The 115343-nt window shown below is 72.2% G+C and carries 97 protein-coding genes, 1 tRNA gene and 2 pseudogenes (2 of these 100 cut by a window edge); 56 read left to right on the forward strand and 44 right to left on the reverse strand.

Going from position 1 to position 115343, the window contains the following annotated elements:
• A protein-coding gene (locus tag D2L64_RS06225; protein ID WP_119573745.1) for a hypothetical protein crosses the window boundary here: on the reverse strand, window positions 1-644 show its 5' end (the start). Its footprint begins 715 nt before the window's first position; 644 of the gene's 1359 nt are visible here — the first part of the coding sequence; it begins with the start codon at window positions 642-644; the stop codon falls past the left edge of the window.
• 89 nt (window positions 645-733) lie between these two features.
• Between D2L64_RS06225 and murD the strand changes: the two genes are divergently transcribed.
• Entirely contained in the window at window positions 734-2077 is a 1344-nt protein-coding gene (murD, locus tag D2L64_RS06230; RefSeq protein WP_119573746.1) for a UDP-N-acetylmuramoyl-L-alanine--D-glutamate ligase, read from the forward strand.
• Window positions 2078-2298: 221 nt separating this feature from the next.
• Here murD and D2L64_RS06235 read toward each other — a convergent pair whose 3' ends face one another.
• Complete coding sequence (locus tag D2L64_RS06235) at window positions 2299-3381, reverse strand: hypothetical protein (RefSeq protein WP_199714456.1); 1083 nt, start codon at window positions 3379-3381, stop codon at window positions 2299-2301.
• Between the two features lie 245 nt (window positions 3382-3626).
• Here D2L64_RS06235 and D2L64_RS06240 point away from each other — a divergent pair, with 245 nt between their 5' ends.
• A complete protein-coding gene (locus D2L64_RS06240; RefSeq protein ID WP_119573747.1) occupies window positions 3627-4934 on the forward strand; it encodes an aspartate aminotransferase family protein in 1308 nt (435 codons plus the stop codon).
• Complete coding sequence (locus tag D2L64_RS06245) at window positions 4931-6421, forward strand: CoA-acylating methylmalonate-semialdehyde dehydrogenase (RefSeq protein ID WP_119573748.1); 1491 nt, start codon at window positions 4931-4933, stop codon at window positions 6419-6421. Before D2L64_RS06240 ends, D2L64_RS06245 begins: the two co-directional genes overlap by 4 nt.
• On the opposite strand, the gene D2L64_RS06250 is transcribed toward D2L64_RS06245, so the two are convergent.
• The 6 genes from D2L64_RS06250 to D2L64_RS06275 all read right to left on the reverse strand — a co-directional run bounded on the left by D2L64_RS06250 (window position 6393) and on the right by D2L64_RS06275 (window position 14359).
• Entirely contained in the window at window positions 6393-7907 is a 1515-nt protein-coding gene (locus D2L64_RS06250; protein WP_119573749.1) for an acyltransferase family protein, read from the reverse strand. The two genes, D2L64_RS06245 and D2L64_RS06250, sit on opposite strands and share 29 nt — an antisense overlap.
• Window positions 7908-7916: 9 nt before the next feature.
• A complete protein-coding gene (locus D2L64_RS06255) occupies window positions 7917-11612 on the reverse strand; it encodes a serine protease family protein (protein WP_119573750.1) in 3696 nt (1231 codons plus the stop codon).
• On the reverse strand, window positions 11609-12466 hold the full coding sequence (locus D2L64_RS27815) for a pentapeptide repeat-containing protein (protein ID WP_233558798.1): 858 nt from the start codon (window positions 12464-12466) through the stop codon (window positions 11609-11611). The genes D2L64_RS06255 and D2L64_RS27815 overlap by 4 nt, the downstream gene beginning before the upstream one ends.
• Window positions 12456-12842 (reverse strand): hypothetical protein, encoded by a 387-nt coding sequence (locus D2L64_RS06265; RefSeq protein WP_147376199.1) that lies wholly within the window; start codon window positions 12840-12842, stop codon window positions 12456-12458. Before D2L64_RS06265 ends, D2L64_RS27815 begins: the two co-directional genes overlap by 11 nt.
• Before the next feature lie 240 nt (window positions 12843-13082).
• Window positions 13083-14075 (reverse strand): N-acetylglucosamine kinase, encoded by a 993-nt coding sequence (locus D2L64_RS06270; protein ID WP_119573752.1) that lies wholly within the window; start codon window positions 14073-14075, stop codon window positions 13083-13085.
• 41 nt (window positions 14076-14116) lie between these two features.
• Window positions 14117-14359 carry a hypothetical protein gene (locus D2L64_RS06275; RefSeq protein WP_119573753.1) on the reverse strand — a complete coding sequence of 81 codons (243 nt, stop codon included), beginning with the start codon at window positions 14357-14359 and terminating at the stop codon, window positions 14117-14119.
• Between the two features lie 60 nt (window positions 14360-14419).
• On the opposite strand from D2L64_RS06275, the gene D2L64_RS06280 reads away from it, so the two are divergent.
• The 10 genes from D2L64_RS06280 (at window position 14420) to D2L64_RS06325 (ending at window position 26080) form a co-directional block, all read left to right on the forward strand.
• Window positions 14420-14740, forward strand: coding sequence for a hypothetical protein (locus tag D2L64_RS06280; protein ID WP_119573754.1), 321 nt, complete (start codon window positions 14420-14422; stop codon window positions 14738-14740).
• A gap of 357 nt (window positions 14741-15097) precedes the next feature.
• On the forward strand, window positions 15098-16060 hold the full coding sequence (locus D2L64_RS06285) for a MurR/RpiR family transcriptional regulator (protein ID WP_119573755.1): 963 nt from the start codon (window positions 15098-15100) through the stop codon (window positions 16058-16060).
• Window positions 16057-16806 carry a sugar isomerase domain-containing protein gene (locus D2L64_RS06290; protein ID WP_119573756.1) on the forward strand — a complete coding sequence of 250 codons (750 nt, stop codon included), beginning with the start codon at window positions 16057-16059 and terminating at the stop codon, window positions 16804-16806. Before D2L64_RS06285 ends, D2L64_RS06290 begins: the two co-directional genes overlap by 4 nt.
• Before the next feature lie 26 nt (window positions 16807-16832).
• Window positions 16833-18236, forward strand: a complete 1404-nt coding sequence (gene ngcE / locus D2L64_RS06295; protein WP_119573757.1) for an N-acetylglucosamine/diacetylchitobiose ABC transporter substrate-binding protein — start codon at window positions 16833-16835, stop codon at window positions 18234-18236.
• 35 nt (window positions 18237-18271) lie between these two features.
• The gene (locus D2L64_RS06300) at window positions 18272-19213 is read left to right on the forward strand and encodes a carbohydrate ABC transporter permease (protein ID WP_119573758.1); all 942 of its coding nucleotides are present in this window, start codon (window positions 18272-18274) and stop codon (window positions 19211-19213) included.
• A gap of 13 nt (window positions 19214-19226) precedes the next feature.
• Window positions 19227-20189, forward strand: coding sequence for a carbohydrate ABC transporter permease (locus D2L64_RS06305; RefSeq protein ID WP_119573759.1), 963 nt, complete (start codon window positions 19227-19229; stop codon window positions 20187-20189).
• Window positions 20190-20402: 213 nt separating this feature from the next.
• The gene (locus D2L64_RS06310) at window positions 20403-20801 is read left to right on the forward strand and encodes a VOC family protein (protein WP_407663058.1); all 399 of its coding nucleotides are present in this window, start codon (window positions 20403-20405) and stop codon (window positions 20799-20801) included.
• Window positions 20802-20980: 179 nt separating this feature from the next.
• Window positions 20981-22687 (forward strand): bifunctional 3'-5' exonuclease/DNA polymerase, encoded by a 1707-nt coding sequence (locus tag D2L64_RS06315; protein ID WP_119573898.1) that lies wholly within the window; start codon window positions 20981-20983, stop codon window positions 22685-22687.
• A 105-nt stretch (window positions 22688-22792) separates the two neighbouring features.
• Window positions 22793-24880 (forward strand): xanthine dehydrogenase family protein molybdopterin-binding subunit, encoded by a 2088-nt coding sequence (locus D2L64_RS06320; RefSeq protein WP_233558799.1) that lies wholly within the window; start codon window positions 22793-22795, stop codon window positions 24878-24880.
• A 96-nt stretch (window positions 24881-24976) separates the two neighbouring features.
• The gene (locus D2L64_RS06325; protein ID WP_119573762.1) at window positions 24977-26080 is read left to right on the forward strand and encodes a hypothetical protein; all 1104 of its coding nucleotides are present in this window, start codon (window positions 24977-24979) and stop codon (window positions 26078-26080) included.
• A gap of 27 nt (window positions 26081-26107) precedes the next feature.
• Here the strand turns inward: D2L64_RS06325 and D2L64_RS06330 are convergent, their stop codons facing one another.
• Window positions 26108-27100, reverse strand: a complete 993-nt coding sequence (locus D2L64_RS06330; RefSeq protein WP_119573763.1) for an FAD binding domain-containing protein — start codon at window positions 27098-27100, stop codon at window positions 26108-26110.
• The gene (locus D2L64_RS06335; protein ID WP_119573764.1) at window positions 27097-27636 is read right to left on the reverse strand and encodes a (2Fe-2S)-binding protein; all 540 of its coding nucleotides are present in this window, start codon (window positions 27634-27636) and stop codon (window positions 27097-27099) included. Before D2L64_RS06335 ends, D2L64_RS06330 begins: the two co-directional genes overlap by 4 nt.
• Before the next feature lie 129 nt (window positions 27637-27765).
• On the opposite strand from D2L64_RS06335, the gene D2L64_RS06340 reads away from it, so the two are divergent.
• The 3 genes from D2L64_RS06340 to D2L64_RS06350 all read left to right on the forward strand — a co-directional run bounded on the left by D2L64_RS06340 (window position 27766) and on the right by D2L64_RS06350 (window position 30369).
• Window positions 27766-28758 carry an XdhC family protein gene (locus tag D2L64_RS06340; RefSeq protein WP_158603464.1) on the forward strand — a complete coding sequence of 331 codons (993 nt, stop codon included), beginning with the start codon at window positions 27766-27768 and terminating at the stop codon, window positions 28756-28758.
• A gap of 76 nt (window positions 28759-28834) precedes the next feature.
• On the forward strand, window positions 28835-29332 hold the full coding sequence (locus D2L64_RS06345; RefSeq protein WP_119573766.1) for a SigE family RNA polymerase sigma factor: 498 nt from the start codon (window positions 28835-28837) through the stop codon (window positions 29330-29332).
• A complete protein-coding gene (locus D2L64_RS06350) occupies window positions 29329-30369 on the forward strand; it encodes a hypothetical protein (protein ID WP_119573767.1) in 1041 nt (346 codons plus the stop codon). The genes D2L64_RS06345 and D2L64_RS06350 overlap by 4 nt, the downstream gene beginning before the upstream one ends.
• A 21-nt stretch (window positions 30370-30390) precedes the next feature.
• Here D2L64_RS06350 and D2L64_RS06355 read toward each other — a convergent pair whose 3' ends face one another.
• Window positions 30391-30915, reverse strand: coding sequence for an alpha/beta hydrolase (locus tag D2L64_RS06355; RefSeq protein ID WP_233558800.1), 525 nt, complete (start codon window positions 30913-30915; stop codon window positions 30391-30393).
• 200 nt (window positions 30916-31115) lie between these two features.
• Here D2L64_RS06355 and D2L64_RS06360 point away from each other — a divergent pair, with 200 nt between their 5' ends.
• The 5 genes from D2L64_RS06360 to D2L64_RS06380 all read left to right on the forward strand — a co-directional run bounded on the left by D2L64_RS06360 (window position 31116) and on the right by D2L64_RS06380 (window position 36860).
• Window positions 31116-32696, forward strand: a complete 1581-nt coding sequence (locus D2L64_RS06360; protein ID WP_199714441.1) for an alpha/beta fold hydrolase — start codon at window positions 31116-31118, stop codon at window positions 32694-32696.
• A gap of 83 nt (window positions 32697-32779) precedes the next feature.
• Window positions 32780-33787: an SDR family NAD(P)-dependent oxidoreductase gene (locus D2L64_RS06365; protein WP_119573768.1), complete on the forward strand. Its 1008-nt coding sequence runs from the start codon at window positions 32780-32782 to the stop codon at window positions 33785-33787.
• Window positions 33784-34683 carry an alpha/beta fold hydrolase gene (locus D2L64_RS06370; RefSeq protein WP_119573769.1) on the forward strand — a complete coding sequence of 300 codons (900 nt, stop codon included), beginning with the start codon at window positions 33784-33786 and terminating at the stop codon, window positions 34681-34683. The genes D2L64_RS06365 and D2L64_RS06370 overlap by 4 nt, the downstream gene beginning before the upstream one ends.
• Window positions 34670-36064, forward strand: a complete 1395-nt coding sequence (locus D2L64_RS06375) for a hypothetical protein (RefSeq protein ID WP_199714442.1) — start codon at window positions 34670-34672, stop codon at window positions 36062-36064. The genes D2L64_RS06370 and D2L64_RS06375 overlap by 14 nt, the downstream gene beginning before the upstream one ends.
• Window positions 36065-36266: 202 nt before the next feature.
• The gene (locus D2L64_RS06380; RefSeq protein WP_119573770.1) at window positions 36267-36860 is read left to right on the forward strand and encodes a nucleotidyltransferase family protein; all 594 of its coding nucleotides are present in this window, start codon (window positions 36267-36269) and stop codon (window positions 36858-36860) included.
• Window positions 36861-37027: 167 nt separating this feature from the next.
• On the opposite strand, the gene D2L64_RS06385 is transcribed toward D2L64_RS06380, so the two are convergent.
• The 9 genes from D2L64_RS06385 to D2L64_RS06425 form a co-directional block, all read right to left on the reverse strand.
• On the reverse strand, window positions 37028-38425 hold the full coding sequence (locus tag D2L64_RS06385; protein ID WP_119573771.1) for a GH1 family beta-glucosidase: 1398 nt from the start codon (window positions 38423-38425) through the stop codon (window positions 37028-37030).
• 76 nt (window positions 38426-38501) lie between these two features.
• Complete coding sequence (gene yicI, locus D2L64_RS06390) at window positions 38502-40733, reverse strand: alpha-xylosidase (RefSeq protein WP_119573772.1); 2232 nt, start codon at window positions 40731-40733, stop codon at window positions 38502-38504.
• The gene (locus D2L64_RS06395) at window positions 40730-41608 is read right to left on the reverse strand and encodes a carbohydrate ABC transporter permease (RefSeq protein WP_119573773.1); all 879 of its coding nucleotides are present in this window, start codon (window positions 41606-41608) and stop codon (window positions 40730-40732) included. Before D2L64_RS06395 ends, yicI begins: the two co-directional genes overlap by 4 nt.
• Complete coding sequence (locus tag D2L64_RS06400; protein ID WP_119573774.1) at window positions 41609-42583, reverse strand: carbohydrate ABC transporter permease; 975 nt, start codon at window positions 42581-42583, stop codon at window positions 41609-41611.
• Window positions 42584-42657: 74 nt separating this feature from the next.
• Window positions 42658-43956, reverse strand: a complete 1299-nt coding sequence (locus tag D2L64_RS06405; RefSeq protein WP_119573775.1) for an ABC transporter substrate-binding protein — start codon at window positions 43954-43956, stop codon at window positions 42658-42660.
• A 37-nt stretch (window positions 43957-43993) separates the two neighbouring features.
• A complete protein-coding gene (locus tag D2L64_RS06410; RefSeq protein ID WP_119573776.1) occupies window positions 43994-45109 on the reverse strand; it encodes a LacI family DNA-binding transcriptional regulator in 1116 nt (371 codons plus the stop codon).
• A gap of 289 nt (window positions 45110-45398) precedes the next feature.
• A complete protein-coding gene (locus D2L64_RS06415) occupies window positions 45399-46208 on the reverse strand; it encodes a metal-dependent hydrolase (protein WP_119573777.1) in 810 nt (269 codons plus the stop codon).
• Window positions 46209-46505: 297 nt separating this feature from the next.
• On the reverse strand, window positions 46506-47093 hold the full coding sequence (locus D2L64_RS06420) for a DUF1707 SHOCT-like domain-containing protein (protein WP_158603465.1): 588 nt from the start codon (window positions 47091-47093) through the stop codon (window positions 46506-46508).
• Between the two features lie 106 nt (window positions 47094-47199).
• The gene (locus D2L64_RS06425) at window positions 47200-48528 is read right to left on the reverse strand and encodes a glycosyltransferase family 4 protein (protein WP_119573779.1); all 1329 of its coding nucleotides are present in this window, start codon (window positions 48526-48528) and stop codon (window positions 47200-47202) included.
• Window positions 48529-48888: 360 nt separating this feature from the next.
• Here D2L64_RS06425 and D2L64_RS06430 point away from each other — a divergent pair, with 360 nt between their 5' ends.
• Window positions 48889-50796, forward strand: a complete 1908-nt coding sequence (locus D2L64_RS06430) for a Xaa-Pro dipeptidyl-peptidase (protein WP_119573780.1) — start codon at window positions 48889-48891, stop codon at window positions 50794-50796.
• Window positions 50797-50866: 70 nt separating this feature from the next.
• Here the strand turns inward: D2L64_RS06430 and D2L64_RS06435 are convergent, their stop codons facing one another.
• A complete protein-coding gene (locus D2L64_RS06435; RefSeq protein WP_119573781.1) occupies window positions 50867-52798 on the reverse strand; it encodes an amylo-alpha-1,6-glucosidase in 1932 nt (643 codons plus the stop codon).
• 42 nt (window positions 52799-52840) lie between these two features.
• Between D2L64_RS06435 and D2L64_RS06440 the strand changes: the two genes are divergently transcribed.
• The 3 genes from D2L64_RS06440 to D2L64_RS06450 all read left to right on the forward strand — a co-directional run bounded on the left by D2L64_RS06440 (window position 52841) and on the right by D2L64_RS06450 (window position 57364).
• On the forward strand, window positions 52841-55543 hold the full coding sequence (locus D2L64_RS06440) for an MGH1-like glycoside hydrolase domain-containing protein (RefSeq protein ID WP_119573782.1): 2703 nt from the start codon (window positions 52841-52843) through the stop codon (window positions 55541-55543).
• Window positions 55544-55746: 203 nt separating this feature from the next.
• Window positions 55747-56319: a TetR/AcrR family transcriptional regulator gene (locus D2L64_RS06445; protein ID WP_233558801.1), complete on the forward strand. Its 573-nt coding sequence runs from the start codon at window positions 55747-55749 to the stop codon at window positions 56317-56319.
• Window positions 56320-56668: 349 nt separating this feature from the next.
• Window positions 56669-57364, forward strand: coding sequence for an HAD family hydrolase (locus D2L64_RS06450; RefSeq protein WP_119573783.1), 696 nt, complete (start codon window positions 56669-56671; stop codon window positions 57362-57364).
• A gap of 340 nt (window positions 57365-57704) precedes the next feature.
• On the opposite strand, the gene D2L64_RS06455 is transcribed toward D2L64_RS06450, so the two are convergent.
• The 3 genes from D2L64_RS06455 to D2L64_RS06465 form a co-directional block, all read right to left on the reverse strand.
• On the reverse strand, window positions 57705-57974 hold the full coding sequence (locus D2L64_RS06455; RefSeq protein WP_119573784.1) for a hypothetical protein: 270 nt from the start codon (window positions 57972-57974) through the stop codon (window positions 57705-57707).
• Window positions 57975-58021: 47 nt separating this feature from the next.
• A complete protein-coding gene (locus D2L64_RS06460; RefSeq protein ID WP_119573902.1) occupies window positions 58022-58453 on the reverse strand; it encodes a RusA family crossover junction endodeoxyribonuclease in 432 nt (143 codons plus the stop codon).
• A gap of 264 nt (window positions 58454-58717) precedes the next feature.
• Window positions 58718-59296, reverse strand: a complete 579-nt coding sequence (locus D2L64_RS06465; RefSeq protein ID WP_119573903.1) for a DsbA family protein — start codon at window positions 59294-59296, stop codon at window positions 58718-58720.
• A 301-nt stretch (window positions 59297-59597) separates the two neighbouring features.
• Between D2L64_RS06465 and D2L64_RS06470 the strand changes: the two genes are divergently transcribed.
• From D2L64_RS06470 to D2L64_RS06495, 6 genes and pseudogenes are all read left to right on the forward strand, one after another.
• Complete coding sequence (locus tag D2L64_RS06470; RefSeq protein ID WP_119573785.1) at window positions 59598-60863, forward strand: ABC transporter substrate-binding protein; 1266 nt, start codon at window positions 59598-59600, stop codon at window positions 60861-60863.
• Window positions 60860-61861, forward strand: coding sequence for a carbohydrate ABC transporter permease (locus tag D2L64_RS06475; protein WP_119573786.1), 1002 nt, complete (start codon window positions 60860-60862; stop codon window positions 61859-61861). The genes D2L64_RS06470 and D2L64_RS06475 overlap by 4 nt, the downstream gene beginning before the upstream one ends.
• A gap of 1 nt (window position 61862) precedes the next feature.
• Window positions 61863-62696 carry a carbohydrate ABC transporter permease gene (locus D2L64_RS06480; protein ID WP_119573787.1) on the forward strand — a complete coding sequence of 278 codons (834 nt, stop codon included), beginning with the start codon at window positions 61863-61865 and terminating at the stop codon, window positions 62694-62696.
• Between the two features lie 11 nt (window positions 62697-62707).
• Window positions 62708-63916 (forward strand): ABC transporter ATP-binding protein, encoded by a 1209-nt coding sequence (locus D2L64_RS06485; protein ID WP_119573788.1) that lies wholly within the window; start codon window positions 62708-62710, stop codon window positions 63914-63916.
• Between the two features lie 370 nt (window positions 63917-64286).
• A pseudogene (locus D2L64_RS06490) lies at window positions 64287-64924 on the forward strand (ABC transporter ATP-binding protein); the annotation flags it as partial.
• 5 nt (window positions 64925-64929) lie between these two features.
• Window positions 64930-65079 (forward strand): annotated as a pseudogene (locus D2L64_RS06495) (ABC transporter permease); the annotation flags it as partial.
• Window positions 65080-65197: 118 nt separating this feature from the next.
• Here the strand turns inward: D2L64_RS06495 and D2L64_RS06500 are convergent.
• Window positions 65198-66016, reverse strand: coding sequence for a class I SAM-dependent methyltransferase (locus D2L64_RS06500; protein WP_233558802.1), 819 nt, complete (start codon window positions 66014-66016; stop codon window positions 65198-65200).
• Between the two features lie 77 nt (window positions 66017-66093).
• A complete protein-coding gene (locus D2L64_RS06505) occupies window positions 66094-66738 on the reverse strand; it encodes a DNA alkylation repair protein (RefSeq protein WP_119573904.1) in 645 nt (214 codons plus the stop codon).
• A 204-nt stretch (window positions 66739-66942) separates the two neighbouring features.
• Here D2L64_RS06505 and D2L64_RS06510 point away from each other — a divergent pair, with 204 nt between their 5' ends.
• Window positions 66943-67608, forward strand: coding sequence for a class I SAM-dependent DNA methyltransferase (locus tag D2L64_RS06510; RefSeq protein WP_233558804.1), 666 nt, complete (start codon window positions 66943-66945; stop codon window positions 67606-67608).
• A gap of 44 nt (window positions 67609-67652) precedes the next feature.
• Here D2L64_RS06510 and D2L64_RS06515 read toward each other — a convergent pair whose 3' ends face one another.
• Window positions 67653-69416 carry an L-lactate permease gene (locus tag D2L64_RS06515; RefSeq protein ID WP_119573790.1) on the reverse strand — a complete coding sequence of 588 codons (1764 nt, stop codon included), beginning with the start codon at window positions 69414-69416 and terminating at the stop codon, window positions 67653-67655.
• Between the two features lie 154 nt (window positions 69417-69570).
• Between D2L64_RS06515 and D2L64_RS06520 the strand changes: the two genes are divergently transcribed.
• Entirely contained in the window at window positions 69571-70251 is a 681-nt protein-coding gene (locus tag D2L64_RS06520) for a class I SAM-dependent DNA methyltransferase (RefSeq protein WP_233558805.1), read from the forward strand.
• Window positions 70252-70605: 354 nt separating this feature from the next.
• Window positions 70606-70815, forward strand: a complete 210-nt coding sequence (locus D2L64_RS06530) for a DUF397 domain-containing protein (RefSeq protein WP_119573792.1) — start codon at window positions 70606-70608, stop codon at window positions 70813-70815.
• A gap of 124 nt (window positions 70816-70939) precedes the next feature.
• On the opposite strand, the gene D2L64_RS06535 is transcribed toward D2L64_RS06530, so the two are convergent.
• Window positions 70940-71956 carry an NAD-dependent epimerase/dehydratase family protein gene (locus D2L64_RS06535; RefSeq protein ID WP_119573793.1) on the reverse strand — a complete coding sequence of 339 codons (1017 nt, stop codon included), beginning with the start codon at window positions 71954-71956 and terminating at the stop codon, window positions 70940-70942.
• A 122-nt stretch (window positions 71957-72078) separates the two neighbouring features.
• Between D2L64_RS06535 and D2L64_RS06540 the strand changes: the two genes are divergently transcribed.
• Window positions 72079-72492: a pyridoxamine 5'-phosphate oxidase family protein gene (locus D2L64_RS06540; protein WP_119573794.1), complete on the forward strand. Its 414-nt coding sequence runs from the start codon at window positions 72079-72081 to the stop codon at window positions 72490-72492.
• A 79-nt stretch (window positions 72493-72571) separates the two neighbouring features.
• Window positions 72572-73168, forward strand: a complete 597-nt coding sequence (locus D2L64_RS06545; RefSeq protein WP_119573795.1) for a maleylpyruvate isomerase family mycothiol-dependent enzyme — start codon at window positions 72572-72574, stop codon at window positions 73166-73168.
• Between the two features lie 42 nt (window positions 73169-73210).
• Here D2L64_RS06545 and D2L64_RS06550 read toward each other — a convergent pair whose 3' ends face one another.
• From D2L64_RS06550 to D2L64_RS06560, 3 genes are read right to left on the reverse strand one after another with little or no spacing between them, the layout of a single operon-like run.
• Window positions 73211-73732, reverse strand: a complete 522-nt coding sequence (locus D2L64_RS06550) for a DNA glycosylase AlkZ-like family protein (protein ID WP_233558806.1) — start codon at window positions 73730-73732, stop codon at window positions 73211-73213.
• A 21-nt stretch (window positions 73733-73753) separates the two neighbouring features.
• Window positions 73754-74341 carry an HAD family hydrolase gene (locus D2L64_RS06555; RefSeq protein ID WP_407663059.1) on the reverse strand — a complete coding sequence of 196 codons (588 nt, stop codon included), beginning with the start codon at window positions 74339-74341 and terminating at the stop codon, window positions 73754-73756.
• Between the two features lie 40 nt (window positions 74342-74381).
• Window positions 74382-74870 (reverse strand): GNAT family N-acetyltransferase, encoded by a 489-nt coding sequence (locus D2L64_RS06560; RefSeq protein WP_119573797.1) that lies wholly within the window; start codon window positions 74868-74870, stop codon window positions 74382-74384.
• A gap of 244 nt (window positions 74871-75114) precedes the next feature.
• On the opposite strand from D2L64_RS06560, the gene wrbA reads away from it, so the two are divergent.
• Window positions 75115-75732, forward strand: a complete 618-nt coding sequence (wrbA, locus tag D2L64_RS06565) for an NAD(P)H:quinone oxidoreductase (RefSeq protein WP_119573798.1) — start codon at window positions 75115-75117, stop codon at window positions 75730-75732.
• Between the two features lie 86 nt (window positions 75733-75818).
• Here wrbA and D2L64_RS06570 read toward each other — a convergent pair whose 3' ends face one another.
• On the reverse strand, window positions 75819-77741 hold the full coding sequence (locus tag D2L64_RS06570) for a chorismate-binding protein (protein WP_119573799.1): 1923 nt from the start codon (window positions 77739-77741) through the stop codon (window positions 75819-75821).
• Window positions 77742-77995: 254 nt separating this feature from the next.
• Here D2L64_RS06570 and D2L64_RS06575 point away from each other — a divergent pair, with 254 nt between their 5' ends.
• The 3 genes from D2L64_RS06575 to D2L64_RS06585 all read left to right on the forward strand — a co-directional run bounded on the left by D2L64_RS06575 (window position 77996) and on the right by D2L64_RS06585 (window position 82436).
• Window positions 77996-79381 carry an FGGY family carbohydrate kinase gene (locus tag D2L64_RS06575; RefSeq protein ID WP_119573800.1) on the forward strand — a complete coding sequence of 462 codons (1386 nt, stop codon included), beginning with the start codon at window positions 77996-77998 and terminating at the stop codon, window positions 79379-79381.
• 125 nt (window positions 79382-79506) lie between these two features.
• Entirely contained in the window at window positions 79507-82017 is a 2511-nt protein-coding gene (locus tag D2L64_RS06580) for a sensor histidine kinase (RefSeq protein ID WP_233558807.1), read from the forward strand.
• A complete protein-coding gene (locus D2L64_RS06585) occupies window positions 82014-82436 on the forward strand; it encodes a roadblock/LC7 domain-containing protein (protein ID WP_119573802.1) in 423 nt (140 codons plus the stop codon). Before D2L64_RS06580 ends, D2L64_RS06585 begins: the two co-directional genes overlap by 4 nt.
• Window positions 82437-82499: 63 nt before the next feature.
• On the opposite strand, the gene D2L64_RS06590 is transcribed toward D2L64_RS06585, so the two are convergent.
• Both D2L64_RS06590 and D2L64_RS06595 read right to left on the reverse strand, forming a co-directional pair.
• Window positions 82500-83732 carry an MFS transporter gene (locus D2L64_RS06590; protein ID WP_119573803.1) on the reverse strand — a complete coding sequence of 411 codons (1233 nt, stop codon included), beginning with the start codon at window positions 83730-83732 and terminating at the stop codon, window positions 82500-82502.
• Between the two features lie 115 nt (window positions 83733-83847).
• Window positions 83848-84669 (reverse strand): DUF3152 domain-containing protein, encoded by an 822-nt coding sequence (locus D2L64_RS06595; RefSeq protein ID WP_119573804.1) that lies wholly within the window; start codon window positions 84667-84669, stop codon window positions 83848-83850.
• 142 nt (window positions 84670-84811) lie between these two features.
• Here D2L64_RS06595 and D2L64_RS06600 point away from each other — a divergent pair, with 142 nt between their 5' ends.
• Window positions 84812-85336, forward strand: a complete 525-nt coding sequence (locus tag D2L64_RS06600; protein ID WP_119573907.1) for a SigE family RNA polymerase sigma factor — start codon at window positions 84812-84814, stop codon at window positions 85334-85336.
• Window positions 85336-86085 carry a hypothetical protein gene (locus D2L64_RS06605; RefSeq protein WP_119573805.1) on the forward strand — a complete coding sequence of 250 codons (750 nt, stop codon included), beginning with the start codon at window positions 85336-85338 and terminating at the stop codon, window positions 86083-86085. The genes D2L64_RS06600 and D2L64_RS06605 overlap by 1 nt, the downstream gene beginning before the upstream one ends.
• 70 nt (window positions 86086-86155) lie before the next feature.
• Here the strand turns inward: D2L64_RS06605 and D2L64_RS06610 are convergent, their stop codons facing one another.
• The gene (locus D2L64_RS06610; RefSeq protein ID WP_119573806.1) at window positions 86156-87670 is read right to left on the reverse strand and encodes a GH1 family beta-glucosidase; all 1515 of its coding nucleotides are present in this window, start codon (window positions 87668-87670) and stop codon (window positions 86156-86158) included.
• A gap of 960 nt (window positions 87671-88630) precedes the next feature.
• Here D2L64_RS06610 and D2L64_RS06615 point away from each other — a divergent pair.
• Window positions 88631-91531, forward strand: a complete 2901-nt coding sequence (locus D2L64_RS06615) for a glycoside hydrolase family 48 protein (RefSeq protein WP_119573807.1) — start codon at window positions 88631-88633, stop codon at window positions 91529-91531.
• 365 nt (window positions 91532-91896) lie between these two features.
• On the opposite strand, the gene D2L64_RS06620 is transcribed toward D2L64_RS06615, so the two are convergent.
• Entirely contained in the window at window positions 91897-92580 is a 684-nt protein-coding gene (locus D2L64_RS06620) for a DUF3159 domain-containing protein (RefSeq protein WP_119573808.1), read from the reverse strand.
• 85 nt (window positions 92581-92665) lie between these two features.
• Here D2L64_RS06620 and D2L64_RS06625 point away from each other — a divergent pair, with 85 nt between their 5' ends.
• Together D2L64_RS06625 and D2L64_RS06630 are read left to right on the forward strand one after the other, a co-directional pair.
• On the forward strand, window positions 92666-93553 hold the full coding sequence (locus tag D2L64_RS06625; protein WP_119573809.1) for a phosphatase PAP2 family protein: 888 nt from the start codon (window positions 92666-92668) through the stop codon (window positions 93551-93553).
• A gap of 85 nt (window positions 93554-93638) precedes the next feature.
• Window positions 93639-94424, forward strand: coding sequence for a maleylpyruvate isomerase N-terminal domain-containing protein (locus tag D2L64_RS06630; protein WP_119573810.1), 786 nt, complete (start codon window positions 93639-93641; stop codon window positions 94422-94424).
• 140 nt (window positions 94425-94564) lie between these two features.
• On the opposite strand, the gene D2L64_RS06635 is transcribed toward D2L64_RS06630, so the two are convergent.
• Entirely contained in the window at window positions 94565-96223 is a 1659-nt protein-coding gene (locus D2L64_RS06635; protein WP_199714444.1) for a CocE/NonD family hydrolase, read from the reverse strand.
• A gap of 56 nt (window positions 96224-96279) precedes the next feature.
• Window positions 96280-97260: a quinone oxidoreductase family protein gene (locus tag D2L64_RS06640; protein ID WP_119573811.1), complete on the reverse strand. Its 981-nt coding sequence runs from the start codon at window positions 97258-97260 to the stop codon at window positions 96280-96282.
• 95 nt (window positions 97261-97355) lie between these two features.
• On the opposite strand from D2L64_RS06640, the gene D2L64_RS06645 reads away from it, so the two are divergent.
• On the forward strand, window positions 97356-98012 hold the full coding sequence (locus D2L64_RS06645) for a TetR family transcriptional regulator (protein ID WP_199714445.1): 657 nt from the start codon (window positions 97356-97358) through the stop codon (window positions 98010-98012).
• Between the two features lie 271 nt (window positions 98013-98283).
• Here D2L64_RS06645 and D2L64_RS06650 read toward each other — a convergent pair whose 3' ends face one another.
• On the reverse strand, window positions 98284-98919 hold the full coding sequence (locus tag D2L64_RS06650) for a hypothetical protein (protein WP_147376201.1): 636 nt from the start codon (window positions 98917-98919) through the stop codon (window positions 98284-98286).
• Window positions 98920-99253: 334 nt separating this feature from the next.
• Here D2L64_RS06650 and D2L64_RS06655 point away from each other — a divergent pair, with 334 nt between their 5' ends.
• Window positions 99254-99529, forward strand: a complete 276-nt coding sequence (locus D2L64_RS06655) for a hypothetical protein (RefSeq protein ID WP_119573813.1) — start codon at window positions 99254-99256, stop codon at window positions 99527-99529.
• A gap of 119 nt (window positions 99530-99648) precedes the next feature.
• On the opposite strand, the gene D2L64_RS06660 is transcribed toward D2L64_RS06655, so the two are convergent.
• The 5 genes from D2L64_RS06660 to D2L64_RS06680 all read right to left on the reverse strand — a co-directional run bounded on the left by D2L64_RS06660 (window position 99649) and on the right by D2L64_RS06680 (window position 102707).
• A complete protein-coding gene (locus tag D2L64_RS06660) occupies window positions 99649-100563 on the reverse strand; it encodes an IS3 family transposase (RefSeq protein ID WP_325049897.1) in 915 nt (304 codons plus the stop codon).
• Window positions 100536-100835 (reverse strand): IS3 family transposase, encoded by a 300-nt coding sequence (locus tag D2L64_RS06665; protein WP_018829231.1) that lies wholly within the window; start codon window positions 100833-100835, stop codon window positions 100536-100538. The genes D2L64_RS06660 and D2L64_RS06665 overlap by 28 nt, the downstream gene beginning before the upstream one ends.
• A 157-nt stretch (window positions 100836-100992) precedes the next feature.
• Window positions 100993-101817: a tyrosine-type recombinase/integrase gene (locus D2L64_RS06670; protein ID WP_199714447.1), complete on the reverse strand. Its 825-nt coding sequence runs from the start codon at window positions 101815-101817 to the stop codon at window positions 100993-100995.
• Between the two features lie 174 nt (window positions 101818-101991).
• The gene (locus D2L64_RS06675) at window positions 101992-102435 is read right to left on the reverse strand and encodes a hypothetical protein (protein ID WP_147376202.1); all 444 of its coding nucleotides are present in this window, start codon (window positions 102433-102435) and stop codon (window positions 101992-101994) included.
• A 185-nt stretch (window positions 102436-102620) separates the two neighbouring features.
• Window positions 102621-102707, reverse strand: a tRNA-Leu gene (locus D2L64_RS06680).
• Window positions 102708-102923: 216 nt separating this feature from the next.
• Here D2L64_RS06680 and D2L64_RS28220 point away from each other — a divergent pair.
• The 9 genes from D2L64_RS28220 to D2L64_RS06730 form a co-directional block, all read left to right on the forward strand.
• Window positions 102924-105149 (forward strand): tetratricopeptide repeat protein, encoded by a 2226-nt coding sequence (locus D2L64_RS28220; RefSeq protein ID WP_267898657.1) that lies wholly within the window; start codon window positions 102924-102926, stop codon window positions 105147-105149.
• Window positions 105150-105365: 216 nt separating this feature from the next.
• Window positions 105366-107978 carry a fibronectin type III domain-containing protein gene (locus D2L64_RS06695; protein ID WP_233558817.1) on the forward strand — a complete coding sequence of 871 codons (2613 nt, stop codon included), beginning with the start codon at window positions 105366-105368 and terminating at the stop codon, window positions 107976-107978.
• A gap of 23 nt (window positions 107979-108001) precedes the next feature.
• Complete coding sequence (locus D2L64_RS06700) at window positions 108002-108997, forward strand: AAA family ATPase (protein WP_119573816.1); 996 nt, start codon at window positions 108002-108004, stop codon at window positions 108995-108997.
• Window positions 108998-109010: 13 nt separating this feature from the next.
• Window positions 109011-110270 carry a DUF58 domain-containing protein gene (locus D2L64_RS06705; RefSeq protein ID WP_119573817.1) on the forward strand — a complete coding sequence of 420 codons (1260 nt, stop codon included), beginning with the start codon at window positions 109011-109013 and terminating at the stop codon, window positions 110268-110270.
• The gene (locus D2L64_RS06710; RefSeq protein WP_407663056.1) at window positions 110246-112549 is read left to right on the forward strand and encodes a DUF3488 and transglutaminase-like domain-containing protein; all 2304 of its coding nucleotides are present in this window, start codon (window positions 110246-110248) and stop codon (window positions 112547-112549) included. Before D2L64_RS06705 ends, D2L64_RS06710 begins: the two co-directional genes overlap by 25 nt.
• Before the next feature lie 29 nt (window positions 112550-112578).
• Window positions 112579-112839 (forward strand): hypothetical protein, encoded by a 261-nt coding sequence (locus tag D2L64_RS06715; RefSeq protein WP_119573818.1) that lies wholly within the window; start codon window positions 112579-112581, stop codon window positions 112837-112839.
• A gap of 87 nt (window positions 112840-112926) precedes the next feature.
• On the forward strand, window positions 112927-114147 hold the full coding sequence (locus D2L64_RS06720) for a low temperature requirement protein A (protein ID WP_233558808.1): 1221 nt from the start codon (window positions 112927-112929) through the stop codon (window positions 114145-114147).
• A gap of 37 nt (window positions 114148-114184) precedes the next feature.
• A complete protein-coding gene (locus D2L64_RS06725) occupies window positions 114185-115048 on the forward strand; it encodes a DUF1028 domain-containing protein (RefSeq protein ID WP_119573819.1) in 864 nt (287 codons plus the stop codon).
• A 65-nt stretch (window positions 115049-115113) separates the two neighbouring features.
• On the forward strand, window positions 115114-115343 hold the beginning of the coding sequence (locus D2L64_RS06730) for a DUF4139 domain-containing protein (RefSeq protein WP_119573820.1). It continues 1357 nt past the right edge of the window; only the first 230 of its 1587 coding nucleotides appear in the window; it begins with the start codon at window positions 115114-115116; its stop codon lies beyond the right edge, outside the window.

The following is a 115343-nucleotide window of genomic DNA, read 5'->3' on the forward strand; positions in this document are numbered from 1 at the left end:
ATGTGCCCGTTGCGGGCGCCGGCCGCGTTCAGCTCGAACAGCACCGGGTCGATCCGCCGCCGCGCCGCGAGCGCGGGCAGCCCCGACGCCGCGTTCACCGCCTTGATCACGTGGTTCGGGTTGACCGAGAAGGGCACCGGATCCAGGCCGGCGCGGCGCAACGCCTCCAGGCTGACGATCGAGTCCTTGCCGCCACCGACCGCCGACAGCGGGCGCCGGTCCGCGTTGTCGTACTCGGCGGCGGGCTGCACCCGGCCGTCCGGGACGCGCGGCACCAGCTCCAGCACGTACGGTAGCTGGTTGCGGTAGGCGTACTCGGCCAGGCCCTTGGTGTACACGGCGGTGACGAACTCGACGGCGGCCGGGCCGAGCGGCGCCGGCAGCACCAGCTGCCCCGGCGCGGCGGCCTTGTAGTAGCTGACGCCGGCCACCACGTGCAGTAGCTCCAACACCCGGCCGAGCGCCGCCACGGCCGCGTCCGACGGCGACTCCTCGGGCACCGGCAGCGTGATCACCTCGGTGAACCGCTGCTCGCCGTCGGGCCCGGTCAGGGCGTAGTCGAACAACGCCTCCCCGGTGGAGAGGTCGATCGAGTAGGACGGGAAGGTGAACGCGTCCATCCGCGCCAGCTGCGTATTGGGCACACGCCATACTAGGCCCTGGTTCGTCCGGCCGTGCCCGGCTCCGGACGGACCGTGCCGTGGCCTGCCCCCGTCGCACCCGAGGAGAAGCTGTGCGCCTGTCTGACCTGCGCGGACGTACCGTCGCCGTCTGGGGTGCCGGCCGGGAGGGCCGGGCCGCGGTGACCGCGATCGCCGCCCACGGCCCGGCCGACCTGGTCGCCGTGGACGACAGCGCCAACTTCCTCACGCTGCCCTGGGAAGGGCCACTGGCTGCCGCCGCGCCGCTGGTCACCGGCGAGGAGGGCTTCGCCCGGCTGGCCGCCGCCGACGTGGTGGTCCGCTCGCCGGGTGTGCCGCAGACCCACCCCTGGCTGGTGGAGCTGCGCCGCCGCGGGGCCACCGTCACCCAGGGCACCGCGCTGTGGATGGCCGACCACGGTGCGCGCACCGTCGGGGTCACCGGCAGCAAGGGCAAGAGCACCACGTCCAGCCTGATCAGCCACCTGCTGACCGCCGTGGGCCGGCCGAACGTCTTCGGCGGCAACATCGGCGTACCGACGCTGGACCTGCCGGAAGCCGAGCTGTACGTGCTGGAGCTGTCCAGCTACCAGTGCAGCGACCTGACCGACTCACCCCGGATCGCGGTGGTCACCTCCCTGTTCCCCGAGCACCTCGACGCGCACGGCGGGGAGCGGGAGTACTACCGGGACAAGCTCAACCTGCTGGCGTACGGGCCGAACACCGTGGTGGTCAACGGTGGCGACCCCCGGCTGCTCGTCGAGTTGGGTGACCGGGCGGCGGTCCGTGCCGGCACCGCGGACTCGGTGAACGTGGCCGGCGGACCGGACGGTACGCCCTGGTTCCACCGCGTCGACCGGCCGCTGTTCCCGCGGGCGGTGCTACCGCTGGTCGGTCGGCACAACGAGGGCAACCTCTGCGTGGCCCTGGCGGTGCTCGACGCGCTGGGAGTGGACCTGGTCGACAGCAAGGACACCCTGGCCGTGGCGGTGGCCGAGTTCCAGGGGCTGGCGCACCGGCTGACCGAGATCGTCGACCCGTCCGGCCTGACCTTCGTCGACGACACCCTCGCCACCAGCCCGTACGCGGCCATCCACGCCATCGACGCGTACGACGGGCGGCCGCTGACCGTGATCGTCGGCGGCAACGACCGGGGCGTGGACTACAGCCCGCTGCGGGAGCACCTGGCCGAGCGGGAGTTGACGGTCATCGGCATCCCGGACAGCGGCCCCCGGATCATCGAGGCGCTCGACGGCCTGCCGAAGGTGCGTACCGAACTGGTCGACGACCTGACCGACGCGGTCCGGCTGGCCCGTCAGCTCACCCCCGCCGGTGGCGTCGTCCTGCTCTCCCCGGCCGCCCCCAGCTACGGCCGCTTCCGCAACTTCGAACACCGCTCCGAAGTCTTCGCCCAAGCCATCCGCACCACCCCCTAACCCCACCCCCACCCCCACCCCCCGGCGCCCGCCCCGCCCGCCCCGCCCGCCCCCGTCAATGCCCCCGTCAATGCCCCCGTCAATGCCCCCGTCAATGCCCCGTCGATCATGAGGTTGGCGGCAGCGAATCCGGACAAAATCCGCCGCTAACCTCATGATCGACGGGGTATCGGCGGGGGTATCGACGGGGGCATCGGTGGGGGCGGGGGCGGGGGTGGGGGCTATCGGAGGGTGGTGTGGAGGGTGCGGAGGGAGCGGATGGCGGAGCGGATCTCCTGGAGGTAGCGGCCGGGGGTGAGGGTGGGTTCGGGCAGCCGGGTCAGGTCCGGCAGGGTGGGATCGACGCCGACCGTGTCGATCTCGCAGCCGTACGGCACGGCCAGGGTGCGCAGCGCGTCGCAGTGCTGGAACGGCACGTAGATCGGCGCGGTGACCAGCAGCACCTCGTCGTGGCGGGCGAGTTGGGCGTGCTCGGCCCAGAAGCGTTGGGTGTCGGCGGTGTGGGCGCGTCGGCGTTGCGGCTCGCTCGACGGGGCGGCCAGCACCCGCACCGGCGGCGTACCGGTGGGTCGGTAGGTCCGCGACGACCAGGAGTGGTGCGGGTGGCCGGCGTCGAGGCCGTCGTCGGCCTCCGGCGCGGGCGCCGCGAACGTGCGACGTACCGCCGCGTCCAGCACGTCGACCTCGGTGTCGCAGCCGGTCACCCCGGCGGCGGCGAGTGTGCGTCGCTCCGCGCCGGACAGCGGCCGGAAGCTGCCCAGCACCGCCACCTCGCCGGTCACCTCGACACCGGTACGCAGCAGGTGCGCGGCGTACGCCACCCGGCGCAGGCAGGCGTGTGCCAGGCCGCCCAGCACCACCAGGTGTGCGTACCGGGTCTGCGCCGGTGGCCGGGCGCGGACCAGGCCGAGCGCGTCCGCCGCGGCGTGCACCAGGTCGACGGTCGCCGGGTCGAGGTCGGGCTCGCGGGCCTCGGGGCGCTCCCGGCCGGCCCGGAAGTCCCAGCACCCGGCGGAGAAGTCGTCCAGCCCGGCGAGGACCGCGCCGAGGTCGCCGGCCGGCCACCGGCCGCCGAAGCGGGCCACCAACTCGCGCAGTGCGGCGCTGCCGACCCAGCCGGCCAGGCCGTCCACGCGCACGCCGTCGCCGTCCGGCGTGGCGCTCGGCAGCGGCACGCCGGGGGGAGGGTCCGGTTGCGGCGCGGCCGGGTGGGGGGTCGGCGGCACGCCGGGGTGGGAGGTCGGTGGGAGCGCGGTGGCCGGCGGCTCGGCGTCCCCGGCGGGTGGGTGGGGACGCTTCGGCACGGGTCGGATCGTACCGGCCACCGGCCCGGCTCGGGTGGTATCGGCGTTGCGTCGTCCGTGCGGCAACGGAAAACGCAGGTCAAGCGCGTACCGCCGGGCCGGAAGCGTGGTCGGAGGGCGGCCAGGCGACGGAAAGCGTTGACGTTCTGTCAGGCGGTCCGGGCCGTCGCGCGACACGTTGACTCTTGTCCGGGCAACGACGGTGATGAAAGCGTGCGGTTACCGCGAACCGAAAGGGTGCGACGATGACCTCCGACGACCTGCTGGCCCGGCATCGGGCCGTGCTCCCGTCCTGGCTGATGCTCTACTACGCCGAGCCGATCGAACTCGTCTCCGGCGAAGGCCGTCGGGTCACCGACGCCCAGGGGCGCACCTACCTCGACTTCTTCGGTGGGGTGTTGACCAACTCGCTGGGCTACGACATCCCCGAGGTACGGGAGGCGCTGCACCGGCAGCTGGCCACCGGCATCGTGCACACCTCGACGCTCTACCTGATCCGTCAGCAGGTGGAACTGGCCGAGAAGATCGCCCGGGTCTCCGGCATCCCGGACGCGCGGGTCTTCTTCACCAACTCCGGCACCGAGGCCAACGAGGCCGCCCTGCTGATGGCCACCAACCACCGCCGCTCCCACCAGATTCTCGCGGTACGCAACAGCTACCACGGTCGGACGTACGCCACGATGGGCGCCACCGGCATCCGGGGCTGGTCGGCCAGCCCGCTGAATCCGTTGCAGGTGGCCTGGCTGCACTCCGGTGAGCGGCTGCGCGGGCTGCTGGCCCGGCTGCCGGAGGCCGACCGGATCGACGCGGCGGTGGAGGACCTGCGGGAGGTCCTCGCCACCCAGACCAGCGGGGACGTGGCCTGCCTGATCGCCGAGCCGATCCAGGGCGTCGGCGGCTTCGTGCACGGCCCCGACGGCCTCTTCGCGGCCTGGAAGAAGGTCCTCGACGAACACGGCATCCTGTTCATCTCCGACGAGATCCAGACCGGCTGGGGGCGTACCGGCGAGCACTTCTGGGGCTACCAGGCGCACGACGCCACCCCGGACCTGCTCACCTTCGCCAAGGGCATCGGCAACGGGCTGGCGCTGGCCGGGGTGGTCGGCCGGGCCGAGGTGATGGAGTCGGTGCCGGGCATCAGCTTCTCCACCTTCGGCGGCAACCCGCTCTCCACCGCCGCCGGCAACGCGGTGCTGGACTATCTGCTCGACCACGACCTACAGGCCAACGCCGCGCGGGTCGGGGCGATCCTCGGCGACGGCCTGCGCGCGGCCGTGGCCGACCTGGACCGGGTCGGCGAGGTCCGCGGCAAGGGTCTGATGCTCGGCGTCGAGTTCGTCCACCCGGGCACCGGCGAGCCGGACCCGGGGCTGACCCTGCGGGTCTTCGAGGCGTGCAGGGAGCGCGGGCTGTTGACCGGCAAGGGTGGGCTCTACGGCAACGTGCTGCGGATGGGTCCGCCGTTGACGCTCACCGAGCAGGAGGCCCACGAGGGCCTGGCCATCCTGGTCGACGCGATCCGTTCGCAGGCCACCGAGGAGTCGGCCAGATGAGCGTGATCGGGCACTTCGTCGACGGCCGGCGTACCGGCGGTAGCTCTGGTCGGCGTGGCGAGGTCTTCGACCCGGCCACCGGCCGGCGTACCGGGGAGGTGGAGCTGGCCTCCGCCGCGGACGTGGCAGCCGCGGTCGCCGCGGCCGAGCGGGCGGCCCGGGCCTGGCGGGACGCGTCGCTGGCGAAGCGGACGGCGGTGCTGTTCGCCTTCCGTGAGCTGGTCCACGCCCGGCGTGACCAGCTCGCCGAGGTGATCACCGCCGAGCACGGCAAGGTGCTCGCGGACGCCGCCGGGGAGGTGCAACGCGGGCTCGAGGTGATCGAGTACGCCTGCGGCATCCCGGTGGCGCTGCGCGGTGGCTTCAGCGAGAACGTCTCCACCGAGGTCGACTCGTACAGCCTGCGGCAGCCGCTCGGGGTGGTCGCGGTGATCAGCCCGTTCAACTTCCCGGTCATGGTGCCGCTGTGGTTCGTGCCGGTGGCGGTCGCCGCCGGCAACGCGGTGGTGCTCAAGCCGAGCGAGAAGGACCCGAGCGCGGCGCTGCTGCTGGCCGAGTGGTTCGTCGAGGCCGGCCTGCCCGCCGGGGTGCTGAACGTGGTCAACGGCGACAAGGAGGCGGTCGACGCGCTGCTGGAGCATCCGGCGGTCAGGGCGGTGTCGTTCGTCGGCTCCACCCCGGTCGCCCGGTACGTCTACCAGCGCGGCACGGCCACCGGTAAGCGGGTCCAGGCGCTCGGCGGGGCGAAGAACCACATGGTGGTGCTGCCCGACGCCGACCTGGACCTGGCCGCCGACGCGGCGGTCAACGCCGGGTTCGGATCGGCGGGCGAGCGGTGCATGGCGATCTCCGCGCTGGTGGCGGTGGAGCCGGTCGCCGACGAACTGGTGGCGCGCATCGCGCGGCGGATGGCCGGCCTGCGTACCGGTGACGGTCGGCGCGGCTGTGACATGGGTCCGCTGGTCACCGCCGCGCACGCCGCCCGGGTGCGGTCGTACGTCGACGCGGGGGTGGCCGCCGGTGCGGTGCCGGTGGTCGACGGGCGCGACGTCGAACCCGACGGCGAGCCGGACGGGTTCTGGCTCGGCCCGACCCTGTTCGACCGGGTCACCACCGACATGTCGATCTACACGGACGAGATCTTCGGGCCGGTGCTGTCGGTGTTGCGGGTCGACTCGTACGACGAGGCCGTGGCCCTGGTCAACGCCAGCCCGTACGGCAACGGCACGGCGATCTTCACCAACGACGGCGGGGCGGCCCGGCGTTTCCAACACGAGGTGGAGGTCGGCATGGTCGGCATCAACGTGCCGATCCCGGTCCCGATGGCCTACTACTCGTTCGGCGGCTGGAAGTCGTCGCTCTTCGGTGACCTGCACGCGCACGGTGCCGACGGCGTCGCCTTCTTCACCCGCGGCAAGGTGGTCACCAGCCGGTGGCTGGACCCCCGGCACGGCGGCGTCAACCTCGGCTTCCCCACCCAGACCTGAGCAGCCGCAGGGTGCCCGCCCCGGCCAGGTATGCCACCAGCGCGTCGGCGGGCAACCCGAACGCCTCGGGCGCGGTCTTCGCGGTCGTGCTGTTGGCCGCCAAGGCGTACACGACGGCGGCGTAACCGCCGACGGCGAGCGCGCTCCGGGCCGCCGCCGCCCACCGACCGGCCGGTCGGCCGTCTCCCCGCGGCCGACCGGCGGCCCGGTGGCCGGGGGTGGACCGGTCGGCGGTGGACCGGCCGGTGCGGGCCTCGATCGGGCCGAAGATGGCGACCAACCCGGCCAGCACCACGCTCAGCATCAGCAACCAGGGCAGCCGCCAGGCGAACCAGGCCGCCGTGCCGGCCGCCGGGGTGGGTAGCACGCCGAGCGCGTCCAGCGCACCCACCAGCAGGATCACCGCACTGAGGTGCCACAGGAAGACGGTGAGTACCACCGCGTTGACCGCGATCACCGCCTGCCACGGGCGGCTGCGGTGCAGCCAGCGTTCGGCCCGTTCGCGCAGCAGCAGGATCACCCCGAGCTGGGCGCTCGCCACGGCGAGCAGCGCCACGCTCGGCGGGCCGGCGTTGGCCAGCCGCTCCCCGGGCAGGCTGATCATGTTCACCGGGTACGGGCCGGGTCCGGTGAGCAGCACTGCGACGGTCAGCCCGGCGGCGGTCATCAGCAGCGCCGCCCGGCGGGACATCGGCAGGCAGCGGCCGCGGATCCGGCGCAACCCCGTCGGTCGGTTCCCGGACCGGCCGGTCGGCGACGCACCGCCCGCCGGGGCGCCTGCGGCACCACCGGCCGGGGCGCCTGCGGCACCGCCCGCCGGGGCGCAGGCGCCCCGGCGGGCGTCGTACCAGGCGAAGCCGAGCTGGTGCACGGCCAGCCAGCCGAGCAGGTAGTTGGGCAGGGCCAGCTCGGCCGGGCCGAACCCGCGGCCCAGGTCGCCCAGCGCCACCAGCAGGGCGAGGGCGGCGGGTACGGCCCACCCGAAGCGGCGGTGCAGCGCGTACATCAGTGGGGTCATCGGCACCACGGCCAGGTAGGCGGCGAGGAACCACAGTGGGATGGTGGCGAACCAGACGACCGCACGTACCTCGCCGGGGTCGGCCCCGACCAGCCGGGCGATCACCGCGCCACCGGCGAGCACCAGGACCAGCGCGGTGGTCGGGCGCAGCAGTCGGGCACTGCGACCGAGCAGCCAGCCGGTGGTGTCCCCGTCCCGGCTCCGGTGCGCCGCCAGCGAGGCGGCGTTGGCGTACCCGCCGACCAGGAAGAACAGCGGCATGACCTGGACCGCCCAGGTCAGCGGGTACGCCCAGGGCATCGCCGGTAGGGCCGAGTGGCCGTCGGGGCGGCCGTGCTGGTCGTGGTAGATCGTGGCGATCAGCCAGTGACCGAGTACGACCAGCAGGATCGCCACGGCCCGGAGCAGATCGAGGTAGCGCTCCCGGTCGGCCGGGGTCCGGTCGGCGAGTCGGGCCAGGCGGCGCATGTCCCGACCCTATGCCAGCAGCGCGGCGCCACTGGTCTTGTTCGACTCAGCACCGCCCGCCACCGACAGCTCCGCGAGCAGCGCCGCCACGTCGTCGCGGGCCGCGTCACGCAGCGGGAGATGCGGGGCGGCCGGATGCCAATGGGAGATCCAGACGTGCAACCGGGTCAGCACGTCGACCGCATCCCGTCGGGCGTACCGTCCGAGGCGGACCAGCGACGATGCGCGACTCACCACGTTGCTGAACTCCATACCGGGCGGACAGTTCGGGCTCAGGGCGGCGGGGTGGGCCAGCCAGCGGAGCACGATGTCGTCGAGTCGAGCCCCGGCCAGCCCACACCGCACCTCCGTCGACCGGCAGAGCGCCTGGATCAGACCGTCCAACTCGCCGTTCTCGTTCACGCCGGCCCGGGTGCCCTCGACTCCGTCCAGGTAGACCTCGACGGACCGCAGCAGCCGGCCGGCCAGTCCCGGATACCGGAAGAAGCCTCTGACGACGCCGGTCAGCCGCCACGGAATGTCGACATCCAGCGGGTGTTCGGCGGCCCACTGGAGCACCACGTCGGCGGTGACCTCGGTCAGCGCGTTCTGTCGAGCGAGGTACTTGCTGACGAACACGACGTCCGGCGCGGCGCGGTGTCGGTCGGCCCAGCGGTCGACGAGCGGGGACAGCCACTCCGGCAGGTCGGCCAGCTTGCGGATGGCGAGCAGTCGCGGCAGGACGAATCCGGCATCGTTGGTGTCGCCGTGCTTCTGTAACCAGCCGAGCGCCGCGTCGACGGCGTGCGCCATGGCCTCTGCCGGCAGGCCGGCGTGACCCAACAGCGGCGGTAACACGAAACCGGCCTCGGGCAGTTGGCGGTGTCGGTCGAGCCAGCGCAGGGCGGCGGTGGTGAGGTACTGGACGTCGTCCGGCCGCAGGTCGCTGCGGCCCAGTAGCGGGCGCAGCACGAACATGGCTTCGGGGCGGTCGCCGTGCTGGTCGAGCCAGCGTACGGCGCTGTCGATCCCGTGGCGGGCGTCCTCGGCCGGCAGGCCGGCGCGGTCCAGCAACGGGGCCAGTACGAACTGGGCCGCGCGGCTGTCGATGTTCTGGTCGAGCCACCGGAGGGCGGCGGTGACGACGTGCTGGGTGTCGTCCGGCGTGAGCTGGGTTCGACCCAGCAACGGGCTTAGCACGAAGCCCGCCTTGGCCCCGTCGTTGTGTTGGTCGAGCCACTGGAGGGCGGCGGTGACGGCGTGCCGGGCGTCGTCCGGGCTCGAATCGGTGCGGCCCAGCAGTGGGTGCAGCACGAACTGGGCGTCGGGGAGGTCGTTGTGCCGGTCGAGCCAGCGTAGGGCGTGGCCGATCGCGGACGGTGTCTGTGCGGGCGGGAGATCGGTCCGGTCGAGCAACGCGTGGAGCACGAACTGGGCTTCGGGCAGGCCGCCGTGCTGGTCGAGCCAGTGGAGGGCGCTGTCGATCCCGTGGCGGGCGTCCGCCGGCGGCAGGTCGTCCCGGTTCAGCAGCGGCGTGACGACGAAGCTGGCCTCCAGCGCCGTGCGGTGCTGGGCCAGCCAGGCGGTCGCCACCTCGATCAGTTGGGCGGCCTGCGGGGTGGCGACCGTTCGCAGTCCCTTGTAGAGGAGGTGCCGGGCGGGCATCGAGACGCCGTGGCGGTCCAGCCACGGCTTCCCGAGCTGCGGCCAGTGCTGGAACAGCGACTGTGCCCAGGGTGGGTTGTCCAGCACCGCGCCGAGGGCGTAGGCGCCCTCGTCCTGTGGGGCCGCCAACAGCGCACCGGCGGCGGTCGCGTTGGCGACCAGCCAGGTCGCGCAGTGCGCGGCGAGGGGACCGTCCCGGCCCTGCAGCGCCATGTCGCGCAGCAGCCGGTCCAGGTTCATGGCGTACCGGCCGACGGTCCGGGCGCTGGTCAGGCTGGCGTCGAGGATCCGGTCGGCGACCCTGGTGCGGACCGTGTCGAGTCCGGCCCGCACGGTGGTGTGTTCGAGCAGTTGGTCGACCACGATGTCGTGTACCGGGGCCAGCCCGTCCGGCGTGGTGATCATCCAGCCCATTGCGAGCAGGACGTCGAGCAGGTGCTCGGCGCGTTCCGCGCCACTGTCCTCGACCCGGGCGCCGCAGGCGATCAGCGCGGGCCGGGGCTGCGGGGTGGCGGCGGCCATCGCGGCGTAGATCTGGAGCCGCGGGTCGGGGTCGCGCTCGTCGTCCAGCCGCTCGGCGTGGTGCAGCAGATCGTCCTCGTTGAGCCGGCGGACCAACCAGTCCAGGAGGTTCTCCGGCCGCAGGTCACCGGTTGCTGCCGACAGCCGGCCCCGATCCGCCTGCGCCTCGGCGGCGGCGGCGATCAGCGTCGCGATGACCGGGCGTCGGCCGCACAGCTGCAACAACCGCTCGTCGCCGAGGATCACCCGCGCCTTCGGCGCCAGGGTGGTGACGATCTGGTCGCGGATCCGGTCCAGGTGCTCGTCGTCGGGGCGAAGTTCGACGGGCTTGAACACCTCGGTGAGGGTGCTGTTGTCCTTCTGGTGGAACCAGCCGGGCCGGGCCGAACCGAGCAGGGCGAGGCGGATGCCGCGGGCTCGGGCGGCGGGCAGCAGCCGGTGCCGGATGGCGGGGTAGTCCAGCGCGCTGAGGTTCAGGTAGTCGATGATGATCAGCAGTCGGTCGTCGGTGGCCCCGGTCACCACCTCGATCAGGTGCTCGGTGGTGACCAGTGGCTCACCGGGCCGTACGTGCAGCACCCGCCAACCGGCGTCGACCGCCTGGCCGGCGACCTCCAGGCAGGTGCGGGTCTTGCCGATCCCGGCCTGACCGACCAGCAGCAGGCCGCACTGGCCGGTCAGTTCGTCGAGGCGGTCGAGTAGCCGGGCGGGATGGGTGGGCGCCTGGGGGTCGGCCGGTGGGACGTACGCCAGCCGGTCGTCGCGCAGGTTGTCGGCCAGTTCGGTCAGCGCCTCGGCGTGCTCGATGATCCCGGACGGCAACAGCTGCGGCGGTTCCCGTTCGACCTGGTCGAGTGCGGTGCCGACCAGACCCGCGAAGGTCGGGTCGGCGAGCAGCCGGGTGATCCGTACCGCGTCGAGCCGCCCGGGACCGTACCGGGACGGCACCGCCAGCACCACGCCCACCAGGAGCTGCCGCTCACCGGCGGTCAGCAGCGGCGCGCCCGAGAAGCCGCTGTGCGGATGCGGCGCCAGCACGGGCGTCCCGGCGTCGTCGCGTACCAGCGCGCCGCTCGAGTCCCGCTGCGGCTGGGGCGGGTTCGGCGCGATCCGGGTGGAGTCCAGCGCGTACCGGTGGTCCTCGAAGCCGAGGCTGGGCATCACCTGCCCGGGTAGCTCGTCGAGGCGGCGGCCGTCGGGCGCGAACTGGACCCACGGGTAGCCGACGGTGCGGCACGGCACCGGCTGGTGCCCGCGCAGCTCGCCGTAGCGGGTCCGGGTCTGCTCGGCGGTCCAGAGCGGCACGTCCAGCCGCAGCAGGGCCGCGTCGGCGTCGATGCCGTCCCCGCGCCAGATCACCGTGGCCCGGTGCTCCGGTTCGGTGGGACCGTCGCTGCGGGCGATCCGCGCCGCCTCGCCGCGTACGCCGACCACGTGCCCGGCGGTGAGGATCAGGTCGTCGCCGACGGCGTACCCGGTGCCGAGCAGCCGGCCGCGGACCTTCACCACCCGTTGGACGTGTGGTTCGAGTCCGGTCACGACAGGTGACCGGCGCAGGTGTGGCGGTTGTCGTCGCTGTTGCTGCCGTCGGGGCAGGTGGTGTTGCGCCAGACGACTCCGTTGATCGAGGCGCCGGTCAGGTTGGCGCCGGTCAGGTCGGCGTTGGTGAGGTCGGCGTGGTCCAGCCTGGCGTCGCGCAGGTCGACGTCGCGCAGGTACGCGTCGACGAGGCGGGCGTTGCGCAGGTCCGCGGTGGGCTGGTGGGCCGGCGGGTTGGCGGCCCAGGCGAAGGCGACGATGCCGAGCGCGGCGACCGCGGTGGCCAGCATCAGTTTCCGCAGCGCCCGCCGGAACTGCTCCTTCAACGCCTCGTGGGTCGCGGTGTCCTCGATCGCGGTGATCCGCTCGTCGAGATCGGCGATGCCGGCCGCCAGTTGCGCCCGTACGTCGTCACCTGTCGACGGCTCACGCTGCGCCGCGACCAGTTGCTCGCGGGCGGTGATCACCTCCGTCGGCGCCGCGAACCCCTGTAGGTACTTCGGGTTGCGCCGGAAGTGGTCGACCACCGGGGCCAGTTCGGAGCGTCGCTGTGCCCAGGCCCGATCGAGGTCGCTGACCAGTACCAGCTTCGGTAGCAGGATCTGTACGGCGGTCCAGATCGCGTACACCACGGCGGAGAGTCCGGCGACCGCGCCCAGCACCGCGATCCACAGCCGGGCGTTCTCCACGGAGTCGGGTGCGCCGAAGTGGAGTTCGCCGATGCTCGACAGCTGGCTGCCGGCCAGCATCGCCGCGCCGACCGCGGCGGCGCTGGCCACCAACCACTTCGCCGCGTCCCGGATCCGCTCGTTGCCGCGTTCCAGGGCGTCGGTGCCGGCGTCGTCAGTCGGCATCGCGCTCGATGTCCACGCCGGGCTTGGGTCGCACGATCGGCGGCAGCTGCGCGCTGCCCAGCCGGGTCGGGTCGAGGCCCACCAGGGTCTCGTCGAAGCCGCCGCCGTGGACGTACGGGGGCCGGCCGGGGGAGGGCTCTCGGTGATCGGGCCCGGACGTGTCCGGTGGTGGCTGCCGCCATGGATGCACCGTCAACCGGATCCGATGTACTCCGGGGTTCTCGGCCGAGGCCAACTGCCAGTCGGGGCGCCCGCCGTTCTCGCGGGCCACCAGACTCAGGTCCACCGCCACCGAGTCGCCGGGTGTGCCGGGCATCGAGTTGCGCAGCTCCCGGATCAACGCGGCCAGTGCATCGGTCAGGGGGATATCCGGCACCGCGCCTCCAACATGGACTTCGAATGGCCACGAACTCGGGTCTGAACGTTAACCGACCGGCCATCCTCGTGAATCCCCCGGTAGGTGTCTCAGCGCTGTCCGTACGAAGGGAAAACGAATGCCGGAGTCAGGAATGCGACTCGGTTTGGCGGACTCTGCTCGATTCTGCTAAAGCCCGCTCTGGTAGCCGTGAAACCCGTCGCCACGGGCTCGGTCCGACGATCGTCAGATTGACTGTGGTCAGTGCGTCGCGGGTGTGACGAGGCGGGTGTGCAGGGTCGCGGGGTCGGTCACCCCGGGCAGGTCGCGGGCGGCCAGCCAGGCCGCGGCGGCGGCGCCGTCGCCGGCTCGGCGGACCGGTACGCCGGGCCAGTGCCGGTGTGCCGCGGTGCGCACCGTGGCGGCCAGGGGGTTGTCGCCGGTGAGCAGCCCGCCACCGAGGATCAGCGGCCCGGTGTCGCCGGACGGGCGGATCCGGCGGACCGTGGCGGTCAGCAGCGCGGCGGCCTCGGCGATCAGCGCGGCGCCGCCCGGGTCACCCGCGGCGGCGGCGTCGACCACGGCGGGGGCGAGGTGGGCCAGTCGCACCGGCGGGTGCCGGGTGACGGCCTGGACGAGCGTGTCCACCGTGTCCCGGGGGCGGGCGGCCACCTCGGCGGAGCCGGTCAGTTCGGCGAGTACCCGCCGGCCCAGCCAGCCCGGGTCGTCGCCCCTGTCGAGGGCGGTGAGCAGTCGGCGTACCGCCTGCCGGCCGAGCCAGAAGCCGGATCCGGCGTCGCCGAGCAGCCAGCCGTGTCCGTCGGCGACCCGGTCCAGCCGCAGGTCACGGACCGTGGCGGCGATGGCGCCGGTGCCGGCGACGAGGATCGTGCCGTTCGGGTCGGCGGTGCCCGATGCGTATCCGACCAGCGCGTCGCCGTGCACCGCGTACGGGCAGCGCAGTCCGGCGGCGTGCCAGGCCCGGTCGAAGGCGGCCCGGCAGTTCGGGTCGGCGCGCAGCCGGCCGCCGCCGGCCAGCCCGATGACGCCGGCCCGGACCCGGGCCGGGTCGACGTCGGCCAGGGCCGCCCGCAGGGCGGTCAGGAGTTGGCTGGCGGCGTGCGCGGCGCCGTGGCTGGTCGGGTTGCCGCCGTCGGCGCGGCCGGTGCCGAGGCGTTCGCCGTCGAGGGTGGCGGCGAGCGCGCGGGTGGACGTACCGCCGACGTCGAGGCCGACCACGACGGTGCCGGACACCCACCCACCTCCTATGTCGCGGTGCGTCACCCGAGCGTAGGTCAGCCGAGGCGGTGTCGCCCCGGGCTGGCGCGCACCCGGTCGGCCACCGGGTCGGCGGGCCGGCCCAGCCCGATCACCAGGGCCGCACCATGGAACGTCTCGCCTTTGATCTCGCCGCGCTGCCCCGAGACTTCCAGACCGTCCGCGAGATGGCCGGTCCGGTCGACGTCGTCTTCGGCCCGGCTCCCGGCGGCGGTGTCGGCGCCTGGACCCAGGGCGATCCCGGGCAGCAGCACGATCACCCTCAACCCAGATCATCGCGATGTGCGAAGGAGGGCGCCAGCCGCCTGCTGGGTACCGCCATGTTCGAGATCATGAATGCCGCGCAGGCCGGGCGCCGTGCGGAACTCGACAACAGTGTCGGACGCGGCGACTTTGCGGAAGCTGCCGCGAGGCGGGGCAGAGAACCGGCGGAACACTACGGTTTGGAGGTGGAGCGGATCGAGTTCGACAACGCCATCGCGCACCGCCGGCTCGTCGCCGACCTGCCGGGCCGCCGCACGGGAACGCACGTCGATCTGTTCCGGAACACGGTCGTTCACGACCGCGGTGACCGGCAGCGTCACCACACGAGTGCCGGCCTCGGCGGTGCCGCGCGCCGCGGTGGGGGCGGCGTCGGCTGAGAGCGGCGATCGTGCTCGATCCGGGTACGGGTGACCTCGCGGCGGTTCCGATACCGCCCGTCCTGGATCGAGCACGATCCTGTCCGGTCGCTGCCGTGGCCTGGGGTGACGTCGAGATCCAGATCGGGTGCCGTCGAGGCGGGGTCTGGGTCGGGCCGGACGGCGCGGGGCGTCGACACCTCTTGTTGATCGACGTTCGTGCTGGTCGGGGCGGGCTTGGCCCGGCGGCGTCCGGATCGATCGAGGAACGTGCCCCAGGTAACAGTTTGAAAACTTCACCCACGCTCTTGACAGGGAGGTGGCTTCAGTAAGAACTTTTACCACTAACAGTTAACAGTCTTTTCGGAAAGGCGTCCCATGGTTGATCACGAGGCGGACACCCCCGCGGGCACCGCGGTGGCCGACGCCGAGGGGGTTGACCGGCGGGGCGCCCTCGGCGTCGTCTCCGACGGTGTGCTGGCCCGGGTCCGGGCCGGCGCCGACGAGCTGACCGGCGCGCTACGCCGGGTGGCCGAGCACGTGCTCAGCGACCCGGAGGCGGCGGCGCGGGCCACCATCGTCGAGTTGGCCGAGCGCAGCGGCACGTCACCGGCGACGGTCACCCGGTTCTGCCGGGCGATGGGCTTCGACGGCTACGCCGACCTGCGGCTGGGCATCGCGGCCGAGACCGGCCGCGCCCGGTCGGCCGGGTGGACCGTCGACATCGGACGCGAGATCCAGCCCGGCGACCCGCTGGACCGGGTCCTCGAACAGATCATGGCGGCCGACACCCGGGCCATGCACGACACCGCCGCGCTGCTCGACCTCGGCGAGGTGGAGCGGGCCGCGAACGCCATCGCCGGTGCCAGCCGGGTCAACATCTTCGGGGCCAGCGGCAGCGCCCTGGTGGGCGAGGAGATGCAGTTCAGCCTGCACCGCATCGGGGTGGCCGCGTGGGCGTGGAACGACGTGCACTCCGGCCTCGCCTCCGCCGCGCTGCTGCGCCCCGGTGACGTCGCGCTGGGCATCTCGCACAGCGGGCAGACCCGGGAGGCCATCGAGATGCTCGCCGAGGGCGGCAGCCGGGGGGCGACCACCATCGCGTTGACCGGGTTCCGCCGCTCGCCGCTGGCCGAGCTGGCCGACATCGTGCTGCTCACCGCCAGCCAGGCCACCAGCTTCCGCCCGGACGCGCTCTCGGCCCGGCACCCGCAACTGGTCGTGCTCGACCTGCTCTACATCGCGGTCGCCCAACGCACCCACGACCGCGCCCACGCGGCCTTCCGGCGTACCGCCCAGGCCGTCGACGGGCACAAGGCCGCGAGGGGAGCCAGCGCATGATCAGCGCCCAGGGGTACGCCGAGGCCGTCCGGCCGGTGCTCGACCGCATCGTCGAGCAGGGCTCCGGGCCGCTCGGCCGGGCTGCCGACCTGATCGCCACCAGCCTGCGGGCCGGCGGCGTGCTCCAGGCGTTCGGCGCCGGCCACTCCGAGGCGTTCGCCGCCGACCTGGTCGCCCGGGCCGGCGGGCTGGTCCCCACCAACCGGCTCACCCTGCACGACCTGGTGCTGCACGGCGACGCCCCGCGCGACGTGCTCGCCGACCCGAAGCTGGAACGCGATCCGGCCATCGCCCACCAGCTCTACGAGATCGCCGCGCCGCAGCCACGGGACGTGTTCGTGGTGGCGTCCCAGTCCGGCATCAACGGCTCGGTGGTCGAACTGGCCCTGCTGGCCACCGAGCGCGGTCACCCGCTGATCGCGGTCACCTCGGTCGAGCACACCGGACGGGTCGCCCCGCGCCACCCGTCCGGCCGGCGGCTCGTCGAACTCGCCGACGTCGTGCTGGACAACGGCGCGCCGTACGGCGACGCACTGCTGCCGCTCGAGGGCGGCGGCGCGGTCTGTGCGGTCTCCTCGGTCACCTCGGCGCTGCTGGCGCAGCTGCTCACCGCGGAGGTCGTACGACGGTTCCACCAGGTCGGAGAGGTGCCCCCTATCTACCTCTCCGCCAACGTCCCCGGTGGGGACGCGCACAACCTCGCCCTCGAGTCGCGGTACGCCGGGCGTCTCCGGCGTACCGCCTGACCCGACACCACAAGGAGAGACGAACGATGTCCGTTAACCCCGATCTCAACCGCCGGACCCTGCTGCGCCGCGCGGCGGCCGCGGGTCTCCTGGTGACCCCGGCCGCGGGTCTGCTCAGCGCCTGCGCCGGCAGCACGCCGAGCCCGAGCGACGACAACACCGGTGCGAAGAGCAACGACAACCCCTTCGGCGTGCAGGAGAACAGCGCCGTCAAGGTGGTCATCTTCAACGGCGGTCTGGGTGACGCCTGGGCGAAGGAGGACCAGGCGGTCTTCAGCGCCAAGCACGGAAGCGTCACGGTCAACATGAGCTCCACCCAGAAGATCAAGACCGAAGAACAGCCCAAGATGGCGACCACCCCCAGCGACCTGATCATGAACTCGGGCGCCGACCTGATGGACCTGAGCACGCTGGTCAACGAGGGCGCCATCGAGCCGCTGGACGACCTGCTCGCCGCGCCGGCCTGGGACAGCGAGGGCACCGTCGCCGACAGCCTGCTGCCCGGCACCGTCAGCGACGGCACCTTCCAGGGCAAGTTCTTCGTGGTGTACGTGGCCTTCACCGTCTGGGGCAACTGGTACAACGGCGCGCTGTTCAGCAAGGAGGGCTGGGAGCCGCCGAAGAGCTTCGAGGAGTTCTTCGCCCTGGCCCCGAAGATCAAGGCCAAGGGCATCGCGCCGTACGTCTACGACGCGGTGCACGGCTACTACCCGCGCTGGGCGCTGATGGCCTCGATCTGGAAGTCCGCCGGCAAGCAGGCGGTCGTCGACATCGACAACCTGAAGGAGAACGCCTGGCGGGCCGAGGGCGTGCTGCCCGCCCTGGAGCAGTGGGAGAAGGTCGTCAAGGACAAGCTGGTGCTGCCCGGCCGGCTCGACCACACCCAGTCGCAGCAGGCCTGGCTGGACGGCAAGGCCGCCTTCATCCAGGTCGGCACCTGGCTGAAGAACGAGATGGCGGCGACCATCCCGCCGGGCTTCGAGATGAAGCTCTCCGACTACTGGACCGTCAGCGCCGCCGACAAGGCGCCCAAGGACGTCTTCGCCGGCGCCGGTGAGGGCTTCGTGGTGCCGAGCAAGGCGCCGAACAAGGCGGCGGCCAAGGAGTTCCTGCGGGCGGTGCTCTCCAAGGCCGGTTCGGCGAAGTTCGCCGAGCTGACCAAGTCCCTGGCGTCGACCAAGGGCTCCGGCGACAACGTGGACGACCCGGCGCTGGCCACGGCCAACGAGCTGATGAAGAACGCCGGGCAGGACCTGGTCTCGGTCAAGCTCTGGGACTTCTACGCGGACCTGGACAAGGAGAGCCAGAACCTGTCCCAGGAGCTGATGGCCGGTCGACTCACCGCCGCGCAGTTCGTGGACAAGATGCAGGCCGCCGCCGACAAGGTCGCCAAGGACTCGTCGATCACCAAGCAGACCCGCAACGCGTGACACCCCGGAACTGACCGAACGAGGAAGTGGGAGAAATGCGGCACGGAGTTGCGCGTTTCGTCACGGGTTTCCTGGCGCTGCCGGTCGGGCTGTACCTCTTCTACGTGGTGTGGCCCTTCCTGCAGGCGGCCGGCTACTCGTTGACCGACTGGGGAGGCTACTCCGACCGGCAGCAGTTCGTCGGGCTGGAGAACTACGTCCGGCTGTTCACCGACGAGCTGATCAGGAAGGCGTTCTGGCACAACGTCTTCTTCCTGGTCACCGTGCCGCTGTTCACCATCGCGCTGGCCTTGTTCCTCGCGTTCCTGCTGAACGTGGGCGGACGCGAGGACAAGGCCGGCATCCGGGGCGTCTTCGGCTCCGGCCTGTACAAGGTGATCTTCTTCTTCCCGCAGGTGCTGTCCCTGGTCGTGATCGCGGTGATGTGGCAACAGATCTACCGCGCCGACGGCCAGGGCCTGATCAACGGCGTGCTGATGAAGATCGGTCTGGTCGACCAGGACGACCCGATCACCTTCATGTACGACCCGGAGCCCTTCCTCGGCGTACCGGCGGTGCTGTGGTGGCTGCTGGTGATCGCGGTGTGGAGCGGCGCCGGCTTCTACATGGTGCTCTTCTCCGCGGCCATGCAGTCCATCCCGAAGGACATCTACGAGGCGGCCATCCTGGACGGGGCCGGCCGATTCCACACCTTCTTCCGGATCACCCTGCCGCTGCTGCGCGACACCGTCTCGGTGGCCTGGGTGTACCTGGGCTTCATCGCGCTGGACATGTTCGCGCTGGTCTACATCATGACGCCGAGTCAGGGCGGCCCGAACCACGCCAGCGAGATCTTCGCCTCGGTGATCAACTTCAACGCGTTCCAGAAGGGCCAGTTCGGCTACGCCTGCGCGATCGCGGTCGCCCTGGCCATCTTCACGATCCTGCTCGCCGCGTTGCAGCTGAGGATCACCCGTCGTGAGCGGATCGAGTACTGAGGAGACACCGACGATGAGCACGGTGACCCACACCCCGGGTGACCAGGCCGGGCCCGACCAGGCCCCGCCGCCGGACCGTACGCCGGGCCGAGGCGCCGCCGTCGGCGGCAGCCGCGCCGGAGCGCGGATCTTCAACGGCTTCTCCCACCTGTTCCTCGCCGTCTGGGCGGTCATGGTGGTCTACCCGCTGCTGTGGGTGGTGATGTCGGCGCTCAAGACCGACTCGGAGGTCATTCGCAAGCCGCTGTCGCTCTTCCCCGAGCAACTGCAGTGGGGCAACTTCGCCCGGGCCTGGACCGAGGGCCACATCGGGGACTTCTTCCTCAACACCGTCCTGGTGTTGACCGGCAGCGTCTTCCTCACCATGCTGCTCGGCTCGATGGCCGCGTACGTGCTGGCCCGCTACGAGTTCCCCGGCAACCGGCTGATCTACTACATGTTCCTGTCCGGCCTCACGCTGCCGATCTACCTGGCCGCGGTGCCGCTGTTCAAGGGCGTCTACAACCTCGGCGTGACGCTGCCCTTCCTCGGCCCGAACAAGCACCTGATGCTGATCCTGGTCTACGTGGCCTGGTCGCTGGCTTTCACGGTCTTCTTCATGCACTCGTTCTTCCGTACGCTGCCCACCGCGATCGCCGAGGCGGCCATGGTCGACGGTGCCTCGCACAGCCGGCTGTTCTTCAGCGTCATGCTGCCGATGGCCAAGCCGGGTCTGATCAGCATCGGCATCTTCAACGTCCTGGGCCAGTGGAACCAGTGGTACCTGCCGACCCTGCTGATGCAGTCGGTGGCCGGCGAGCCGAAGAACCAGGTCATCTCCCAGGGCCTGATCGAACTCTCGGTCAACCAGGGCTACCGCTCCGACTGGTCGGGCCTGTTCGCCGGGGTGACCATGGCGATGCTGCCGGTGCTCATCGTCTACATCGTCTTCCAACGCCAGGTCCAGTCCGGCCTGACCGCGGGCGTCAGCAAGTAGCCGCCCGCCCGGCGCGCCCCGCCGGGGAACCGCCTGCTCGATCCGCCTGCTCGATTCGGGATCGAGTGCCTTCACCGCTGAGGGGAGGCCACTCGATCCCGGATCGAGCGTGATCATGAGTGGTCGGCGACGGATCCTCACCCGGCGCAGGCTTGACCTCGATCCGGGTTCAGGTTGCACGATGCCGGTCGACCCAGCAGAGGAGCTGTCGTGATCGACCCGTCCGCGAGCATCCGGATCGCCCGACCCTCGAACGACCTCGCCGCAGCCGAGCGCTTCTACCGCGACGGGCTTGGCCTGCGCGTGCTGTACCGGGCTCGGGGCGGTCCCGGTGAGCACGATCTGATCATGCTGGGCTGGTCGGCGGCCGGCTGGCATCTGGAACTGGTCGGCGGCCCACACCTCGCGGCTCGGCCCACACCGACCGCCGAGGACCTTCTCGTGATCTACCTCGGTGAGCCGCCGGACGGGGCGCTACTGTCCCGCCTGACCTCGGCCGGTGGCCGGCGGATCCCGCAGAACGCCTACTGGGACCGTTGGGGGGTCACTGTCGCGGACCCGGACGGCTACCGTCTGGTGCTCTCCCGACGGACCTGGTCGAACGCCGCCTAGCGGTCGGTCCGCGCCGGATCCCGCGGCCGGTCGGCGTCGGGAGGCCGGTCGGCGTCCGGAGCTCGGTCGGCGTCGGGAGCTCGGTCGGCGTCGGGAGCTCGGTCGGCGTCCGGAGCTCGGTCGGCGTCCGGAGGCCGACCGGGGCCGGGTCGACGGACGGTGTGCCCTGGTCGAGGAGGCTGTCGTACCGGGGCGGCAGAATCGTCTTCGTGCTGGTGGCGGTGGTCTCGGACGAGCAGGGCGGGGGAGTGCTGCAACCGCTCGACCCGACCGGCGTCCCGACCGGTCCGCCGGAGGCGGTGACCGACCTGGCCGAGGCGGTCGCCGCCCGGGAGCGGGCCGAACAGCCACGCTGGGTGTGGGCCAGCGGCGCCGTGCTCTATCCGGCGTTGCTGCGCGCCGGGGTCCGCGTCGAGCGCTGTCACGACGTGGAGTTGACCGAGGCGCTGCTGCTCGGCCACGCCGGCCGCTGGGGTGAGCCGCGGTCGCTGGCGGCGGCGTGGGCGCGGCTGACCGGCGCGCCGGTGCCGCCCGATCCGCCGCCGCGCGCCGCCGCTCCGCCCGGCGCCGGGCAGACCGCGCTCTTCGACGCGCTGCCGGGGCCGCCGGGCCCCGGCATCACCGCGTTGACCCGGGTGTACGCCGACCAACTCGCCCGCGCCGTGGCGACCGAGCAGCCCGGCCGGTTCCGGTTGCTGGTGGCCGCCGAGTCGGCCGGCGCGTTGATCGCCGCCGAGATGGGTGCGGCCGGGCTGCCCTGGCGGGCCGACGTGCACGACGCGGTGCTGGCCGAGCTGCTGGGTGAGCCGTCACCGGTCGGCGGGCCGCCCCGCCGGCTGGCCGAGTTGGCCGCCCGGATCGCCGCGGCGTTCGGGGTGCGGCAGGTGCACGCGGACAGCCCGGCGGAGCTGCTGAAGGCGTTCGCCCGGGTCGGCGTGGAGCTGCCGAACACCCGGGCCTGGGTGCTGCGCGGGGTGGACCATCCGGCGGTGCCGCTGGTACTGGAGTACAAGGAGCTGTACCGGATCTGGACGGCGCACGGGCGGGCCTGGCGGGACGCCTGGGTCCGCGACGGCCGGTTCCAGCCGGAGTACGTGCCCGGCGGGGTGGTGTCGGGGCGGTGGGCCACCCGCGGCGGTGGCGCGTTGCAGATTCCGAAGGTGATCCGCCGGGCGGCGGTGGCCGATCCGGGTTGGCGCTTCGTGGTGGCCGACGCCGGGCAGCTGGAGCCGCGGGTGCTGGCGGCGGTCTCCGCCGACGCCCGGCTCGCCGCGGCGGGCGGGACCGGTGACCTCTACCAGGCGTTGGCCCGCGACGCGTTCGGCGGTGACCGGGGTCGGGCCAAGCTGGCCCTGCTCGGTGCGATGTACGGGCAGACGGGCGGGGAGGCGGTGCCGGCCCTGGCGGTGCTGCGGCGCAACTATCCGACGGCGTTCGGCTACGTCGAGGCGGCGGCGCGTACCGGTGAGGCCGGTGGGCTGGTGCGTTCGTGGTTGGGGCGGACCTGCCCGCCGGGCACGTCCGGGTTCGTTGGCGACGAGGGGGTGGTGGACCAGGACGTGGTGGGTGACCCGCAGTCGCCCCGGGCCCGGGCGGCCCGCTCCCGGGGCCGGTTCACCCGGAACTTCGTCATCCAGGCCACCGCCGCCGAGTGGGCGTCGACCCTGCTGGCGGTGCTTCGCGGCGAGTTGGCCGGTACCCGCGCGGAACTGGTCTTCTTCCAGCACGACGAGGTGATCGTGCACTGTCCGGCGGAGCAGGCCGAGCGGGCGGCCGAGGCGGTCGAGCGGTCCGGCCGGCGGGCCACCGAGCTGCTGTTCGGCGAGACGGCGGTGCGCTTTCCGTTGGACCTGTCGATCGTCGAGTGTTACGCCGACGCGGCCTGATGGTCGGTCGCGGGCCCGGCGAACCTGAGCCGCCCACCGTGCCGAACGTCCTATTATGAGCGTTATGTCGATAATCTTGCCTGTGGGTTTCGTCGGGACGCCGTGGTGAGCCCGGTCGGTGCGGTCGGGCAGCCGTTCACCCGGCTGGAGGGCCACGACAAGGTCACCGGCACCGCCCGGTACGCGGTGGAGTACCCCGCCGACGGCATGGCGTACGCCATGATCGTGCCCGCGACGATCGTGCGCGGTGTGATCACCGGCGTGCGGACCGAGGCCGCGTCGGCCCTGGCCGGGGTGCTGGCGGTGCTGCACCACGGCAACGCGCCCCGGCTGGCCGCCGGGGTCGACGCGGAGCTGTACCGGCTCCAGGAGCCGACGGTGCACTTCCGGGGCCAGGCCGTCGCGGTGGTGGTGGCCGAGACCATCGAGGCGGCCCGCGAGGCGGCCCGGCTCGTCCACCTCGACTACGACGTGCAGCCGCACCGCACCGAGCTGTCCGACCAGGATCCCGGCCTGTACCAGCCGGGCCACGTCAACCCGAGCTATCCCACCGACGTGTCCGCCGGCGACTTCGACGCGGGGTTCGCCGCCGCGCCGGTCCGGCTGGACCTCGCGTACCGCACGCCGTCCTACCACAACAGCCCGCTGGAGCCGCACGCCTCGACCGCCCAGTGGCGGGACGGACAGCTGCTGGTGCACGACGCCAGCCAGGGGACGCTGCCCGCCCAGGAGCTGCTGTCCCGGCTGTTCGAGCTGCCCATGGAGTCCGTCCGGGTGGTCAACGCGCACATCGGTGGCGGGTTCGGCGGCAAGCTCTACGTCAAGATCCAGACGGTGTTGGCCGCGATGGCGGCCCGGGTTGTCGACCGGCCGGTCCGGCTGGCCCTGACCCGGCAACAGATGTTCGGTCCGGTGGGCTACCGCACCCCGACCATCCAGCGGGTCCGGCTCGGTGCCGACCGGGACGGACGGATCGCCGCCGTCGCCCACGACGCGGTCAGCCAGACCTCGACGGTGACCGAGTTCGCCGAACAGACCGCCGTCTACACCCGCAACATGTACGCCGCTCCCAACCGGCGCACCACCCACCGGGTGGTCCGGCTCGACGTGCCCACCCCGTTCTGGATGCGGGCACCGGGATACACCCCGGGCTCGTTCGCGTTGGAGTCCGCACTGGACGAACTGGCCCTGGCCTGCGGGCTCGATCCGGTGGAACTGCGGTTGCGCAACGACACCACCGTCGACCCGGAGAGCGGCCACCCGTTCACCAGTCGCAACCTGGCCGCCTGTCTCACCGACGGGGCGCGCCGCTTCGGCTGGTCGGACCGGGATCCGACGCCCGGCAGCCGCCGGGAGGGGCGCTGGCGGTACGGCACCGGCATGGCCGGCTCCAGCTATCCCGCCCGGATCCGGCCCGCCGCCGCCTCGGCCGCCGCGTACGCCGACGGCACCTTCGAGGTACGGATCAACGCGGCCGACATCGGCACCGGCGCGCGTACCGCCCTGTGGCAGGTGGCCGCCGACGCGCTGGGCGCGCCACCGCAGCGGGTGCGGATCGAGATCGGCGACACCGCACTGCCCTACGCGGAGGTGGCCGGCGGGTCGACCGGCCTGGCCTCGTGGAGCTGGGCGGTGGTCCGCGCCTGCGAACGGCTCTGCGAGCGGCTCGCCGAACTGCGCGGCGTGGTACCGGCCGGCGGGCTGCTCGTCGAGGCGAGCAGCGCCGAGGAGGTGGCCGCGCAGGCCACCCTGCCGCGCTTCGCGTACGGCGCGCAGTTCGCCGAGGTGCGGGTGGACGCCGACACCGGCGAGATCCGGGTACGGCGGCTGCTCGGTGTCTTCGCCGTCGGTCGGGCGGTCAACCCGACCACCCTGCGCAGCCAGCTCGTCGGCGGGATGACCATGGGGTTGTCTATGGCGCTGCACGAGGAGGGCGCCTTCGACGACCGGTACGGCACCTGGGCCAACCACGACCTGGCCAGCTACCACATCAGCAGCAACGCCGACGTGCCGGCGGTCGAGGCGTACTGGGTCACCGACGAGGACAGCCAGCTCAACCCGCTCGGGATCAAGGGTGCCGGTGAGATCGGCATCGTCGGGGCCGCCGCGGCCATCGCCAACGCGGTGCACCACGCCACCGGTGTACGCGTCCGCGAACTGCCCGTCACGCTGGACAAGCTCCTGCCCGGGTAGGAGCCGCGCTTTCCGTGTTGTTCATGTTCGCCTGCCATCCTGTGCCGCCGTACTCGACCGTTGCGGTCGAGGTGGTGAGGATTACCGGGAGGCGGCATGGCCAGGCGCGTGTACCTGCACATCGGGGCGCCGAAGACCGGCAGCACCTACGTGCAGAACGTGCTCTGGCGCAACCGGGACCGGCTGGCGGAGGCGGGCATCCTGCTGCCGGGTAGCGCGGTGGCGCACGACCAGGCGATGGCGGACCTGCGGGCGGCGCCGTGGCGCGACGCCGAGGTGTACTGGACCTGGGACCGGCTGGCCGCCAGGGCGCGGGAGTGGTCCGGTGACGTGGTCGTCAGCAACGAGGGCCTCGGCGCGGCCGACGGTACGCAGGCGGCCCGCGCGGTGGCCAGCCTGGCCCCCGCCGAGGTCCACGTCGTGGTGGTCGGTCGGGATCTCTGGCGTACCTTCCCGTCGTTCTGGCAGCAGAGCATCCGGGCCCGCAGCGGCTGGCGGTTCGAGGAGTTCCTCCACGCCGTCGAGGAGGGCCGCTGCGAGGTCTTCTGGGAGAACCACACCGCGTTGCGGATGCTGCGCCGTTGGGGTGACCTGGTGCCGGCGCGGCAGCGGCACCTGGTGACGGTGCCGGCGCCGGGTGCCCCGCCCGAGGTGCTGTGGCACCGCTTCGCCGGCATCGTCGGCATCCCGGACGGGCTGTGCGAACTGACCGCTCCGGCCGCCAACCCCTCGCTCGGCGCCGCCGAGATCGAGTTGCTCCGGCGGGTCAACCGGAAGTTGGGGGACCGCTATCCGCTGCGCACCCCGTACCGTCGGGTGGTGCACCGGCACCTGGTCGACGCGGTGCTCAAGCGGCGGGCCAACAAACTGCGGTTCGGCATCGGGTCGGAGCGGGTCGGCTGGGTGGCGGACCTCGCCGAGCAGCAGATCGAGGAGCTCCGCGGGTACCCCTGCCGGATCGCCGGTGACCTCGACGACCTGCGGCCGAGACGGCTGACGCCGGGCGACAGCCCCGACACCGTCGCGGACGGCCACCTGCTCGACATCGCCGTCGAGACGATCGTCGAGCTGCTCGGGCACGCCGAGGCCCTCAGCGAGCGGGCGGAGCGCCCCGCGGAGGACACCCTCACCCGGCTGCGCAACCGGGCGGCCGGCGGCGTCCGGCGCCGGCTCCGCGCCATCCGGCGGGACGGCGCCTGATCAGTTCTGGCGCCGCCGGGCGCCTGATCAGGCCGGCGCCGCCTGCACCAGGTCCAGCACGGTACGGACGATGGCGTTGCGGGCCAGCGGGATCTTGAAGGCGTTCGCCGACTGCGGTCGGGCGTCGGCCAGTTCCGCCTCGGCGGCGCGCCGGAGTCGTTGCTCGTCGACCGGCCCACCGCGCAACAGGTCCTCGGCCCGGGTGGCCCGCCACGGCTTGTGCGCCACCCCGCCCAGCGCGATCCGCACGTCGCGTACCCGCCCGTCGGCGAGGTCGATCGCGGCGGCGACGGAGACCAGGGCGAAGGCGTACGAGGCCCGGTCGCGGATCTTGCGATAGTACGAGCGGGCCGCGACAGCCAGCGGCGGCAGGTCGACCGCGGTGATCAGCTCGCCGTGGGTCAGCACGTTGTCGTGCTGTGGTTCGCTGCCGGGCAGCCGGTGTAGTTCGGTCAGCGGGATACGGCGGCCGCCGTCCGGGCCGACGGTCTGCACCACGGCGTCCATCGCGGCCAGCGCGACCGCCAGGTCCGACGGGTTGGTGGCGATGCACTCCGGTGACGTACCGAGGATGGCCAGGTCCCGGTTGTGTCCCGCGATGGCCGAACAGCCGGTGCCGGGCTCGCGTTTGTTGCAGGCGGTGGTGACGTCCTGGAAGTACAGGCAGCGGGTGCGTTGCAACAGGTTGCCGCCGACGGTGGCGAGGTTGCGCAGCTGGGTGGAGGCGCCGTTGAGCACCGCCTGGGCCACCACCGGGTAGCGGCGGCGGACCAGCGGGTCGGCGGCCAGGTCGCTGTTGGAGACCCCGGCGCCGATGCGTACCCCGCCGTCGGGCAGTTCCTCGATCGCCCGCGAGGTCACCCCACGGATGTCGACCAGCAGGTCGGGCCGGGCCACGTCGAGCTTCATCAGGTCGACCAGGTTCGTCCCACCGCCGAGGAAGGCCGCCTGCGGTGAGCGGGCGAGCAGGGCGACCGCGCTGGCCGGGTCGGTGGCGCGCTCGTACCGGAACGGCCTCATGACCGGGCCACCTCCTGGATGGCGGGGATCATGTTCGCGTACGCGGCGCAGCGGCACAGGTTGCCGCTCATCCGCTCGCGGATCTCGTCGGGCTGGGCGGCCAGGTCGACCGGGCCGAGATCGGGCGCGGCGTCCGGGCCGGCCGGTGGCGTGAAGGTCACCGCGCTGGGCCACCCGGTCGCGGCCTCCTCGACCATGGCGACCGCGGAGACGATCTGCCCCGGGGTGCAGTAGCCACACTGGAACGCGTCGTGCTCGATGAAGCTGCGCTGCATCGGGTGCAGCTCTCCGTCGGTGGCCAGCCCGGCGGCGGTGACCACGTCGGCCCCGTCGTGCGCCACCGCCAGCGCGAGGCAGCTGTTGGCCCGGCGCCCGTCGAGCAGCACCGTGCAGGCGCCGCACTGGCCGTGGTCGCAGCCCTTCTTGGGGCTGGTGTTGCCCAGCCGTTCGCGCAGCGCGTCGAGCAGGGTGGTCCGGGTGTCGACGGTGAGCCGGTGGTCGGCTCCGTCGACCCGGAGCGTGATCTCGGTGTCCATGGTGGGCGGCTCCCTGGCGCTGGTGACCTGCCGACCAAAATATCCTTACTAAGCGGATCTGAGCCGCTAACCGGGTCAAGAGCTATAAAAATGGACGCAACGCCGAGCTGGTCGGGAGGGTGGCGACGGATGTTGTCGGAGGTGTGGCCGTTCGTCGCGCAGCGGCACGGCGCCGGGCAGCGGGTGGTGCTGGCCCGGCTGGTCCGCCGGACCGGTCCGGGTTCGCGACCGCTGGGCGCCACCATGGCGGTGGCCGCCGACGGCGGCTGGACCGGGTCGGTCTCCGGTGGCTGCGTCGAAGGCGCCCTGCTCGACGAGGCGCGGTCGGTGCTCGACGGCGCCGCCCCCCGGCTCACCTCGGTCCGCCCCGGCGCGGACCTGATGCCCTGGGAGCCCGCGCCGGCCTGCGCCGGCGAGCTGGGCGTACTGATCTGCCCGGCGCCGGTCGGCCCGGTCTTCGCCGCCGTCAGCGCCGCCCTGGCCACCCGCCGCCCGCTGGCCGTGGCCGTCGAACTCGAACCACCGTTCCGTTGGTCCACCGCGGCCGACCGGTCCGGGCTGCCCGGCGGCTCGGAACACTTCGTCGAGGAACTGCGATCCGGGCCGGTGCTGCTGGTCGTCGGCGCGACGGACCTCGCCGCCATGCTGGCGGCGCTTGCCGCACCGCTGGGACAGCGGGTCGTGGTGGTCGACCCGCGACCGGCCTACGCCCGACCCGAGCGGGTGCCCACCGCCGACGACGTGGTCTGCGTCTGGCCGGACGAGTGGCTGGCCGCCGCCAAGCTGACCACCCGGGACGCGGTCCTGGTGGTGACCCACGACCCCCGCATCGACGACCGGGCGATCCGGGCCGCGTTGGCCGGGTCGGCCGGGTACGTCGGTGTGCTGGGCAGCCGGGACACCCACACCCGGCGGCTGGCCCGGCTGGCCGGGCTGCCCGGACTGGACCGGCTCACCGGCCCGGCCGGGCTGGACCTCGGCGCGACCTCCCTCGCCCAGACCGCGCTGTCGATGCTCGCCGAGGTGGTGGCGGTCGGCAACCGGCGTACCGGCGGCCGGCTGCGGGACCTGCGGGGCCGCATCCGGGCGGTGGAGACGCCCGCGCCGCAACCGGTCGGGTGAGCAAGACCGACGAGGCAACCTTTCCCAGGCCCAGCCGGTACTACCTCTTGACCGACTTGCTCAGGAGGGCGGGCACGTGAACACACCGGAGGGGTTCGACGACTTCGTCGCGACCCGTTCGTCGCGGCTGCTGCGCACCGCCTTCCTGCTCACCCGGGACTGGGCGCTGGCCGAGGACCTGTTGCAGACGGCGCTGGCCCGGGCCTGGGAGGCGTGGCAGCGCATCGACGGCGACCCCGAGCCGTACGTGCGTCGGACCATCGTGAACACCTACGCCTCCTGGTGGCGGCGGCGGTGGCGCGGCGAACTGCCCACCGCCGAGCTGCCCGAGTTGGCCGTGACGGCGGACCCGGAGACCGGGCTGGACGACCGTGACCAGCTCTGGCGGGCGCTGGGCCGGCTACCTCGCCGCCAGCGGGCCGTGCTCGTGCTGCGCTACTTCGAGGAGTTGTCCGAACTCGAGGTCGCCGAGACGCTGGGCTGTTCGGTCGGCACGGTCAAGAGCCAGGCCAGCCGGGCGCTGGCCAAGCTCCGGCTGGACGAGACGCTTGCGCCGGAAGGGATGCCGCGATGAATCTCACCGACCTCAAGCAGGTGCTCGACGAACGCTCCGGCGACTCGGCCGAACAGGTCCTGCACCGGGCGCGGCTCGGCGGCGTACGGGCCAAGGTGCTGGCCCGGCGTCGGCGGCGGATCGCGGTCTGGACCAGCGCCGGGGTGGCCGCGGTGGTGGTCACCGCCGTCGTCGTGCCCGGACTGCGGCCGCACCTGCCGCCGACCCCGGCGGTCACACCCGCACCGACGCAGCTCAACGAGGGCTTCCCGGAGTACACCGGGGGCGTCCGCGTGGTCGCCGCGCGCGGTGCGTCGGCACCGACCCGTCGGGTCGAGGTGACCATGGTGCCGACCACCCTCGATCTCGTCGTGCTGACCCGCTGCGCCGGCTTCGGCCAGGGCATCTCGGTGGAGCGGACGGTGCACGTCGACGGCCGCGCCGTCGCGGACGGCACCTGCCGCGACGGCAGCCTGCAACCGTCGGACTGGGCCGGGTTGGGCGTCGAGGTCGGTCGGCCCGTCACCTTCGTCCTGACCCTCGACAGCGCCTGGCAGTCCGGCGAGATGGGCACCGTCGTGGTGCCGATCCCGCGGCAGGGCGAGTTCGGGATCGCCGTCGGCGAACGCGTCCCGTTCGAGGACTACCCCCTGCCGTCCCCGCCCGCCGGCACGCTGACCCCGCTGGCCGAGGCGGAGCTACCGGCCGGTTGCACCGCGGCCCGCTGCCCGAATGTGGTCATCATCCGCTCGACGCCGGACGACCCGACGCGTCCGGTCCGGCTGGAGCTGACCTGGCGGGCGCTGGGCGCGGCGCACATGGTGTCGCAGACGCCGGGCCGGCTGCGCCTGCTGGTGGACGACCGTGAGGTCGGCACCGGCGAGTGGTGGGACTACCGGGCGACCGGCCTGGCGACGTACGGCGACGAGGACGGCGTCGGACGGCCGACCGGTGACGTCGACCCGGACGATCCGGTGGTCGTCGAGGTGCTGCCCGAGCACGTCACCGGGGCATGGCAGGTGGTCCTGACGCCGGACCCGGCGAACGTGGGCGGTTGACCCGGCGAGCCGACGATGTGGCTAGCGCGGGCCGGCGAAGCGTGGGCCCGGCGTTTCCCGGCTGGCCATCAGGATGAGGTCGGCGATCGCCTCCGGATGGGTCACCATGGCCAGGTGTGACGACTCGACCTCGATGGTGGTCGCACCCATCCGTTGCGCCAGGAACCGTTCGAGTTCCGGTGCGGTGGTGCGGTCCTGGCTGGAGACCGAGTAGTAGCAGGGCTTGTCCCGCCAGGCGGCGACGGTCGTCCGGGCCTTGAACAGGTCACCGGCGATCGGTACCTGCACCGCGTAGAGGGCCCGGGCCCGGGCCGGGTCGACGCCACCGGCGAAGTCGGTCAGGAAACTCTCCTCGCCCAGCTGCGCGTAGCCGTCGTGGTGGACCAGTCCGGCGTTGGCCGGCGGGGTGGGGAACTGCGCGGCGAGGGCGGTGTAGTCCTCGCCGACGTCGGGTGCCCGGGCGGCCACGTAGACCAGCGCGCAGACGTTCGGATGGTCACCGGCCTCGGTGATCACCGTACCGGCCCAGGAGTGCCCGGCCAGCACCGTCGGGCCCGTCCTGCCGGTCGAGGGCGCGGCGGGTGGCGGCCGCGTCGTCGGCCAACGAGGTCAGCGGGTTCTGTACCGCGGTGGTGCGCAGCCCCGCGCGTCGTTGCCTACCAGCACTGTCTCCGAAACCGGTGCGCCGGGTGGGGTGAATCGCGAGATTCCGGACAGGTCGCGTCCGGTCGTCCAGCATCGGTCGCATGGTGACGACGGGTTCCCGCGTACGGCATCGGCTCGTCGCCCTGCTGACCGGCGTGCCGGTGCGGCTGTGGCCGCTGGCGGGCCTGGCGGTGCTGGTCACCGTGGCCGCCGGGGTGGGGTTGCTGCCCCGCTGGCCGGGTCTGGTGCACCTGGTCGCGTTACCGCCGTTGGACCTCTACGGCGACCTGCGGTTGCTGCTCACCTGGGCGCCGTCCTGGCCGTTGTTCGTGCTCGGGCTGGCCGCCTCGCTCACCGTGCGGGTGAGCGTGCTGGTGTTGATGCTGGGTGGCTTCAGCTGGTCCCGGGTACGACTCGTGCTGAGCTTCTACCTGCTCGTGCTGCCGCTGTTGCTGTTCGCGGCGGAAGCTACGTACGCGGCGGCGGCGTTGCTCTACTCGCGGCTGTTCTGGCCGGCACTCGCCGTGGTGGCGGCGCTGGCCATGCTGCTCGCGCCGGTGCCGTGGCGGCGTACCGAGCGGTTCCGTTCCGCCCTGGCCGGGACCGTACGCGGTGGGTTCCGGGCCCCGGCGATGCTGGGGTACGCGCTGGTCGTCGCCGCGATCGGCGCGCTGGCCACCGTCGAGTCCGCCGTGGCGGTGTGGCTGGTGCCCGTCTCGGCACTGGCCACTGCGGCGACCGTGGTGGTGTTGCGCGGGCCCACGCCGAGCCGCCCGCAGTGGCGGTTGGCGGGGGTGCTGGCGGTGCTGCTGTTCGCCGCGACGGTCTTCGTGGCGACCCGCCCGGTCGAACCCGGCGAGCCGGCGCAACGCCGAGCAGGCTCGATCCTGCTGATGTCCGGGATCAACTCCGCCTCCGGTCGGGGGACGATGTTCAGCAGCCGGGCCGACGTGCTCGGCTACGACTGCGACCAGACCTACTACTTCTCGTACGCCGGTCCCGGTGACGGGCAGCCGCGGGGGCGGGCGTTGTGCCCGATCCGTACCGGGGCGCCGTACCAGCCGGCGGACACCCAGCAGCCCCTGCCGGAGCAGGTGGCGGCCTTCGCCGCCCAGGTACGCGAGCTGCCGCGACCGCTGGTGGTGATGGGCCATTCGCACGGTGCGTGGGTGGCCTGGGACGCCGTCGCCCGGGGTCTTGCCCCGCAGGTCGACGTACTGGTGCTGGTCGGTCCGTTTCCGGAGAGCCCGGTCGGCTACCCGCCGCCGGGGCGGGATGGGCGGGGCCGGGTGGCCGGGGACCTGCTGCGGCTGCTGGTGCCGATCGCCGATGCGGTGGACTTCCAGTTCGAGCCGGATGCCCCGGCGGCCCGGGAGTTGCTGGCCGAGGCGAACAGCGTGGCGCGGTTGTTCGACCGGCCGTTGCCGGCGGGCACCCGGGCGGTCAGCGTCACCTCGGCGACCGACCTGCCGCTGATGCCCGACGGCTGGCGGCTGCCGGTGTCGCGCAACGTCTGCCCGCTGCGGGTGGCCCACCCGTACCTGCCGGACCGGCCGGCCTTCTACCGCGAGGTAAATCGATTTCTCGATGGCCGGCCGGCGTTGGACTGTCCGCCCTGGCGGACCTGGGGCCGGTCGTTCGCGCTGCCGTTCGGAGTTCCGGCCGCCGGGCGGTTCGACTGAGGAAGTCGGCGCGGTCCGGCGGATGCGCTGATGCCAGATCACTACAAAACGTAGGGTAAGCCTCATATAGATCGGGGGGCGTGATGGGTAAGCGGGACCGGGTCGTGGTGGTGACCGGGGCGTCGAGCGGCATCGGACGGGCGTGCGCGCTGCGGTTCGCCGAGCGCGTCGGGGGGTTGGTGCTGGTCGCCCGACGGGCCGCCGCGTTGGAGGAACTGGCCACCGAATGCCGAGGGCGGGGGAGCGAGGTGCTGGTGGCGGCCGTCGACGTGACCGACGCGGAGGCGGTGGACCGGGTGGCCGCGCAGGCGGTGGCCCGGTTCGGTCGCGTCGACGTCTGGGTCAACAACGCCGCGGTGAATCTTTACGGGCGTACCGAGGAGGTGCCGGCGCGGCTGTGGCATCGGGTGGTGCAGACCAACCTCTTCGGCACGTACCACGGGGTGCGGGCGGTGCTGCCCTGGTTCCGCGAACAGGGCGGCGGCACACTGATCAACGTCTCGTCGGTGCTCGGGCACACCGGTTTCCCCCAGCAGAGCGCGTACGCGGCCAGCAAGCACGGCATCCGGGCGTTGGGCGACTGCGTACGCCAGGAGGTGCGCGACGTCGACGGCATCTCCGTCTGCACCGTGCTGCCCGGCCCGGTCGACACTCCACTGTTCCGGGTGGCCGGGAACTGGACCGGCCGGCGCGTCGTACCACCGGGGCAGCCCGTGCCCGCCGATCGGGTCGCGGCGGCGGTGCTCCGGTGCGCGGACCGGCCCCGGCGGGAGGTGCCGGTGGGCGGTGCGAGCCGAGCCGGGGTGCTGGCCGCCCGGATCGCCCCCGGACTGGTGGAGCGGGCCGGTGCCCGGGTGCTGGGCCGTCAGCACTTCGCCGACGAGGCGACCGCGCCCACCGAGGGCAACCTGTTCGAACCGGCGGACTTCGGGGCCCGGGTCGACGACGGCTGGCGGTCCGGAGTGGACGGTCGGCGGCGTCGGGGCGCCAAGGCACTGCTCGGCGCCGGCCTGCTGCTTGGCGCAGCGCTGGTCTCGGCCTCGCGCGCCGCCACGACCTCGCGGGGGCGCACCCGCTGGGCCCGGCGATGAGCACGTCGGCACTGGTCCGCCCCACCGGGCCGGAGCTGTCCCCGTTGCCACCCGGGGTGGTGCTGCCCAGCGTCGAGGAGCATCTGGTGACGGTGCCCGCACCGGCGACGTGGCGGGAGCGGGCGGGTCGTCGGGCTGCCGAGTCGTGGCAGCTGCGCGGCCTGCGCTGGGGTGTCCGGTCGGTCCGCCCGCCGATCGTGCTGGTCCACGGTCTCGGCGTGGCGGCGCGGATGGTGGCGCCGACGGCCCGCCGCCTCGCCGTCGGTGGGCTCGTCCTCGCTCCGGACCTGCCCGGCTACGGGCGCAGCGGCAAACCGCGTCCGGTGCCCAGGATAGGTGAACTGGGTGCGGCATTGACCAGTTGGTTGACCACCACCACCGCGGCACCGGCGATGTTGGTGGGGGTCTCGCTGGGCAGTCAGATCGTCATCGACGTGGCGCTACGCAACCCGGCAGCGGTACGGGCGCTGGTGCTGGTCAGCCCGATCGTCGAGCCCGAACGGCGGAGCTGGCGCAGGCAATTGTGGCGCTGGCAGCAGGAACAGGCCACCCAGTCGCTGCGGCTGCGCGCGATCCAGCTGGACGACTACCGGCGGGCCGGCCTCGGGCGGGTGGTGCGGACCTTCTCCTCCGCGCTGGCCCAGCGCCCCGAGGAGAAGGTCGGCCGGCTGCGGATGCCGGTGCTGATCTGCCGGGGAAGCCGGGATCCGCTGGTCTCCGCGAGTTGGGTACGCCAGCTGCGGGCCCGCTGTGGTGGGGAACTGGTCACCGTGCCCGGCGCGGTGCACGCGATGAGTTACGAGAATCCGGTGGAGCTGTCCCGGGTCGTCCAGGGCTTCCTCGACCGTATCGAAGGTCGGCCCGCGGCGGGGGAGGTGGCCGGTGTCCGCGCCTGACTTCCTGGCCAGCTTCGACTCGGCCTCGGCGATGCTCACGGCCACCGCCCGGTACCTGCGTGGCGAGCAGTTCCCGGCGCTGGGCCAGCCGACCGGCCTCAAGCCGTTGGTGAAGCTCACCGACCGGCTGCCTCGTCGGCTGCGCGAGATCGCCTTCATCGGCTCCGGGATGACCGAGGCGGTCAGTTCCCGCCGGATGCGCCACATCGACGTGGAACGGGTCAACGAGTGGGTGGTCGGCGAGTACCCGCAGCGGTCGTACCCGGCGGTGGTGGTGGGTTCGTCCTGCGGCGCGCTGGTGCACCTGTGTGCCGCGTTGGGCATCCCGTGGCTGCCGCAGACGTTCTTCATCCCGGTGCGACAGTGGGTGCACCCGGACGACCCGACGGGCGCCATGCGCCGGGGGCTGCGTCCCGGTCGTGCCCTGTTGGACGCCAACCCGGACATCCAACTGCACCATATGCACGACGCCAACCAGGACCGGCTGATGGTGCGGGCGTTGACCTACTTCCGCTACAAGCGGCGGGTACTCGGCCCGGCGTACGAACGGTTCCTGCATTCGACGTTGCGCCCGGGCGGGACGATCATCATCTCGGACTGCCGACGCCGGTGGCGTACCACCACTCTCGGCAGCCGGCATGTCTTCCAGCACGGCGCCGTGGGTGGGGCCACCGAGGAGGAGTTCCACGAGGGCGGCGACCGGGTGGCTGAGTACCTGCACCGGTACGACTCGCCGGTGCGCCGCTGGCACGGACCGGAACCGGACAGCGTCAGCCCGGAGGCGGAGTGGGGGTTCGCGCCCGCGTTGGGTGAGGACATCGAACGCTTCGCCCGCCAGCACGGCTACCAGGTGCGGCGGCTGGCCTTCGACACCCCGGCCAAACCGTCGCCGATGGTGGCCGACCTGTACCGCTGGTGGTACCAGCGCCGGCGGATCCCGGCGAACCGGCTGTTCGTGGAGTCGTTCATTGTGCTGGAGCCGTGGTGGACGTTGCGGACCGGCACTGTGCCCTTCTGGATGACGTTCAACATGGACCCGTCGCTGCGTGACGTACAGAACTACCTGGACGACCGGGAGCCGTTCGACGACATCGACCTGTCGCTGTTCCAGCACGGCGTGGAGGCGGTGGGTGCGCCGTCGTCGGACGACTGGCGGGCGGTGATCGCCCGGGCCCGCCGCCGTGGTCGGTACGTCGGGCAGGACCTGGACACCTATCCGTACGAGATGTCGATCTTCGCCCGGTACGACGAGGCGCTGCGGGAGATCCCGGCGCGCTATCCGATGCCGGGTGCGCTCACCCTCGACGAGTTCGACGGGTTCCTGGCCGAGCGGGGCGACTACCCGGGCGTGCGGTGGGAACGGTTGTCGGTGCCGGCCTGAGTTGTCGGTGCCGTCGCGCCACCACTCGATGCTTCACCGAGTTGGCGCGATTGGCGAAGGATGCCCAATTTATATCTTTTGACCCGCCACTCTCGTTCGCCGCGAGTCGTTGCAATCGGTGTGCGTAGGACGGAACGGCCGGGGGCCACGCCCCGGCCGCTCCCACGCTGGAGGGAGCGCAGCTCTGAACCGGATCGCAGGAATGATCATCGCCGCGGGGGGCGGACGCCGTATCGGCGGTCCGGAGGCCCTGCTGCACCAGGACGGCAAGCCCCTGGTCGACCAGATGATCGACACGCTGACGGAGGCGGGCTGCGGGCAGATCGTGGTCGTCCTGGGTGCCGCGGCCGACCAGGTCCGCGAGACCGCCGACCTGGGTCGCGCCACGGTGGTGGTCAACCGGGCCTGGGGGACCGGAGTCGGCTCGTCCATCCGCGCCGGCCTGGCCGGAATCGACGACGACAAGGTCGAGGCGGTGGTGGTGGTACCGGTCGACATGCCCGGCTTGACCGCCGCCGCCGTCCGCCGGGTGACCGCGCTGCCCTTCCCCGACGTGCTGGTCTGCGCCACCTACAACGGCCTGCGCGGCTACCCGATGTTGTTCGGTCGCCGGCACTGGGCCGGCATCGCGACCCTGGCCAGCGCCGACGTCGGCGCCCGCCCGTACCTGCTGGCGCACAAGGACCAGATCGTCGACATCGCCTGCGACACCGTCGCCGACGGCAGTCGCGTCGACACCCCCGAACTCATGGCCCTCTACGGCCTCTCCGTCCCCGAACAACGCGTAGGCGTCTAACCCGCCCCACCCCCACCCTGCCCCGTCGATCATGGAGTTTCGGTCGCCTGGATGGGGTGAATGCCCCTTTCGCGGGGACCGGAACTCCATGATCGACGCGGGCAGTGACGGCGCGCGTGGGCAGGCGCGTGTGGTGAGGGTGCGCGTGTGGTGCGGGTGTGGGGCTGTCAGGGGAGGCGGTTGGTGGTGGTGAGGGTGCGGTACCAGTGGGCGGAGTCTTTCCAGGTGCGCTGCTGGGTGGCGTAGTCGACGTGGATGATGCCGAAGCGGCGGTCGTAGCCGTACGCCCACTCGAAGTTGTCCAGCAGGGACCAGACGAAGTAGCCGCGTACGTCGGCCCCGGCCGCCATCGCCTCGTGCGTGGCGGCGATGTGCCGGCGTAGGTAGTCGACTCGGCGGTCGTCGTGGATCGCGCCGTCGGGGGTGACCACGTCGTCGAAGGCGGCGCCGTTTTCGGTGATCATCAGCGGCAGGTCGGGGTACTCCCGGTGCAGCCGCAGCAGCAGTTCGGTCAGACCGGCCGGCTCGATGTTCCAGCCCATCGCGGTGTACGGGCCGGGCTGCGGCAGGAACTCGACCTGCTCCGAGCCGACCCAGGCCGAGTGCTTCGAGCGGCCGTGCCCGTCCGCGTCCGACTTGGGGGACTGCCCGTCCCAGGCGCGGACCAGGGTGGTCGAGTAGTAGTTGACGCCCAGCACGTCCAGTGGCACGGCGGCGGTCTGCTCGTCGCCGTCGCGCACGAACGACCAGTCGGTGACGGCGGCGGTGTCGGCGAGCAGGTCCGCCGGGTAGGTGCCGTCCAGCATCGGGCCGAGGAACGCCCGGTTGGCCAGCGCGTCGATGCGGCGGGCCGCGTCCACGTCGGCGGCCGAGTCCGAGGCCGGGCGGATCACGTGCAGGTTCAGCGTGACCGACAGCTGCGCCGCCGGGGCCAGCTCGCGGATCACCCGGCCGGCCAGGCCGTGTGCCAGGTTCAGATGGTGTACGGCGGCCAGCGCCCCGGCCGGCTCGGTGCGCCCCGGCGCGTGCACCCCGGAGGCGTAACCGAGGTATGCCGAGCACCACGGTTCGTTGAAGGTGGTCCAGGTGTGCACCCGGTCGCCGAGCGCCCCGACGATCTTCTCCGCGTAGTCGGCGAACCGCGCCGCGGTGTCCCGCGCCGGCCAGCCCCCGGCGTCCTCCAACTCCTGCGGCAGGTCCCAGTGGTAGAGCGTGGCCACCGGCCGGATGCCCAGTTCGAGCAGCCGGTCCACCAGCCGGGAGTAGAAGTCCACCCCGGCCTGGTTGACCGGGCCGGATCCGCCGGGCTGCACCCGCGGCCAGGCGATCGAGAACCGGTACGCGTCGAGCCCGAGCGCGGTCAACTGGTCGAGGTCGTCGGCCCAGCGGTGGTAGTGGTCGGCCGCCACGTCGCCGGTGTCCCCGTTCAGGGTGCGTCCCGGGGTGTGGCTGTAGGTGTCCCAGATCGACGGACCTCGACCATCCTCCCTCGCGGCACCCTCGATCTGGTACGCCGCGGTGGCCGAACCCCAGACGAATCCCTCGGGAAACACGACATCGCTCATGCCGGCACTCCGCTTCGCTGCGTGCCGTCATGAGGCACGGTTGCACTGGATTGATGATTCGCTCGCTGACGCTCGCTCACTTCGCCACCTCCGTGACCTCGCAGCTGTATCCCGACGAGACGCCCGCCACCAGTTCGGCGGTGGCCGTCCCGTCCTGGTGGTGCACCTCGAACTCGGTGCCCGGACCACCGTCGGGCGACGGTATCCGTACCCGGGTCCGTTGCCCGGGGGCCGGGGCGTACCAGCGCAGCCGCACGCCGTCGGCCCACGGGTAGTCGGGCCGGTCGGTGACCGAGCCGAACGGGATGACCGCGCCGGGACGGGCCAGCACCGGCACGGTGTCGAAGCCGTGCTTCTCGCTGACCCAACCCGGGCCGGTGACCTGCGCGCCGGTCATCAGGTTCGTCCAGGTGCCGGCCGGCACGTAGTAGGTGACCTGGCCGTCGGCGCTCATCACCGGTGCGACCAGCAGGTCCGGGCCGAGCATGTACTGCCGGTCCAGGTACGCGGCGGCCGGGTCGTCCGGGAACTCCACGATCATCGGCCGCATCACCGGAATGCCCTCGCGGTGCGCCTCGTCGGCCGCCGCCGCCAGGTACGGCATCAGCGACATCTTGAGCCGGGTGAACCGGCGCAGCACCTCGACCGCCTCGTCGTCGTACGCCCACGGCACCCGGTACGAGCCGGAGCCGTGCAGCCGCGAGTGCGAGGAGAGCAGCCCGAAGGCGATCCAGCGCTTGAACACCGTGGCGTCCGGGGTGCCCTCGAAGCCGCCGATGTCGTGGCTCCAGTAGCCGAAGCCGGAGGCGGCCAGGGATAGCCCGCCGCGCAGCGACTCGGCCATCGCCACGAAGGTGGACTCGCAGTCGCCACCCCAGTGCACCGGGAACTGCTGCCCGCCGGCCGTGGCCGATCGGGCGAAGACCACCGCCTCGCCCCGGCCACGTTCGGTCTCCAGCAGTTCGAAGACGGTCTTGTTGTAGAGGTGGGAGTAGTAGTTGTGCATCCGCTGCGGGTCGGCGCCGTCGTGCCAGACCACGTCGGTGGGGATGCGCTCACCGAAGTCGGTCTTGAAGCAGTCGACGCCTATGTCCAGCAGCACCTTGAGCTTGTCGGCGAACCAGCGGGCGGCGTCCGGGTTGGTGAAGTCGACAAGCGCCATGCCGGCCTGCCACTTGTCCCACTGCCAGATCGACCCGTCCGGGTTGCGGACCAGGTAGCCGGCCTGCCGACCCTCCTCGAACAGGTACGACCGCTGGGCGATGTACGGGTTGATCCAGACGCACACCTTCAGGCCGCGTTCGTGCAACCGGCGGAGCATCCCCTCCGGGTCGGGGAAGGTCGCCGGATCCCAGACGAAGTCGACCCAGTGGAACTGCCGCATCCAGAAGCAGTCGAAGTGGAACACCGACAGCGGCAGGTCGCGTTCGGCCATCCCGTCGATGAACTCGGTGACCGTCTTCTCGTCGTACGAGGTGGTGAACGAGGTGGACAGCCACAACCCGTACGACCAGGCCGGCACCCGGGCCGGGCGACCGGTCAGCGCGGTGTAGCGACGCAGTACGTCCTTCGGGGTGGGGCCGTCGATCACGTGGTAGGTGAGCGACTGTCCCGGCACGCTGAACTGGGTCTGCGAGACCACCTCGGAGCCCACCTCGAACGACACGTGCTCCGGGTGGTCCACGAAGACGCCGTAGCCGGCGCTGCTGAGGTAGAACGGCACGTTCTTGTACGCCTGCTCGCTGGCGGTGCCGCCGTCGGCGTTCCAGATGTCGACGGTCTGCCCGTTCTTGACGTACGCCCCGAACCGCTCGCCCAGCCCGTAGACGGTCTCGCCGACGCCGAGCGCCAGCCGGTCGTGCACGTACTTGCCCCCCTCGGCGTCGGTGACCACGCCGATGCTGCGTTCGGTGGAGGAGGTGACCAGCTTGTCGCCGCGCAGGAAGTCGACCTGCCAGGGCCCGGTCAGCGCGACCCGGACGGTCAGCTCCCCGGTGGTCAACCGGGCGCTGAGCCCGGTGACCTCCACCCGCACCGGATGCCCGCCGTCCTCGGCGAGGGCGAAGCGGGGTTGTTTGGGCAGCCCGCCGCTGTGGTGGCCGACGGTCACCCCGACCACCCCGGGCGCGGGGGAGAAGAACCGGACGGTGACCACCGGCCGGTTGAGGGTGTCCCCCCGCCCGGTGATCTTGCCGATCGGCGCGAAGACGGTGAACGAGCGCTCGTCGGGCTCCACCGATTCCACCGCGCCGGGGCGAAGCACGGTGACGCCGGGACGCAGTTGCCAGTACCCGTCGGTGAACTTCACTTGTCGGCTCCTGCCGTGATGCCGCGCGCGAGGGTGCGCTGGAAGATGAGGAAGAACAGGATCGCCGGAAGCAGGCTGAGCAGTGCCCCGGCGTTGGTGGTGGGGGCGTCCATCAGCCGGTCGCCCTGCAACGAGGCGAGCGCGACCGGGACGGTCTGGGTCGAGTTGTCGATCAGCATCACCAGCGGGATCAGGAACTCGTTCCAGGTCCAGATGAAGAAGAAGACCAACAGCACGGAGATGGTGGGCCGGATGTTGGGCAGCACCACCCGCCACAGGATCCGCCACCTGCCGGCACCGTCGAGCGCGGCGGCCTCCAGCAGCGTACGGGGGAAGGCGCCGAGCACCGAGGCGAGCAGGTAGGTGCCGAAGGCGGCCTGGATGACGGTGAAGATGATGATCACGGCCAGGCGGGTGTTGTAGAGCCCGGCCTCCTTGGCGAAGTGGTACAGCGGGTAGATCAGCGCCTCCTGCGGCAGCATGTTGGCCAGCAGGAAGAGGCCGATGATCCAGAGCCGGCCGCGGACCCGGCCGATGCCGAGGGCGTACGCGCTGAGCAGCGACACCACCACGGCGAGGACGGCCACCGAACCGGAGATGAGGATCGAGTTCCACAGCTTGACCGGGAAGTCGACCTGCTCCCAGTAGGTGCGCAGCCCGGTGGTGTAGAACTCGGTCGGCCAGCTCAGCGGCCCGTTCGTCGAGTAGTCGCCGGGCGACTTGAACGCGTTGAGCAGCATGAACGCGAACGGCACCAGCATGGCCAGCGCGGCGGCGGTGACCAGCACCAGCACGATCCAGCGGGTGGCGCCCCGGTGGTGCCGGTCCGGCGTCCGACGGCGGGCGGGCCGGGGCGGGGTGAGGGTGACGGCCATCTACAGCACTCCGTCCCGTCGCTCGGCGCGGTTCTGCGCCCGGATGAACAGCACCGCCACCACCACGATGATCAGCGTCAGCACCATCGAGATCGCCGATCCGTAGCCGACGTTGAGCCGCTTGAAGAAGGTGAAGTAGGCGAAGTACGACGGCACGTTCGTGGCGTTCTCCGGGCCACCGCGGGTCAGCGCGTAGATCGGGCCGAACACCTTCATCGCCGCGATGGTGCAGGTCAGGCCGACCACGAAGGTCTCCGGCCGGATCTGGGCGAGGGTGATCGCCCGGAACCGCCGGAACCAGCCGGCGCCGTCGATCTCCGCGGCCTCGTACAGTTCGGGGTTGACCCGCTCCAGCGCGGCCATGAAGACCACCACCGGGTAGCCGATCTGCACCCAGATCATCACCGCCATCACCACCGGCAGCGCGGTGCCCGGGTCACCCAGCCAGTCGTGGCTGAGCGCGCCGAGCCCGACCGCGTCCAGCAGCCCGTTGAGGGCGCCGTCGGGTCGCAGGATCCAACCCCAGACGATGCCGGCCACCACCACCGGCAGCACCTGCGGCAGGTAGAACGCGGCCCGCAGGGCGGCGGCGGTACGCGGCCGGAACCGGCGGCCGATGGTGTCGAAGAGCACCGCGGCGAGCAGCAGCCCGACCACGGTCGGTACCACCACCATCGCGACGATCATCGCGATGGTGTTCTTGAACGAGGTCCAGAAGACGTCGTCGGTGAGCAGGTTGCGGTAGTTGTCCAGCCCGATGAAGGTGGGGTCGCCGACCCCGGACCACTTGGTGAGGGACAGGTATCCGGTGTAGACCAGCGGCCCACCGATGACGAGCAGGAACAGCAGCGCACCGGGCAGGAGGTAGAGCCAGTACGCGGCGTCGGAGCGGGACGGCCGACGTTTCGGCCGGGCCGTCGGGGTCGGAGGTGACGCGCCCGCCCGTGGCCGGGCGGCGGTGTCGGGCGAAGCCATGGCAGGTCCTTCCGCGCCGGAGGGCGGGCGTACCGGTGAACCGGTCGCCCGGAACGCCCGCCCCCGGCCGCCGCTCAGTTGCGCTTGATCTCCGCGACGCCGTCCTGGTAGGGCTTGGCGATCGAGTCGAGGACCTGGTCCGGGGTCTTGGACTGGTTGATCAGGCTCTGGAAGCCGGAGACCAGTACGTCGTAGTAGCCGGGCACCGGCCAGTCCGGGTAGAAGGCCAGACCGTCCTGGGAGCTGATGTTGTTGAAGTTCTCGACCAGCCTGCGGTCCTTCTCGTCGCTGATCGTGGCCGGGTCACCGGAGACCGGTACGCCGCCGTTGTTGCCGATCAGCCCCTGGATCTCCGGACGCAGGGTGATGTCGATGAAGTCGTACGCCAGGTTCTTGGCCTTGCTGGTCTCCGGGACCACCCAGAGGTTGCCCGACGAGCCCGCGTGCAGGGTGTTGCCGGGGAACAGGAAGCTGTCCCAGTCGAACTTGATCTCGCTCTTGAAGCGGCCGTACCACCAGCTGCCGGAGACGATCATCGGCGCCTTGCCGGACATGAAGGCGGTACCCATGTCCTCGGCCTTCAGGCTGGCCGAGTCCTTGGCGACGTAACCCTTGCGCACCCACTCGGCGAAGGTCTCCGCGCCGTACCTCATCGGGTCGGCCTTGAAGTCGACCGGGTTGGCGTACAGCTGGTAGTTGTTCACGAAGGCCCGGTCGGCGCGGGAGAGGGCGAGCTGGTAGAAGAGCTGCCCGGCCGGGTACTCGGCGCCGGACATGCCCAGCGGGGTGACGCCCTTGGCGACGAAGGTGTCCATCGCCGCGGTGAACTCGGCCATCGTCGTCGGCACGCTGACGCCGTGCTCGGCGAACAGCTCCTTGTTGAAGTAGACCATCACGTACTCGCCGTAGTTGGGCACGCCGTACCAGTTGCCCGAGCCCATCACGCCGTTGTCGTACCGGGCGGTGGTCTGCAGGCTGGGGCTCAGCGCCTTGTCCCAGCCGCGCTTGGTCGCCTCCTCGGTCAGGTCGGTGAGCAGGCCCTGCGAGGAGAGCAGGCCGGAGGTGGCGTTGCCCTTGTTGTACTCCATGATGTCCGGGCCCTCGGACGAGTTGATGATCATTCCGGCGTTCTGCTGGATCTGCTCGAACGCCTTGCGCTCGAAGCGGACCTCGACGCCCTCGTGCTCTTCCTTGAAGATCTCGATCGCCCGGTCCCAGGCGATGCCCATCGCGCTGTTGGCGCTCTCGTAGTGCCAGAGCTTCAGGACGTTGGCGCTGCTGTCCTCGCTGTCGCCGCCGCCGCAGGCGGCGAGGTTCGTCGCCGTGAGCGCGGCCACCACGGCCGCCACGGCTACTCTGCGGAATCGGTGCATTGCTAGTCTCCCTGACGAGTATCGAGCCGGTACTCCCTCAAGCCCGTCGTCGCGTGGCAGCGCGGCGGCGGGCTGCTTCGGTGCTCGGAACCGCCGGCTGCTCGCCGTCGGCTCCCGTGTTACCTGCGGTGTTGCTCCCCGTACGCGGTGGGCCGCTCGATCCGCGCACCTGTAGCGCGCACGGCAGCAGCTGCTGGTGGATCTCCCCGTTGCCGCCGTCGACGTGGCGCAACAGCGTCTCGATGGCGATCCGGCCGACTGCCGAACCGGGCGAGTTCATCGCGGTCAGCGCGGGCGTGGCCAGCTCGGCCACCTGCGGCGAGGTGACCATCGAGATCACCGAGAGGTCGTCGGGCACGCTCAACCCGCGGCTGCTCAACTCGCCGACGAGGCCGAAGACGGCGCTCTCGTTCATCGCCAGGATCGCGGTCAGGTCCGGCGCCTGCCGCAGCGCGGCGGCCAACGCCGTACGCCCACCGGCCGCGCTGTCCTCGGCCGGGATCATCAGCGGTTCCAGCCCGTGTCGGGTCATCGCGACGGCGAACGCGTCCCGGGTACGCGTCGCCGGGCCGTAGCCCTCGGCGATGGTCTCGGCGGAGTGGTTGACGTAGACGATCCGGCGGTGACCGAGGCCGACCAGGTGCTCGACCGCTTCCTCGACGGTCTGGTCGAAGTCGATGTCCACGTACGACAGGCCGGTGGTGTCGGCGGTACGGCCGATCAGCACCAGTGGCACGCTCAGCTCGCGCAGCACGTCGACCCGAGGATCGTGCAGCTGCACCTCCATCAGCAGCGCGCCGTCGAGCATCCGCTGGCTGGCCAGCCGGCGCAGCTCGTCGAGATCGCCGACGCCGATGGGGGAGAGCACCAGGTGGTAGCCGGCGGTGTTGGCGGCGGCCGCCGCGCCGGTGACGAAGGCGGTCTCGGTGGCGCCCAGACCGCGCTCGTCCATCGGCAGCAGCAGGCCCAGGATCCGGCTGCGCCGGCTGGCCAGCCCGCGGGCCATCGCGTTGGGCTGGTAGTCCAGCTCCGCCATCGCGGCGAGCACCTTGTCCCGGGTGGCCTGGGAGATCGGGCGGGCGCCGGTGAGCACGTACGACACCGTGCTGAGCGAGACCCGGGCCAGGCGCGCGACGTCCTGCATCGTGGCCATCGCAGCACCTCCCGCCGGTGAGCCGGCGGCCGGCCGCCGGCTTGGTCGAAGCGGTTAGTCGAAACGCTTCGACTAACCGGTTCGACGAAGGTAGGTCACGTGTTACAGCCGCGTCAATAGGCAATGACGAACCGACGTCGCGCCGCCCACCCCCACTCGCGCGGGCCTGGGCGGTACGCGGTGTGGACTGCGGATCGATCTTGGACTTCTGGTCGTGGTAATGCCCCTTGAGTTGGCATTTGTCCCGACGGAAAGTCCATGATCGGCGGCGCCGGCCGGGGGGCGCGGGTTAGAGGTCTAGGTTGAACTTCTCCAGGACGGAGGGGGCCACCAGTCCGATCGAGGCCAGCACCGAGATGACGGTCAGCGCGGAGCGGACGTAGACCACCTCGGTGCGCCCGCCGGCCCGCATCGCGATCTTGTCGGGCAGGCTGATCGGCGTCCACATCCGGCGCTTGATCGGGATCGGCCAGAGGATCGGCACGCCGGCCCTGGTGATCATGTCGCCGATGATGTGCACGAAGCTGCCCACCCCGACCGCCAGGCCGATCATCGGGTAGCCCCGGTCGCCGGGCAGGTTGGCGGCGGTGACCACGGCCGCGCCGGCCGAGACCAGGGTGACGATCAGCCAGCCCGCCCGTTCGGCCCACTTGTCGAACAGGCCGCGCAGGGCCAGACCGATCATGAAGAACAGGATGCCGATGACCGCCCACTTGCCGTACGCCGTGCACAGCGCGGTGGTGCCCCAGCCCACCAGCACGGTGAACGGGATGGTGTGCGTCAGCGTCCGGTGGCCGTTGTTGCGTTTCGGATCCCGGCTGAGCTTGGTGGCGTAGTAGACGCCCAGCGAGATCTTCTCCACCACCTCGGCGATGAACAGCGAGAAGACCCCGAAGGTACGGGCCACCGTCGCGCCGCCCCGGTTGCGGGTCACCTTGCCGGACAGGTCGATGTCCGGCAGCAGCGCCGCACCGGCGCAGACGGCCGTGCCCACGGCCAGCGCCAGCGGCGACTGCTCGTAGTCGTAGAACTGCTGCAGCGCCCAGGACCCGCTCAGCCATACCGCCGCGCCGGACAGCGCGTGCGACGGACCCATCATCTCGGCTCGCCCTCCCCAGGGATCTTGAGCGCCAAACTACGCCACTGTAGTTCTCGGCGGCGCCAGGGGATCACCCGGATCGGTCCACAACAGACGGTGCCCGGCGTGTGGCCGGCGGGCCGGGCCGACCACCAGGGAGTATGGCAGCGCGCAGCGACGATCCGGGATGCTGTGTCGGCCATGGGACCGCCCGGGCGGATTCTTCGCGCGGCCGTGGGTACGAGTGGCCGGTGGAACCTCGGCAGGCGGGTCCACCGGGTGGAGTCGGGCCCCGGGTCCGCTAGCCGACAAGCGACGTCACCACCAGCGTTTGCGGGGCGGGCGGACGGTCACGTCGCCGAAGATGACGCGGCAGCGCACCTCGATGACCGGAGCGCCGGGGCTCACCGGGCCGCTCAGCTTCGACTTCTTGTCCCCGAAGACCGCGGAGCCGGTCAGCCGGACCTCGGTGCCCTCCGGTACCACGATGGTGATGCTGCCGAAGATCACATCCGCCTCGATGGTGGTCACCTGCCGGGACAACTGGGCCTCGTGCAACTCGATGCGGCAGTCACCGAAGACGGCGCGGGCGTCGATGCGTTCCGGCACCGACCAGGCGCCCTTGCGCACCTCGCTGCCGAAGACCGCCAGCAGCTTTGCGGCTGCCGGGGCGAGCGCGCCGCCGGGGCGGGCGGGGGCGCGGCCGGGCGCGCCCGGCAGGTCCGTGGTCAGCCGGGCCAGTTCACCGCGGGTCTGCGCGGCATGGGCGGCGCCGGCCCGTTCGGTGTACTCGTCCAGGGTCAGCCGGCCCTCGGCCGTGGCCCTGCCGAGCAGTTGCACGACCTCCTCCCGTTCCCGGTCGGAGACACGCAGCCGGTCAGTGTCGTCATGCCATTGCCCATCCACCTGCCCGAGCCTAGCGGCGGCCCGCTCGCACCCCCGCAACCGGCGGACCCGATCGCCCGCCGACCTCGCCCGGGGTGGGCTGCCGGTCGGCGGGCGGCGGTGTGGGTCAGCAGGCGGCGCCGACGGTGAGTAGGTTGCCGTCGGGGATGGCGATCGGCTGCCGGGGAGCCGGCACCCCGACGGTGGCGCGGCGGGACTGCGCCGGGGCGTGTTCGCGGCGGGCGGTGGCGTACGTCTCGGCGGTCCGGGCGGCGATGGTGGCCCAGCCGTACCGCTGGCCGACCATGCTGCGGGCCTGCCGGGCGACCCGGCGGGCGAAGACCTCGTTGCCGATGAGCTGGCCGACCGCGCCGGCCAGCGCCGACGGGTCGCTGTGCGGGAAGGTCACGCCGGTGACGCCGGGTTCGACGATCTCGGCCAGGCCGCCGGTACGGGCCACCGCCAGCGGCGCCCCGGCCGCCGCCGCCTCCAGCGCCACCATGCCGAACGGCTCGTAGAGACTAGGTACGACGGTCGCGTCGGTGGCGCCGAGCACCGCCGGCAGCTGGGTGTTGTCGAGGAACCCGGCGAAGCGTACGGTGCCGTCGAGCCCGAGCTGGCGGGTCCGTTCCTCCAACTCGCCCCGGTACGGGCCGTCACCGGCGATCAGCACCCGCAGCCCGGGGTGTCGGGCCCGCAGCTGCGGTACGGCGTCCACCAGGTGCTGCACGCCCTTCTCGTAGACCAGCCGGCCGGCGTAGCCGACAAGTGGTCCGTCACCGGCGAACCGGGCCCGGGCCGAGGCGACCGCGCGGGGGCGGGCCCGCCAGGCCCGGTCGTCGACGCCGTTGGCCACCACGTCGACCTGGTCGGCGGGCAACCCGAACAGCGTGGTGACCTGTTCCCGCATGTAGCCGGAGCAGGCGATCAGTCGGGTGGAGGCGCTGCTGAGCCAGTGCTCGACGCCGTGGATGGTGCGGTTCATCTCCGCCGGCAGCCAGCCCTGGTGCCGGCCCGCCTCGGTGGCGTGCATCGTGGTCACCAGCGGCAGGTGCAGGTACTCGGCCAGGGTGATGGCGGTGTGCGCGACCAGCCAGTCGTGGGCGTGGACGACGTCGTAGTCGCCGGTGTCGGCGGCCCGCAGCGCGGCGCGGGTCAGGGTGTGGTTGAACGCCATCGTCCAGGCCAGCAGCGAGTTGGTGGCCAGCGGGAAGGTGACCGGATCCTCGGCGGCGCGCAGCACGCGTACGCCGTCGACGTGCTCCTCCAGCGGCGCGCCGTCGGCGTGCCGGGTGACGACGGTGACCTCGTGGCCGGCGGCGGCCAGCGCCACGGAGAGGGCGTGCACGTGTCGGCCGAGTCCGCCGACGAGGACGGGCGGGTACTCCCAGGACAACATCAGCACCCGCTGCGAACGTACGGGGTTGATGTCGATCACGTCGGCGTTCGGTGACACACGCGCCCCCTTGGAGTTCGTCTCCGCGCGGCCGTCTCCCCGCCCCCCGGTGGGCGGCGCTCGCGTCGCGGCTGGATCACGCCCAATCCTGCTCGCAGCTGGATAACCAGCGGAGACGTAGCCGTTGCGGGGGTGTAAAGCGCAGTACGCGAACGGCTCGCGGGTGGTAGGAGCGAGCCGCTGCGACACCTCCTGCGACAGCCGTAGGAGTGCGGCCGCCGTACCTCCCACAGCTGTCTGATGACCTGCCCCGGCCCGGTTCGTAGGTTCTATCCGGACGGTGCACCCAGGGGCTCATGGGCCGCGTGCCAGCACCGGCGCGTGGCGGCCGAGGTCAGGTGCCTTGGAAGGAGAAGCACGATGCGAACCACGAGGCGATGGTGGGCGAGAGCGGTGGCGGTCGCGATGATCGCGGCCGTGCTGCCCGTGACCCCGGCCACCGCGCAGCCCGCCGCTGCGGAACTGGTCATCACCGACGGCGTGACGCAGCCGGTCTTCGGCTACGCCGACGCGATCCGCGAGCGGATCTTCGTCACCTCCGATGTCGACACCGACGGCGACGGTGCGCTCGACGTCGTGGCGATGGACATCATCCGCCCCAATGCCAGCGACGAGGGCCTGCGGGTACCGGTGGTGATGGACGCCAGCCCCTACTACTCGACGGTGTGCCGGGGCAACGACAGTGAGTGCAAGGCCGACCTGGACGGCGACGGCCTGCTCGACCGGTGGCCGCTGTTCTACGACAACTACTTCGTGCCGCGGGGCTACGCGGTCGTGCTGCTCGACATGATCGGCACCAACAACTCGACCGGCTGCCCGGTCACCGGCGGCAACGCGGACAACCTCAGCGCGCCGACCGCCATCGACTGGTTCAACGGCCGCCGCAAGGGCTTCGACGCCGCCGGCAACGAGGTCGTCGCCGACTGGCACAACGGCAAGACCGGCATGATCGGCAAGTCGTACGACGGCACCCTGGCCAACGCCGCCGCGGCCAACGGCGTCGAGGGCCTGGCCACCATCGTGCCGATCTCGGCCATCTCCAGCTGGTACGACTACTCGCGCAGCAACGGCCTGGTGACCCGGGCCAACAACTACTCGGGCAGCCTGGCCAACACCGTCACCAACCCGAACCGCCGGGCGTACTGCGCCCCGGTGCGGACCCAGCTCGGTCAGGGCGGCGACGACGTCACCGGCGACTACAGCGACTTCTGGGCGGAGCGGGACTACGTGCCGCACGCGGACCAGGTACGGGCCAGCGTCTTCCTGGTGCACGGCATCAACGACGACAACGTGCGGGCCGACCACTTCAGCAAGTGGTGGTACGCCCTGGCCGAGCAGAACGTGCCGCGCAAGCTGTGGCTGACCGGTACCGGGCACATCGATCCGTTCGACTTCCGCCGCGCGGAGTGGGTGGACACCCTGCACCGCTGGTTCGACTTCTGGCTGCAGGGCATCGACAACGGGATCATGGCCGAGCCGATGGTCGACGTCGAGCGGCTGCCGGACGTCTGGGAGACGCACGCCGACTGGCCGCTGCCGGGCACCCAGCCGACCCAGGTGTTCCTGCGCGCCGGCACCGACGGCGGCCCGGGTGGGCTGTCGGTGCGGTCCGGCCCCGGCAACCGGTCGGCCACCTTCACCGACACGCCGACGATGAGCCAGGCCAACGCGATCCGGCACCCGTCGGACCCGCAGGCCAACAAGGACAACCGGCTGGTCTTCCTCTCCGCGCCGCTGACCGCGCCGCTGCACATCTCCGGCACGCCGATCGTCCGGATCAAGGCGTCGGTCGACGGTACGGACACCAGCTTCGCCGGGCTGCTCGTGGACTACGGCACCCGGGAGCGGTTCAGCACCGTCGGCGACGGCATCCGGACCCTCACCACCGAGGACTGCTGGGGTGAGCGGGCCGACTTCGGTGGGTACGCGGAGGAGGCCTGCTACCGGCAGGTCGCCAAGACCGTGGCGAGCAACCCGCAGGAACTGGTCACCAAGGGCATCGTCGACGGGCTGAACCTGGACTCGCTGTCGGTGTCCACGCCGCTGGTGCCCGGCCAGAAGTACGCGGTCGACGTGCCGCTGATGCCGGAGGACTACGTCTTCGAGGCCGGCCACCAGATCGGTGTGGTGCTGCTCGGTTCGTACTCCGGTTACAGCAGCCGGGCCAAGCAGACCCGGGCGGAGATCACCGTGCACTTCGACAGCACCCGGATCACCCTGCCGGTCGTGGGTGGCCGCCAGGCCGCCGTCGCGGCGGGCCTGGGCTGAGCCGGTCGGTGGGGCACCCGGGTCGGGTGCCCCACCGGTCCACCGGCGCGGGGCCGGACCGGACCGGGCGCTACCGGCGGGCGCGCAGCAGCTCCGCGACCGACCAGGCCTGGAAGGGACAGCCGGTGGCGGTGTACGGGGCCGACCCGTCGGCGGTCTCGCTGACCGAACCGAGGCCGTACTCGGTGAGGTGCGCCTCCAACCCGACGAACAGCTCGTCGACGGGCAGGCCGGCCCGCCGGGTGGCGTCGGCGTACGGGCCGATCAGCCACGGCCAGACGGTGCCCTGGTGGTATGCGCTGTCCCGCTCGGCCGGCCCGCCCCGGTGCCGCCCGGTGAAGCCGGGGCACTCGGGGGAGAGGCTGCGCGGTCCCAGCGGGGTGAGCAGCCCGGCGCCGACCAGGCCGAGTGCCCGGGGCTCCGGCTCCAGCGGCGCGTTCGGCAACGACCAGGCCAGCAACTGGTTGGGGCGCAGCAGGTCGTCGTCGTGGTGGGCCGCGCCACCGAGGGGGTACGCCGGTGCGGGCGCGTCGACCACGTCGTGCAGCCAGCCGGCCGGGGTGGGGAAGCGGTCGCGGAACGACTTGACCGCCCGTTCGTGCAGCCGGTGCAGCCCGTCGGCGTCCTGCCCGGCCAGCTCCGCGAGTTCCGCGACCCCGGCCACCCCGTTGATCCACAGGGCGTTGACCTCGACCGGCTTGCCGTGTCGAGGGGTGACCGGTACCCCGTACACCCGGGCGTCCATCCAGGTCAGCGCGGCCCCCGGGGCGCCGGAGGTGAGCAGGCCGTCGGCCGGGTCGACGACGATGCCGTACCGGGTGCCGTGCTGGTGGGCGTCGATCACCGTGCAGAGCGCCGGCAGTAGTTCGTCGCCGAGGTCGGTGTCGCCGGTGACGGTGACGTGCCGGCTGACCGCGTGCAGGAACCACAGCGTGCCGTCGACCGTGTTGTACTCGACCCGGCCGGTGTCGGCGGTGTTGGCCAGCATCCCCTCCGACAGCGTCGCCGCGTACGAGCGCAGCAGCTCCCGGCCCGTCTCGGCGCGGCCGGTACGCAGGAACAACCCCTCGTAGGAGATCATCGTGTCCCGCGACCAGGCGCCGAACCACGGGTAGCCGGCGACCACGTCCGGCCCGCTCGGGGTCCGCACCACGAACGCGTCGGCGGCCAGCGTCAGGGTCGCCTCGACCGCGTCGGCCGGCTTGGCCGCCGCCACCACCGCCCGGTTGCGCTGCCGGGCCGCCGCCACCACCCGCGGTCCGGGTGGTGGCTCCTGCTCCAGGTCGCCCGCCCAGGCCAGCACCGACACGGTGTCGCCGGGGTGGCGCAGGGTGTCGCGGAACTGGCCCGCGTACCAGAGGTCCTCCTCCGGGTGCAGGCCGCGCGCCGCCTCCTCGCGGTGGTAGACGCCCCGCCACCAGTGGCCCTGCGGCGTCCAACCGGGCCCGGACAGCCGGTACGCGCCCTCGACCACCGCGCCGCCGTCGACCGGGTCCATCCGCAGCGGCGGCCCGTCGGCGCGGCGCTCGCCGTGCGCGTCGCGCCAGGTGCAGGCGGCGGCGAGTTCCAGTTCGACCGGGCCCCCGCTGACCAGCCGGTGCACCACCGCCACGCAGGAGCGGCCGTGGACGGTGGCCAGCTCCCGCTCGATCACCACGTCACCGATCCGCCACCGCCAGCGCGGCAGGCCGTCGACCAGATCGAAGCGCTCCAGCAGTTCGAAGCCGCGCGGGTCGACGTCGCCGGAGAGCCACTCGTGCGCGCCGAGGCGGATCCGGGCGCCGGAGGGCAGCAGCACCGCCGGGTCGAGGCTGACCAGTCCCACTTTCCGGGAGGCCGGGGTTTCTCCCGGCACCACCAGCAGCCCGTGGTAGCGGCGGGTACGCAATCCGGCGACGGTGCCCATGGCGTACCCGCCGAGACCGTCGGGCACCAGCCATTCGCGGCCGGCGGCGCTGCTCAGCTCGCCGCAGACCTGGGAACCGAAGCGAATCTCGATCAACTTTCCTCCACCGGCGGCGAGGTGTAACACGACACGACGACAATGGCCGCTGTGGTGAAGTACCGCAGTGGCGTCGAAGATGTAAAGGTGATCATTGACGGTTCGCCCTCCGCCCCGGCACCCGACGCCGAGCGAGTCCGGCTCGCCCAGGCCGATGCTGGCGAGCAGGACTGGCGCGCATGGGGTCCCTATCTGTCCGAGCGGGCGTGGGGGACGGTACGGGAGGACTACAGCGAACACGGCACGGCGTGGGACTACTTCCCCCACGACCACGCGCGATCCCGAGCCTACCGGTGGTCCGAAGATGGTATGGCGGGCGTGTGTGACGACCGACAGACGTTCTGCTTCGCTCTCGCCCTGTGGAACGGCCGCGATCCGATCATCAAGGAGCGGATGTTCGGCCTCGGCGGGGACGGCGGCAACCACGGCGAGGACGTCAAGGACTACTGGTGGTACGAGGACTCCACGCCCACCCACTCGTGGATGCGCTGGCGCTACCACTACCCGCAGGCCGCCTTCCCGTACGACGAGCTGGTCGCGGTCAACGGGCTGCGCGGCCGGGACGACACCGAGTACGAGCTGGTCGACACCGGCATCTTCGACGACGACCGGTACTGGGCGGTCACCGTCGACTACGCCAAGGCCACCCCGACGGACCTGTGCATCGTGGTGACCGTGGCCAACCGGGGTGACCGGGCGGACCAGCTGCACGTGCTGCCGCACCTGTGGTTCCGCAACACCTGGGCCTGGGGGCTGCCCGGCGCGGACCGGGTGCCGCAGCTGGTCGGGCAGGGCACCCGGCTGGTCGGCGAGCACTGGGTGCTCGGGCAGGTCGTGCTCGAGGGTGACGGTGACCCGACGCCGCTGCTCTGCGACAACGACACCAACGCCGAGCGGCTGTGGGGGCTGCCGAGCCGCACCCCGTACCCGAAGGACGGCATCAACGACCACGTGGTCTCCGGGGCGGAGACGGTCAACCCGGAGCTGACCGGTACCAAGGGTGCGCTGCACTACGTGCTGGACGTGCCGGCCGGTGGGCAGCGGCAGATCCGGTTGCGGCTGACCCGTACCGCCCCGCCGCCGGGTGACGGCGACCCGCCCCCGGCCGACCTGGGCGACGGGTTCGACGCGGTGGTGTGGGCGCGGCGGGCCGAGGCGAACCGGTTCTTCGCCGGGGTGATCCCGGAGGCGGCCAGCGCCGACGAGGCGTTGATCGCCCGGCAGGCCATCGCCGGGCTGATGTGGGGCAAGCAGTTCTACCACTTCGACGTCAAGCGGTGGTTGGCCGGCGATCCGGGTTCGTCGCCGCCGGCCGGGCGCCGGCACGGACGCAACAGCGCCTGGTGGCACATGACCAGCTTCGACGTGATCTCCATGCCGGATCCGTGGGAGTACCCGTGGTACGCGGCCTGGGATCTGGCCTTCCACTGCGTCAGCATCGCCCGGGTCGACCCCGGCTTCGCCAAGGAACAGCTGCTGCTCCTGCTGCGCGAGTGGTACCTGCACCCCAACGGACAGATCCCGGCGTACGAGTGGGCGTTCGGTGACGTCAACCCGCCGGTGCACGCCTGGGCGGCGCTGAAGGTCTTCGAGATCGACGGCAGCCGGGACCACGACTTCCTGGCCCGGATGATGCACAAGCTGCTGATGAACTTCACCTGGTGGGTCAACCGCAAGGACACCGGCGGCAACAACGTCTTCGAGGGCGGCTTCCTCGGGCTGGACAACGTCGGCCCGTTCGACCGGTCGGCGGCGCTGCCGGTGGCCGGGGTGCTGGAGCAGTCCGACGGCACCGGCTGGATGGCGATGTACGCGCTCAACCTGCTGGACATCGCCATCGTGCTGGCCGAGCACGACCGGACCTGGGTGGACACCGCGACGAAGTTCTTCGAGCACTTCGCCTACATCGCGGCGGCCGCGTACGACCAGGGGTTGTGGGACTCCGAGGACGCGTTCTTCTACGACGTGCTGCGGCTGGCCGACGGCACGAAGGTGCCGCTGAAGGTGCGTTCGGTGGTCGGGCTGCTGCCGCTGGCCGCGGTGACCCGGCTGCCCGCGCGTACCCTGCACCGGCTGCCCGAACTGGGTGCCCGGCTGCGTTGGTTCCTCACCAACCGCCCCGAGTACGCCTCGGTGATTGGGGGTCGGCGGATCGGCCCGGACGGCCGCCAGCAGCGACTGCTGTCCATGTGTGGTCCGGAGCAGGTGGTCCGGCTGCTCGCCCGGATGCTGGACACCGACGAGTTCCTCTCCGAGTACGGCCTGCGTACGCTCTCCCGCGCCCACCTGGACAAGCCGTTCGCGGTCACCCTCGGCGGCCAGGAGTTCTGCGTCGGTTACGAGCCGGCCGAGTCGACAAGTGGCCTGTTCGGCGGCAACTCCAACTGGCGCGGCCCGATCTGGATGCCGACGAACTTCCTGCTGATCAGCGCGTTGCGCGACTACGCGGCGTTCTTCGGCGACGACCTGCAGGTGGAGTACCCGACCCGGTCGGGGGTGAAGAAGACCCTGGACGAGATCGCCGACGACCTCTCCGCCCGGCTGATCGCGCTGTTCACCCGGGACGGTTGGGGGCGGCGGCCGATCTACGGCGCGGCGCAGCTGTTCCAGACCCACCCGGACTGGCGGGATCTGATCGCGTTCCCCGAGTACTTCCACGGTGACAACGGTGCCGGCCTCGGTGCCTGGCACCAGACCGGCTGGACCGCCCTGGTCGCCGACCTGATCCTCACCCTGCGCCGCTAATCCGGGTGGGTGGGTTTTGCACCATGCCCCGGCGGCTGGGTCGGGACCGGCTGTGGCGCTTCGCCGTGACGGCGCGGTGTCGAGCACGCCTGGACACCGCCGTTACAGCGGAACCGAGTAGATCACATCCCGGTCCGGGGCGGACAGTCGCCAATCCGTCGCCGGAGGGTCACGCTGGGTCGCGCACGGCTACCATCGGCTGCGTGTTGGGCACAGACGACCCGGACACCGGGCGAGACGGAGACGCGATCGTCAGCACCGCCTGGCAGTTGGCCGAGGCCGAGGGCTGGGCAGCGGTGACCGCCCGCCGGTTGGCCGAACACGCCGCCGTCGATCTCGGCGCACTCTACGAGCGCTTCGCCGACCGGGACGCGGTGGTCGCCGCAGTCGCGGTGCGCGGCTTCGCCGACCTGGCCACCGCGCTGACCGCCGCGCGTACGGCCGCCAGCACCCCAGCTCAGGCGTGGCCCGCAGTGATGGCGGCCTACCTGGATTTCGCGTACGCCAATCCCGAGGTGTACGACGCGATGTTCGCGCACACCCCCGACCTGACCCTGGGTGCCGAACAGGCTCCCGAGACGGTCGCGGCGACCTTCGGTGAACTCCGCGCCGCCCTGACCCCGCTGTCCGCCGGCCGAGACCCGGACACCCTGGCCGAACTCGGCTGGAGCCTCCTGCACGGCATGGTGATGCTCACCCGCGGCGGTCGCCTCCGCCCCGAAGCCCAGGACGAACGCGAATCCCTCCTGACCCACCCCCTCTTCCCCGCTTCCTGACCCCACCCTCCCCACCCCCGCCGATCATGCAGTCCTGGTCGCCCGTATGCCCCGCTTTGCGGGTAATGCGGAGTCAGGAAGTGCATGATCGACGACGTGGACGCTCATCGGGCGTCGGTGGTGGCGGAGTTGGAGCGGGTCGGGTTCCGTCGGTTGCGCTCCCGAACGGCCTTCACCCCCGCGTAGCACCACTGCCGCCGCATCGGGCGGTGTCCGCGCCGCAATCTTGGACAGTTTCCGTTAGCTGCTCGCGGAAACTGTCCAAGATTGACAATGGAAGTGGCGGGCGGGTTATCGGGTCGTCGTGGGGCGGGCGGTTTTCTAGAGTCACCGGGTGACTGCTGACGAGATGGTGGTCGAGCCGGGCCGGTTGCTCGTCTTCGACGCCGACGACACGCTCTGGGAGAACAATGTCGTCTTCGAGCGGGTGATCGAGGACTTCCTCGCCTGGCTGGACCATCCCACCCTGGACCAGGTGCAGATCCGGGCCGTGCTCGACGACATCGAGCGGGCCAACGCGGTCGCCCACGGGTACGGCAGCAAGATCTTCCTGCGGAGCCTGCGCGAGTGCCTGGAACGGCTGCGGCAGCGGCCGGCCACCGAGGCGGAACGCCGTGAGATCGACGAGCTGGCGGTGGCGCTGCTGACCCACCGGATCGAGCTGATGCCCGGGGTGGCCGACGCGCTCGACGAGTTGGCCGATCGGCACGAGTTGTTGTTGCTGACCAAGGGGGAACGCGAGGAGCAGCAGCGCAAGCTGGACGCCTGCGGGCTGCTGCACCACTTCACCGCGGCACACATCGTGCCGGAGAAGGACGTCGGGACGTACCGTTGGCTGGCCCGGGAACACGCGGTCGACCCGGCCCGGGCCTGGATGATCGGCAACTCGCCGCGGTCGGACATCCTGCCCGCCCGTGCCGCGGGTTGGCGGGCGGTGTTCATCCCGAACGCCAACACCTGGGTGTTGGAACACGACGAGCTGGATCCGACCGACGCGGGTGTGCTGCGGCTGAGCGCCTTTCCGGACCTGCTCCGCCACTTCTGAACCGAGGTACGGTCCGATCTTGATCAGCGCCGGTGGCCGGCCGGGTGTTACACCCACCTGCCGGTTTTTGATCCTGTTGGTAATCCTCCGTTCCGGCGCGCGCCGGCTGTTGTCTGCCCGCCGTCGCGCGCCTAGCCTCGCCTTCGGCGTCGCGATTCGCCGGGGTGGGTTGCGACGTCGGAGTTCGGTGTGGGGCACCGTGGAGCTGAGTGCGGGCGGGCCGGCTACCGTGCTGGGGCTGGTCGACACGCCGCGCCAGCACTTGGCCCGGTCCGCTGCCACGCCGAACTCGGGGGTCAGGGCCGGGGCGTGCGGGCCCGGTCCTGACCCGTTCCGATCCTCAGGTGACCTCGCCGCGGACGATGGCGATCGCGACCCGACAGAACTCGTCCATGTCAGGTTGGAAGCCGGCGGCGATGTCGGGGTGCAGCCCCGCCCGGGTCTCGTCGAGCAGCCGCTGGCACACCTGCTCCACCGGCTCACCGGCGTAGCCGTCCCGGACCCGGTCGGCGGCCACCTGTAACGCCGAGGTCAGCTGTTCCTCCAGCGGCCCGCGTAGCTTCTCCTGCACCGGGTCGCGGGGTTCCAGCGTGACATGTGGCTCCGACATCGGCGCTCCCTTCGTCGGCGGCTGCGGTACCCCACCGCAGTCGTCGGTCAAACCGCATCCGGTACGGACGCGACCCGCACCTGGTACGAGAAGTCCTCGGCTGGTTCCTCGAGGTAGGACAGCCGGCGGATCTGCTTGTCGTCGTCGTAGAGCGCGACGTCGACCAGGACGCCCAGGTGCGCCAGACCGATGCTGGCGACCCGCTTCTTGTCCTGTAGCACCGCGCAGACCCCGCCGAGCAGGGTGCTGGCGTCGGAGGTACGGCGTCCGGGTGGACAGCGCAGGGTCAGGTCCACCTCGATCGGGCCGGACAGCGGCGTCCAGCCGGTCTGCTGTGCTGCCGCGCAGGCGGCCTGTAGCAGTGCGCGTACCCTCGTCGCCTGCCGATGTCCGGCGGCGAAGATGGACAATGCCTCGGTCTTGACCGGTGGCAGGCCGCTCACCTCGAACGTCAGGGCGAGAGCGCGGGTGTCCTGCACCACGACGGCACCTCCTCGTTGCGGACGATCCTGCCCAACCGGTGAACCGGTGAGGGGCTGTTCCCGCGAGAACCAACCGATCGGGCGGATCGGGGTCAGCCGGTGGCGTATCGACGGCGACGGCGTACGCGCTCACGGCGATGGCTCCGTGCAACGCTAGTCCACCCGAGAGTCACCGGGTAGCACCCGGTCGGCCACCCGCCGGGTACGAAGGCACCGAATCCGCGAGTCGGCTGAGCCGTCGCGTCGACGTGCCGGGCAGGGTCAGCGGCGGCCGCGCTTGATCTCGTGGAAGGCGGGCATCCGGATCAGCTGGAGGAGGTTGTCCCAGAGGGCCAGCGCGTCGTCGGTGCCGGGCGCCTCGGTCAGGATCGGGCCGTGCAGGCCCCGGTCGGCGCCGGGGACCATCAGTACGGGGGAGCCGATGTCGGGGCCGGCCGAGCCGTACGCCAGGGCGTGCGAGGCGTGGACCGCCTCGTCCCAGCGTTCGTCGTCGAGGGCGGCGGCCAGGCCGTCGAGCCCGGCCGCCGCGACGGCGGCTTCGACCAGCTTGCCGCTCGGCGGGTTGCCGGCGTCGTGGGTGCGGGCGCCCAACTCGGCGTAGAAGCGGGCGGCGTCGGCGTGGCGGCCTTCGGCGCGCAGCGCCTCGACCAGGCGCAGCGCCCGGCCGGCGGCGGTCATCGCCTCGGCGTACTCCGGCGGGACGTCGCCGCCGTTGAGGATGGCCAGGCTGAACGCCCGCCACTCGATGCGCAGGTCACGGGCGTCGGCGACGGCCACCAGCCAGCGTGACGTACGCCAGGTCCACGGGCAGAGCGGGTCGAAGAAGAAGGTGGCGTCCACCACCCGAGGGTAGCGCCGCCGGTCGGGTCGGGCCGGGGTGTGAGCTGAGCCACAAGGCGCGATGTTTTGGTCGCCGCTTCCGGTCAGGTTTCGTGACTCCGCAGCTCGGGCAGTGTTCCAGCCACGAACCGCCAGGGCAGGTGAACCAGCAGGCCAGATGCTCTGGTCGGTTCGCCGTGCGCCGGGCACGGAGCCCGTACCCCCGGCCGTGCAGATCCGAGGGAGGGGTCATGAGCGAGCGGATCATCAGGCCCGGCGCGGTGGCGTCGGACGACGCTGCCGAGCGTGGCGGGGCGCCGGCATGAGTAGACGCCGACCCCGGGTACGCGTGGCGGCGACGGCCGCGGCGCTGACGTTGGTGGCGCCGCTGGCCGCCTGCGCAGCCGGCGACGACACCGGAGCGCCCGTGATCAACCTGTACTACCCGCCCGAGCAGAACCTGCAGCAGGTGGTCGACCGGTGCAACACCGAGGCCGACGGGCGCTACCGGATCGTGAACCGGGTGCTGCCGCGGGAGGCCGACGAGCAGCGGGTGCAGCTGGTGCGGCGGCTCGCCGCCGAGGACGACGGCATGGACGTGCTCGGTCTCGACGTGACCTGGACCCAGGAGTTCGCCAGCGCGAACTGGATCCTGGAGTGGACCGGGTCCGACCGTGCCGAGGTGGAGGATGGCACCCTCGCGGGGCCGCTGGACACCGCCCGGTACGAGGACAAGCTCTACGGTGCGCCGAAGAACACCAACGTCCAACTGCTGTGGTACCGCAAGGACCTGGTGCCGGAGCCACCGGCCACCTGGGACGAGATGATCTCGACCGCGCAGCGGCTCAAGGAGCAGGACCGGCCGCACCAGGTGTTGACCATGGGCGCGCAGTACGAGGGCCTGGTGGTGCTCTTCAACACCCTGGTCGCCAGCGCCGGTGGCAACCTGCTCAACGCCGAGGGCACCGAGTCCGTGGTGGACGAGGGTGCCGTACGGGCGCTGGAGGTGCTGCGGAACTTCGCCACCTCCGGGGTGGCCTCGCCGTCGTTCAGCAACGCCACCGAGGACCCGGTGCGGCTGGAGTTCCAGTCCGGGTCGGGTGCCTTCCAGGTGAACTGGCCGTTCGTCTATCCGGCCATGCAGGAGGCCAACCCGGAGCTGGCCGAGCAGGTGGCCTGGGCCCGGGTGCCGGGCGTCGAGGCGGGCACCCCGAGCCGGGTGACCATCGGCGGGATCAACCTGGCGGTCAGCCGCTACTCGAAGCACCCGGCCGAGTCGTTCGACGCGGCCAAGTGCATCCGCAACGCGGAGAACCAGAAGTTCTCGGCGATCAACGACGGGGTGCCGCCGACCATCGAGCGCATCTACGACGATCCGGAGATGAACGAGGCGTACCCGATGAAGGAAACCATCCTCGAACAGCTGCGGGAGCCGGCGGTCCGGCCGTTGACCCCCGCGTACCAGAGCATCTCGACGGTGACCTCGGCGATCCTGTCGCCGCCAGCGGCGATCGACCCGCGGGAGACCGCCGACCGGCTGCGCGAGGCGATCGCCGACGCGCTGGAGTCCCGGGGAGTCCTGCCGTGAGCGGCAACGCGACCCCGGCCGGCGCGGACGTGGCCGCCGACGAGGCCGACCTCCGCACCGGCGGCCGGCAAGCCGCGGTACCCGCACAGCGGGCCAACCGGCGCGGCAGGGCGCCACTGAGCGAGAACAAGCGGGCCGAGCGCCGGCTGGGTCTGCTGCTGTGCGCCCCGGCGGCGCTGGTCATGCTCGCGGTGACCGGCTACCCGATCCTGTACTCGGTGTGGCTGTCCTTGCAGCGTTACGACCTGCGTTTCCCCGCCGAGCGGGAGTTCGTCGGCCTACAGAACTACGTAACCGTGCTGACCAACGAGTTCTGGTGGACGGCGTTCGGGGTGACCATGCTGATCACGGTGGTCACCGTCGCGGTGGAGCTGGTGCTCGGCATGGGCCTGGCGCTGATCATGCACCGGACGCTGGTCGGCCGGGGCATCGTGCGGACCGCGGCGCTGATCCCGTACGGCATCGTCACGGTCGTCGCCGCGTTCTCCTGGCGGTACGCGTGGACGCCGGGCACCGGCTACCTGGCCAACCTCTTCTCCGACGGGGCGCCACTGACCGAGCGGGCCAGCTCGCTGGCGATCATCATGCTGGCGGAGATCTGGAAGACCACGCCGTTCATGGCGCTGCTGCTGATGGCGGGGCTGGCGTTGGTGCCGGAGGACCTGCTCAAGGCGGCCTCCACCGACGGGGCCACCGCCTGGCAGCGGTTCACCAAGGTGATGCTGCCGGTGATGAAGCCGGCGATCCTGGTGGCGTTGCTGTTCCGCACCCTGGACGCGTTCCGGGTCTTCGACAACATCTACGTGCTCACCGCCGGGGCGAACGACACGTCGTCGGTGTCGATGATCGCGTACAACAACCTGATCCGGGGGCTGAACCTCGGCATCGGCTCGACGATGTCGGTGCTGATCTTCATCACCGTGGCGATCATCGCGTTCGTCTTCGTGAAGCTGTTCGGTACCGCTGCTCCGGGCAGCGACGACGGGGAGAGGCGTTGACATGGCCGACACCACCACCCGAGCCAAGCTCCGCTGGGGACTGCTGGACGTCTTCGTGGTCGCCTTCGCCCTGTTCCCGGTGCTGTGGATCATGTCGCTGTCGTTCAAGACGCCGGCCACGCTGACCGACGGGAAGTTCATCCCCCGGGAGTGGACGCTGGAGAACTACCGGACGATCTTCGCCACCGACCAGTTCGTCCGGGCGCTGGTCAACTCCATCGGCATCGCGATGATCGCCACCACGATCGCCGTGGTGCTCGGCGCGATGGCCGCGTACGCGATCTCCCGGCTGGACTTCCCCGGCAAGCGGCTGCTGATCGGGGTCTCCCTGCTGATCGCGATGTTCCCGCAGGTGTCGCTGGTGTCGCCGCTGTTCGAGATCGAGCGGCAGCTGGGCCTGTTCGACACCTGGCCGGGCCTGATCCTGCCGTACATCACCTTCGCGCTGCCGTTGGCGATCTACACGCTGTCGGCGTTCTTCAAGCAGATCCCGTGGGACCTGGAGAAGGCGGCCAAGATGGACGGCGCCACCCAGGCGCAGGCGTTCCGGCGGGTGATCGCCCCGCTGGCCGCACCGGGCCTGTTCACCACGGCCATCCTGGTCTTCATCTTCTGCTGGAACGACTTCCTGTTCGCCATCTCGCTGACCTCCACCGAGCGGTCCCGCACGGTGCCGGTGGCGCTGTCGTTCTTCACCGGTGCCTCGCAGTTCGAGGATCCGACCGGGGCGATCTGCGCCGCCGCCGTGGTGATCACCGTACCGATCATCCTGTTCGTCCTCTTCTTCCAGCGTCGCATCGTCTCCGGCCTGACCTCCGGCGCCGTCAAGGGATAGGTGAGAAACTCGTGGCTGACATCGTGCTCGACAAGGTGAGCAAGAAGTTCCCGGACGGCACCACGGCGGTGCGGGACGTCGACCTGGAGATCGCCGACGGCGAGTTCGTGATCCTGGTCGGCCCGTCCGGCTGCGGCAAGTCCACCACCCTCAACATGATCGCCGGGCTGGAGGACATCAGCTCCGGTGAGCTGCGCATCGACGGGCAACGGGTCAACGACAAGGCGCCCCGGGACCGGGACATCGCGATGGTCTTCCAGTCCTACGCGCTGTACCCGAACATGACGGTGCGGGAGAACATGGCCTTCCCGCTGCGACTGGCCAAGCTGGATCGCGCCACCATCGACCAGAAGGTGGCGGAGGCGGCGAAGGTCCTGGAGCTGACCCCGCTGCTGGACCGCAAGCCGGCCAACCTCTCCGGCGGGCAGCGGCAGCGGGTGGCGATGGGCCGGGCGATCGTCCGCCAACCCAAGGCGTTCCTGATGGACGAGCCGCTGTCCAACCTCGACGCCAAGCTGCGGGTGCAGATGCGTACCGTGGTGTCCCGGTTGCAGAAACAGCTCGGCACCACCACTGTCTACGTCACCCACGACCAGACCGAGGCGATGACCCTAGGCGACCGCGTGGTGATCATGAGAGGCGGTGCGGTGCAGCAGGTCGGCCCGCCGCAGGAACTGTACGACCACCCGAACAACCTCTTCGTGGCCGGCTTCATCGGCTCGCCGTCGATGAACTTCCTGCCCGCCACCGTCGAGCAGGGCACGCTGCGTACCGCCCTGGGCGACGTGCCGATCGGTGACCGGATCCGCCGCGAGCTGGAGGGCGCCGACGCGCCCCGGGAGCTGATCCTCGGCATCCGCCCCGAGCACTTCGAGGACGCCGAACTGGTCGACGAGGAGACCCGCCGCCGGGGCGCGGAGTTCTCCGCGCCGGTGGACATCGTCGAGTCGATGGGCTCGGACAAGTACGTCTACCTGACCGTCGAGGGCGGCCGGGCCTCCGCCGCCGAACTGGAGGAACTGGCCGCCGACGCCGGTGCCGCCGACTTCGCCGGTGCCGGCTCGAACCTGGTCACCCGGCTGTCGGCGGAGTCCACGGTGACCGAGGGGGAGCACCGGCGGGTCTGGTTCAACCTGGAGAAGATCCACCTCTTCGACCCGTCGAACGGCCGGAACCTCACCCTGCACGAGGCCCACCCGGCGGGCGCCCCGGCTGCCTGACGCCGGGCCGGCTTGTGGGTCGGCGGATCGCCGGGCGGCGTCGTGGTCGGTGGGTCGCCGGGCGGCGTCGTGGTCGGTGGGTCGCCGGGCGGCGTCGTGGGCCGGCGGCGGCAACTGCGTCGAGGTGGCCTGACGCAAACCCGCCGCTCCATGGCGAGGCGGGTTCGGGGCTGGTTCACGAGAACCCCGGTCGAGATCTTGGACAGTTTCCGTTCTTGACTAACGGAAACTGTCCAAGATCTCGTGTCGGACCACGGGCGGTCGGCCCTGCGAGTGCGTTGACGGGGAAGCGGTGCCGCCTGGTCGCCCCGCTGAGCGAGGCTGCTTTGGGCTTGACCTTGACGCAGCGTCAACCCTGCATGCTGGCGCCATGTCCGAGGAATCTCAACTCACCGAGCGGGCCAGCGGGCCCGCGATCCAGGTGCGGCGCCTGGTGCAGTCGTACCAGGAACTGCACGTACTGCGCGGCGTCGACTTCGATGTGGCGCGGGGGAGCGTCTTCGCCCTGCTCGGCTCCAACGGGGCCGGTAAGACGACCATCGTCAGGATCCTGTCCACGCTGCTCCGGCCAGGGGCGGGGACGGCCATCGTGACTGGGTTCGACGTCGCCACGCAGGCGGCGGAGGTGCGGGAGTCCATCGGCCCGACGGGACAGTTCGCGGCCGTCGACGACATCCTCAGCGGGCGCGAGAACCTGGTGCTGGTCGCCCGGCTGCGGCAGGTGAGGAATCCGGGCCGGATCGCGGGCGAGTTGTTGGCCCGCTTCGCACTTACCGACGCGCCAGGCGGAGGGTGTCGACGTACTCCGGGGGCATGCGCCGCCGCCTCGACATCGCGATGAGCCTCATCGGGAATCCTCCGGTGATCTTCCTCGACGAACCGACGACCGGGCTCGATCCGCAGGCGCGACCTGAGGTGTGGCAGGCCGTCCGGGACCTTGCCCGGCGGGGCACGACGGTGCTGTTCACCACGCAGTACCTCGACGAGGCCGAACAGTTCGCCGACCGGTTCGGTCGGACAGTTACGTGAACTACCTGCTGCCCGGCATTCTGCTGATCACCGTCGCCTCGGGCATCTCCTACACCGCGTACCGGCTCTTCCTGGACATGAAGGGCGGCATCTTCGAGCGGTTCCAGTCCATGCCGATCGCGCCGAGCGCGGTTGGACCGGGTGGACCCGGATAGCGAGCGCGAGCCCTGCACCGTCACGCCGCCCGCCCCGCAGCCACGTCCGACCACATACCGGGTACGTCCCCGGCCGCTCACCCGGAGCCGAGCCGAGTCACGGTGTCTTGTGCGCGATCGCGAGCCGGGTCCGGTACTGCTTGGTGATCTCTCCGTTGTAGACGTCGTCGATCAGGTGAGTGATGCACGCGAACAGACCGGTGCGTACCTGCGGTGCCATGGCGCGATGGTTGGAGTAGGTCATGAGCAGGTTCAGGTACTCGTGGGTCGGGTAGGTCTGTTGCCACTCGTAGCGCCGGAATTCGACTGGCCCGAATCGTGCCGATCGGTCGAACTCTGCTGTCTCCTCGGCGGTCTCGTCATCGGTCGTCAGGCGCATGCCGGGCGGTGTGGTGGGGTCGAAGCGTTCGTAGCATCGTTGCGCGTCGGCGAAGAAGGCGTTCGTCCCGCCAGCGATGTGGTGGGTCGACACGATGCCGAGGGCCCCGCCGGGACGCAGCAGGTCAGCTGCCTTGATCATGCGTACGTCGGGGTCGAGCCAGTGGAACGCGGTAGCGGAGAGAATCGCGTCGAAGGTTCCGTCCGAAGGCTGCCAGTCCTCGAACGCCGCCGCCACGACTGTGACGTTCGGGAACTGTGCGAGATTGCGTCGAGCGACGGCGGCCATGGCGGGGCTGAGGTCCATCGCGACGACATGGCATCCCCGCTGGGCCAGGGGCAGGGTCGCCTGGCCGGTGCCGCATCCGATCTCCAGCACCCGAGCGTGTGGACCGAGACCGGCGAGCGTGGAGAGGTCGGTGAACAGCTGCGGTGGATAGGTGGGACGGCACCGGTCGTAGAGTTCGGCGTCCTGACCGAACGTGGTGCGTAGCGCCTCCCGGTTGGTGTCGGTCATGGTGGCTGGTCTTCCCTTCACGTCGCGCAGGCTGGACTGATCGAGCGGCCCGGCCGGGAGCGGACGCACCCGCGCCGTCCAGATGTGCACCAGCAGAGTTACTTGTCCTGCTGTCTGCGCACCATCTCGTTGATCCAGATGGGCGCGAACGGCGACGTGCAGCCCGGGGGAGTCGGGTAGTCCTTGAGGACCTCCAGGCGTTCACCGATGTCGATCGCCCGGTTGCGGTGCTCGGCGTGCTCGATGCCGATCTGAGCCAGGCAGTGGTTCATCGCCCATTGCAGCCGATCCGGGGCGTTCTTCATCTGCGCCTCGACGACCTCCAGCAGCCCCGCGAGGTCGAGCCCTTCCGGCTTCTTGGCCACCCGCTCGGTGGTCAACGCCCAGCCGGCACTCGCGACCACCGGGTCCGGATCGGCGGACCAGGCCCGGCGTAGCTCCTCGGCGTGCGGGCTCTTCTTCACCACGTAGTTGACGAGCCAGTCGTGCACCTTGGGGGTGCGCGCCTCGCGCACCATCACGTCCAACTCGTCGCGCCCGAACGCCTTCGGTCGGCAGACGAGGAGCGCCAGCAGTCTCGCCGCGCTGTCGTCGGTCTGCCAGAGTTGGCGCGCGAGCTCCTGCTGTGTCTTCAACCGCTTCGCGAGCGCCCGCAGTTTGCCGAGGTTGACGCCGTGGTCGTCACCGTGCCGGCGGTTCACCTCGTGCGTCCTTGGGTCCTCAAGCGCGGCCAACTCGGCCATCACCTCGGCCACCGTCGTATCCGTCACCGCTGTCTCCTGACCTCACACCTGCAAGCTGGCCACGCCCGGTCTTCCCTTGCCCTGATCCGCGGCGGTCGTGGCGGTCGACATGCCGATGTCGGACTGTATCGACTGCCACCGACACCAAGCGCACCCCGGAAGGAGTGTCGCGCCGAGTGGCGGGGGTGATGCGATGATTCGGCGGTGTCTTACGCGGTTTCCGCCCCCGGTGACTTCCCTGGCGTACGGCGTGCCTACGACACCGTGGCAGCGGACTACGCCGCCTACTTCCCGGACACCCGGGCGGAGGCGTCACTCGATCTCGCCATGGTCGACGCGTTCGCCGAGGCGATTCCGCCCGGCGAGGACGCGCGGGTGCTCGACGCCGGGTGCGGCACCGGCCGGATGAGCCGGTACCTGGCCGACCGGGGCTGCCGGGTGCAGGGGGTCGACCTGTCGCCGGGCATGGTCGCCATGGCCCGCCGGGACAACCCGGATCTGGCGTTCGCCGTGGGCTCGTTGACGGAGCTGCCGTATCCGAACGACCGGTTCGCTGGCGTACTGCTGTGGTACTCGATCATCCACACGCCGCCTGCCGGCCAGTCGCGCATCTTCGCGGAGGCCGCCCGGGTGCTCCGTCCGGGTGGGCACCTGCTCGTCGGGTTCCAGTCCGGCGAAGGGATTCGCGACGTGGCCCCGGCGTACCGCCGGTTCGGCCACGAGATCCAGCTTGACCGCCACCTCTACCTCGCCGACCAGGTCGCGGCCGAGTTGGCGGCGGTCGGGCTACGCGAGGTGGGCCGGATGGTACGACGGGCCCGGGACACGGAACGGGACGACCACGCGGCGGTGCTGGCCGAAGCCCGGTGAGTTGACGCGGGCCGACCTCGACGTGCCGCATTCCGGCGGAGTCACTACGGCACCATCCAGCTCAGCACCGGCGTCGCCTGCAAGCCGACCAGCAACGCCATCGCGCAGATCAACACCACGCTCCAGCCGAACATGCGGCGGAACAGGTCGCCCTCCCGGCCGCTGAGCCCCACCGCGCTCGCCGCGATCGTCAGGTTCTGCAACGAGATCATCTTTCCGACCACGCCGCCGGAGGCGTTGGCCGCGGCGAGCAGCACCGGGTCCAGGCCGGCGCGCTGCGCGGCGGTGACCTGGAGCGCGCCGAACAGCGAGTTGGACGAGGTGTCCGAGCCGGTGAGCGCCACACCCAGCCAGCCGAGGATCGGCGAGAGCAGCGCGAACAGGCCACCCGCCCCGGCCATCCAGGTGCCCAGCGTCGCGGTCTGTCCGCTGCCGTTCATCACGAACGCCAGCGCCAGCAGTCCACACACGGTGAGGATCGCCCAACGCAGCGAGGACAACGTCTGCCCGTACGCGACCAGCGCGGCGCGCGGAGTGACCCGCAGGATCGCCATCGTCACCAGGCCGGCGAGGACCAGCAGCGTGCCGGTGGAGGAGAGCCAGTTGAACCGGAAGACCGGCAGCGTCGACGGCCCGCCCGACGCGGTCAGCAGGTGCAGTCCCGGCCAGTTGAAGGTGACGGTGACCGCGTTGAGCGCGTCCGCGACCACCGGCACCTGCGACAGGCCGAAGATCGCCACGATCACCAGGTACGGCGCGTACGCCCGCCACACCTCGACGGCGGTGTCCGGCGGGTGCGCCGCCGGGTCCGGGCGACCGGCGACGGACACCGCGCGGTCCGCAGTCCCGCCCGCCCCGCCGGATCCGCTCGCCCCGGCCAGCGTGGCCGGTCCACCGGTTCCGCTCGGTCCGTCGAGTCCAAGCGGTCCGTCGGGCCGGGTCGGCGGAGCGGACGCGCCGAGTTCGGCGCCGTCGACCACCGGTTCGTCGTCGCGCCGGGGCGGCCACACCCGCGCGGTCACGGTCACCACCACGGCGCTGACCAGCCCGGCGACGATGTCGGCCAGGGCCATCGCGAAGTAGTTCGAGGTGAGGAACTGGGCCAGCGCGAACGACAGGCCGCAGGCGAGGGCCACGTGCCAGGTCCGGCGCAGCCCCCGTCGCCCGCCGACCATGCCGACCAGCAGTAGCGGAATGAACAGCGCGATCACCGGTACCTGACGCCCGGCCATCGCGCCCAGCTCGTCCGTCGGCAGGTCGGTCACCCGGGCCAGCGTGGTGATCGGCAGGCCGAGCGGCCCGAACGCGGCCGGTACGGTGTTGGCCACCAGTGCCACGGTGGCCGCCTTCATCGGACGGAAGCCCAGCGCCAGCAGCATTACCGTGGTGATCGCGACCGGGGTGCCCTGCCCGGCCAGCCCCTCCAGCAGGGAACCGAAGCAGAACGCGATCACCAGCGCCTGTACCTGCTGGTCGTCGCTGACCCGGGCGAACGAGCGCCGGAGCACGTCGAAGTGTCCACTCGTCACGGTCATCCGGTAGATCCAGATGGCGGTGCCGAACGTCCAGACGAGCGGGAACAGCGCGAACGTCGCGCCCTGGCTCGCGGTGAGCAGCGCCTGCCCGGTGGGCATCGAGTACGCCACGACGGAGACCAGCAGCGCGACGGCGAGCGCGCCGAGCGCGGCCAACCACGCCCGGACCCGCAGCACGCCGAGCAGCAGGAACAGCGTGACGATCGGCAGCCCGGCGACGAGGGCGCTCCACGCCAGCGAGTCGGCGAGCGGGTCCAGGGTCGGGCGGTACACGCGCACCTCCGGGGAGCAACACGTCGGCCGGCCGATCGCCGTTCGAGAGTGCGCCCAGTGTGCCCGGCCGGATCCGCCGCAGCTTCTTCGAGATTGCGCAGTGTCCGCACGACGAGGGGCCCCGAAGCGGCGACGGTGGTGCGATGATGCGGCCGTGAGCTTCCCGCCCGGTGGATCCCCCGCCTCGACGACTGACGGTTACGCGGGCGTACGGCGCGCCTACGACACCGTGGCCGAGGACTACGCCGCCTACCTCCCGGACACCCGGGGGGAGGCGCCCCTCGACCTCGCGATGATCGACGCGTTCGCCGACGCGGTACCGGCCGGCGGTGCCGCGCGGGTGCTCGACGCGGGGTGCGGCACCGGCCGGATGAGCCGTTACCTCGCCGACCGGGGCTGCCGGGTCCAGGGCGTCGACCTGTCGCCCGGCATGATCACCATGGCCCGGCGGGCCAACCCGGACCTCGCCTTCGCGGTGGGATCGCTGACCGACCTGCCCTACCCGGACCACCGGTTCGACGGGGTGCTGCTCTGGTACTCGATCATCCACACCCCGCCCGCCGGCCAGCCGCGGATCTTCGCCGAGGCCGCCCGGGTGCTCCGCCCCGGCGGACATCTGCTCGTCGGCTTCCAGTCCGGCGAGGGGATCCGCGACGTGTCCGGGGCGTACCGCCGGTTCGGTCACGAGATCCAGTTGGAGCGGCACTGCTACCGCGCCGACCAGGTCGCCGCCCAACTCGCGGCGGTCGGGCTGCGCGAGGTGCGCCGGATGGTCCGCCCCGCCCGGGACTCCGAACGCGACGAGCACGCTAGTCTGCTGGCCGAGGCCCGCTGAGCCGACCCGAGCCACCGACATCGGCGGCTACCTGCTGGCCGGCACCCAGTCGGTGAACCGGCGGTGACGGCCACCCGCTTCCGCAGGCCCGGCAACGCCAGGTGGGCGGCACGCCACGCGTCGGCGTTCACCCGGCCGCCCGGACGGCCCCGGCGCGGGGCGGGGCGCGGGGCGACGTGCGGGGTACGGAACTGGAGGTACGTGCACCGGCCGCAGCCTTGCCGGCATCACGTACAACTGGCGCTTCTGCGTCGCGTCGCCGTGCCGGTCGAGCTCGTAGCAGTCGATCCAGGCCCAGGCCGGGTACGTCTGCCGCTCGGTCAGCTCGCGGATCACCCGGACCAGGATCGGGCTGTGGAGCTGACCGGCGCTCGGTGGCGCAAGAGCAGCAAGAGCAGCAAGAGCGGCAACAACGGCGGTGACTGCGTCGAGGTCGCCGACAATCCTTCCGGCGTCGTCCTGGTCCGTGACTCCAAGGACCGCGACGGTGCGACGCTCTGCTTCCCGCCGGTAGCGTGGCGGCGCTTCGTGAGCCTGGCCAAGGCCGGCGACCCGCTCGCCTGACCAGCCAGCCGGTTATCGAGCGGGGCGGCGAACTCGGTGCGGTCCGCCCGGTGGCTCAGCCGGCACTCAACGAGTTCACCGCCGGTGACGCCGCACCCATGAACCGCTGTCGCGCGCCGGGTGGTCAGGCGCCGGGTTCCGGTGGACCGGCCTGCTGCGCCCACGCTTCCAGTAGCTCGGCCTCCCGGCCGGCGCTCAGTCCGGCTCGCCGGTCCCGGTGCAGGCCCGCCGCGCGTTCCCAGGTGAGGGTGTCGCGCAACAGGTCGACGCGCGGCCGGTGGCGCAGCCCGGCGGCGGCGGCCGCCGCCCCGCTGCGCGCCGACCAGCCCAGCCAGCCGGGCTCGACCAGCCACATCGGCAGCGACTCCGGACCCATGTACTGGGCTACGTCCCGGGCCACCAGCCAGTCCGGGTCGACGTCGACGACCGGACCGGTGTGCCCGCCCACCTCACGGGACCGGGCGACCCACTCGCCGAACGGCACCACCGGTCCGACCGCGTCGAACGTGCCGACCGTCCCGGACTCTGCGCGGTCCAGCAGCCAACCGGCCAGGTCGCGGACGTCGACGACCTGGGTGGGCAGGTCGGGGGTGCGTGGTACCAGCATCGGCGTCGCGGGGTCGCGGGCGGCGCGGGCGACCCAGTAGCCGGAGCGACCACTGTGGTCGCCGGGGCCGCCGATCAGGCCGGCGCGGGCCACCAGCAGCCGGTCGCCCACCCGCGCCGCGCAGAGCTGCTCGCAGGCCACCTTCGCCGCACCGTACTCCTCGTGGTCGACCACGTCGGACACCGTCGCCGGCAGGGTGGCCGCCGACTCGTCGGCGCCGGGTGTGTCGTGGCCGGCGTAGGCGCTGACCGAGGAGACGTAGCTCCAGTGTCGCGCCCGGTCGCCCAGGGCCCGCAGCGCCTCGCGGACGAAGCCGGGCTGCCAAGACACCTCGACGACGGCGTCCCAGCGCTGGTCACGCAGCGCCTCGTACGCGCCGGGATCCGTGCGGTCGGCGCGGACCAGGACCGCGCCGGGTGGCACCGCGCCGCTCTCGCCACGGGCCAGGCAGGTGACCGCGTGCCCCCGCTCGACGGCCTGCCGGGCCACCTCCCGACCGAGCCACGCCGTCCCGCCCAGCACCAGCATCTTCATGTCCGCCAGCCAAGCAGCGGACCACCGTACCGGCCAAGGATCTTCGCCCTGGGCAGAATGCCCACCAGCGCACCAGCCCGCGTCGACCAGCCGGACCGGGTGGCGGTCGTAGGCTGGGCGGTATGTTCCGCGACGAGGATCTTGCTCTGCTCGCCCGACCGTTGTACGCCTTCCTCACCGTGGCGCCCCGCGCCGGTCGTTGGCCCGCGCCGCGCCCGGTGTGGTTCGAGGTGACCGACGCCGGTGACCTGGCGATGTTCTCGGAGCCGGGGGCGCCGAAGCTCGACCGCCTTCGGGAGCGGCCCCGTGCCTCCGTCGTCGTCGCGGCACCACCCGGCGAGCCCGAACACTGGGTGGCGACCGAAGGCGAGGTCACCCTCCACGATCAGGGCGGTGCCGAACTCGCGGCCCGACTCGCCGACCGCTACGGCGTCTCGCACGACCCGAAGTACCAGGCCCTGATCGAGCAGTGGCGCGACAGCACAGTCGTCCGCATCCTCCTCCACCCCGACAAGCTCAACCGCTTCACCGCCTGACACCCAAGCGGATCTTGGTGGGAGGTCGCCCTGGGGGCACTTCTTGCCATGATCCGAACGGACCTTACGGAGCACGAGCATGACCGAACCGCAGGGATGGGTGGGGCCGACGTACGTACGGCTCGCCGAGCTTCTCGCCGCCGCGCCCGCCGAGGCGTGGGACGCGCCGTCGTTGTGCGACAGGTGGCTCGTCCGTCATGTGGTCGCACACGTGACGATGCCGGCCCGGCTGACCGCCGAGCAGTTCGGTGCGGAGCTGGCGGCGGCCGGCGGCGACTTCACCGCCCTCTCCGACGCGGTGGCCGCGCGGGACGGGTCGCTGCCGGCCGAGGTGCTGCTCGACCAGCTCCGTGCACCGCTCCTGCACGCCTGGCGGCCGCCGGGTGGTGGCGCCGCCGGTGCGTTGAGTCACGCGGTCGTCCACTCCCTGGACGTGACCGTCGCGCTCGGGCGGCCCCCGACCGCACCGCCGGAGGCGGTGACCGCCCTGCTCGACCAGCTCACCGCCGCCGAGGGCGCCGTCTTCGGGGTGAACCCGACCGGACTACGGTTGGCCGCCACCGACGACGGCTGGGGCTGGGGGAACGGTCGGCTGGTCCGGGCCGACCGGGGTGCGCTGGTGGCACTGCTGGCCGGTCGCGTGCTGCCCGACGGCCGAACCCTGCCCCGACGCTGACCCGGCGCCCCGCCCTCGATGTGGCCGCCGTGGCGGTGCGGGTCAGTCCGCCCAGGTGAAGCGCGGTGGCAGGGCGAGGAAGTCGGCGTACCGGCCGAGCGCCTGCTCGACCCGCGCCCGGCGGGACTGGTCGAGGTCGACCAGGGGCCGCACGGCCAGCGTGACCCGCGTCTTGGCCAGGGTGCGTTTCCAGGTGCCGACGACCCGGCCACCGACCACCACGGTGGCCTGGAAGACGCCGTTGCCGCCGGGGATGACGGCCTGCTTGTGCGCGGGGTCCAGCATCAGCGTGCGGTCCTTGAAGCCGAGCAGGTACTCGTCGAAGCCGGGCAGCACCAGCACGTCGTCCACCGGCACCCGGGGCGCGTCCAACAGCGGCGGATGCAGTACCGCCTCGACGCCGTCGACCGCGACGGTGGGCCGCCCCCTGATCGCGCTACGCCAGCGTCGTTGGTGGCGGAGCGCGATCCCCCGTTCAGGTTCGCCGGTGCCGACCGAATCGCCGGCACCGGTCCCTCTCAGGATGTCGCCTGCCGCCGCCGTCGAGAACTGTGACCGGGGCAACTTGCGGATAACTTGAGCAAGTCAGCCCTGGCGGGGCTGCGGCACCCGGACCGCGGCCATGCCGGCGGCGGTGGCCGCCTCGATGCCCAGGTCGGCGTCCTCGAAGACCAGGCAGGAGCGCGGCGGTACGCCGAGCAGTTCGGCGGCGCGCAGGAACGGCTCCGGGTCCGGTTTCGGGCGGGTGTAGTCGCCGGCACAGACCAACACGTCGAAGCGGTCGAGGATGCCCAGCGCGTCGAGGGAGGCGGTGACCGCCTCGCGGGTGCTGCCGGAGACCACCGCGAACGGGATCCGCCCGTGCGCGTCGTCGATGTGGTGCAACACCCCGGGGATGCCGGCGGCCGTGGGCAGCAACTGCTGGAACAGCGCCTCGCGGCGGGCGACCACGGTCTCCAGCGGCATGTTCAGCCGCTGCTGGTCGTTGAGGGCGGCGACGATGTCGGCGGTCGGCCGCCCGGCCCAGGCGTAGAACAACTCCTCGGGGAACTCACAGCCCCACTCGTCGAGGGCCTGCCGCCAGGCCGTGTAGTGCTGGGGCATCGAGTCGACGATGGTGCCGTCGCAGTCGAACAGGTACGCCTGGAAGTCGCCGGATGGCAGGGGGAGCATCACGCGGCCCAGGCTATCCGGCCTCGCCGGGCCGCCCGGATCAGAGCCGCTGGTACATCACGAGCAGGTCGCCGTAGCCCGCGTCCGGGTGCCGGAATCCCTCGGGGATCCGGCCGACCACCTCGAACCCGAGCGAGCGCCACAGCGACACCGCGTGGGTGTTGCTGGCCACCACGGCGTTGAACTGCATCGCCCGGTAACCGTCGGCGCGGGCCAGGTCGAGCACGTACCGGCCGAGGGCCCGGCCGATGCCGCGCCCGGCCGCCGCCGGGGCCACCATGAAGCTGGCGTTGGCGACGTGGGCGCCGGGGCCGAGCTGGTTGGGGGTGAGCTTCGCCGAACCGAGCACGGTGCCGTCGGGGCCGACCGCGACCACGGTACGGCCGGGCGCCGGCACCAGCCACATGTCCCGGGCGCGCTGCTCGTCGACGTCGCGCGGCCAGGTGTACGTCTCACCGGCCGCGACGATCTCGCGCAGGAAGGGCCAGATCCCCGGCCAGTCCCCGGCCGTCGCGATCCTGATCTCCATGCCGCGAGCATGCCACCCGGCCAGCGTCGCGGACCAGTGGGTTACCCGCCCGCCGTACGGCTCGGCGCAGACCGGCCGCCATCGTGGGGCGGCTGGCGTTCGCGCAGGACGAGTCGCCGCGGCGGTGACCGTCGACCGCTGTACGGAACAGGGTCGTCCGGCGACCGGAGACGCCGCCGATGTTTGTCGCCGCAAACATCGGGTAGTCGCCGAGGCTTACGACGAACAAGGGAGGGACATCCGAATGGCGGCACAGGTCAAGGTGGCGGTGATCTACTACAGCGCGACCGGCATCACGTACCAGATGGCCCAGGCGGCGTGCGAGGCCGCGGGCGACGCGGGGGCGGAGGTACGCCTGCGCAAGGTGCGGGAGCTGGCGCCGGACGAGGCGATCCGCGCCAACTCCGGCTGGGCGGCGCACCGGCTGGAGACCCAGGACGTCGACGAGGCCCAGCCCGACGACCTGAGCTGGGCCGACGTGGTGCTGTTCGGCTCGCCGACCCGGTACGGTCTGGTCGCCGCCCAGCTCAAGCAGTTCATCGACACCACCGGGCCGCTGTGGGCGCAGGGGGCGCTGGCGAACAAGGTCTACTCGGCGTTCACCTCCACCGCGACCCAGCACGGTGGGCAGGAGTCGACGCTGTTGTCGCTGTTCCACGTCTTCTACCACTGGGGTGGGATCGTGGTCACCCCCGGCTACACCGACCCCAGCCAGTTCGTCGCCGGCAACCCGTACGGCGCGTCGCACACCAGCAACAACGGGGAGACGGCCCCGGACCACGTCGCGCTGTCCGCGACGGCGCTGACCGCCAAGCGGGCGGTGCGGATCGGCGCGGCGGTCAAGCAGGGCCTGGCCGGCTGAGACCGGACGGACCAGTGGCCCGGGCGGGGGCTCTCGAACCCGCCCGGGCCACCGGCTGTCCACAGCGCTACCCGGGATCGGCCCGGCTATGCCTGCCCGGCGGGGGAGAGTTCGCCGGCCGGTGCCGGCAGCAGCTCCCGGAGCAGGTCGACCAGCACGGCCAGGCCGTCCGGACTGAGCACGGACTCGGGGTGGAACTGCACCCCGGCGAAGCCCCGTCCGCGCAGCGCGTGCACCGCCCCATCGGTCTCGTCGCGGGCCAGCTCGACCGGACCGTACGGGCCGTCCTGCCGGTCGGCGGTGGCGCGGGCGGTGAAGGTGGCGTAGAAGCCGAGTCGTCGGGGCGTACCGAACAGCCCGACGGTGCGTTGCAGCCCCTGGTAGGGCGCGGCCCGGCGGTCCACCCGCAGGCCGAGCAGCCCGGCCAGGAGTTGGTGGCCGAGGCAGACCGCGAGCGTCGGGCGGCCGCCGTCCAGCAACGCGCGCAGCAGGGCCCGCAGGGTCCGCATCTTCGGGGTGTCGCCGTTCGGATCGCCGGGGCCGGGCCCGACCACCACCAGGTCGTACCCGACGACCGGCGCCTCGGCGTGCCACGGCACGACGGTCACCGCCAGCCCCAACGCGCCCAACTGGTGCGCCAGCATCGCGGTGAAGGTGTCCTCACCGTCGACGATCAGGGCCCGGCGGCCGGTCAGCGTCGGCACGGCCAGCGCGCCCGGGAGCCGCTGGTCCAACCAGAACCGGGCCAGCGGCGCGTTGCGGGCGGCCAACGCCGCGCGGACCTGCGGGTCGTCGGCCAGCCGCCGTACCGGTCCGGCGTCGGCGGCCGGTGCCTGCGGTCCCAGGCCGAGGGCGGCCAGTATCCCGGCGGCCTTGGCGTGGGTCTCGGCGACCTCGGCCGCCGGGGTGGAGTGCCGGACCAGGGTGGCGCCGACCGGCACCCGCAGCGTGCCGTCCGGGGAGATCTCGGCGGTCCGGATGAGGATCGGCGCGTCGAGGGTCTGCCGCCCGTCCTCGTCGTGACCGAGCAGGGCCAGCACCCCCGCGTAGTAGCGGCGGCCGGTGCGCTCGTATCGGGCGATCACCCGGCAGGCGTTCTCCATCGGGCTGCCGGTCACCGTCGGCGCGAACATCGTCTCCCGCAGCACGTCCCGCACGTCCATGGTGCCCCGCCCGGCGAGCAGGTACTCGGTGTGCGCCAGGTGCGACATCTCCTTCAGGTACGGCCCGACCACCTGCCCGCCCTGCTCGGCGACCCTGGCCATCATCTTCAGTTCCTCGTCGAGGACCATGTACAGCTCCTCGACCTCCTTGGCGTCGGCGAGGAAACGCAGCAACGCCGCCCGGTCCGCCGGTGCCCCGCCGTGCCGGAAGGTGCCGCTGATCGGGTTCATCATCACCAGGCCGTCGTCCACGCTGACATGCCGCTCGGGACTGGCACCGACCAGCGTGCGGGCGCCGGTGTGCACCACGAACGTCCAGTACGCGCCGCGTTCGCGCAGCAGCAGGCAGCGCAGCGCGGCCAGCGCGGCGGTCAGCGGCGCACCCTGGACCCGGGCGTGCAGGGTGCGGTGGATGACGAAGTTGGCGCCCTCGCCCCGGCCGATCTCCTCGCCGAGCACCCGGGCCACGATGCCGGCGTACTCGTCGTCGGAGCGGTCGAAGGCCGCGTCACTGGTGCGTACCGGTTCGTCGGGCAGGACGTCGAGGACGTCGGCCAACGGCAGCCGGGCCCGGCGGTCCACGCGTAGGCACTCCAGCGGTACGCCGTCGTCGACACAGGCGAAACCCCGCTCCGCGACCTGCCGGAACGGCACCAGGGCGAGCGTCGCCGGGCCCGCCGGACCGGCGGGTAGCGGGAGGTCGGCGAGCCGGTCGACCGTGCGCACCGGGCCGGTGAACAGGTCGAGGTGGGTGGCGCCGTCGCGGCGGACCAGGGCGAACGGGCCCGGGTCGACGCCTGCCGCGAGAGCGGCGAGCAGGTCGGTCAGGTCGGTCGGCGGGTTCATCGGTCTCCTCGGGCCGGGTGCCGCCGTCGGGGGCGGCCCACGGGGCCGGGAGCTGACCGGCGGCCGCCTCGTCGGGCGGCCGCGTGCGGGAAGCTACGCGCGGGGGTGGGCCGCCGGGTCGGCGGGCCACCAGCAGGACAGTCGCGCGGGCATGCGCCCACCCTACGCGCCGCGGGTACGGCGGGGAAGCCGATCGGCGTACCCGGCGCGCGGAGGCGTTGGGCGTCCTCGACTCATTGGGTACGTTGACCGCGATGAACATTCTCGCGCTGGACCTGGGCACCTCCTCCGTGCGTGGGCTCGTGCTGGACGACGACATCCAGCCGCTGCCCGGGGCGTTGGCCCGCCGCCGGGTGGAGCTGACCGTCGCCGACGACGGCACCGGCACCCTCGACGCCAGCCGCTACCTGGCCTGCCTCGTCGAATGCCTGGACGAGCTGAGCCAGGCGGGCTGGCTGCGCGAGGTGGAACTGGTGGCGATCAGCGCGCAGTGGCACTCGGTGGTGCCGCTGGGCGGTGACGGCCAGCCGCTCGGGCCCGTGCTGACCTGGCTGGACACCAGGGCCGAACTGCCACCGGGGCAGCCCGGACCGACTGACCCGGACGCCTTCCACCAGCGCACCGGTACCTGGTGGCACCGCTGCTACTGGTCGGCGCGGCTGCCCTGGCTGCGGGCACACACCGGTGGCGCGGTGGCCCGCTTCACCGGCCTGGTCGAGTACGTGCTGGAGCAGTTGCTCACCGCGGCGCCGATGTCGATGTCGCAGGCCTCCGGCACCGGCCTGCTGGACCTGTGCACGTTGGACTGGGACGCCGAGGCCTGCGCGCTGGCCGGGGTCGGCGGCGGGGAACTGCCGGAACTGGCCCCGCCGGGCTGGCACGGCCGGCTCCGCGCCGAGTACGCCCGACGGTGGCCCGCGCTCGCCGACGCCCGGTGGAGCACCCCGATCGGTGACGGTGCCGCCTCCAACGTCGGTTCCGGCTGTGTCGACCAGACCCGGGCGGCGGTGACCGTCGGCACCTCCTCGGCGGTACGGCTGCTGCAACGGATGCCCGCCGGTGCCCCACTGCCGCCGCTGCCCCAGCGACTGTGGCGCTACCGCGTCGACCACGAGCACGTGGTCACCGGGGCGGCGTACTCCTCCGGTGGGAACCTGTACGCGTGGGCCGAGCGGGAGCTGCGGTTGCCCACCGGCGCGGCCCTGGAGGCGGCGCTGCGGCGGCTGCCGCCCGACGGCGGACGGCCGGCGAACATCGGCTTCGGCGGCGACCGGCCCCCCGGCAACCAGCGTGCCGGCTCCGGCGAACTGCGCGGGTTGGGCTTCGGCACCACCGCGGTGGAGCTGCTGGCCGGGCTGATGCGCGGGGTCTGTGACCAGGTCGTCGACGACCTGACGGCGCTGGAGTCGACCGTCGGGGCGCCGGTGGAGGTGGTCCTCGGTGGCGGCGCGATGGCGGCCTCGACGTGGTGGCGGCAGGCGTTCGCCGTGGCGCTGGCCCCCCGGCGGGTACGGTTCGGCCGGCATCCGGAGATCGGCGCCACCGGCGCGGCCCTGGTGGCCTGCGGCCGCATCGCCGACGCCGTCGCGTTGGCCGACATCGGCCAGACGGATGATCAATCCTCGCCCACCACGACATAGGGTGGCGCCCGGTGGGTGCCCTCGGCGAGCCGCCACCGAAGGGCAGGACGTTGACACTGCCCCGGGGCCTGGTTGGATGGACGGCGCTTCCCCGGGTCGCGGCGGACGCGTGGGAGGAGGAGTTCGTGGCAGCAGAATCGGACCAGACGCAGACGGTGTCACAGCACCGTCGACGTCGGTTCGACGTCCGCGTGGTGGCCCACCGGCGCCGCTCACCCCTGCGGTTGCAGGACTGGCGGATGCGGACCAAGCTTGCCACGGTGCTGGTCATCCCGTCGGTCGCCTTCCTGGTCCTGGCCGGCGTGCAGACCCAGAGCCTGGTCGGCCGGGCCAGCACGCTGAGCGACTTCGCCGCCCAGGTCGGCATCGGGCGGGAGATCTCCCAACTGGTGCACCGCCTGCAACAGGAGCGTGACCGGACCGCCGGGGAACTGTCCGCGCTGCGCAGCGCCACCAGCGCGGAGGAGAGCGACGAGGTACTGGCCACGCTGACGCCGTACCGCGAGGCCGCCGACGAGGCGGCGCAGGCGCTGCGCCGGGCGGCCGAGCCGCTGGCCGACGCGGACGCCTCCTGGGAGGACACCTACACGGTGGCATTCCAGGCGTACCAGCAGGTCGGCTACACCCGCAACGTGATGTCCACCGTGGTGCTCAGCAGCGACACCATCCTGGGCAACTACCACCGGGCCGTCGAATCGCTGCTGATCCTGCTGGCGAAGCCGTCACCGGGTGCCGACCGGCCCGAGTTGTCCGACGCGGTGCTGCGCTACGTGCAGTTCGCCCGGGCCAAGGAACTCTCCTCGCGGGTCCGCGCCGAGCTGTACGCGGCGGCCCGCGCCGGTGCGTACGAGGACGACGACCGGGTCCAGCTCAACGACCTGCGCTCGCGGCAGCTCACCGCGTTGGGTACCTTCCGCATCGCGGCGAGCAACGCGCAGGTGACCCGCTACGACCAGATGAGCCAGGAGGACGCGTTCATCCGGGCCGCCCGGTTGGAGGAGCGGGCGCTGACCCAGAACCCGACGGCGCTGACGCTGCTGGCCGAGGACGACTGGTGGACGTTCAGTGAGGCCCGCCACGATCTGCTGCGGGAGTTCGAGGCCGGGGTGCTGGAGGACTCGGCGAGGCAGGCGGACACCGCCAGCGCCGTCCAGCTGCGCGAGACGCTGACGGTGGTCGGTGTCATCATCACGGTGCTGCTGGTGGCGGTGCTGATCTCGGTGCTGATCGGTCGGTCGCTGGCCCGGTCGATCCGGTTGCTGCGCTCGCAGGCCCTGCGCATCGCGCAGATCGAGCTGCCCGAGGCGCTGGCCCGGCTGCGGTCGGTCTCCGGCGGGGTACCCCACATCGAGGTGTCCCCGGCGGTGGTGCGCTCCCTCGACGAGATCGGTGAACTGGCCGAGGCGTTCGTCGCGGTGCACCGCAGCGCGGTCGGGGTGGCGGTCGAGCAGGCGAACATGCGGCGCAACGTCAACGCCATGTTCGTCAACCTGGCCCGGCGTAGTCAGGTGCTGGTGGAGCGGCAACTGGAACTGCTCGACGACCTGGAACGCGAGGAGGGCGACCCCGACCAGCTGGAGAACCTGTTCAAGCTGGACCACCTCGCCGCCCGCATGCGTCGTAACGACGAGAGCCTGCTGGTGCTGGCCGGTACCGAGTCGACCCGGCGGTGGAACCGGCCGATCGGGCTGAGCGCGGTGCTGCTGGCCGCCAGCGCGGAGATCGAGCAGTACCAGCGGATCCGGCACGAGGCGGTGGCCGACCTGCACGTCGTCGGGCACGCCGTGGGTGAACTGGTGCACCTGCTCGCCGAGCTGCTGGAGAACGCCACCGCCTTCTCCCGCCCGGACACGATCGTGCAGGTGATGGCCCGGGCCGAGGGCCCCGGCGCGGTGATCGAGATCGCCGACCAGGGGCTGGGCATGAGCCCGACCGCGCTGGCCGAGGCCAACGCCGTACTGGCCCGGCCGCCCGCGGCGGACGTGGCGACGGTCGAGCGGATGGGCCTGTTCGTGGTCAGCCACCTGGCGGCCCGGCACGGCATCGAGGTCCGGTTGCACGGCGGCGCCGGTGGCCTGCTGGCCCGGGTCCGGCTGCCCGGTTCGATGCTCGCCGCCGCGCCGCCGCCGAGCCTGGACCCGCCGCCCTCACCGCGGGTGCTGCCGGGTACCCGCCCGAGTGCGCCACGCGACCCGGGGCCGGTGGACCTGCCGGTGGCCGGCCGGCGGCCCACCACCGTGCCGCGGCAGGCCCACCCGGTGCCGGTACGCGCCGAAGACGTCCTCGCGCCCGCCGCGACGACCGCGGATCAGGGTGGTGGCTGGTGGTCGCGGGAGGGACCGTCGCCGGCCGCGTCGGCGAACGGCGCCGGAACGCCGGCCCCGCCGGCAGTGCCGGTGACTGCCGGGACCAACTCCCGTGGCCTGCCGGTACGCGTACCGATGGCGCAGTTGAGCGCGGTGACCCAGTCGGCTCGCCCGGACCAGCAGCAACCGGCCCGGCACGAGCCGGATCCGGAGGCGGTCGGCGGCATGTTGTCGCGGCTCTACAGCGGTGTGCGGCGGGCCGAGGCCGAGGAAACCAGAGAAATACCCGTGCCGCCGCCGGGGACATGGAGTGAAGGGGGACGAAGGTGACCACGTTGTCGCAGGAAGCTCGGGATCTGAGCTGGCTGGTCAGCGCGTTCGCGGAGCGGGTGCCGGGAGTGGCCCACGCCGTCGTGGTGTCCTCCGACGGACTGTTGGTCGCCATCTCGGACAACCTGCCGCGCGACCACGCCGACAAGCTGGCCGCGGTGACCTCGGGCCTGATGAGCATCACCGCCGGTGCGGCCCAGATGTTCGACGGTGACGTGGTCAAGCAGACCGTCGTCGAGATGGGCCGTGGCTACTTCCTGGTGATGCAGGTGCGCGACGGTTCGATCCTGGCCACCCTCGCCGCGGCGGACGCCGACATCGGCGTGGTGGGTTACGAGATGGCCCGCCTCGCCAAGCAGGCGGGGGAGATGCTCACCCCCGCCCTACGCGCCGAACTTCAGCAGGCCCTGCCCCGGTGAGTCGTGAGGAAGGGCCCCCGCTCGACGCCTGAGGTGCCAGCGGGGGCCCTTCTGGCATCCAGGTCAGCGCAGGCCGAGGACGCCCGGGGTGTCCGGCCGGGAGGCGAGCCACCAGGCCGCGGTGGCGGCCACGGCTACGGCGCCGCTGAACACGAACGGCGCACCGAGGCCGGCGTACGCGGCCAGCGCACCCCCGGCCAGCGCACCGAGCGCGGTGCAGCTGTAGGTGACCAGTCGGGACGCGGCGATCACCCGACCCAGCAGTCCGCCCGGCACCAGGCGTTGCCGGATCGACAGGGCGGCGACGTTGAGCACGGCGAACGCGGCGCTGGTGGCGACCACCACGACCACCGCCACCGCCCGGTCGGGGACGACGGCCAGCAGCGCCGGTACGCCGGCGGTGACCGCCATCGACCAGGTGAGCACCGTGCGGTGGCGGAACCGGGCGACCAGCCGGTCGGCGGCGAACGAACCGAGCAGCCCGCCGGCCGCGCCGGTGGCGAGTAGCAGCCCGAAGCCGAACGCACCGAGGCCGAGCGCGTCCCGGGCGTAGAGCACGAAGATCGCGAACCAGGTGGTGTCGGCCGCGGCCACGGCGGCGGTGACCAGCACCAGCGTACGCAGCATCGGCTGGCGCACCAGCCAGCGCAGGCCGGCCAGGATGCCGTCGTCGGCACCGGCCGGGGCGGTGGCACCGTCGTCGGCGGGCCGCCGGGACAGCGTCAGCGGCAGGGCGAGCACCAGCATCACCGCCAGCGCCAGGGCGGCGCCGTTGACCGCGAACGGGATGGCGGCGCCCAGGACGAACAGCAGCGCACCCACCGGCGGGCCGACGAACTCGTTGCCGACGATCTCACCGGCCACCAGCCGCCCGTTGGCCTTCTCCAACTGGGCGTCGGCGACGAGCCGGGGTACTGCGGTCTGGGCGGCGGTGTCGCGGACGGTCTCGCCGACGCCGAGCAGGAACGCGGCGACCACGACCAGGGCGATGGTGGCCGAGCCCAGGGCGACCGCGGCGGCGAGGGTGGCCAGTACGACGACCCGGCCGGTGTCGGCGGCGGCCAGCAGCGTACGGAAGCCGCGGCGGTCGGCGAGAGCACCGGCCAGCAGGCCGGAGACGAGCCAGGGCAGGAACTGGGCGGCGGCCACGGCGGCCACGGCCAACGGGTCGTCGGTGAGCGCCGCGGCCAGCAGCGGGAAGGCGGCAACCCGGATGCCGTCACCGAGGTTGGCCAGCGCGGCGGCGCTCCAGAACGTCCAGAACGGGCGGCCCAGTGGCTGGCGTTTCTCGTCCACGCGGCGACCCTACCCGGGTGCCCACCCGCCGACTAGCCGGCCGGTGGCGGGTCGGCCCACGCGGCCGACCCGTCCGGCGCCTGGCTCGGTGCCGACGGCACCGAGCCAGGTGGGCTCAGCCGCCCAGACCCCGTTCCCGCGGCGGGATCGGATCGTCGTAGGCGCCGGGCCGGCCGGAGTAGCGGCGGCCGTCCAGGTAGGGCAGGCCGTTGGGCGTGCAGCCGTGCAGGCCAAGGGTCTGCTGCTGCATCACCGGTGCCGGTCGGCCCCGCCCCGGGCACAGCTCGTGCCCCATGCCCAGCCGGTGGCCGACCTCGTGGTTGACCACGTACCGGCGGTACTGGGCGAGGTCCGGGCCGAAGCCGGGCGCGCCCTTGACCCAGCGGGCCACGTTGAGGACCACGCGGTTGCCGTTACGGCAGGAGGTGTAGCCGTCCGGGGTGTCCTGGCAGAGCAGGTCACGGGTGCCGGGGGTGGCCAGGTAGACGGTGAAGTCGGTGCGCTGGTCCGGGCCGACCCGGCGCAGCCGCCACTGCCCGCCCGCGGTCCAGCCCCGCGGGTCGGAGAGGATCTCGCTGACCTCGGCGGCGAACTCGGTCGACCGGATACCGCGGATGTCGCGCTCCACCGCCACCCGGTAGTGCAGCAGCTGGCCCGGCCCCGATCCTGGCGCCGCCTCGCCGTCGGCGACGTCCCACCGGTTGCCGCCCCGGGCCGGGTAGCCGACCGGTGGCGGTGCCGCCGAGCTTCGCGTGCCGGCCGGCGTCGCCCCGGCGGCCGGCTTGGCGGGCGCGGCCGGCGACGTGGGCCGGGCGGTCGTGGTGGGCGCGACGGTGGCGGCCGGCGCGCAACCGGCCAGCACTACGGTGACCAGCGGTGCGGCCACCAGCCGGAGCCGGTTCCGGTGGGCCGGCAGGCGAGGGGCGTGCGGGTTCATGGTTCTCCCTGTTCCGCCTGACCCGGGGTGGGCAGGCGGAGAGGAAGACGACCCGTGAATGCGGAAAGTTGATCCGCCCACGACTCAACCTTTCCGGGGCCTCACCCGTCCTGATCGGATGTGCGGCAGGTAAGAGGTGGCGATGGCCAGGGGTGACGCCGAGTTCGTCGAGTTCGTCCACGCGGCGTCCGGCCGGCTGGCCCATGCCGCGTACCTGATGACCGGCGACCACCACCAGGCCGAGGACGCCACCCAGACCGCGTTGGTCCGCACCTACGCCTCCTGGTCGCGGGTACGGCGCGACGACCCGTACGCGTACACCAGGCGGGTGCTGGTCAACCACATCGTCGACAACTGGCGGCGGCCGATCCGGGAGTATCCCACCGACGAGCTTCCGCAGCAGCGCCGAGGCGACGTCGCCGACGAGGTGACCGCGCGGCGCTGGTTGCAGGCCGCCCTCGGCACGCTCACCGCCCGGGAGCGGGCGATCGTCGTCCTGCGGTACCTGTTCGACCTGCCCGAAGCCCAGGTGGCCCGCGAACTCGACGTCTCCCTGGGCACGGTGAAGAGCACCAGCTCCCGGGCTCTGGAGAAGCTGCGGCAGGCCCTGGGCGAGCAACCCCGCCCGCCCGGAGGGCGAGTAGCGAGCACGCCCGGAGGGCGATGATGAACGACACCGACCGCCTCCGGGCGGCCCTGCGCGCCAGTGAACCGGAAGGCCGGGGCCGGTTCGACGTCGACACGATCATGCGGGAGGGGCGCCGACGACGGCACCGCCGCCGGGCGGTCCGGGGCGCCGTCGTCGTCCTGTCGGTCGCGGTGGTGGCCGCCGGTGTGCTGGCCGTGCTGCGCCGACCCGTGTCGATCGACCCGGCTGCCGTACCGGCGCCGCAGGTCACCGTGACCGTCGGCACCCCGACCGCCGGGCCGCCCGCCAGCGCCGAACCGACCGCCACCGAGCCGCCCGGCAAGCCGCCGATCGGGGAGGTCGTGGCGACCGGACTCCGGTACGGCGCCGACGAGATGGTGTTCTACTTCGTCCCGGTCAGTGTGCCGGGCGCACCCGAGGTGACGATCGGGCTGGTCGCCGGCCGGCGTACTCCCGACGGCGAGCTGGTCGCGGAGTACCTGGCCAACGACGTCGAGGGCAGCGACCGCCGACCCGGCTTCCACCAGATCGGTTACGAACCGTCGACCGAACCCCTGCCCGCCGACCCGGTACCGACGTTCGGGTACTTCGTCGGACCGGCCGTGCGCATCGTCGGTCGGGTCGGCAAGGTGTCCGTTCCGGCGAAGCTCGCCCGCTGGAGCGAGGACCCCGACGTGGTGATCTTCTGGTTCCCGCCGCAGTCGCTGTCCCCGGGGCAGCGGTTGGACGGCATCCTCGCCTGGGACGCGCAGGACCGGCGGCTCTGAGCCGGCGGGGCGTACGCGCCGACGGGCCCGGGGCGCGACCGCCGCCCCAGGCCCGAGTGCTACCGGTCGGTCACAGGGCGTTGTCGGCGATGACCTTGCGGTACCAGTGGGCGCTGCGCTTGAACACCCGACGCTGCGTGGGGTAGTCGACGTAGATGAGTCCCCAGCGCTGTTCGTAGCCCTCTTCCCACTCGAAGTTGTCCAGCAGGGACCAGACGTGGAAGCTCTCCAGCGGCACCCCGTCGGCGATGGCGCGGTGGGCGGCGGCGAGGTGGTCGCGCAGGAAGGTGACCCGGCCGGTGTCCTCGACCGTGCCGTCGGCCCCGAGCACGTCGGGCGTGGGCAGGCCGTTCTCGGTGACGGTGAGCGGAACCGGGCCGTAGTCGCGGGTGACCCGGGTCAGGATGTCGTACATGCCGTCCGGGTAGATCTGTTGCCAGCTGGCCTCGGAGGTGGGCCAGCGGCGGACGGTGCCGCCGGTGCCGGTGACGTAGATCGGGGTGTAGTACTGCACGGCGAGCAGGTCGACGGGCGAGGAGATGATCTCCAGGTCGCCGTCCTGGATTCCGCGTACCAGCCGGCTGTCCGGACCGAGGTCGGCCAGCACGTCCTCGGGGTAGCTGCCGTGGAAGGCCGAGTCGAGGTAGAGCCGGTTCTCGTAGCCGTCGTACAGCCGGGCCGCCTCGGCGGCGGCGGGGGAGTCGTCGGCGGGGTAGCACGGATGCAGGTTGAAGGCCGGCCCGATGCGGCCGTTGCTGCCGTCGGCGCGCAGCGACTGCACGGCGAGGCCGTGGGCGAGTTGCAGGTGGTGCGCGACCAGGTAGGCCGCGTCCGGATCCTGCCGGCCGGGGGCGTGGTGGCCGCGCAGGTAGCCGTTCTGCACGACGGTCTTGGGCTCGTTGATGGTGAGCCAGACCGGCACCCGGTCACCGAGTGCGGCGAAGACCGTCGCGGCGTAGTCGGCGAACCGGTGGGCGACGTCGCGGGACTCCCAGCCGCCGGCGTCCTGCAGGGTCTGCGGCAGATCCCAGTGGAACAGCGTGGCCATCGGGGCGATGCCCCGTTCGTGCAGGCCGTCGACGAGTCGGCGGTAGAAGTCGAGGCCGCGTTGGTTGGCGGCGCCGGTGCCGTCGGGCTGGATGCGCGGCCAGGAGATGGAGAACCGGTAGCTGCGCAGCCCCAGGTCGCGCATCAGATCGAGGTCTTCGGCGTAGCGGTGGTAGTGGTCGGCGGCGACGTCCCCGGTGTCGCCGTTGCGGGTGCGCCCCGGAGTACGGCTGAAGGTGTCCCAGACGGATTCGCCGCGGCCGTCCTCCTTGGCGGCGCCCTCGATCTGGTACGCCGAGGTGGCCGCGCCCCAACCGAAGTCCGGCGGGAAGAGCAGCCGGGCGGCCGGCTCGGCGCGTTCGACCGGGTCCTCGGACCGGCAACCGGTGAGTGCGGTGGCGCCGGCCGCGGTGGCGGCGGCACCGAGGGTGGCACCGGCCGGCGTGGCGGCGGCACCGAGAGCGGGACCGGCCGGCGTGGCGGCGGTGGCCGAGAGCGCCGCGCGGCGCAGCAGGTGTCGCCTGGTGAGCATCGACATGGAATCTCCTCGTGGATGGGGTTGACCGCCGGAGCCGGGAGCGCTCCCAAACCAAGCGTAGAGGCTGGGCGGTCAGCACCGGGGCCCGATCGTCGCAGATCATCGGGGGGCGCGGTGGCGGGGGTGTCAAAGGGGTGGGCGTTTACCGGTCGGGCGTCGGGTGCGGCGGGACCGGGGTACGCCGAGTTCCGCGGGCGGACCGGCGGCGCGCGCCCGGGCGGTCGGCGGGGCGTCGCGGCTGGCGGTCGGCGGGCGGGTCGACTGCCGTGCGGGGCGCGCGGGTGATGCGCGTCTGACCCGTCGGCCTCTTTTCCCATCGTGAACGGGGGTTTAGTGTGGGGACGGGGGAGGGCAACCCCCGTCCCCACCGTGTTGCGGTACACGCACGTGCGGATTGGCGTCCCAGTCGTGCGTGTCGCGCGGGAGCCGGGCCACGCGAGTGGCTTGTGGATCCACCTCCCTCCACTTTGTAGTGGGGCGACGGCTGACGGCGGTGTCCGGGCTGGCCCGCCGTCGGCCTGCGGTCTTCGCGCCCGGTGCCGTGGGCACGGCGTCGGGCCATCAATTGCGTGGAGCCTTGTCGATGGAAGCGCTCCCATCGACGTTGCTGCGACTGTAACGCCCGTCACGCCGTTGTGAAAGCCCCAAAACGAGATCGAAACAACTCGGTGTTTCCGGAAGCGTCACCGTCTGGTGCTGGGAGCGCTTCCATGGCACACTGTCGATCGACCGCGTGGAGCCAAGGTACGCGTGAGCGCGGGTCGCCGAGGGCTTCCGGTGCGTCCGGTACGGCGTCCCACCAGCAGCGGAAGTGCAGCCGTCTGGCGACGACGCCCCCGCCGCATCCCGGCCGCCGGCCGGGGCCACCACCATCCACTGGCGTCTCGCGGTCCTGTCGTCGGCGAGGCGTCACCGCCGGGGCGGCACACCCCCGGCCAGGTCCGAGGAGACACCGCGCAGATGAGAAATCTGGCAAGACGTCGCCGCTTGGCGTGGCTCGCCGCCGCGGCACTGGCGATCGGCGGGGTGACCGTTCCCGCCGGGGCCGCACAGGCCGCGCCGGCCTGTGACGTCGTCTACACCACCAACGACTGGAGCAACGGCTTCACCGCCAACCTCACCCTCCGGAACATCGGCGACCCGATCAACGGCTGGACGTTGCGGTTCGCCTTCCCCGGCAACCAACGGGTCACCCAGGGCTGGTCGGCTCGCTGGAGCCAGAGCGGCAACGAGGTCACCGCCGTCAACGAGTCGTACAACGGCAACCTCGCCACCGGTGGCAGCACCACCATCGGCTTCAACGGCTCCTACACCGGCAGCAACCCGAAGCCCACCTCGTTCTCGGTCAACGGGGTCACCTGCGGTGGCACCACGCAGCAGCCCCCGACGGTGAGCCTGTCGGTCCCCGCCGGCCCGTTCGTGGCCCCCGCCACCGTGCCGCTGACCGCCACCGCGAGCGACCCGGACGGCACCATCGCCCGCGTCGAGTTCTACCGCAACGGGCTGCTGGTGAACACCGACACCACCGCGCCGTACGCGTACACCCTGGAGAACCTGCCGGCCGGTGACTACACCGTGCAGGCCCGGGCGTACGACAACAGCGGCCTGTCGGCGGTCGCCGAGCGGGCGTTCACCGTCACCGCCGCCACCTCGCCCGCGCTGGTCGCCACCCCGACCGCGCTCAGCGTGCCCGAGGGCGGCAGCTCGACGTTCAACCTCAAGCTGAACCGGGCGCCCACCGCGAACGTCGCGGCGAGCCTGACCCGCACCGGCGACACCGACATCACCGTCTCGCCGACCTCGGTGACGCTCACCCCGAGCAACTGGAACACCGGCGTCGACGTGACCGTCCGCGCCGCCGAGGACGCCGACACGGTGGGCGGCACCGCCACCATCACCGCCTCGGCCACCGGCCACACGCCGGCCACCGTCACCGTCACCGAGATCGACAACGACGTGCCCGGTGGCGACGGCGAGTACGTCCAGCGCTTCCTCGCCCAGTACGGCAAGATCAAGAACTCGGGTTACTTCAGCCCCGAGGGGGTGCCGTACCACTCCATCGAGACGCTCATCGTCGAGGCACCCGACCACGGCCACCAGACCACCTCGGAGGCGTTCAGCTTCTGGCTGTGGCTGGAGGCGTACTACGGTCGGGTCACCCAGAACTGGACCCCGTTCAACAACGCCTGGACGGTGATGGAGCGCTACATCATCCCGTCCACGGCCGACCAGCCGACCGCCGGCAGCCCCGGCGACGCCTCCTACGCCGCCGAGAACGACCTGCCCAGCCAGTACCCGTCCCAGCTGGACTCCAACGTGCCGGTCGGCCGTGACCCGCTGCGCTCGGAACTCCAGCAGACCTACGGCACCGGCAACATCTACGGCATGCACTGGCTGCTCGACGTGGACAACGTCTACGGCTTCGGCCGCTGCGGCGACGGCACCACCCGCCCGGCGTACATCAACACCTTCCAGCGGGGCACCCAGGAGTCGGTGTGGGAGACCGTGCCGCACCCGTCCTGCGACACCTTCGCGCACGGCGGCCAGTACGGCTACCTGGACCTGTTCATCAAGGAGTCCGGCGCGCCCGCCAAGCAGTGGAAGTACACCAACGCCCCGGACGCCGACGCCCGCGCCGTGCAGGCCGCCTACTGGGCGCTGACCTGGGCCAAGGAGCAGAACAAGGCGGCCGACGTGGCGGCCACCGTGACCAAGGCCGCGCGGATGGGTGACTACCTGCGGTACGCCCTGTTCGACAAGTACTTCAAGCGGATCGGCAACTGCGTCGGGGCCAGCGCCTGCCCGGCCGGCAACAACCGCGAGTCCGCGCACTACCTGCTGTCCTGGTACTACGCCTGGGGCGGCGCGTACGACGCCAGCCAGAACTGGTCCTGGCGGATCGGCTCCAGCCACAGCCACTTCGGCTACCAGAACCCGTTCGCGGCCTGGGCGCTGACCAACGTCGACGAGCTCAAGCCGCGCTCGCCGACGGCTGCCGCGGACTGGAACAACAGCCTCAACCGGCAGCTGGAGCTGTACACCTGGCTGCAGTCGGCCGAGGGCGGCATCGCCGGTGGCGCGACCAACAGCTGGGGCGGGCACTACGGCACCCCGCCGGCCGGCACCGCCACCTTCTACGGCATGTTCTACGACGAGGATCCGGTCTACAACGACCCGCCGTCGAACCAGTGGTTCGGCATGCAGGCCTGGTCGATGCAGCGCATCGCCGAGCTGTACCTGGTCTCCGGCAACGCCCGGGCCAAGGTGCTGCTGGACAAGTGGGTGCCGTGGGCGATCGCCAACACCACGCTGGGCACCAACTGGTCCATCCCGTCGGACATGAAGTGGACCGGCCAGCCCAACAACTGGAACCCGAGCAACCCGCAGCCGAACAACAACCTGCACGTCGAGGTGACGGTCAAGGGTCAGGACGTCGGCGTCGCCGCCGCCTACGCCCGCACGCTCATCGCGTACGCGGCGAAGTCGGGCAACACGGCGGCGAAGAACACGGCCAAGGGCCTGCTGGACGCGCTGCACGCGGCCAGCGACGCCCAGGGCGTGTCGACGGTGGAGAAGCGCGGCGACTACCGGCGCTTCGACGACGTCTACGACGCCAGCACCGGGCAGGGCCTGTACATCCCGCAGGGCTGGACCGGCCGGATGCCCAACGGTGACGTCGTCGCACCGGGCAAGAGCTTCGTCGACATCCGGTCGTTCTACAAGAACGACCCGGCGTGGCCCAAGGTCCAGGCGTACCTCGACGGCGGGCCGGAGCCGGAGTTCCGCTACCACCGGTTCTGGGCGCAGGCGGACGTCGCCATGGCCTACGCCGACTACGGGAAGCTGTTCCCCAACGGCTGAACGACTCCTCCGGGTGGGCGGTGACCCACCCGGAGGTTCCGGCCGGGCCTCGGGGGTAGAGGCAGGTACCGGCCGGGCGGCCTGACTCCCACGGTCAGGTCGGGGTGGGTCGGCCCTCTGGCCGACGCAGCGGAGCAGCCGGCCCACCCCATCGCCCGAGGATTCGGGCGTGCCGCGCAGATCGCGAAAAAAAGTAGCCGCCCCGGCATCACAACATCGCCGGGAACGGAGTAACGTACATCACCGGAGAGGCCGCTCCCCCCGTGGCGGCCTCTCCCTTTGCATATGTCCCTGGATGTTCGCGTACGCCCTCGGATGCCGGCCGGTGCCCGGAAGTCGCGCGGGCCCACCGACCCCTGCGGCGCTCAGCCGCCGGGCGTCGCGATCGGACCCTCCGACGGGTGCCGCAGCCCCGGATGCCCCGCCGGCAGCGACCGGCGCACCACCGCCCAGCTGACCGCCAGCGCCGCGGCGACCAGCGGCCAGGTCAACCCGACCCGGGCCGCGGTGAGGGCGACCACCTGCCCACCGAGATACAACGGCAGGAACACCAGCACCCGGAGCACGTAGGTCGCCGTCCACACCCAACTGCCCCGGGCGTACGCCCGCAGCAGCGCCCGGTCGCGGCGCCATCGCCCCCGCTGACCGAGGGCGGCGCCGACCACCACCCCGAGCAGCGGCCAGCGCACCACGATGCTGACCGCCCACACCAGCGCGCTGGCCGCGTTGGCGAGCAGCTGCAGCAGGAAGAAGTCCTCGGCCCGTCCGGTACGGGCCACCACGATCGCCGCCACGCAGACGGCGAGCAACCCGATCAGCACCGACCGGGGACGGTCGCCCCGGCGCAGCCGCCAACCGGCCACCGCGGCACCGACCGCCAGGGCGGCCACCACCCCGGCGGTCACCGAGCGGTCGGCCAGCAGCCAACCCGCCGTGAAGGCGACCGGCGGCAGGGTGGCGTCGACCGCTCCCCGGCGACCGCCGAGCAGATCGGCCAACGACTCCGGTCGCGGGACGTCCGGAGTGTCACGCTGCTGCGTACCGGTCACCGTCGCCCTCCTTCACCTGCCCGCAAACCTATCCCGGTGAGGTCGGCGGGCCACCGGTCGGCCGGCCACACCGGGCCGCTAAGTTGTGCGGGTGCGCGTGACGCCCAGGGGTGGGACTGCGGTCTGGCTGGTCGTGCTGGTCCTCGTCCAGACGGCGGCGTTCCTCGCCGTCTGGCGACTGGCCCTGCACACCGGCACCGGGCAGTGGCTGGACACGGTGGCTCTGACCGGCAACCGGATCGGCCGTGAACACATCGAGGATCCGGTCAACCGGATCCTCAACGCGATGTCGGTGGTGTCCCTGCTGGCGGCCACCTTGATGATCGGCTTCATCGCGTTGATCCGGGGCCGGGTCGCCCTGGCCGTCGCGGCCACCATGGTCATCGCCGGGTCCAACGTCAGCACCCAACTGCTGAAGTACGGCCTGGGCCGGCCCGACTACGGCATCGACCTGGAACGGGCGTACGTCGGCAACAGCCTGCCCAGCGGGCACACCACCGTGGCCGCGTCGGTGGCGGTGGCGCTGGTGCTCGTCCTGCCGCCCAAGGGGCGCGCCTTCGCCGCCGTCGTCGGCGCCGGCTACGCGGCGGCCGCCGGGGTGGCCACCCTCTCGGCCGGCTGGCACCGGCCCAGCGACGCGGTGGCCGCCTTCCTGGTGGTCGGGGTGTGGGCCGCCCTGGCCGGTCTGCTGTTGCTGGTCACCCAGCGGGAACAGGCACAGGTGGCGGCGGCAGACGCGCACCGCGGCACCGTGCTGCTGCTCGCCGTCGGTGGCCTGCTCGGGATCGTGGCCTGCGTGGTGGCGCTGTCCTGGCTGCTGGACCTGCGCGGCACCGTGCCGACCGACCTGACCCGCCGGCCGCTGTTCGTCGGCTACGCCGGCAGCGCCGCCGGCATCGCCGGGTCGATGGGGGTGGTGATGGCGCTGGTGCTCTCCGCCGTGCACCGGATCGTCCCCCGTCACCAGGGCTGATCCGGCGGGCAACGGAGGTGACGAGTGTCCGGTTGAAGGATCGGCCGCGGCCGGGACGGATCCGTCCGGAGCGGCTTTGCCCGGGATGGCGTCGTCGGGGGCCGGGGAACGCGGGGCGGGGGAGCGCGACCACGACCCGGTCCGCACCGCCTTCCACGACGAGTGCGCCCGGCTCACCGAGGTGCTGGCCACCCTTGACCCGGCGGACCTGGGCCGCCCCACCCGCTGCGTGCCGTGGACCGTGGCCGAACTGCTGGCACACGTACGCACCGGCGTCGGCCGGCTGGCCGGCATGCTGACCGGCCCGGCACCCGAGCACGCCGACGTCGACGCCGCCGGCTACTTCGGCGCGGCCAAGTTCACCCGGCAGGTCGACGCCGATCGCATCCACGCCGCCCGCGTCGACGCCGCCGGTCCTGCGGCGGTCGCCACGGGTGCCGAACCCGACCGTGCGGCGCCGGGGCGGCAGCCCGACGGGCCGTGGGCCGCGGACTTCGACCGGGCCTGGCGGGCCACCCTCACCGCCGTCGACGCCCACCCGGCCCAACGGACGGTACGCACCCGCCACGGCGACGCGATGACGGTGACCGAGTTCCTCCGTACCCGGGTGGTGGAGGTCGGGGTGCACGGCCTGGACCTGGCCGCGGCGCTGGACCGCGAACCGTGGTTGACGCCGGCGGCCGGCCGGGTGATCGGGGAGCTGCTCACCGGCGGCCGGCCGCTACCCGCGCAACTGGGCTGGGACCGGCTGACCCTGATCGACAAGGCCACCGGCCGGACCCCACGCAGCGCCGCCGAACAGCACGCCCTCGACGCCGCCGGGATCCGGCTGCTCGCCTTCGGCCGCGACGAGGGGCGCGGTCAGCGGTAGTAGGTGCCGACCGTGGTGCCGCGGGCGACGTCCCGACCGGTCAGTGCCTCGTGCACCTGCGGCAGTCTCCGGGCCCACTACGCCGTCAAGGCCGGCGCAACGGCATGCGGGCACGCGTCACCGCCGGCTGAGGACCGGGTTCAGGCCTTCGCCGGCAACAGGATCGCGGAGGGGTGGTCGCCGTCGTGCAGGATCTCGAGGTGGGTGACGTGGGCGGTCGTGGCGGTCGAGACCGGTTCGTCCCCGCCGAGGTTGCGGGCGAACCGGGGAAACGCCCCGGCGCTCACCTGGACGCGCAGGCGGTGACCGCGCCGGAAGACGTACGCGGTGGGTGACAGCTCCACGGTCACCTCGGTCGTGCCGTCGGGCCGAACGGTGACCAGGTCGTCGCACACGTTGATCGACTTGCCGCGCTCGTCGACGTCGCACAGCCGGACGAACAGGTCATTGCTGGGCCGGTCGGCGCGCAGCCACACCTGTGCCGTGACCTGCCCGATGACCTCCAGGTCGGACTCCAGCACCGGTGAGGTGAAGGTCAACACGTCCGCCCGCTTCTCCAGTGACCGGTTGTCCTTGGGGCCGGGACCGTTACCGTCCAGCTTCGGCCCGCCCACCGACGGGGTCGGGTCGTTCGGGTCGTAGGTGAAGGTGCTCGGCGGCGAGGCCGGGTTCACACCCCGCTCCAGCGCGCCGCCGGAGCGCAGGTGCCAGCGCTGCTGCGGGTACCCCGCCGGCGGCCACTTGTCGAAGTCACGCCACTGCCCGACACCCATCACGAACAACCGCACCGGCGCCCGGTCGGCCGGCTGCTCGCCCCGCGCGAGCGCGGCCCCCCAATCGACCACCTGCTCGATCGCGGCGCCCATGCCCACGGGGTCGGCGTGCCACCATGGGCCGACGGTCAGCCGGGGGCCACGGCCGGCTGCGGCCAGGGCCTGGAAGTCGCGCAGCTGGTCGGTCAGGAAGATGTCGTACCACCCGGTGATCGAGCTGACCGGCACGGTCACGTCACCGACGGCGCCGCTGTGGTCCACGTCCTTCCAGTACGGGTCGTTCTGGTCGTAACGCACCGTCTCCTGGAAGAACGGCGACTCGTGACCGAGCAGCGCCTTGTCCACACCGGTCAACGGGAGCGTGTTCATCGCCGCGGCGACGCGCTTACGGTCCAGGCCCAGCATGGACCGCAGCAACGCCCGCGGTCGCTCCTGCGTCTCGGTGTTCCACACCCAGTTGGTCAGCGTGTCGAGTTCGAAACGACCGGGACGCAGCAGGGTCAGCGCCAGCCGCGACGACGTGATGTGCGGAACCATCGCCTTGACCTGCACCGGCGCCTCGGCGGCGACCGCCCACTGGGTGTAACCGAAGTAGCTGGAGCCGGCCAGCACCACGCCGCCCCTGGCCCACGTCTGGTCCGCCAGCCAGCGCAGGGTGGCCAGCCCGTCCTCCCGCTCGTGCCGCATCGCCAGGAACGTGCCACCGGAGCCGAAGGTGCCCCGGCTGCGCACCATCAGCACATGCATGCCGCGCTCGGCGATGGCCCGGCCGTACATCCACCCCAGCGGGCCACCCGGCCCGTACGCGGTCCGCACCACCACGGTGGGCAGCTGCTCCAGCGCGATGCCGGCGGAGCCCGCGGGCGCCCAGTGGTCGGCGAGCAGGGTTACCCCGTCCTCGACCGTGATCGGGATGTCCCGTTCCACGGTCACCTCGCGGGTGACGGCCGGCGGAAGTTTCAGCATCCGCTGTCCGAGCCGACCGGCCAGTTTCGTGACGAAGTTGTTCTTGGGGCGGGTGCTCACGATGGTCTCCTGTTGATTCGGACGAGCCGGTGCGGGGGCCGAGAGGTCAAGCGGTCTCACGGGACGAGGACGACGCGGCCCTGGGCCGTGTGCTCCTGCAGTCGCTGGTGGGCGGTCGCCGCCTCCGCGAGGGGCAGCAACTCGATCTCGGTGTCGGCGAGCCCGGAGGACGCGGCGGTCAGGGCGGCGGCCGCGGCGGCGGGGACGGCTTCCGGGTGCGCCGGCAGGTAGCCACCGGCGTTGAAGCCGGCCACGATGAAGTTGCCCTGCCAGATCGTGTTGCCGTTGACGCCGTGCTCCCACTCGCCGCTGGCGTTGCCGACCAGCAGCAGCCGGCCGCCCGGGGCGAGCAGTTGCAGGCTCTCGGTGCGGACCTGCCCGCCGACCGGGTCGACGATCACGTCGAACTTCTCGTCGCCGAGGACGCTCAGCATGGTGGCCGAGTCGACGATCTGGTCGTACGGCAGCCTGCTGGTGGCCGCCGCGGCCACCCGGTCGTTGCGCACGGTGCCGACCACCCGGGCCGCCCCGAGCTGCTTGGCGACACCGGGGAACGCCGCCGCCAGGGCGCCGAACGCGCCGTGCACCAGGACCCGCTCACCTGGGTGCAGTTGGATCGGACCGGTGAGAGCGACATGTGCCATCAGCGCGTTGGGCACGACGGCCACCGCCAGCGCGGGGTCGAGGTCGTAGGCCTGGGTCGACAGCACCCTGGCCCGGTCGCTGACGTACACCGATGCGTAGCCGCCGGTGGCCGACGCCGACAGGGTCACCACCTTCTCGCCGATCGTGAGATCGGTGACGCCCTCGCCGACGGCCCGGACCGTGCCGGCGACCTCGAGGCCCGGGACGTACGGCGGTTGCGGCAGACCGGGCACGCCTTCGTACAGCCCCTGCCGGAGGTAGACGTCGATCAGCCCGACCGCGGCGTGGGTGACGTCGATCGCCACCTGGCCGGGCCCGAGCTCGGGGTCCGGCAGCTCCGTGAGCACCAGGACCTTCGCGTCGCCGAACTCGGTGACCTGTACTGCCTTCATGGCGGTTCCCTCCTTTAACGCACCCTGTGATGCGTTAAGTGGCGTCAGCATACGCGGAAGACGTAGCGCAGCACAAGGTGCGTTATGGTGGGGTCATGCGTCAGCGGGCACGATCGATCGATGACAAGCAGCGTCGTTCCGAGGATTTGCTGGTGGCCGCCGAAGCGGTGGCCCTCGAGCGGGGTGGCGTCCGGTTCGTGACGCTGGCCCCGGTCACCGAGCGAGCCGGCCTGCACCGCACGGGGGTGCGGCGCTACTACGCCAGCAAGGAGGAGTTGCTTCTCGAACTGGCCGAACGCGGCTGGCAGCAGTGGAGCGCCGCGATCATCGACAAGGTGCGCGACAGCGACGGCCTCGGGCCGCGCGAGGTGGCTCTGGTGCTGGCCGACACCATCGCGTCCCTGCCGGTCTTCTGCGACCTGCTGACCCATGTGACGCTGAGCCTGGAAGGCGACGTCGACATCGAGCGCGCCCGGCAGTACAAGACCAAGGCCTTCGCCGCCTACGACGAGATCGTGGCCGCCCTGGACCGGGCGAGCAGCATGACCGTCGACCAGATCCAGGCGCTACTGGCGGCCACACTCGCCTTCGCCGCCAACTTCTGGCAGGTCTCGAACCCCACTCCCACCCTCGCGGCGCTGTACGAGCAGGTGCCGGAATGGGGCCACGTCGCCTTCGACTTCCGTCCCCGGCTCCAACTCCTGCTGCAGTCGACCGCTGTCGGACTGGCCGAGACGCTCACCGCCACCTGATGAAGACGGCCGCGCGACCGGCTGGAGCCGGTCACACGGGCCTACCCGGCGCTGCCACCGTCGAGCCGAAGGTCGATGCCGTTGGCCAGCCGGTTCTCCAACCGCCCGCTGATTCGGCCACCGCAACGCGGCGATCAGCTGCTCCACCGCGCTACGCCCACCCCGCGCGTCGCGTCGGGAGCGCCGGTGGAATCACCGGGCCCACCGAGGTGTCAACCACGGCCACCACCACCCGGAACCAGCCGGGCAGAGACCGTGAAGAGGAGGAGATTCACGTGGTCAAGCATGCTTGACCACCAGTACGTACCCTGGGCGCAGCCGCCACATTCTTGTGTCCGAGGGGGGATTCGGCCACACGCACCCTGCACACCTGCCGGAAACAGGTGTTCATGCGTTGAACGCTTCGCAGTCCACCCTTCCACTGCAGTGTGATTTGTTGGTCGCCCTCGCCGATGGTGGCTAGGGTGCGGGCCTTGGCGGTGCGGGTTTCGGCCATCGACCGCGCCCGCGTGCCGCCGGCCCCGCCGAGCCGCAGTCCCTCTGGGTGGGCCCTGGGGATGATGCTGCCGTCAGCGGCGGGTTCGAGGGTGAGGTCGACGTCGACCCACTTGCCGTCGCGCTGAAAGCGGATCGGCCCGGAGGACAGTTCGGAGGTCAGTGATCCGTCAGGGTTGACCCACGTGGTGGCGGACTCGTCGCGTTCGGAGAGGGCTTCGACGCGCTTGCCGGAAAGCCTGGCCAGCACACGTGCGGACATGACGTCGGCGGCCTCGGTCGCGTACTGCTGCGGTTTTGGTACGGCGCTGGGTGGAGGGGCCGCCTGTGCCGGCGGAGCGGCCGGCACGGCGAGGCCAGCCAGCAGCAGCGTCGCTGCGGCCGGCACGACCAGGGAGCGGGAGCGGAGCAATATCGCCTCCAATGTGGACGGACAGGATGGATGTGTTGAAGCGATCCAGCACGACGTCCGGGCGCCAACCCCCGTCGATCTGGTAGCGATGACTCGCTCCGACCCGGTAAGCGAAACAACACGCTCCGTATCGGTCAAGTGAAGTCTGAGTGATTAAGCCGTCACTCGTTGCTAACCTGCACCTATACGTCAACACGGAGGATCGAGGGTTGCGCGACATTGCTTCGATCTGTTAAGGATCTTACATATCAGTGGGCCGATGCATTGACCAGCTCTATCACCCTCCGAGTGAGGCGGCACGCCATCCCGACACCGATCATGGGAGCATCAACACATGACGACGCCGCAATCTGCGACGGTGCAGGTTCACTGCCGCCTCACCGTCCGTGTCGATGACCCCGCCGCGATCACCGAACTCGCCGTCCAGCACCTGCGCGCCGTGAGCATTGACTGGGACGATGAAGAGGACGATCTCGAGAGTGCTGCCGCAGAACTCGGGGACGACCTACTCCGCAGCATCGCCAGCCTGGCCGATCCCGATCGCCTACTGGCAAACGTGCCAGGCGTCGAGGTGACGGGCGCCCACGTCTGGGCGGAATCCGCTCGCTGATTGAGGCGTACCGCGACGTGCCCGGCCAGCACGACGACGTCGCCGCCCGGCCGAGTGGAAGCCCTCACTGCCCAACACACAAAGTACGTGTCAATCCCTTGGAATCGTGGAGGACTCGGTTATGCGGCCTGGTTCTCCAGAACGCGGGTCGTTGGCCGTTCGTAGTCGATCGGTGAGCGTCCGTCGCAGACGGAGTGGCGGCGGCGCCGGTTGTAGAAGTCGGTGATCCAGGTGGCGATCTTCAGCCGGGCCTCGGTACGGGTGCGGAACTGGTGGCGGTGGACGTACTCGACCTTGATGGTGGAGAAGGTGGCCTCGGCCACGGCGTTGTCGAAGCACGAGCCGACCCGGCCCATCGACTGGCGTACCTTCCAGCGGGCGCATGTCCGGGCGAAGTCGGCCGAGCAGTATTCGCTGCCTCTGTCGCTGTGGAAGATCACTGCGGCGACGTCGCCGCCACGGGTGACCGCGGCCATGTTCAACGCGGCGACGACCAGGCCGGCGTCGTGCCGGTCGCCCATGGCGTAGCCGAGGATGCGCCGGGAGTACAGGTCGATGACGGTGGCGAGGTAGAGCTTGCCCTCCTGCGTAGCGATCTCGGTCATGTCGCCGCACCAGGCCACGTCCGGCGCGGACGCGGTGAACTGGCGCTTGACCAGGTCCGGGGCGGCTGGCCGCTTGCCCTGCCGAGTCAGCCCACGCCGGCGCCGTTTCGCTCTGGCGACCAGGCCCAGCTCGGCCATGAGCGCGGCGATCGTGTTGTCCGACACCCGCCAGCCCTGCTCGCGTAACTCGTCGCCGACGCGTGGGCTGCCGTAGGTGCCGCCCGAGGCGTCGAAGACGCGCCGGACCGCGTCCGTCAGCCTGGTCCTACGATCCTGGCGGGGTGACGGCCGACGGCCGCGCCACTTGTAGAACCACGACTCGGACACCCCCAGGGCCCGGCAGGCCACCGCGTGCGGCACAGCATGCTCGGTCCTCTGGGAAGCGATGAAGGCGGCCACGCTCACCGGCCCGTCGCTTCCTTGACCCACAGGACCACGGATCGCTTGAGGACATCACGCTCCATCGCCAGCTCGGCGTTCTCCCGCCGCAACCGCGCCAGCTCCGCCCGCTCGTCCTCGGCCAGCTGCCCGGCAGCGGCTTCGCCACGAGCGGCACGATCCTGCTGAACCCAGTTGGCCAGGGTGCCGCTGTTGATCCCCAGATCACGCGCTACCTGCGCGATCGACTTCCCGGTCTCCCGCACGATCCGGACCGCGCCCGCGCGGAACTCCGGATCGAACCGGCGTCTCGTCTCAGCCATGAACCTCTATCCCTCAAGTTCTGGCCTCCACGTTACGAGGGGAACCACATACGTGAATCGCCCTCGGAGGAAGGCTTTGGTGAACGTGGCCGAGGTTGGTGAGGCTGTTGGCCGGCAGGTATCCCGCGAACGTGGGCTTCCACGTCGGCGATTGGCATCACCTCCGATTGATGGCGAGCGGGTGTGGTTGGCCGGTCATGGCGGCCAGTGCGGTGGCGACTGCTTGCAGGTCGGCTTTGATGTAGGTGGTGGTGGCTGGGCCGGTGGAGTCGGTGTGTCCGGCGTAGGCGCGGGCGATGCCGTAGCCGTAATGGCGTTCGACCCAGGTTAGGGTGGTGTGGCGTAGCCAGTGGGTGGAGATGCCCTGGGCGGCCGCCCACGGCAGCTGTTCGCCGATGCGTTTCCACAGGTGGTCGTAGCGGCGGCTGGTGATCGGCCGACCGTTGCGGTAGCGCAACAGTCGGTCACTGGGCAATACCGCGCCACGGATGCGGGCGTGGTCGTCGAGGTGGGCGGCCAGGTCGAGGGTGACGGGTTGCCAGCGCAGGGTGGTGCCCTTCTCGGTTAGCCGCACCAGCCCGCGGCCGGTGTCCAGGTCGGCCAGTCGCAGCCCGAGTGCGCCGCCACGGCGGCAGGCGGTTTCGCTGTGCAGACGCAGCAGAAGAGCGTCGAGGATGACGTCGTTGCCGCTGGTCCGAGCAGCAAGGTTGATTTCCTCCAGTTCGTCGGGGGTCAGGGCGCGGCGGGTGCTAGGGAGTCGGCGGGGCTTGACCACCCGATGGGCAGGGCTGGCAGCGGGATCGATGAGCCCGTCGGCGATAGCCCGGTTGTAGATCGCCCGGGCAGCGGCGATCATCAGCTCACCGGCGTGCCGGCCACTGCGGCTGTTACGCCGCGACCGGGCGGTCGTCGCGGCCTGTCGCTGCATGGCCTCGATGTCGCTGGCCGCGTTTAACCGACGGTCACCCCAGGCGGCGGCCATCCGCTGCCAGTAGGTGTCGTACGTGCGGCGGGTGCCTGGCCCGGCCGCGGCGACAACCTGGGGCGCAGGTACTCGGCCAGTGTCGGCAGGCCCGGACCAGGCTCGGCCTGCAGATCGGCGAGGGTGACACCCAGATGGGCCAGCATCTGCCGCGCAGTAGCGACACGGGCGGGATCAGCCGACACGACGACCACCGATCACCTGGGCGTGAAGGTCGGCCAGCAGCCACGCGACGCTACTGGCCGGATGGATCACCAGCAGATCATGGGAGACGATCGCGGCGAGCAGCAGCGGCTGTGCCGGAACGATCGCACACATCTGCCGCACGCTGGCCGGTAACGGCAACTCCCCTCGGCTGCCCACCACCTGCTGGCCAGCTCGCACAGAGGTGATCACCAGCATGCCGCCGTGCGGGTGGACGTCGATACGGTGGCCCGCCGGCCAGCCCAGCGCGCCCAACAGGCCCCGTTCGCTCACCCGACCGGACCGGTCCGCACGCGCCATACCGATCAGCACCGAGTCCGGGGAAACGTCGGCAGTCGAATCTGGTGCGGGCAGCGCCGGCAGCGGCGCCGGACGGGGTCGCGGTCTGCCGGGAAGCGGTGCCGGAATCAGCACGCCGATGAGCTGCTCACGGTCGCGGCCAGTTCGTGTCATGACCAGCCCAACCGCAAAACGCCGCTACGCGCCGACCGTGACGCACAGCCCACCGATGCCCATGATCAGGTGTTATCGCAGGTATGCGGGCCCGATACCAGCACGGAATCGAATCTGGTTCATGCCTGGTGGAACTCCACCAAAACTGGTGTCCGAGGGGGGACTTGAACCCCCACGCCCTATACGGGCACTAGCACCTCAAGCTAGCGCGTCTGCCATTCCGCCACCCGGACTTGCCTTGTTCAGCCTACCGCGCCGACCTTGGTGGTCCACCACCGCAAGGCCGCCCTGCGGGCCGCACGGGGAGTTACTGTACACGCCGCAGGTGGATCATGCACATCGGCATTCGCTACCCGGCCCGACCGGTCCGACCCGGGAATCGCGCCGGTCGAACGCGGTGGCTGCGGGTCGGGTAGCGGTGGGGTGCGGGTACCCGGCAGCATGGCCGTGTGCCCCATGCCTCTCCTCTGACCGTCGCCCAGCAACGGGCTCTGGCGCTGCGCGGGGCGGGTAACCTTTCCGCCGCCCGTGACCTGCTGTCCGACGCGGTCGAGTCGGCCCGGCCGCCGTTCGGCAAGGATCATCCGGACGTGCTCAGCACCGCGCACCTGCTGGCCCGGCTGCACCGGGAGGCGGACGATCCGAGCGCCGCCCGCCGGGTGTTGGAGGAGGCGTTCGCCGCCGGTGAGCACCGGTGGCCGCACAGCGACCCGCTGATGTTGGCGTTGTCGTACGAGTTGGGGTCCGTCGCCGACGAGCTGGGCAACCGACACGAGGCCCGCCGCAACTACAGCCGGGTCGCCGCCGCCGGGCCCGCGGTGCTCGGCGCCGACCACCCGGCGGTACGCGCCGCACGCGAGTATCTCGGCGACGCCGCCCCGGCCGCCCCACCACCGCCTCCCGTCGTCGCCCCGCCGGCCTCGTCGGGGCCGCCCCCGCACCCGGCCCTGGCGGAGCCGACCGTGTCGTTGGCCGTGCTGTCGACGACCTGGCAGCCGCACGGCGCGACGGCGGTGGGACCGCCGCGGGTCCCGGTGTCACCCGCCGCGCCCCGCGTGCCACCGGCACCCCGGGTGCCACCGCCGCCCGGCACGCCGCCGGTGCCCCCACCCCCGGCCGTACCGCCCGTTGTGCCGCCGGTGCCGGGCACGCTGTCGGTGCCGCCGCCTCCGGCTGTGCCGCCGGTGCCGGGCATGCCGCCCGCCGTTGCGCCGATCCCGCCGCCTCCGGCCGCGCCGTCTGCCGCGCCGCCGATCCCGCCGCCCCCGGCCGGGCTGTCCACCGCGCCGCCGATCTCGCCGCCACCGGCCGGGCTGTCCACCGCGCCGCCGATCTCGCCGCCACCGCCGCCACCGGGTGTGCCACCGGCACCGTCGGCGATTCCGCCGGCCGCTGTCGGTCCGCACGTGCCCGGCGTGCCGCCGGCTCCCCGAGTGCCGCCCGTGCCGCCGGCTCCCCGAGTGTCGCCCGTGGCGTCGTTGACCGGGCCGCCCGCTGGGTCGTTGACCGGGCCGCCCGCTGGGTCGTTGACCGGGGCGCCTGCTGGGTCGTTGACCGGGGCGCCGGTGGCTCCGGCGCCGTCGACCGGTGTGCCGTCGGCGGCCGGTCCGGCGGCGGGATGGCAGGCACCCCGGCAGCGGGTGGCCGAGGACGAGACCGGGGTGATGGTGGTACCGGCCGCCGACACTTCGGCGACGGTCGCCAGTGAATCGACGGCGCCGACGCATCCGGAGTGGGCGCAGCCGACGATCCGGGTCCAGCAGATCGGGCCGCTGTGGGAGGAGGAGTCGAGGCGCCCGGCTGGCACGCCGGACGCCGGCCTGCCACCGCCGGTGAGCGGCCCGTCGACCAGCGCACCGCCGACCAGCGCACCGCCGGTCAGTGGGCTGCCCGTCAGTGGGCTGCCCGTCAGTGGGCTGCCCGTCAGTGGGCTGCCCGCCAGCGCGCCGCCCGTGAGTGGCCCACCCGTCAGCGCACCGCCGACCAGCGCGCCGCCGGTTCAGCCGTCGGTACTCGCCCCGGCGACCTGGGGGTCGGCCGGCGGGCCGCAGGGCGGTGGCGTGGCGGGCGGGCCGCCGCAGCACGGTGCGCTCGGCGGCGGGTACCCGCCGGGACCGGGACAGCCGGCCGCGCCGGTGTGGGCACAGCCCGGATCGGTGGTGCCGGGACGGCCCCCGGTAGCGCCGCCGTACCAGGGTGCGCTGGTGGTGCCCGCGACGGACCCGCCGCCGGCGCCGAACCGGTCGGCCGTCGTGGTGGCGGCGGTCGCGGTGGTGGTGGCCATCGCGGCGGTGGTCGGGGCGGGTGTGCTGCTGCTGGGCCGGCAGGGCGAGCCACCGGGGGTGCCCGGTCCGACCGGGCCGAGTGCGTCCGAGCCGGTGGCGGCGGGCGCGCCGCCGACGGAACTGGAGCTGCGGGACGACTCGACCACGATCACGCTGACCTGGGCCGATCCGTCGGACGGTCTGGTGCCGTTCATGGTGGCCGGTGGGCGGGCCGGGCAGCCGCTCGGCGTACTGGCCACCGTGGAGCCGGGGCGGACGCGGTACACCGTGAACGGGCTGAGCGCGCGGGTGGACTACTGCTTCACCGTGCTCGCCGTCTACGGCACCGACCGATTCGCCACCTCCAGTCAGGTGTGCACCTCTCGGGAGGGCGACGGCGATCGGGACTGACCCGGTCGCGATTGTCCGGTCGCGGCCGGACGGTGGTGCTCGGACAGTAGTGGTCGGACACGCCGACGACACGCCACGCTGGGTGTCCATCGCCGGACGGTGCGGGTTCCCGGCGTCCGTAGCGTGACCATATGATGGCTCCCGGCTCAGGGGAGGGGTCGCCTTACGGGGGCGCCACCTGCCAGGACGACGGGAAGGCAGCCGGCTGTGGCGAGCATCGACGAGGCCGTTGAGACGCGCACGACCCGCTCCCGGTCGCGGCTGCGGGGTGGTCTGGTCACCGTGGGTACGGTGCTGGCGCTGCTCGCGGCGATGGGGCTGACGGTGCTCGGCCTCGGCTCGGCGGACAACGCGGTGGCCAGCTACGACGCGAGTTCCTGGCTGTGGAGCGCGGCGCGTAGCGAGCTGGCCCGGGTCAACGGGGTGACCGCGCGGGTGGACACCCGGACGGAGGTGCCGGCGGCGCGTCGGCACCCGATGCAGGTCGTGCAGACCGACCGGGTGCTGGTGCTGCGGGATCTGCACACCGGCCAGATCAGCACGTTGGACCTGGCGACGTTGCAGATCACCGCGACCACGCCGACCGCGCCCGGGCTCGGGGTGAGCGTGGCGCTGCACGAGGACGCGGCGTTCGTGGTGGACGCGGTGCAGGGTGTGGTGCGGCAGCTGGACCCGCGGTCGTTGGCGCCGGTCGGCGAGCCGGTGCGGTATCCGCCGGGGATCACCGGCGGCACGTTCGACGGTGCGGGTCGGTTGTGGATCGCGGTGCCGACCGAGGGGACGGTGTCGGCGATCACCCCGGCGCCGTTGCCGTCGGGCTCGGCGCCCGGTGCGGCGGTGAGCCCGAAGCAGGTCGAGACGCACGAGGTGGCCGAGCCGAGCCACGAGTTGGTGGTCTCCACGCTGGACGACGGTGTGGCGGTGCTGGATCGTACCGCCGGTGCGCTGGTCACGGTGGTGCGGGGCGCGGTGCGCCGGGCGGCGTTGGCGCAGACGTTGACCGGGCCGGGCACGCTGCCGGCGCGTACCAGTGGTCCGGTGGTGCCGGTGACGGTGGCCGGGCAGCGACAGGTGCACGCGGTCGCCGAGGGCGGTGAGGTGCGGTCGTTCACCGTGCCGGGGGAGGGCGACCGGCTCGGCGCCGCGGTCGCCTGGGCGGGCCGTTTCTACTGTGCCGACGACGCGGCGGGCGTGGTGTACGCGTTCGACGCGGCGGGCCAGGTGGTGGAGACCATCCGGGGCAGGTGGAGCGGGCCGTTGGAGCTGGATGTGCGGGAGAACCACCTGTTCATCAACGCGCCGGACGCGGCGACGGCCCGGGTGGTCAACGACCGGCACGAGGTGCGGGAGGTCGACAAGTACGCCAACGACGTGCTCGGTGGCGATCCTCCGGTGGAGCCTCCGCCGCCGCCCCCGCCGCCGAAGAAGCCGCAGGTCAGCAAGCCGGGCGCGCCGCGCAGCGTGACCGCGGCGGCCGGGGACGCCCAGGCGCGGGTCAGTTGGCGACCGGCAGCGGCCAACGGCGCCCAGATCATCCGGTACGTGGTGGAGGGCGCCGGGCAGCGGCTGGAGGTCGGTGCGAACCAACGGTCGGTCCAGGTCACCGGGTTGACCAACGGGGAGACGTACAAGTTCTCGGTGCACGCGGTCAACGCCGAGGGCGCCGGCCCGTCCCGGCGCAGCAATCCGGTGACGCCGACGGCGGAGGTGCCGGATCCACCGGCCAGCGTCGCCGCCGAGGCGCGGGCGGACGGCACGGTGGAGGTGAGCTGGCCGGCGGCGAACGGGCAGGGCAACTCCATCGCCCGGTACGCGGTGACGGCCACCTCGGCCGGTACGAACGCCCCGGTCGGTGAGTCGACCGGTACCGAGTTGGTGATCAAGGCCGGTGAGCTGGAGTACGGCACCCAGTACGCGTTCACGGTGGTGTCGGTCAACGACAAGGGCGCGGCGTCGGAGGCGTCGGCGGTCAGCGACACGGTGGTGCCGTTCACGGTGCCCGGTGAGCCGCTCGAACTGCGGGCGGGCACGGTGGCCGACCAGTCCGGGACGGTGGCGGTGCAGTGGGCGCCGGCACAGGCCAACGGCCGGCCGGTGACCGGGTACGTGGTCGAGGTGGGCGATCGGCGCAGCGAGGTCACCGACACCCGCACGACGCTGACCGGCCTCGGCGACGGGCAGAACGTCACGGTGCGGGTCCGCGCGGTCAACGAGGCCGGCGAGGGGCCGGAGGCGACGACGACGGCGCGGACGGTGGCGCCGCCACGGGTGACGGTGACCGGCTCGTCGGCGACCGCGACGGCGGTGACGGTGACGTTCACCGTGGACGCCGGGGGCGGGCAGGCGACCTGCACGTTGAGCCGGTCGGGTCAGCCGGCCAGGAGCGGGCCGTGTTCGAGCATCACGATGACCGGGTTGACGCCGGGCACCAACTACGGTTTCACCGTGACGGCGACCAACGCCGCGGGTTCGGGCACGGCGACCCGTGCCCAGCAGACGCAGGCGTTGTACGGCATCGCGACCTGTGTCAACGGCAGCGAGCCCGACCAGCGCACCTACTGTGACCGGGACCGCGACGGCCGAAACGGCAACGAGATCTTCTCGGTGCCCCGGCAGGACAACGACCGGCAGGTCGGCTGGGCGAGGCCGGGCACCCGGTTGCAGGCGCACTGCAAGATCCGGGGCGAGGAGGTGTACGCGTACGTCTACAACGACGACAAGCGCAGCACCTGGTGGGTACGGGTCGAGTACAGCGGGCGCAACTACATCCCGTGGGCCTGGTTGAACCTGGAGGGCGGCGACAACATCAACGTCCTGCCGACCTGCTGACCCCCCAGCCGAGGAGCACCACCGTGAACAGCCAGGAACCGCTCACCCAGCAGGAGGTGCAGGGCTTCGCCGCCCTGGCCGCCCGGCTGGCCGAGAACGTCAACGCGGTGGTGCTCGGCAAACCGCAGGTGGTCCGGCTGGCGTTGACCGCGTTGTTCGCCCAGGGGCACGTGCTGCTGGAGGACGTGCCCGGAGTCGGTAAGACCACCCTGGCGCGGGCGATCGCGGCGACGGTGAAGGGGCAGTGGCGGCGGATCCAGTTCACCCCCGACCTGTTGCCGTCGGACGTCTCCGGGGTGACCATCTTCAACCAGGCCACCCGGGGCTTCGAGTTCCATCCGGGCCCGGTGTTCGCCAACATCGTCATCGCCGACGAGATCAACCGGGCGTCGCCGAAGACGCAGTCGGCGCTGCTGGAGGTGATGGAGGAGCGGACGGTCACCGTGGACGGGGTGCGGCATCCGGTGCCGCAGCCGTTCCTGGTGGTGGCGACGCAGAACCCGGTGGAGATGGACGGCACGTACCGGTTGCCGGAGGCGCAACTGGACCGGTTCCTGGTGAAGCTCTCCGTCGGTTACCCGGACGAGTCGGTGGAGGTGGAGGTGCTGCGTGGGGCCACGGTGCGGTCGCCCGAGGCGCTGGCAGCGGTCACCGACACCGCGACCGTCGGGGAGATGGTCCGGATGGCGCTGCGGGTGCACATCGCCGAGCCGCTGTACGCGTACGCGGTGCGGCTGGCCGCGGCGACCCGCACCCATCCGCAGGTACGGGTCGGGGTGAGCCCCCGGGGCGTGATCGCGTTGACCCGGGCGGCGTGCGCGTACGCGCTGATCGACGGCCGAGGTTGGATCATGCCGGAGGATCTGAAGGCGCTGACCGAACCGGTCTTCGCCCACCGGCTGCTGCTCACCCCCGACGCGCAGGTGCGCGGGGTGACCGCCGCGGACGTACTGCGTCAGGCCGTCGCCTCGGTGCCGGTGCCGCTGCCGTCGGGCCAGCCGGCACCGGCACACTCCTGACCGGCGGGTCGACATGCGGATCACCGCCCGGGGTACCGGTCTGCTCGCCGCCGCCGTGTTGCTGCTCGGCGCCGGTTTCCGGTTCGCGTACCCGGAGTTGACGGTGCTCGGTGCGGCGGCCGGCGGCGCCCTGGCGCTGGCGGTGGTGACCGCCGCGTGGCGGCCCCGGCTCCGGGTGCACCGGCAGGCGGACCCGGACCGGGTGGCCCGCGGCGAGCCGGCGGCGATGACGTTGACCGTCCGCAACGCGGGCCGGTTGCCGGCGGCGAGCCTGCTGGCCGTCGACCGGTGCGGCGAGCGCCCGGTGCCGGTACCGGTGCTGCGGCTGCGCCCGGGGGCGGACACCACGGTCCGCTACGACGTGCCGACCAGCCGTCGGGGCGTGGTGCCGGTGGGGCCGCTGCGGGTGACCCGCCGCGACCCGCTCGGCCTGGTCGTGTTGGCCCGCTCCTACGGCGACAGCGTGCCGGTCTGGGTGCACCCGCGGATCCATCCGCTGAGCGCGGTGCCCACCGGCGCCGGTCGCAGCCTCGACGGGCGGGTCGACGCGGTACCGCACGGCTCGATCACCTTCGACTCGTTGCGGGAGTACGTGGTCGGTGACGAGTTGCGGCGGGTGCACTGGCGGACCAGTGCCCGGGTCGGTGAGCTGATGGTGCGGGAGAACGTGGACACCAGCCTGCCGCGGATCGTGGTGCTGCTGGACAACCGGCTCGCCGCACATCCGGATCGGGTCGACGGGGTGGCCGAGTCGTTCGAGTCGGCGTGTGAGGCGGCGGCGTCGGTGATCACCGCGGCGGTGCGGGAGGACCTGCCGGTGGTGCTGCTCTTCGTCGCCGCCGAGACCGCGCCCGCCGGGGCGATCCGGCCGGTCGACCGGGCCGCATCCGCCGACTCGGCCCGGCCGGGCGGCCACGGCGGCGACGGGACCGGCCGGGGAGGTGTGGCGTCCGGCGGCGACGGCTCCGGTGCGCCGGTGGGGCCACTGGACCGGCTGGCCGCGGTGTCGTTGACCGGTGCGGGCACGCTGGCGGATGCGGCGGCGCGGCTGCGCCGGGATCGCCTCGGCGACACCCTGGTCGTGCTCACCGGGCCGGGCGGCCGGGACGACCTGGGGCACGTCGGCGCGCTGCGCGGGGCGTACCCGTCGGTGGTGGTGGGGGTGTTCGGCGCGGCGGAGCCGACGCCGCCGGGGGCCGCCGGCCTGGTGGTGGTGGACGTCGCCGACGGGGCGGCGTTCGCGGCCGAGTGGGACGGGGTACGCCGGTGGTGAGGCTGCTGCGGGCCGTGCCGGTGCCGCTGGCCCTCGTCGGCATGGTCACGCTCGCCGGGGTGGCGCTCGGCCGGGTGTACGCGGGCTCGCTGCTGACCGTGCTGGTGGCCGGCGCGGCGCTGGGATCGGTGCTGGTCAGTGTCGCGGCCCGGCGGTTGCCGTCCTGGCTGGTCGCCCCGGTGTCGGTGCTGGCGATGGGGGCGTGGACCGGGTGGTGCCTGCGGCTGGCCGCGGACCGGGCCGGGCTGCCGGGCGACTTCGCGCAGATCACCGGGGACGCCGCGGCAAACGGCATCCCCCGGCTGCTGACCGCGATGATTCCGGTGGAGCCGACGCCGGACACGGTGCTGGTGCCGTTGGTGGCCGCCTGGCTGGCCGGGCTGGCCGGCGCGGAGGTGGCGCTGCGGGCCGGGCGGGTGCTGTTGGGCTACCTGCCGCCGGCGCTGCTCTTCGTCGGCGCGGTGTACGTGGTGGGGCCGAACGCCGACGCCGCGGTCGGTGAGACGCTGGCGTTGGTGGCGCTCGCCGCGCTTGGTCTGGCGGCCTCCGCCCGGCCCGCCGGCGACGATCTGGTCGAGGCGTTGGCCCCGGCGGTACGCGCCCGGCTGCGGGCCCGGCTGGCGGCGACGTCGGCGGCCGGTACGGCGGTGCTGGTGGCGGTGGCGGCGCTGCTCGGCCCGGCGGTCGGCGCGCTGGTCCGGGACCGCCCGGTGGACCCGCGGCGGTACGTGGAGCCGCCGCAGGTGCAGACGTTGGACGAGAATCCGCTGATCCGCATCTCCGGCTGGGCGTTGAATCCGGACCAGCAACTGTTCCAGGTGACCACGGACCGGGATGGCACCGCCGCGGAGCCCGCCGACGGGGTCACCGGTTCGGCGGACTCGGCGCCGGCCGCCGGTGGCGGGGTACGCATCCGGTTGGCGGTGCTCAGCGACTACGACGGGGTCACCTGGCGGGTCGGGGCGACCTACCGCAACGCGGGCCGGATCCTGCCGGCCGTGCCGCCGGCACCGCACGCCACCGTCCAGACGGTCCGGCAGGAGATCACGGTGGGTGATCTCAGCGGCCGGTTGTTGCCGGCGGTCGCGACCCCGCGGGAGGTCACCGGGGCGCGGGTGGCGTACGACCCGGGCACCGGCACCCTGATCCGCCCCGACGGGCTGGCACCCGGGCTGCGGTACACGGTGCTCTCGGATCGGGAACGTCCGGACGTCAACCTGTTGGGCACCGCGAACACCCCGGCCGGTGACGAGGTGGCCCGGGTGCTGCACGTCCCCGACGGCACACCGGAACAGTTGCGCCGGCTCGCCGCCCAGCTGGCCGAGGAGAACGGTGCACCGTACGCGCGGGCCGCGGCCATCGAGCAGTGGTTGGCCGAGCACTACCGGCTGGTGGCCGACGCCCCCAGTGGCCACGCCTACCCGAACCTGGCGTTCTTCCTGTTCGGGCCGCGTAACGGCGGCGGACAGCGGGGCACCTCGGAACAGTTCGCCGCCTCGTTCGCGGTGCTGGGCCGGTTGGCCGGGTTGCCGACCCGGGTGGTGGTGGGCTTCGCCGCACCCGCCGACGGGCCGGTGCGGGCCGCGGACGCGTACGCCTGGCCGGAGGTGCTCTTCGACGGCCTCGGCTGGGTGCCGTTCGATCCGCTGCCGCGCCCCGACGACGAGCCCCGCCCGGTGGAGGAGGACTTCCGGCCGCAGCCGGACAAGCCGCCGCCGTCGGAGCAGCCGGAGCCGACGCTGGAGCCGACCGAGTCACCGTCGCCGCAGGCCGCACCGGGCCGCCCCGACGACGGTGCCGGCGGGTCGACGCCGGTCCTGGTGGCCGGCACTACCGGCGGCTTCCTGCTGCTGGTCGCGGCGCTGCTGGCCACCCTGTTCGGGTTGCGCCGGGCACAGACCCGCAACCGGCTGCATCGGGGCGGCGCCGGCCAGCGCATCGCCGGTGCCTGGCGGGAGGTGACCGACGCGCTGTGGCTGGCCGGGCATCCGGTGGCCGCCGACCTGTCGGCCACCGAGGTCGCCGCGGCGGCCCGCCGGGCCCTGGACCGGGCCGGGGTCACCGAGGGTGGGCCGTCGGCGGCGGCGTACCCGGCGGTCGACGAGTTGGCCCGGCTGGTCAACCAGGTCGGGTTCGCCCCCGGTGGGGTGACCGACGCGCAGGCCGGTGCCGCCGCCGACGCGGCCACCGTCTACACCGGCGCGCTGCGGGCCGCCCGGTCGTGGTGGCGTCGATGCTACTGGTCGGTACGTCCGGGGCCGCTGCGCCGGCCACGTTGAGGCTGGCCGATGCCTTCTACCCTGCGGGCATGACCACGGGGATCGTTTCGCTCATCGTGCTGGTCGCGGTGGTGGTGGCTGCCACCGCCGCGGCGCTGTTCGTCATCCGCCGTCGACGGGCCCGCCGCCCGCTGACCCGCGAGCAGCGGTTGGCCGCCGCCGCCCGGGCCAGCCGTGGACTGCGCCGGACCTCCCGCCGGCAGGGCCGCGGCCTGGCCGGTGGCGGCGGGATCCGCGGCGGCTACGGGGACGCGGGCGAGGGCGGCGGAGGTGGTGGCGGCGGCCTCTGAGTCGCCCTCGGAGCACGTCGGTTTCTGCGTTCACCTGCCCGGCCGGCACCGGCGGTGTTACCACAGCGGGGTGGGCGGAACCGACGAGTGGGACGGCTGACCGTGGCGAGTCAGGCCGGTCGGCTGCCTCCGGTCACCCAGGATCCGAGCCGGGCCACGTTCCTGGAGCTCTTCTTCGACCTGGTCTTCGTGTTCGCGCTCACCCGGATCTCCGCCCGGGCCTTCGAGGATCTCGCGCTGGAGCCCGGTGGCGCGGTGGGCTGGTCCCCGGTGACCGGCGGGGCGAAGACCCTGCTGCTGTTGCTCGCGTTGTGGGCGGTGTGGCAGAACACCGCCTGGTCGACCAGCCGCTACGACCCGCACCACAGCGGGCTGCAACTCATCGTGATCACCGCGCTGGTGGCCAGCATGGTGATGGGTGTGGCGATTCCCCGCGCCTTCACCACCACCGGCTTGGCGTTCGCCACGGCGTACGTGGCCGCCCAGCTCAGCCGGCCGCTGATCCTGCTCACGGTCGGCACGCCGGAACGCCAGCTGAAGGCCAGGATGGCGATCACCTACGCCGCCACCGGCGTCCTGTGGATCACCGGTGCCCTGCTGCCGACCACCCTGCGGGTGTGGCTGTGGAGCCTCGCGTTGGGGTTGGAGTATCTTGCCGGCCGCTTCGGTTTCCCGGTGCCCGGGTTGGGCCGTTCGGCGGTCTCCCGTTGGGACATCGCCGGCCGGCACCTGGCCGAGCGCTACCAGCAGTTCTTCCTCATCGCGCTGGGTGAGACGATCCTGGTGGCCGGCTTCTCGTACAGCGACAGCGGCTACGAACCGGCGCGGACCAGCACCTTCGCGCTGGCCCTGGCGATCACGATCCTGCTGTGGCGCATCTACGTGCAGCGGGCCGGGCAGATCCTCGCCGAGGCGGTCGCCGCGGCCCGCCGGCCGGCCAGCATCGGCCGCTCGGCCGCGGACACCCACCTGGTCATGGTGATCGGGCTGACCGCCACCGCGGTCGGCTACGAGCTGGCCATCCAGCATCCGATGGACCATCCCGAGGCGGCCTGGATCGCCATGATCATCGGTGGGCCGGTGCTGTTCCTGCTCGGCCGGGCGCGCTTCGAGTACGAGGTGTTCAACCGGGTCTCCCCGTCCCGCTGGGTCGCCGTGCTGGTGCTGGTCGCCTCGGTGCCGCTGATGCTGCACCATCCACCGCTGCTCGCCGAGGCCCTGGTGGTGGTCGTGCTGGGCGCGGTCGCGCTCGCCGACGCCCGGCGTGCCCGCAAGGGACCACCCGAGGCCGCCGCCACCCCTTTCTGACCGGCAACACCGCCGTGACCAGCGCTAACCTTCCTGGGTGACCTTCTCCCTCGTGGCCCGCTCCGCTGACGGCCGGCTGCACGGTGTCGCCGTGGCCAGCCGGTTCCTGGCCGCCGGTGCCCTGGTTCCGGCGGCCGGGGCCGACCTCGGCGCGATCGCCACCCAGGCGCACGTCAACCTGGCCTACCGGCCGCAGGGTCTGGCCCTGCTGCGGACCGGAGTGACCGCCACCGGCGTCGTCGCCGGGCTGGTCGCCGCCGACCCGGAACGCGACCACCGGCAACTCGGCGTGGTCGCCGCGACCGGTCCCGGCGCCACGTACACCGGCGCCCACTGCCGCGACTGGGCCGGCGGCCAGGCGGGCGACGGCTGGGCCGCGCAGGGCAACATCCTCACCGGTCCGCAGGTCGTCGACGCACTGCGGGACAGCTGGCTGGCCGGCGGTGACCTGCCGTTCGCGCACCGGCTGCTCGCCGCGCTGCGCGCCGGGCAGCAGGCCGGCGGCGACCGGCGGGGTCAGCAGAGCGCCGGGCTGCTGGTGGTCCGGCGCGGCGGCGGGTACGGCGGCACCGGCGACGTCATGATCGACCTGCGGGTCGACGACCACCCCGACCCGATCACCGAACTCGACCGGCTGCTGGCCGTGCACACCCTGCTGTTCAGCCGCCCCGACCCGGGCACGCTGCTCGACCTGGCCGGCGCGCTCGCCAGCGAGGTCGCCGGGCTGCTGACCGCGCTCGGCCATCCGGCCGACCCGACCGAGCCCGAGGACGCCCTGGTGGCCTGGGCCGGGCTGGAGAACCTGGAGGCACGGTTGGTGCCCGGCCGCATCGACCCGGTGGTGCTGGCGCGGCTGCGGGCCGCTGCCCCACCCGTACCGGCGCCCCGCTCCGCCGTCTGACCGGCGTCGCCGCCGGTCGCTGACGAGGGCCGGGAGGCGGGCACGGCTCGGCTACCCTCGCCGCCGTGGAGACTGTGGAGATCGATGCCCCCGTCGTCGGCGTTACCGTCTATCCGGACCGGGCCCGGGTGACCCGGCGCGGCGGCACCCGGCTGGCCGCCGGCCAGCACCGGCTGCGCGTCGCGCCGCTCCCACTCGGCCTGCGGCGGGACTCGGTCCGGGTCGCCGGTCGGGGCCGGGCCAGCGTGCTCGGCGTGGACGTGACCACCTGGCGGCAGGCCCGCAGCGGCGACGC

Origin of the sequence: Micromonospora radicis (assembly GCF_003583405.1) — a bacterium.
Lineage (GTDB): Bacteria > Actinomycetota > Actinomycetes > Mycobacteriales > Micromonosporaceae > Micromonospora > Micromonospora radicis.

Bases quoted from the DNA above. Each gene is read 5' to 3' on its own strand.
- D2L64_RS06630 (WP_119573810.1), top strand. From the start codon at position 93,639: ATGGCGTCGTCGGGGGCCGGGGAACGCGGGGCGGGGGAGCGCGACCAC.
- D2L64_RS06340 (WP_158603464.1), top strand. From the start codon at position 27,766: ATGTTGTCGGAGGTGTGGCCGTTCGTCGCGCAGCGGCACGGCGCCGGG.
- D2L64_RS06290 (WP_119573756.1), top strand. From the start codon at position 16,057: ATGATCAGCGCCCAGGGGTACGCCGAGGCCGTCCGGCCGGTGCTCGAC.
- D2L64_RS06600 (WP_119573907.1), top strand. From the start codon at position 84,812: ATGGCCAGGGGTGACGCCGAGTTCGTCGAGTTCGTCCACGCGGCGTCC.
- D2L64_RS06410 (WP_119573776.1), bottom strand. From the start codon at position 45,109: ATGGCCACGATGCAGGACGTCGCGCGCCTGGCCCGGGTCTCGCTCAGC.
- D2L64_RS06665 (WP_018829231.1), bottom strand. From the start codon at position 100,835: ATGGCTGAGACGAGACGCCGGTTCGATCCGGAGTTCCGCGCGGGCGCG.
- D2L64_RS06370 (WP_119573769.1), top strand. From the start codon at position 33,784: ATGAGCACGTCGGCACTGGTCCGCCCCACCGGGCCGGAGCTGTCCCCG.
- D2L64_RS06505 (WP_119573904.1), bottom strand. From the start codon at position 66,738: ATGGCCGAGTTGGCCGCGCTTGAGGACCCAAGGACGCACGAGGTGAAC.
- D2L64_RS06570 (WP_119573799.1), bottom strand. From the start codon at position 77,741: ATGAACCCGCCGACCGACCTGACCGACCTGCTCGCCGCTCTCGCGGCA.
- D2L64_RS06595 (WP_119573804.1), bottom strand. From the start codon at position 84,669: ATGAACCCGCACGCCCCTCGCCTGCCGGCCCACCGGAACCGGCTCCGG.
- D2L64_RS06575 (WP_119573800.1), top strand. From the start codon at position 77,996: ATGAACATTCTCGCGCTGGACCTGGGCACCTCCTCCGTGCGTGGGCTC.
- D2L64_RS06325 (WP_119573762.1), top strand. From the start codon at position 24,977: ATGGCCAGGCGCGTGTACCTGCACATCGGGGCGCCGAAGACCGGCAGC.
- D2L64_RS06605 (WP_119573805.1), top strand. From the start codon at position 85,336: ATGAACGACACCGACCGCCTCCGGGCGGCCCTGCGCGCCAGTGAACCG.
- D2L64_RS06330 (WP_119573763.1), bottom strand. From the start codon at position 27,100: ATGAGGCCGTTCCGGTACGAGCGCGCCACCGACCCGGCCAGCGCGGTC.
- D2L64_RS06455 (WP_119573784.1), bottom strand. From the start codon at position 57,974: ATGTCGGAGCCACATGTCACGCTGGAACCCCGCGACCCGGTGCAGGAG.
- D2L64_RS06715 (WP_119573818.1), top strand. From the start codon at position 112,579: ATGACCACGGGGATCGTTTCGCTCATCGTGCTGGTCGCGGTGGTGGTG.
- D2L64_RS06380 (WP_119573770.1), top strand. From the start codon at position 36,267: ATGATCATCGCCGCGGGGGGCGGACGCCGTATCGGCGGTCCGGAGGCC.
- D2L64_RS06640 (WP_119573811.1), bottom strand. From the start codon at position 97,260: ATGAAGGCAGTACAGGTCACCGAGTTCGGCGACGCGAAGGTCCTGGTG.
- D2L64_RS06645 (WP_199714445.1), top strand. From the start codon at position 97,356: ATGCGTCAGCGGGCACGATCGATCGATGACAAGCAGCGTCGTTCCGAG.
- D2L64_RS27815 (WP_233558798.1), bottom strand. From the start codon at position 12,466: ATGCCGACTGACGACGCCGGCACCGACGCCCTGGAACGCGGCAACGAG.
- D2L64_RS06655 (WP_119573813.1), top strand. From the start codon at position 99,254: ATGACGACGCCGCAATCTGCGACGGTGCAGGTTCACTGCCGCCTCACC.
- D2L64_RS06405 (WP_119573775.1), bottom strand. From the start codon at position 43,956: ATGCACCGATTCCGCAGAGTAGCCGTGGCGGCCGTGGTGGCCGCGCTC.
- D2L64_RS06560 (WP_119573797.1), bottom strand. From the start codon at position 74,870: ATGGAGATCAGGATCGCGACGGCCGGGGACTGGCCGGGGATCTGGCCC.
- D2L64_RS06285 (WP_119573755.1), top strand. From the start codon at position 15,098: ATGGTTGATCACGAGGCGGACACCCCCGCGGGCACCGCGGTGGCCGAC.
- D2L64_RS06335 (WP_119573764.1), bottom strand. From the start codon at position 27,636: ATGGACACCGAGATCACGCTCCGGGTCGACGGAGCCGACCACCGGCTC.
- D2L64_RS06610 (WP_119573806.1), bottom strand. From the start codon at position 87,670: ATGTCGATGCTCACCAGGCGACACCTGCTGCGCCGCGCGGCGCTCTCG.
- D2L64_RS06395 (WP_119573773.1), bottom strand. From the start codon at position 41,608: ATGGCCGTCACCCTCACCCCGCCCCGGCCCGCCCGCCGTCGGACGCCG.
- D2L64_RS06555 (WP_407663059.1), bottom strand. From the start codon at position 74,341: ATGCTCCCCCTGCCATCCGGCGACTTCCAGGCGTACCTGTTCGACTGC.
- D2L64_RS06535 (WP_119573793.1), bottom strand. From the start codon at position 71,956: ATGAAGATGCTGGTGCTGGGCGGGACGGCGTGGCTCGGTCGGGAGGTG.
- D2L64_RS06440 (WP_119573782.1), top strand. From the start codon at position 52,841: ATGGCCGCTGTGGTGAAGTACCGCAGTGGCGTCGAAGATGTAAAGGTG.
- D2L64_RS06400 (WP_119573774.1), bottom strand. From the start codon at position 42,583: ATGGCTTCGCCCGACACCGCCGCCCGGCCACGGGCGGGCGCGTCACCT.
- D2L64_RS06240 (WP_119573747.1), top strand. From the start codon at position 3,627: ATGACCTCCGACGACCTGCTGGCCCGGCATCGGGCCGTGCTCCCGTCC.
- ngcE (WP_119573757.1), top strand. From the start codon at position 16,833: ATGTCCGTTAACCCCGATCTCAACCGCCGGACCCTGCTGCGCCGCGCG.
- D2L64_RS06360 (WP_199714441.1), top strand. From the start codon at position 31,116: ATGGTGACGACGGGTTCCCGCGTACGGCATCGGCTCGTCGCCCTGCTG.
- D2L64_RS06280 (WP_119573754.1), top strand. From the start codon at position 14,420: ATGTTCGAGATCATGAATGCCGCGCAGGCCGGGCGCCGTGCGGAACTC.
- D2L64_RS06705 (WP_119573817.1), top strand. From the start codon at position 109,011: ATGCGGATCACCGCCCGGGGTACCGGTCTGCTCGCCGCCGCCGTGTTG.
- D2L64_RS06540 (WP_119573794.1), top strand. From the start codon at position 72,079: ATGTTCCGCGACGAGGATCTTGCTCTGCTCGCCCGACCGTTGTACGCC.
- D2L64_RS06385 (WP_119573771.1), bottom strand. From the start codon at position 38,425: ATGAGCGATGTCGTGTTTCCCGAGGGATTCGTCTGGGGTTCGGCCACC.
- D2L64_RS06470 (WP_119573785.1), top strand. From the start codon at position 59,598: ATGAGTAGACGCCGACCCCGGGTACGCGTGGCGGCGACGGCCGCGGCG.
- D2L64_RS06350 (WP_119573767.1), top strand. From the start codon at position 29,329: ATGAATCTCACCGACCTCAAGCAGGTGCTCGACGAACGCTCCGGCGAC.
- D2L64_RS06615 (WP_119573807.1), top strand. From the start codon at position 88,631: ATGAGAAATCTGGCAAGACGTCGCCGCTTGGCGTGGCTCGCCGCCGCG.
- D2L64_RS06545 (WP_119573795.1), top strand. From the start codon at position 72,572: ATGACCGAACCGCAGGGATGGGTGGGGCCGACGTACGTACGGCTCGCC.
- D2L64_RS06305 (WP_119573759.1), top strand. From the start codon at position 19,227: ATGAGCACGGTGACCCACACCCCGGGTGACCAGGCCGGGCCCGACCAG.
- D2L64_RS06365 (WP_119573768.1), top strand. From the start codon at position 32,780: ATGGGTAAGCGGGACCGGGTCGTGGTGGTGACCGGGGCGTCGAGCGGC.
- D2L64_RS06430 (WP_119573780.1), top strand. From the start codon at position 48,889: ATGCGAACCACGAGGCGATGGTGGGCGAGAGCGGTGGCGGTCGCGATG.
- D2L64_RS06670 (WP_199714447.1), bottom strand. From the start codon at position 101,817: ATGGCCGCCGCCTGGGGTGACCGTCGGTTAAACGCGGCCAGCGACATC.
- D2L64_RS06450 (WP_119573783.1), top strand. From the start codon at position 56,669: ATGGTGGTCGAGCCGGGCCGGTTGCTCGTCTTCGACGCCGACGACACG.
- wrbA (WP_119573798.1), top strand. From the start codon at position 75,115: ATGGCGGCACAGGTCAAGGTGGCGGTGATCTACTACAGCGCGACCGGC.
- D2L64_RS06245 (WP_119573748.1), top strand. From the start codon at position 4,931: ATGAGCGTGATCGGGCACTTCGTCGACGGCCGGCGTACCGGCGGTAGC.
- D2L64_RS06250 (WP_119573749.1), bottom strand. From the start codon at position 7,907: ATGCGCCGCCTGGCCCGACTCGCCGACCGGACCCCGGCCGACCGGGAG.
- D2L64_RS06480 (WP_119573787.1), top strand. From the start codon at position 61,863: ATGGCCGACACCACCACCCGAGCCAAGCTCCGCTGGGGACTGCTGGAC.
- D2L64_RS06415 (WP_119573777.1), bottom strand. From the start codon at position 46,208: ATGATGGGTCCGTCGCACGCGCTGTCCGGCGCGGCGGTATGGCTGAGC.
- D2L64_RS06300 (WP_119573758.1), top strand. From the start codon at position 18,272: ATGCGGCACGGAGTTGCGCGTTTCGTCACGGGTTTCCTGGCGCTGCCG.